This is a genomic window from Roseibium sp. MB-4 (assembly GCF_053005265.1).
In genome coordinates this window covers 1079782-1189685 of record NZ_JBRKQB010000002.1, presented here as the reverse complement: position 1 = coordinate 1189685, position 109904 = coordinate 1079782, and the positions used below count along the sequence as shown (strand labels likewise).

General features: G+C 55.2%; 90 protein-coding genes and 1 pseudogene (1 of these 91 running past the window's edge). 61 read left to right on the top strand and 30 right to left on the bottom strand.

All coding sequences use genetic code 11. The features are described 5' to 3' along the window. The first annotated feature begins 305 nt into the window (after positions 1–305). The 5 genes from ACVDG4_RS16625 (at position 306) to ACVDG4_RS16605 (ending at position 5011) form a co-directional block, all read left to right on the top strand. Positions 306–1910, top strand: coding sequence for an ABC transporter substrate-binding protein (locus ACVDG4_RS16625; protein WP_447235899.1), 1605 nt, complete (start codon positions 306–308; stop codon positions 1908–1910). Positions 1911–2119: 209 nt separating this feature from the next. Then, on the top strand, positions 2120–2473 hold the full coding sequence (locus tag ACVDG4_RS16620) for an ArsR/SmtB family transcription factor (RefSeq protein WP_428522646.1): 354 nt from the start codon (positions 2120–2122) through the stop codon (positions 2471–2473). 26 nt (positions 2474–2499) lie between these two features. Beyond that, positions 2500–2991 (top strand): arsenate reductase ArsC, encoded by a 492-nt coding sequence (locus tag ACVDG4_RS16615; RefSeq protein WP_447235898.1) that lies wholly within the window; start codon positions 2500–2502, stop codon positions 2989–2991. An 11-nt stretch (positions 2992–3002) separates the two neighbouring features. Next, complete coding sequence (locus ACVDG4_RS16610) at positions 3003–3701, top strand: aquaporin (protein ID WP_447235897.1); 699 nt, start codon at positions 3003–3005, stop codon at positions 3699–3701. A gap of 68 nt (positions 3702–3769) precedes the next feature. Next, positions 3770–5011: an NAD(P)/FAD-dependent oxidoreductase gene (locus ACVDG4_RS16605; protein ID WP_447235896.1), complete on the top strand. Its 1242-nt coding sequence runs from the start codon at positions 3770–3772 to the stop codon at positions 5009–5011. A gap of 15 nt (positions 5012–5026) precedes the next feature. Here ACVDG4_RS16605 and ACVDG4_RS16600 read toward each other — a convergent pair whose 3' ends face one another. Next, positions 5027–7456 (bottom strand): Tex family protein, encoded by a 2430-nt coding sequence (locus tag ACVDG4_RS16600; RefSeq protein WP_447235895.1) that lies wholly within the window; start codon positions 7454–7456, stop codon positions 5027–5029. Between the two features lie 454 nt (positions 7457–7910). On the opposite strand from ACVDG4_RS16600, the gene ACVDG4_RS16595 reads away from it, so the two are divergent. After that, on the top strand, positions 7911–8552 hold the full coding sequence (locus tag ACVDG4_RS16595) for a TetR/AcrR family transcriptional regulator (RefSeq protein WP_447235894.1): 642 nt from the start codon (positions 7911–7913) through the stop codon (positions 8550–8552). Here ACVDG4_RS16595 and ACVDG4_RS16590 read toward each other — a convergent pair. Further along, the gene (locus tag ACVDG4_RS16590) at positions 8536–9657 is read right to left on the bottom strand and encodes an ATP-dependent DNA helicase (protein ID WP_447235893.1); all 1122 of its coding nucleotides are present in this window, start codon (positions 9655–9657) and stop codon (positions 8536–8538) included. The two genes, ACVDG4_RS16595 and ACVDG4_RS16590, sit on opposite strands and share 17 nt — an antisense overlap. 83 nt (positions 9658–9740) lie before the next feature. Further along, positions 9741–11069 carry an NAD(P)/FAD-dependent oxidoreductase gene (locus tag ACVDG4_RS16585; protein ID WP_447235892.1) on the bottom strand — a complete coding sequence of 443 codons (1329 nt, stop codon included), beginning with the start codon at positions 11067–11069 and terminating at the stop codon, positions 9741–9743. Between the two features lie 280 nt (positions 11070–11349). Between ACVDG4_RS16585 and ACVDG4_RS16580 the strand changes: the two genes are divergently transcribed. Together ACVDG4_RS16580 and ACVDG4_RS16575 are read left to right on the top strand one after the other, a co-directional pair. After that, positions 11350–12276, top strand: coding sequence for a fatty acid desaturase (locus ACVDG4_RS16580; protein ID WP_306147754.1), 927 nt, complete (start codon positions 11350–11352; stop codon positions 12274–12276). Further along, positions 12273–13100, top strand: coding sequence for a phosphate/phosphite/phosphonate ABC transporter substrate-binding protein (locus tag ACVDG4_RS16575; protein WP_447235891.1), 828 nt, complete (start codon positions 12273–12275; stop codon positions 13098–13100). Before ACVDG4_RS16580 ends, ACVDG4_RS16575 begins: the two co-directional genes overlap by 4 nt. Before the next feature lie 16 nt (positions 13101–13116). Here ACVDG4_RS16575 and ACVDG4_RS16570 read toward each other — a convergent pair whose 3' ends face one another. After that, the gene (locus ACVDG4_RS16570; RefSeq protein WP_286183412.1) at positions 13117–13251 is read right to left on the bottom strand and encodes a hypothetical protein; all 135 of its coding nucleotides are present in this window, start codon (positions 13249–13251) and stop codon (positions 13117–13119) included. 170 nt (positions 13252–13421) lie between these two features. Between ACVDG4_RS16570 and ACVDG4_RS16565 the strand changes: the two genes are divergently transcribed. After that, on the top strand, positions 13422–14333 hold the full coding sequence (locus ACVDG4_RS16565) for a LysR family transcriptional regulator (protein WP_209174764.1): 912 nt from the start codon (positions 13422–13424) through the stop codon (positions 14331–14333). 105 nt (positions 14334–14438) lie between these two features. Beyond that, complete coding sequence (locus ACVDG4_RS16560) at positions 14439–14735, top strand: hypothetical protein (RefSeq protein ID WP_447235890.1); 297 nt, start codon at positions 14439–14441, stop codon at positions 14733–14735. Between the two features lie 19 nt (positions 14736–14754). Here the strand turns inward: ACVDG4_RS16560 and ACVDG4_RS16555 are convergent, their stop codons facing one another. From ACVDG4_RS16555 to ACVDG4_RS16545, 3 genes are all read right to left on the bottom strand, one after another. After that, positions 14755–16131, bottom strand: coding sequence for a M24 family metallopeptidase (locus ACVDG4_RS16555; protein WP_447235889.1), 1377 nt, complete (start codon positions 16129–16131; stop codon positions 14755–14757). A 53-nt stretch (positions 16132–16184) separates the two neighbouring features. Then, positions 16185–18620 (bottom strand): GcvT family protein, encoded by a 2436-nt coding sequence (locus tag ACVDG4_RS16550; protein WP_447235888.1) that lies wholly within the window; start codon positions 18618–18620, stop codon positions 16185–16187. A gap of 62 nt (positions 18621–18682) precedes the next feature. Continuing rightward, on the bottom strand, positions 18683–20263 hold the full coding sequence (locus ACVDG4_RS16545) for a trimethylamine methyltransferase family protein (protein WP_447235887.1): 1581 nt from the start codon (positions 20261–20263) through the stop codon (positions 18683–18685). A gap of 253 nt (positions 20264–20516) precedes the next feature. Between ACVDG4_RS16545 and ACVDG4_RS16540 the strand changes: the two genes are divergently transcribed. Both ACVDG4_RS16540 and ACVDG4_RS16535 read left to right on the top strand, forming a co-directional pair. Then, positions 20517–21437 carry a phosphotransferase gene (locus tag ACVDG4_RS16540; protein WP_447235886.1) on the top strand — a complete coding sequence of 307 codons (921 nt, stop codon included), beginning with the start codon at positions 20517–20519 and terminating at the stop codon, positions 21435–21437. A gap of 59 nt (positions 21438–21496) precedes the next feature. After that, on the top strand, positions 21497–22543 hold the full coding sequence (locus ACVDG4_RS16535) for an ABC transporter ATP-binding protein (protein WP_447235885.1): 1047 nt from the start codon (positions 21497–21499) through the stop codon (positions 22541–22543). A 9-nt stretch (positions 22544–22552) separates the two neighbouring features. On the opposite strand, the gene ACVDG4_RS16530 is transcribed toward ACVDG4_RS16535, so the two are convergent. The 3 genes from ACVDG4_RS16530 to ACVDG4_RS16520 all read right to left on the bottom strand — a co-directional run bounded on the left by ACVDG4_RS16530 (position 22553) and on the right by ACVDG4_RS16520 (position 25795). Then, on the bottom strand, positions 22553–22999 hold the full coding sequence (locus ACVDG4_RS16530) for a GNAT family N-acetyltransferase (protein ID WP_447235922.1): 447 nt from the start codon (positions 22997–22999) through the stop codon (positions 22553–22555). Positions 23000–23092: 93 nt separating this feature from the next. Then, the gene (locus ACVDG4_RS16525) at positions 23093–24808 is read right to left on the bottom strand and encodes an ABC transporter permease (protein ID WP_447235884.1); all 1716 of its coding nucleotides are present in this window, start codon (positions 24806–24808) and stop codon (positions 23093–23095) included. 6 nt (positions 24809–24814) lie between these two features. Beyond that, a complete protein-coding gene (locus tag ACVDG4_RS16520) occupies positions 24815–25795 on the bottom strand; it encodes an ABC transporter substrate-binding protein (RefSeq protein WP_447235883.1) in 981 nt (326 codons plus the stop codon). A gap of 242 nt (positions 25796–26037) precedes the next feature. On the opposite strand from ACVDG4_RS16520, the gene gnd reads away from it, so the two are divergent. Then, the gene (gene gnd / locus ACVDG4_RS16515; RefSeq protein WP_447235882.1) at positions 26038–27462 is read left to right on the top strand and encodes an NADP-dependent phosphogluconate dehydrogenase; all 1425 of its coding nucleotides are present in this window, start codon (positions 26038–26040) and stop codon (positions 27460–27462) included. A gap of 75 nt (positions 27463–27537) precedes the next feature. Here gnd and ACVDG4_RS16510 read toward each other — a convergent pair whose 3' ends face one another. Next, on the bottom strand, positions 27538–28278 hold the full coding sequence (locus ACVDG4_RS16510; protein ID WP_447235881.1) for an SDR family oxidoreductase: 741 nt from the start codon (positions 28276–28278) through the stop codon (positions 27538–27540). A 187-nt stretch (positions 28279–28465) separates the two neighbouring features. Here ACVDG4_RS16510 and ACVDG4_RS16505 point away from each other — a divergent pair, with 187 nt between their 5' ends. Next, positions 28466–29032: a TetR/AcrR family transcriptional regulator gene (locus tag ACVDG4_RS16505; RefSeq protein ID WP_447235880.1), complete on the top strand. Its 567-nt coding sequence runs from the start codon at positions 28466–28468 to the stop codon at positions 29030–29032. 109 nt (positions 29033–29141) lie between these two features. Continuing rightward, positions 29142–31808: an AsmA family protein gene (locus ACVDG4_RS16500; protein ID WP_447235879.1), complete on the top strand. Its 2667-nt coding sequence runs from the start codon at positions 29142–29144 to the stop codon at positions 31806–31808. A gap of 12 nt (positions 31809–31820) precedes the next feature. Here the strand turns inward: ACVDG4_RS16500 and ACVDG4_RS16495 are convergent, their stop codons facing one another. From ACVDG4_RS16495 to ACVDG4_RS16485, 3 genes are all read right to left on the bottom strand, one after another. Beyond that, positions 31821–32639, bottom strand: a complete 819-nt coding sequence (locus ACVDG4_RS16495) for a sugar phosphate isomerase/epimerase family protein (RefSeq protein ID WP_447235878.1) — start codon at positions 32637–32639, stop codon at positions 31821–31823. A gap of 98 nt (positions 32640–32737) precedes the next feature. Further along, on the bottom strand, positions 32738–33685 hold the full coding sequence (locus ACVDG4_RS16490) for a 2-hydroxyacid dehydrogenase (RefSeq protein ID WP_447235877.1): 948 nt from the start codon (positions 33683–33685) through the stop codon (positions 32738–32740). After that, positions 33682–34095: a VOC family protein gene (locus ACVDG4_RS16485; RefSeq protein ID WP_447235876.1), complete on the bottom strand. Its 414-nt coding sequence runs from the start codon at positions 34093–34095 to the stop codon at positions 33682–33684. The genes ACVDG4_RS16490 and ACVDG4_RS16485 overlap by 4 nt, the downstream gene beginning before the upstream one ends. A 90-nt stretch (positions 34096–34185) precedes the next feature. On the opposite strand from ACVDG4_RS16485, the gene ACVDG4_RS16480 reads away from it, so the two are divergent. The 4 genes from ACVDG4_RS16480 to ACVDG4_RS16465 all read left to right on the top strand — a co-directional run bounded on the left by ACVDG4_RS16480 (position 34186) and on the right by ACVDG4_RS16465 (position 38522). Then, on the top strand, positions 34186–35082 hold the full coding sequence (locus ACVDG4_RS16480) for a LysR family transcriptional regulator (protein ID WP_447235875.1): 897 nt from the start codon (positions 34186–34188) through the stop codon (positions 35080–35082). Between the two features lie 461 nt (positions 35083–35543). Continuing rightward, positions 35544–36536 (top strand): ABC transporter substrate-binding protein, encoded by a 993-nt coding sequence (locus ACVDG4_RS16475; protein ID WP_409694254.1) that lies wholly within the window; start codon positions 35544–35546, stop codon positions 36534–36536. A gap of 74 nt (positions 36537–36610) precedes the next feature. Next, positions 36611–37498: an ABC transporter permease gene (locus ACVDG4_RS16470; protein WP_447235874.1), complete on the top strand. Its 888-nt coding sequence runs from the start codon at positions 36611–36613 to the stop codon at positions 37496–37498. Beyond that, the gene (locus tag ACVDG4_RS16465) at positions 37491–38522 is read left to right on the top strand and encodes a quaternary amine ABC transporter ATP-binding protein (RefSeq protein ID WP_209174747.1); all 1032 of its coding nucleotides are present in this window, start codon (positions 37491–37493) and stop codon (positions 38520–38522) included. Before ACVDG4_RS16470 ends, ACVDG4_RS16465 begins: the two co-directional genes overlap by 8 nt. 71 nt (positions 38523–38593) lie before the next feature. On the opposite strand, the gene ACVDG4_RS16460 is transcribed toward ACVDG4_RS16465, so the two are convergent. The 3 genes from ACVDG4_RS16460 to ACVDG4_RS16450 are packed head-to-tail and all read right to left on the bottom strand — an operon-like array spanning position 38594 to position 43954. After that, the gene (locus tag ACVDG4_RS16460; RefSeq protein ID WP_409694251.1) at positions 38594–39934 is read right to left on the bottom strand and encodes an HlyD family type I secretion periplasmic adaptor subunit; all 1341 of its coding nucleotides are present in this window, start codon (positions 39932–39934) and stop codon (positions 38594–38596) included. Positions 39935–39990: 56 nt separating this feature from the next. Then, positions 39991–42177: a peptidase domain-containing ABC transporter gene (locus tag ACVDG4_RS16455; protein WP_447235873.1), complete on the bottom strand. Its 2187-nt coding sequence runs from the start codon at positions 42175–42177 to the stop codon at positions 39991–39993. A gap of 1 nt (position 42178) precedes the next feature. Further along, the gene (locus ACVDG4_RS16450; protein WP_409694248.1) at positions 42179–43954 is read right to left on the bottom strand and encodes a peptidase domain-containing ABC transporter; all 1776 of its coding nucleotides are present in this window, start codon (positions 43952–43954) and stop codon (positions 42179–42181) included. 174 nt (positions 43955–44128) lie between these two features. On the opposite strand from ACVDG4_RS16450, the gene ACVDG4_RS16445 reads away from it, so the two are divergent. Then, entirely contained in the window at positions 44129–54307 is a 10179-nt protein-coding gene (locus ACVDG4_RS16445) for a cadherin domain-containing protein (RefSeq protein WP_447235872.1), read from the top strand. 73 nt (positions 54308–54380) lie between these two features. On the opposite strand, the gene ACVDG4_RS16440 is transcribed toward ACVDG4_RS16445, so the two are convergent. Further along, positions 54381–55886, bottom strand: coding sequence for a TolC family outer membrane protein (locus tag ACVDG4_RS16440; RefSeq protein WP_447235871.1), 1506 nt, complete (start codon positions 55884–55886; stop codon positions 54381–54383). A 195-nt stretch (positions 55887–56081) separates the two neighbouring features. Beyond that, positions 56082–57926 (bottom strand): putative bifunctional diguanylate cyclase/phosphodiesterase, encoded by a 1845-nt coding sequence (locus ACVDG4_RS16435; protein WP_447235870.1) that lies wholly within the window; start codon positions 57924–57926, stop codon positions 56082–56084. A gap of 805 nt (positions 57927–58731) precedes the next feature. Between ACVDG4_RS16435 and ACVDG4_RS16430 the strand changes: the two are divergent. From ACVDG4_RS16430 to ACVDG4_RS16395, 8 genes and pseudogenes are all read left to right on the top strand, one after another. Then, positions 58732–58932: pseudogene (locus tag ACVDG4_RS16430) on the top strand (GntR family transcriptional regulator); the annotation flags it as partial. Positions 58933–58944: 12 nt separating this feature from the next. Continuing rightward, complete coding sequence (locus tag ACVDG4_RS16425; protein WP_447235921.1) at positions 58945–59400, top strand: FCD domain-containing protein; 456 nt, start codon at positions 58945–58947, stop codon at positions 59398–59400. Positions 59401–59745: 345 nt separating this feature from the next. Further along, positions 59746–60537, top strand: a complete 792-nt coding sequence (locus ACVDG4_RS16420) for a DeoR/GlpR family DNA-binding transcription regulator (protein ID WP_447235869.1) — start codon at positions 59746–59748, stop codon at positions 60535–60537. Beyond that, on the top strand, positions 60534–61598 hold the full coding sequence (locus ACVDG4_RS16415; protein WP_447235868.1) for an ABC transporter ATP-binding protein: 1065 nt from the start codon (positions 60534–60536) through the stop codon (positions 61596–61598). Before ACVDG4_RS16420 ends, ACVDG4_RS16415 begins: the two co-directional genes overlap by 4 nt. A gap of 83 nt (positions 61599–61681) precedes the next feature. Beyond that, the gene (locus ACVDG4_RS16410; RefSeq protein ID WP_447235867.1) at positions 61682–62965 is read left to right on the top strand and encodes an ABC transporter substrate-binding protein; all 1284 of its coding nucleotides are present in this window, start codon (positions 61682–61684) and stop codon (positions 62963–62965) included. A gap of 109 nt (positions 62966–63074) precedes the next feature. Next, positions 63075–63962, top strand: a complete 888-nt coding sequence (locus ACVDG4_RS16405) for a carbohydrate ABC transporter permease (RefSeq protein ID WP_447235866.1) — start codon at positions 63075–63077, stop codon at positions 63960–63962. Beyond that, a complete protein-coding gene (locus tag ACVDG4_RS16400; protein ID WP_447235865.1) occupies positions 63959–64780 on the top strand; it encodes a carbohydrate ABC transporter permease in 822 nt (273 codons plus the stop codon). The genes ACVDG4_RS16405 and ACVDG4_RS16400 overlap by 4 nt, the downstream gene beginning before the upstream one ends. Before the next feature lie 162 nt (positions 64781–64942). Beyond that, positions 64943–65857 (top strand): sugar kinase, encoded by a 915-nt coding sequence (locus ACVDG4_RS16395; RefSeq protein WP_447235864.1) that lies wholly within the window; start codon positions 64943–64945, stop codon positions 65855–65857. 22 nt (positions 65858–65879) lie between these two features. Here ACVDG4_RS16395 and ACVDG4_RS16390 read toward each other — a convergent pair whose 3' ends face one another. Further along, on the bottom strand, positions 65880–66251 hold the full coding sequence (locus ACVDG4_RS16390) for a winged helix-turn-helix transcriptional regulator (protein ID WP_133951591.1): 372 nt from the start codon (positions 66249–66251) through the stop codon (positions 65880–65882). 136 nt (positions 66252–66387) lie between these two features. On the opposite strand from ACVDG4_RS16390, the gene ACVDG4_RS16385 reads away from it, so the two are divergent. The 5 genes from ACVDG4_RS16385 (at position 66388) to ACVDG4_RS16365 (ending at position 71040) form a co-directional block, all read left to right on the top strand. Then, on the top strand, positions 66388–66999 hold the full coding sequence (locus tag ACVDG4_RS16385; RefSeq protein ID WP_447235863.1) for an NAD(P)H-dependent oxidoreductase: 612 nt from the start codon (positions 66388–66390) through the stop codon (positions 66997–66999). Next, positions 66986–67705, top strand: a complete 720-nt coding sequence (locus tag ACVDG4_RS16380; RefSeq protein ID WP_447235862.1) for a glutathione S-transferase family protein — start codon at positions 66986–66988, stop codon at positions 67703–67705. Before ACVDG4_RS16385 ends, ACVDG4_RS16380 begins: the two co-directional genes overlap by 14 nt. Before the next feature lie 99 nt (positions 67706–67804). Continuing rightward, positions 67805–68422, top strand: a complete 618-nt coding sequence (locus tag ACVDG4_RS16375) for an NAD(P)H-dependent oxidoreductase (RefSeq protein ID WP_447235861.1) — start codon at positions 67805–67807, stop codon at positions 68420–68422. Then, positions 68422–70332: a monovalent cation:proton antiporter-2 (CPA2) family protein gene (locus tag ACVDG4_RS16370; RefSeq protein WP_447235860.1), complete on the top strand. Its 1911-nt coding sequence runs from the start codon at positions 68422–68424 to the stop codon at positions 70330–70332. The genes ACVDG4_RS16375 and ACVDG4_RS16370 overlap by 1 nt, the downstream gene beginning before the upstream one ends. Positions 70333–70368: 36 nt before the next feature. Beyond that, positions 70369–71040 carry a DsbA family oxidoreductase gene (locus tag ACVDG4_RS16365; protein WP_428522747.1) on the top strand — a complete coding sequence of 224 codons (672 nt, stop codon included), beginning with the start codon at positions 70369–70371 and terminating at the stop codon, positions 71038–71040. A 37-nt stretch (positions 71041–71077) separates the two neighbouring features. Here ACVDG4_RS16365 and ACVDG4_RS16360 read toward each other — a convergent pair whose 3' ends face one another. Further along, a complete protein-coding gene (locus ACVDG4_RS16360; protein WP_447235859.1) occupies positions 71078–72475 on the bottom strand; it encodes an adenylate/guanylate cyclase domain-containing protein in 1398 nt (465 codons plus the stop codon). Between the two features lie 277 nt (positions 72476–72752). On the opposite strand from ACVDG4_RS16360, the gene ACVDG4_RS16355 reads away from it, so the two are divergent. The 6 genes from ACVDG4_RS16355 to ACVDG4_RS16330 all read left to right on the top strand — a co-directional run bounded on the left by ACVDG4_RS16355 (position 72753) and on the right by ACVDG4_RS16330 (position 78473). After that, the gene (locus ACVDG4_RS16355; protein WP_447235858.1) at positions 72753–73952 is read left to right on the top strand and encodes a substrate-binding domain-containing protein; all 1200 of its coding nucleotides are present in this window, start codon (positions 72753–72755) and stop codon (positions 73950–73952) included. Positions 73953–74089: 137 nt separating this feature from the next. Beyond that, entirely contained in the window at positions 74090–74860 is a 771-nt protein-coding gene (locus ACVDG4_RS16350; RefSeq protein WP_133951606.1) for an ABC transporter ATP-binding protein, read from the top strand. Continuing rightward, positions 74860–75585, top strand: a complete 726-nt coding sequence (locus ACVDG4_RS16345; protein WP_447235920.1) for an ABC transporter ATP-binding protein — start codon at positions 74860–74862, stop codon at positions 75583–75585. The genes ACVDG4_RS16350 and ACVDG4_RS16345 overlap by 1 nt, the downstream gene beginning before the upstream one ends. Further along, positions 75582–76610 carry a branched-chain amino acid ABC transporter permease gene (locus tag ACVDG4_RS16340; protein ID WP_306147715.1) on the top strand — a complete coding sequence of 343 codons (1029 nt, stop codon included), beginning with the start codon at positions 75582–75584 and terminating at the stop codon, positions 76608–76610. Before ACVDG4_RS16345 ends, ACVDG4_RS16340 begins: the two co-directional genes overlap by 4 nt. Before the next feature lie 10 nt (positions 76611–76620). Next, complete coding sequence (locus ACVDG4_RS16335; protein WP_447235857.1) at positions 76621–77682, top strand: branched-chain amino acid ABC transporter permease; 1062 nt, start codon at positions 76621–76623, stop codon at positions 77680–77682. Continuing rightward, complete coding sequence (locus ACVDG4_RS16330) at positions 77679–78473, top strand: alpha/beta fold hydrolase (RefSeq protein WP_447235856.1); 795 nt, start codon at positions 77679–77681, stop codon at positions 78471–78473. Before ACVDG4_RS16335 ends, ACVDG4_RS16330 begins: the two co-directional genes overlap by 4 nt. 276 nt (positions 78474–78749) lie before the next feature. On the opposite strand, the gene ACVDG4_RS16325 is transcribed toward ACVDG4_RS16330, so the two are convergent. Genes ACVDG4_RS16325 through ACVDG4_RS16305 form a run of 5 tightly spaced genes read right to left on the bottom strand, consistent with a single transcriptional unit; the run spans position 78750 to position 82505 of the window. Beyond that, positions 78750–79118, bottom strand: coding sequence for a hotdog family protein (locus ACVDG4_RS16325; RefSeq protein WP_447235855.1), 369 nt, complete (start codon positions 79116–79118; stop codon positions 78750–78752). Continuing rightward, positions 79111–79506, bottom strand: a complete 396-nt coding sequence (locus tag ACVDG4_RS16320; protein WP_447235854.1) for a MaoC/PaaZ C-terminal domain-containing protein — start codon at positions 79504–79506, stop codon at positions 79111–79113. The genes ACVDG4_RS16325 and ACVDG4_RS16320 overlap by 8 nt, the downstream gene beginning before the upstream one ends. Positions 79507–79509: 3 nt before the next feature. Continuing rightward, positions 79510–81048, bottom strand: coding sequence for an AMP-binding protein (locus ACVDG4_RS16315; RefSeq protein ID WP_447235853.1), 1539 nt, complete (start codon positions 81046–81048; stop codon positions 79510–79512). Positions 81049–81093: 45 nt separating this feature from the next. Continuing rightward, the gene (locus ACVDG4_RS16310) at positions 81094–81867 is read right to left on the bottom strand and encodes an enoyl-CoA hydratase/isomerase family protein (protein ID WP_447235852.1); all 774 of its coding nucleotides are present in this window, start codon (positions 81865–81867) and stop codon (positions 81094–81096) included. Continuing rightward, entirely contained in the window at positions 81864–82505 is a 642-nt protein-coding gene (locus ACVDG4_RS16305) for a TetR/AcrR family transcriptional regulator (RefSeq protein WP_133951622.1), read from the bottom strand. Before ACVDG4_RS16305 ends, ACVDG4_RS16310 begins: the two co-directional genes overlap by 4 nt. A 318-nt stretch (positions 82506–82823) precedes the next feature. Here ACVDG4_RS16305 and hemA point away from each other — a divergent pair, with 318 nt between their 5' ends. Continuing rightward, the gene (gene hemA, locus ACVDG4_RS16300; RefSeq protein ID WP_209174719.1) at positions 82824–84041 is read left to right on the top strand and encodes a 5-aminolevulinate synthase; all 1218 of its coding nucleotides are present in this window, start codon (positions 82824–82826) and stop codon (positions 84039–84041) included. 31 nt (positions 84042–84072) lie between these two features. On the opposite strand, the gene ACVDG4_RS16295 is transcribed toward hemA, so the two are convergent. From ACVDG4_RS16295 to ACVDG4_RS16285, 3 genes are all read right to left on the bottom strand, one after another. After that, positions 84073–84936, bottom strand: coding sequence for a glycosyltransferase (locus ACVDG4_RS16295; RefSeq protein ID WP_447235851.1), 864 nt, complete (start codon positions 84934–84936; stop codon positions 84073–84075). 81 nt (positions 84937–85017) lie between these two features. Next, positions 85018–85965: a glycosyltransferase family 61 protein gene (locus ACVDG4_RS16290; RefSeq protein WP_447235850.1), complete on the bottom strand. Its 948-nt coding sequence runs from the start codon at positions 85963–85965 to the stop codon at positions 85018–85020. Between the two features lie 362 nt (positions 85966–86327). Then, positions 86328–86726, bottom strand: a complete 399-nt coding sequence (locus ACVDG4_RS16285; protein WP_447235849.1) for a DUF427 domain-containing protein — start codon at positions 86724–86726, stop codon at positions 86328–86330. A gap of 191 nt (positions 86727–86917) precedes the next feature. Here ACVDG4_RS16285 and ACVDG4_RS16280 point away from each other — a divergent pair, with 191 nt between their 5' ends. The 18 genes from ACVDG4_RS16280 to ACVDG4_RS16195 all read left to right on the top strand — a co-directional run bounded on the left by ACVDG4_RS16280 (position 86918) and on the right by ACVDG4_RS16195 (position 106935). Continuing rightward, complete coding sequence (locus ACVDG4_RS16280) at positions 86918–88180, top strand: glycerate kinase type-2 family protein (RefSeq protein ID WP_447235848.1); 1263 nt, start codon at positions 86918–86920, stop codon at positions 88178–88180. Positions 88181–88183: 3 nt separating this feature from the next. Next, positions 88184–88495 (top strand): Dabb family protein, encoded by a 312-nt coding sequence (locus ACVDG4_RS16275; RefSeq protein ID WP_447235847.1) that lies wholly within the window; start codon positions 88184–88186, stop codon positions 88493–88495. A 147-nt stretch (positions 88496–88642) separates the two neighbouring features. Next, positions 88643–89791, top strand: coding sequence for a GAK system CofD-like protein (locus tag ACVDG4_RS16270; protein ID WP_447235919.1), 1149 nt, complete (start codon positions 88643–88645; stop codon positions 89789–89791). A 27-nt stretch (positions 89792–89818) separates the two neighbouring features. Then, the gene (gene rbsD / locus ACVDG4_RS16265; RefSeq protein WP_447235846.1) at positions 89819–90229 is read left to right on the top strand and encodes a D-ribose pyranase; all 411 of its coding nucleotides are present in this window, start codon (positions 89819–89821) and stop codon (positions 90227–90229) included. Between the two features lie 387 nt (positions 90230–90616). Next, on the top strand, positions 90617–91705 hold the full coding sequence (locus tag ACVDG4_RS16260; protein ID WP_447235845.1) for a LacI family DNA-binding transcriptional regulator: 1089 nt from the start codon (positions 90617–90619) through the stop codon (positions 91703–91705). A 22-nt stretch (positions 91706–91727) separates the two neighbouring features. Beyond that, positions 91728–93077 carry an ABC transporter substrate-binding protein gene (locus ACVDG4_RS16255; protein ID WP_447235844.1) on the top strand — a complete coding sequence of 450 codons (1350 nt, stop codon included), beginning with the start codon at positions 91728–91730 and terminating at the stop codon, positions 93075–93077. A 162-nt stretch (positions 93078–93239) separates the two neighbouring features. Further along, positions 93240–94544 carry a carbohydrate ABC transporter permease gene (locus ACVDG4_RS16250; protein WP_447235843.1) on the top strand — a complete coding sequence of 435 codons (1305 nt, stop codon included), beginning with the start codon at positions 93240–93242 and terminating at the stop codon, positions 94542–94544. Then, on the top strand, positions 94541–95770 hold the full coding sequence (locus ACVDG4_RS16245) for a carbohydrate ABC transporter permease (protein ID WP_447235842.1): 1230 nt from the start codon (positions 94541–94543) through the stop codon (positions 95768–95770). Before ACVDG4_RS16250 ends, ACVDG4_RS16245 begins: the two co-directional genes overlap by 4 nt. 42 nt (positions 95771–95812) lie before the next feature. Next, a complete protein-coding gene (locus tag ACVDG4_RS16240; protein ID WP_447235841.1) occupies positions 95813–97102 on the top strand; it encodes an MGH1-like glycoside hydrolase domain-containing protein in 1290 nt (429 codons plus the stop codon). Between the two features lie 13 nt (positions 97103–97115). Beyond that, positions 97116–98180 carry an ABC transporter ATP-binding protein gene (locus tag ACVDG4_RS16235; protein WP_447235840.1) on the top strand — a complete coding sequence of 355 codons (1065 nt, stop codon included), beginning with the start codon at positions 97116–97118 and terminating at the stop codon, positions 98178–98180. Positions 98181–98275: 95 nt separating this feature from the next. After that, the gene (locus ACVDG4_RS16230; protein ID WP_447235839.1) at positions 98276–99367 is read left to right on the top strand and encodes an ABC transporter substrate-binding protein; all 1092 of its coding nucleotides are present in this window, start codon (positions 98276–98278) and stop codon (positions 99365–99367) included. Positions 99368–99472: 105 nt separating this feature from the next. Continuing rightward, positions 99473–100330, top strand: coding sequence for a tryptophan 2,3-dioxygenase (gene kynA / locus ACVDG4_RS16225; protein ID WP_447235838.1), 858 nt, complete (start codon positions 99473–99475; stop codon positions 100328–100330). A gap of 124 nt (positions 100331–100454) precedes the next feature. After that, positions 100455–101591, top strand: a complete 1137-nt coding sequence (locus ACVDG4_RS16220; RefSeq protein WP_447235837.1) for an ABC transporter substrate-binding protein — start codon at positions 100455–100457, stop codon at positions 101589–101591. Between the two features lie 249 nt (positions 101592–101840). Continuing rightward, a complete protein-coding gene (locus ACVDG4_RS16215; protein WP_447235836.1) occupies positions 101841–103721 on the top strand; it encodes an NAD(P)H-dependent oxidoreductase subunit E in 1881 nt (626 codons plus the stop codon). Further along, positions 103718–104446: a 2Fe-2S iron-sulfur cluster-binding protein gene (locus tag ACVDG4_RS16210; protein WP_306147694.1), complete on the top strand. Its 729-nt coding sequence runs from the start codon at positions 103718–103720 to the stop codon at positions 104444–104446. Before ACVDG4_RS16215 ends, ACVDG4_RS16210 begins: the two co-directional genes overlap by 4 nt. Continuing rightward, complete coding sequence (locus ACVDG4_RS16205) at positions 104443–105027, top strand: NADH-quinone oxidoreductase subunit B family protein (protein WP_447235835.1); 585 nt, start codon at positions 104443–104445, stop codon at positions 105025–105027. Before ACVDG4_RS16210 ends, ACVDG4_RS16205 begins: the two co-directional genes overlap by 4 nt. Positions 105028–105041: 14 nt before the next feature. Further along, positions 105042–106484, top strand: a complete 1443-nt coding sequence (locus tag ACVDG4_RS16200) for a Ni/Fe hydrogenase subunit alpha (RefSeq protein WP_447235834.1) — start codon at positions 105042–105044, stop codon at positions 106482–106484. A 10-nt stretch (positions 106485–106494) separates the two neighbouring features. Then, positions 106495–106935, top strand: coding sequence for a hydrogenase maturation protease (locus tag ACVDG4_RS16195; protein WP_447235833.1), 441 nt, complete (start codon positions 106495–106497; stop codon positions 106933–106935). A 3-nt stretch (positions 106936–106938) separates the two neighbouring features. Here the strand turns inward: ACVDG4_RS16195 and ACVDG4_RS16190 are convergent, their stop codons facing one another. Then, a complete protein-coding gene (locus ACVDG4_RS16190; RefSeq protein WP_420339829.1) occupies positions 106939–107808 on the bottom strand; it encodes a MurR/RpiR family transcriptional regulator in 870 nt (289 codons plus the stop codon). 145 nt (positions 107809–107953) lie between these two features. Between ACVDG4_RS16190 and ACVDG4_RS16185 the strand changes: the two genes are divergently transcribed. The 3 genes in view from ACVDG4_RS16185 to ACVDG4_RS16175 are tightly spaced (each overlapping or abutting the next) and all read left to right on the top strand, a layout consistent with a single transcriptional unit that may run on beyond the window. Continuing rightward, positions 107954–108748 (top strand): N-formylglutamate amidohydrolase, encoded by a 795-nt coding sequence (locus tag ACVDG4_RS16185; RefSeq protein WP_306147689.1) that lies wholly within the window; start codon positions 107954–107956, stop codon positions 108746–108748. After that, entirely contained in the window at positions 108741–109337 is a 597-nt protein-coding gene (locus tag ACVDG4_RS16180) for a TRAP transporter small permease subunit (protein WP_447235832.1), read from the top strand. Before ACVDG4_RS16185 ends, ACVDG4_RS16180 begins: the two co-directional genes overlap by 8 nt. Further along, on the top strand, positions 109337–109904 hold the 5' end (the start) of the coding sequence (locus tag ACVDG4_RS16175) for a TRAP transporter large permease (protein WP_209174697.1). The gene runs 773 nt beyond the window's last position; the window shows 568 of its 1341 coding nt (coding positions 1–568); the start codon lies at positions 109337–109339; its stop codon lies off the right edge, out of view. The genes ACVDG4_RS16180 and ACVDG4_RS16175 overlap by 1 nt, the downstream gene beginning before the upstream one ends.

Sequence of the window (109904 nt, the reverse complement as noted above, 5' to 3'; positions counted from 1 at the left end):
TCTTCTGTCAACTCAAAGAGTTCAAGCGAATCGCCATGCGGGCCTGCAAAACCGATCGCAGCTTCGAGGCATTCATTTACATCGCAGCGGCCGTCATCAATTCAAAATGAATCCCCACAAACCCTAGTTAGACAGTTAGGGCCCCGGCATTGCCGGGGCTTTTTTGTAATTACGCATTTCCAACATATCGAATCTGGTTATCTTTCGAGCCGTTGCATCCTGTTTCCGGAGGACTCAGTTCTACTCAAAGAGGACGTTCCAATGGTTGAGGGCTATGCTTTTTTGTAGAAGAAGAGATGCGCTTGATGACTGTTTCGAGAACTTTGAAGTCCGCGGTCCTGGGTGTTTGCTTGGTGGTGGCCGCCGCTTCGGGATCGGAAGCAAAGACACTGGTGTTTTGCTCGGAAGGCTCACCGGAAGGTTTTGACCCGGCTCTTCATACGTCAACGATCACGTTCGATGCGTCTTCCAAACCCCTCTACAATCGTTTGGTCGAATTCAAACCTGGAACGACTGAAGTCGAACCTGGTTTGGCTGAGAGCTGGGACGTGTCTGATGATGGGCGGGAAGTCACGTTCTATCTCCGCAAAGGCGTTACATTCCACAACACCCCATTTTTTACGCCAAGCCGTGAGTTGAATGCTGACGACGTGCTGTTCTCTTTCGAACGCCAGCGTAAGAAAAGCCATTCCTGGCACGCCTACATGCCTGGCACTGCTTGGGAGTTTTTCGATGCTATGTCCATGCCGGAGTTCATCAAGGACATCGTCAAGATCGACGACCACACAGTGAAATTTGTTCTGACACGCCCGGAAGCTCCGATTTTGGCAAACCTTGGGATGGATTTCGCGTCCATTTTGTCAGCTGAATATGCTGATCAGCTTGAGGATTCGGGTGCCAAAGAGCAGTTGAACATCCAGCCGGTTGGCACGGGGCCTTTCGCCTTTGTTGGCTACCAGGAAGACGCGATCGTTCGCTTCTCCGCGCATTCCGATTACTGGGATGGCAAGCAAGCCATCGACAACCTGACTTACGCAATCACCCCGAATGCAGCAGTCCGGCTTCAAAAACTCAAGGCGGGCGAGTGTCATGTGATGTCCCGCCCGGCTCCGACGGATATCGATGATATTCGCTCAGATGGCGATCTGACTTTGATGGAGCAGCCGAGCTTAAGCATCGGCTATCTGGCGTACAATACCAAAGTGTCTCCATTCGATCGCAAGGAGGTTCGCAAGGCTCTGTATCACGCCATCAACAAGCAGGAGATACTTGAGGCGGTTTACCAGGGGGCTGGTCAAGTTGCGAAAAATCCGTTCCCGCCGAGAGTCTGGTCCTACAACACGGCGATTGAAGACGATGCCTATGACCCGAAACTGGCAAGGGAAATGCTTGCCGCAGCCGGTATTGAAGATCTTTCCCTGACAATCTGGGCGATGCCGGTTCCCCGTTCGTACAATCCGAATGCGCGTTTGATGGCTGAATACATCAAAGCTGACTTGGAGAAGGTTGGTGTGCGTGTTGAGATCATTTCCCACAAATGGGGCAAGTACCTGTCGTTGTCGAAAGACGTTAATCGGCAGGGTGCTGTGCTGTTCGGATGGACCGGTCGCAATGGTGATCCGGACAACTTCTTGAGCGAACTTTTGAGTTGTGAGCGTGTCGGGGGTTCCAACAGAGCGCAATGGTGTAACAACGCATTTGAAGAGCTGATCAAGAAGGCTCGAACTACATTTGACACTGCAGAACGCGCAAGGCTTTATGAAGAGGCTCAGCGGATCTTCAAGGAGGAAGCCCCTTGGGTGACCATCGCGCACTCTATGGCTTATGTTCCGATGTCCGCGAAGGTCACCGGATACGTTATGGATCCGCTCGGTGGTCATTCGTTTAAGGGCGTAGACCTGACCGATTAAGCGCAAACGCCATTAAAGACAGTTAGCCCCATCAGGGTTTGGGAGGGCATGGCGGCTGGCCGGTTTTTGATCAGTTCTTTATTGGCGTTTGGTCTCCAAACCAAACTCTTCCATCTTCCATTGGTATGTTGGGCGGCTTTCTCCGTTTGAGGTTCACTTTTGGCGGGAGTTTGGGTTGAACTTTTCCATAATTCGAGTATTCTCGAAATATGGAAAAAGATGATGCCTTGAGAGCATTGGCGGCCTTGGGTCAGGAAACCCGCCTCGACGTCTTTCGCCTGTTGGTGAAAGCGGGAAAAGAAGGCATGGCAGCGGGCGCTATTTCAGATGCTCTCAGCGTGCGTCCGAATACCCTATCGACCCACTTGAGCGCCCTGTCCCGCTCCGGCCTTGTGCACGCCGAACGGGACGGGCGCTCAATCCATTACCGTGCGGACCTCTCCGCCATGGGCGCGCTCACAACGTATCTGCTGCAAGATTGTTGCGGCGGAAACCCGGAGATGTGCGCCCCGATCATGACCATGCTCGGCGATAGTGTGAGCGTTGAAAAGGACCGGTGTTAGAACCGGAAAAAGTGGGGCTTCATAATATGCGTAACGCCTTGTTTGTTTGCACGGCCAATTCTGCGCGCTCGGTTTTAGGCGAAGCGATCCTGCGCCATATGGGCGAGGGTAAATTCAACACCTATTCAGCGGGTTCGACACCGCGGGGCATGGTCAATCCGGACGCAATCTCCTGCCTGGAGCGCAAGAACCTGCCGACAGACGGTTTTAGATCGAAGAGCTGGGAAGAGTTTGCCGGTGCGGATGCACCTAAAATGGATCTGATCATCACTGTTTGTGACAGTGCAGCCGGAGAGGCCTGCCCGGTTTGGCCGGGGCATCCGTTTGTCGTGCATTGGGGTATTGCCGATCCGGCCTCCGTTGAGGGTGATGATGCGACCCGCGCTGAGGCTTTCGACCTTGCTTATGACCGTCTTGAGCGCCGCATCGGTGCGATGCTCGCGCTTGGCGATAATGTCTTCTCCGCAGCTGACGGAAAAAACCAACTCTCCGCTATCGGCGCCTCGGCCGACGACTAGGATTACACCTCATGTCAGAATTCTCTCTCTCACGGCGTCTCGTCGCTGAAGCGCTTGGAACCGCGATGCTGGTTGGAACCGTTGTCGGCTCCGGCATCATGGCAGACAATTTGTCCGAGGATGTTGCGGTCTCCCTTCTGGGCAACACGATCCCGACCGGTGCGATCTTGGTGGTCCTGATCACCTTGTTCGGGCCAATTTCGGGGGCGCACTTCAATCCGGCGGTCACGTTTGTGTTTTGGTTGAAGCGTGAACTGACAATCCCGGTGGCAGCGGCCTATGTCGCTGTTCAGATCCTCGGCGGCATTTGCGGGTCGCTGATCGCGCATGTGATGTTTGAATTGCCGGTCTGGCAGGCATCGACCACGGTTCGAACCGGCGGTGCCCAATGGGTCGCAGAGGTGGTCGCCACATTTGGCCTGCTTGCAAGTATCTTGGCGGGTATCCGGTTCCGCGCTGATGCGGTGCCGTGGCTGGTAGGGCTCTACATCACCGCAGCCTACTGGTTCACCGCTTCCACATCCTTCGCCAATCCGGCAGTCGCGATCTCCCGTGCGTTTACCGATACCTTTGCAGGCATCCGGCCGGTTGATGTGCCTGGGTTTATTGTTGCCCAGCTGATCGGGGCGGCGCTTGCCCTTGCGGTGTTCTCTTGGCTGTTGCAATCAAAGGCGTCGGAGAAGAAAGCGCTGAAACCGTCTGAGGCTTAGCCGGTATCGCGCACTTTAAATCTAATACTCGGCTTGCAAAATCTGGTTCGGGTTGATTGAAGGGATGCATGAGCAAACCTGACGTCACCATCGTCGGAGCTGGCATCATTGGGCTGGCGACGGCGGCAAATCTCCTACAACGCGGATACCGTGTCACAATCCTCGATCGCGAAGGACCAGCGGCTGGCGCGAGCCAGGGCAATGCCGGTGCGATTGCCTGGACTGATGTCGCCCCGCTCGCGAGTCCCGGCCTTTGGAAACAGGCGATCAAATGGTTGATGGATCCGCTTGGGCCGCTGACTGTTCGCCCGGCCTACGTCGTCAAAATCCTGCCATGGATGCTCCGTTTCATGGCGGCCTCCAATCACAGCCAGATGAAGCGCAGCACCGAGGCTTTGGCCGCACTCAATGCCGAAGCCTGGCCGTCCTGGGAACGTTTGTGGCGGGTTTCTGGAACGCACAATCAGGTGCGCAAGGATGGATGCCTGGAGCTGTTCGATACCGTCAGTTCACTAAAAGATGCGCATTCGGGATGGGAGGAACAGCGCGCCTTCGGCATCGATGTTCAAGAACTCGATCTGGCGACGATCAGAGATATGGAACCGGCGTTATCCGACCGCGTTGTAGGCGGTGCTCTCGTCCCCGAATGGGCGCAGGTGGACGACCCGAAACTGTTGTGCCTGTCTCTGGCCGATTGGCTGAAAAGCCAGGGCGTTTCTTTTGATGTCGGGGGTGTCGTGAACGTTCAGTCTGGGGCTTCAGGCCCCGTTTTGACGCTTACAGATGGCCGAACTGTTCATACGGACCGGTTGGTCATCGCTTGTGGTGCCTGGTCCAAAAAACTTGCGGCACAACTTGGCGACAAAATCCCTTTGGATACTGAGCGCGGCTACAACATCACGATCCCGGAGCCCGGTGTTACCGTCAAGCGGTTCATCATGTTGCCGGGACACGGCTTTGTCCTGTCGCCCCTGTCCACGGGATTGCGGGTCGGCGGAGCCGTCGAGTTCGGCGGATTGGACCTGCCGGAGAACTGGAAGCGGGTTGATGCCATGGTTGCCAAAGCGCGGCGCTTCTTTCCGGATCTGAAGACTGAAGGTGGGAAGCGCTGGATGGGCTTCCGTCCCTCTATTCCAGACAGTCTGCCTGTGATTGGTGCCGCGCCGCGGGCGGAAGGGGTTTATTACGCCTTTGGTCATGCCCATCATGGGCTGACGGAGGCGGCGGTGACCGGGGAGATGATCACCGACATGATCGACGGCGCAACGCCTTCGGTCGACCCGGCTCCGTTCCGCGCCGACCGGTTTTGACAAGAATCGAAAGAGTTACTTCCGCTTCTTGTTCATGGCCGCTGCAAGTGCTGCGGCCATGGCGTTGTTTCCGCCGTCATTGCCGGAAGATTTTTGAGGGTTGCCCTTGCCGCCGCGTGGGGCATTTCCTGGGCCCCGGCCGCCACCTGATCCTTTGCCGCCGGCACCACCCTGCCGGTTCTGCGCATTCCGTTCCTTTTGTCCCTGATAATCGGCCTGTGACTTCATTGTCATTGAAATGCGTTTGCGCGGAATGTCGACTTCCAGAATGGTGACCTTGACGATGTCACCCGCTTTGACGACCGTGTGCGGATCATCAACGAACTTGTCCGCAAGTTGGGAGACATGCACCAGGCCGTCCTGGTGTACACCGACGTCCACGAAGGCTCCGAAGTTCGTGACGTTGGTCACCGTGCCTTCCAGTTTCATGCCCGGTTTCAGATCCGAGATTTCCTCGACACCATCCTGAAGGGCTGCGGTCTTGAATTCGGGACGCGGATCACGGCCCGGCTTTTCAAGTTCGGACAGGATGTCCTTGACCGTCGGCAATCCGAATTTCTCGTCGATGAAGTCTTTTGGCTCCAGGTTCTGGAGGATACCGCTGTCGCCCATCAACTGGCGAACATCCCGGCCACAGGCTTTCACGATGCGCTTGGCGAGCGGATAGGCTTCCGGGTGAACCGAGGAAGAATCGAGAGGTTCGGTCCCATCGTTGATGCGCAGGAAGCCGGCGCAGAGTTCAAACGCCTTTGCACCCAAACGCGGTACGTCCTTCAACTGCGAGCGCTTGTCAAACCGGCCGATTGTATCGCGATGTTCAACGACCGCTTTTGCAAGGCTATCGGACAGACCAGAAATCCGGGAAAGAAGCGCCGGGGAGGCGGTGTTGAGATCAACACCAACCGCGTTCACCGCGTCTTCGACAACTGCATCTAGGGCGCGGGCAAGTTTCGTCTGGTTGACGTCATGCTGATACTGCCCAACACCAATGGACTTCGGCTCGATTTTGACGAGTTCTGCCAAAGGATCCTGGAGGCGCCGGGCAATCGACGCGGCCCCGCGCAGGGAGACATCAACGTCCGGCATTTCCTTCGCGGCCAATTCCGACGCGGAATAGACCGACGCACCTGCCTCGTTGACGATCACCTTTACCGGTCGCTGAGCCGCCGGAACATCGGCCAGGACGTCGCCGGTCAGCTTGTCGGTCTCCCGGCTCGCCGTGCCGTTGCCGATGGCGATCAGGCCGACCTTGTGCTTTGCAATCAGTGCCAGAAGTGTGTTGCGGGATCCGGCAAGATCATTGCGCGGCTGGAATGGATAGATCGTTGCGGTGTCGATTAGCTTGCCGGTTTCGTCGACCACGGCAACCTTGACCCCGGTCCGGATGCCCGGGTCCAGACCAAGCGTTGCTTTCGATCCCGCAGGGGCGGCGAGCAGCAGATCCTTGAGGTTCTTGGCAAACACCTGAATGGCTTCTTCTTCGGCCTTGTCCCGAAGGACACCCATCAGGTCGAGTTCCAGATGAAGGGCCAGTTTGACTTTCCAGGCAAAGCGGGCGACATCCATCAGCCATTTGTCGGCCGGGCGGCCTCGATCGGCGATGGCGTAGGTGTCTGCGACCATCTTCACGGCTGGCAGGATCGGTGCCGGATCATCGGCGTCGACTGTCAGATCGACAGACAGAATGCCTTCATTGCGGCCGCGGAAAAGGGCAAGCGCCCGGTGGCTCGGGATTTTGGACCAGCTCTCCGAATAGTCGAAATAATCGGCGAACTTTGCACCCTTGTCGCCCATGCCGTCGATCAGCTTCGACTGTACCACACCGCGCTCTTCCATATACCGGCGCAGCCGTCCGACGAGCTCGGCATTTTCTGCAAACCGTTCCATGAGGATCTGGCGCGCGCCGTCAAGCGCAGCTTTCGTATCCGCAACGCCCTTGGCATCGTCGATGAAACCTGCAGCTTCCGTTTCCGGTGTTTTTCCTGGATCGGCCAGCAGCAGGTCCGCGAGCGGTTCCAGTCCGGCTTCCCGCGCAATCTGAGCTTTGGTGCGGCGCTTCTTTTTGAAGGGCAGGTAGATGTCTTCGAGCTGCGACTTGGTCTCGGCTGCCTGAATGCTTGCAGCGAGGGCCTCGGTCATCTTGCCCTGCTCATCGATGGACCGGGTGATGGCACCGCGCCGATCTTCAAGTTCGCGCAGGTAAATCAGCCGCTCCTCGAGCTTGCGCAGTTGGCTGTCGTCCAGTCCGCCAGTGGCCTCTTTACGGTACCGGGCGATGAACGGCACTGTCGATCCTTCGTCCAGCAGCTGAACAGTTGCATTCACCTGACCGGCCTGGCAGCCGATTTCGTCTGCAATTCTTCTTGCGATCCGCAGCGCCGTTTCTGCGGGGAGGGAATTTGCGGACTTCTGGGATGTCGGGTCTGGAGCAGCGACGCTTGTCATCTGGGTCTACACTTTCAGGACTGGAAACGAGACAGGGACGATAATTCGGACACTCTCCGCGCAAAAGAGGTCCGATCTATGATCCACTGGCAATTCTCGATATCTGGTGTGTCGATCGCCATGCGCTTCCAAATCGGAAACCATTGAACGCCCAGCAACAGACCTGGACCGCAAAAACTCAAGATGGATATTTGATAAAAATCGCGTAAAGAGTGCAGTTTTGTGCGACGATTGGTCGGTAATATTGCGTAAAATTTCAACAATCGAACGATTTGCTTAGTTTTGCGTATTCTTGCGCCACTGTTATTTGGTAGTTTCGCCAGTACTGAATAGCGGATAATGCTGCTTTGCGCGTTGGAAAACAAAGTGCGTTCGAAGTGGGGTGGTTCTTTAGGCTCATCGTTGGTTTGGGCGCTGACGTTGTGAACAGACATTGGCAAGTGGAGATGTGGGTGTGACAAGAGGCCGACCGCGGAAAACGGAAACGCAAGACGCTTTACATGGCATCATGCGCGCCTTCTGGCAGAACGGCTACAAGGCGACATCCATGAATGATCTTGTCGATGCTTCGGGGATGGCGAAGCCCAGTCTTTATGCCGCTTTCGGTGACAAGGAAGCGATGTTTGAAAAATCGCTTCTGCACTATTTTGACTGTTACGGCGATACGGTTTTTGGTCCCTTGATGAGAGCTGAAAAACACTATCTCATCGACATTCGGAACCTTATCCAGACCGTCGGATATCTTGCCGCGGACAAGGCTACTCCGCTGGGCTGTTTCCTTTTCAACGCCCAGGTTGAAAACGCCTATGGAACAGAAAAGCACAAGGTTCTGTTGTCGGATCTGGGGCAGACCAGATACGAGGGTATCCGGACCCGCTTGTTGAAGGCCGTCGACTCTGGCGAGTTGGGAGACGACGCTGACATCGATGCTCTGGCGACCTACGTCGATGGTCAGCTTGGGGCCGTGTCCATTCTGGCTCGAACCGGAGCAAATAAGATCCGGATAGACCAATTTGTTGAAACCGCGGTCAAGGCATTGCCCTCTGCAACGCCGTTTGATTTCGACGATTTTCCAGAATTCACTTTACGACAGTGATCCGTTCTGCAGCGCGGGTCACGGCCGTGTAAAGCCAGCGGTCCCGGTGCTCACGGAAGGCCCAGCTTTCGTCAAACAACACGACATCGTCCCATTGTGACCCTTGCGCCTTGTGAACCGTCAGGGCGTAACCATAATCGAATTCATCCGCCTTGCGCCGGATGGCGTATGGAATGCTCTCAGCCCCGTCCTCGAACATGGCCGGGAGAACCTTGACCTTCACCGCCGTTTTGATGAGCTCGTCTTCCGACACCACGTCGAAGCGCAAGGTGTTTCCGCGCGGCTGCCGCAGGCGTTTCACCGTCCAGAGGCCGCCATTCAGCAAACCTTTGGTTTTGTCGTTGCGCAAGCAAACCAGTTTGTCGCCAACGGCCGGCATCGGCGTGGTGAAGTCCTTCAGTTCACGAATGCGGCTGTTGTAGAGCCGACGCGTCTTGTTCGTCCCGACCAAAACCTGATCGGCGGCAAGGATCTGATCCTTGTCGATCTGGCGGCGGTTGATCACCTTGCTCTCACCGAAATCCCCGTAGTCCAACTTGCCGCCATCGCGGATGGTCATAGACATGCGGACGATCGGATTGTCCTGCGCCTGGCGGTGGACTTCCGTTAACATGATGTCCGGCTCGGCCTCCGTGAAAAAGCCTCCGCCCTTAACCGGTGGCAGCTGCGCCGGGTCGCCCAGAACCAGAACAGGCGTGCCGAAAGACAGAAGATCGCGGCCAAGCTCCTCGTCGACCATAGAGCATTCATCGATAACGATCAGCCGGGCCGTGGCCGCCGCGCTGTCCCGTTTGATGGCAAACTGAGGGCCTGCGTCTTCCTCATCGTCATCGACGGCTTCTTCTTCCTTGGCGGAACGGGGGCGATAGATCAGGGAATGAATGGTGCCAGCGTCCTCGCAGCCTTTTTGGCGCAGAACATGTGCTGCTTTGCCTGTGAAAGCCCCGAAGCAGACGTCACCGTCTATGTCTTCAGCCAGATGCCGCGCTAGCGTGGTTTTTCCGGTGCCTGCAAACCCGAACAGCTTGAATACCTGCCTGTCGCCGCGTTTCAGCCAGGCTGCGGCGTCCTTCAAGGCGGTATCTTGTTGAGGCGACCAAGCCAAATCGTATCTCCGGGATCTTCAAACGAGCTGCCTCCATAACCTGATTTGGCAGTGCGCGCCAAGGGAAAGCGGTCGATGATGTATTACCCGAGTACCGAGAATGAACTGTCTTGATTGACCGGACGCTTTCTGGAGAAAGTCGCCGTGTTGATCGTGTAACCGATGTTTGGCAATTGAAACTGCAAAGGGGCCTCATCGTGAGCATTGCCGGTTTCGCAATAGCCGATCAGTTCGGCCATCAGCTGACCGGCTACAGGGGCATTCTTGAATTGATTGCCACTGGTTCCGATCGCAAGATAGTAGCCTCCAACATCGGTGCAGTCGTAAATGGGCAGCCAGTCGTCCGTCGCGTCGTACAGATCGGCAATGCCGACCGGGTGTTGTGAGACACCCAGGCTCGGCAGTCTTTGGGAATAACGGTAAGCGTAGGTGAGAGCTCGATCGCTTAGGTCTCTGGAGAAATCGTCCGGATCGACTTCATGCGGTGCATCGCAGGCCGGGTTTTCACTGCCGATCATCAGTTGGCCGCCGCTTCCAGGCTTTATGTAACAGGCAATGTCGTTGTCGGATACGATCAGACCTTCCCGCGAATAGCCCAGATCGCCGGGTGGAGATATTTGAACCACTTCTTGCCGAAGGGGGCGGGTCCGGATTGTCATGCCGGGATCGATTGGCAGCAGGGAATTCACCTTACCTGAATGCGGGCCGGCAGCATTCACGACGATTGGCGTAGAGATTTGTTGTCCAGTTTCCAGCTCAACGCCAGTCACGCGATTTTCTGCGATCAATATCTCGGTCACCGCAGTCTTGAACATGAAGGTGGCACCGTGTTTTTCAGCCGCATCCTTCAGATTACGGGCCGAGAGCTGCGGGTCGTCGACATACCCTCCACACGGGAAATAAACTCCGCCTGAAATCTCGCCGTTAGCTGGCTGGCCGAACGTGTCGTCTTCCATAGACTTGGCTGGCGCAAAGCGCCGAAGGTCATAGCCCGGCATCGCGTCTCGGATCTGATCAGCAGTCCAATGCTCATAGGAAATGCCAAGCTGGTTTGCGCTTTTGAGAACCTTTGCCAAATATCCGTTGGCTTCGGTCTTCATGACCAGTGTGCCGGTTTCGATAAACCGGGCAAGGCCGGAGGTGTCATCGCTTTCCAGATAAGCGGGCCAGTTTTTCCAGGTGTGGTAGCCCTCATAGGCCATCGCCGACCCATCAAGGGTCGAATAATATGTCCGGATAACGGCTGCAGAACTGGATGTCGATCCATAACCAGCGGCGGGTAATTTGTCGATGTTCAGCGTACGATAGCCACGTTTGGCGAGATTGAATGCGATTGCGCAACCGATGACGCCGGCTCCGATAATAACGGCATCGAACTGCAAAGCTTTGGCGGCATTTGATTGAGAGTTCATGATGGTCTCCAGTACAGCAATGACAGGATCATGACCCGTGGCTTGATTTGTCCAGAAAGAAATCCGGCTACGACTGTCGCGTTTCGGTCATCAAAGACGTCTCGAGTTGGCTTACTTGCAGAAATTATTCAGCAAAATAGAAAAAATTCATCATAATGTTTTGAAAATTACACTTTGTAGACTTTGTTCTCAAGTCTCTCGTTGAATGCAAATTACCAACTCTGCATCCTCCCCAAACCATTTCGGTTTTTCAAAATGTATCAGTTATTTGGGGGAAAGCGTGCCGCTTGGGAAATCCTGCGAGTGGCCGACGTTGGCGCTGATTATGGCCACAACGGCGGCTTGGACTTTGGTCATTTCGTTTTATTCGGACTGGGGAGGCTGGATCGTCTGTCCGCTGGCTGCCCTGCTTGTGACGCTTCAATCTTCCCTTCAGCATGAAGTCCTGCATGGCCATCCGACCCGAAATGCGAGGTTCAATGAAGCCCTGATTTATTGTTCTTTCGGGTTGTTTATCCCGTATCGCCGGTTCAAGACGCTGCACTTACGCCACCACAATGACGATCGGTTGACGGATCCTTACGATGACCCGGAGAGTTTTTACCTCGCCTGGGGAGACTGGCAGAAAATGCCTTGGGCCTTGCGACTTGTATTGACCTTGAACAACACACTTGCCGGCCGCTTGCTGATTGGTCCGGCTGTGTCTTTGGTCGGGTTCTATGGATCGGAAATTCGCGCAGTAGCGTCCGGAGACAGCGGTGTAGCGAGAGCATGGGCGCATCATCTGGTGGGCCTGCTTCTCGTGCTGGCGTTCTTATCGTTTGTTGGCGGCATCCCCCTCTGGCTCTACATATTTGGAGTAGCCTATCCCGGAATGAGTTTGTTGATGTTGCGCACTTACGCAGAGCACAGGGCTCACGAAAATGCCGAGGCGCGATCTGTGATCGTAGAGTTTTGCCCTCTGTTTTCGCTGCTTTTCTTAAACAATAATCTACATATCGTGCACCATTCGCACCCACGGGCGCCTTGGTATACGCTTCCTAAGTTGTACCACGACGCTCGGGACGAATGGCAAGCGCGCAATCAGGGGTATGTGTTCAAGAGTTATTTGCAAATGGTCAAAGCCTTCCTTTTCAAGGTCAAGGAACCTGTTCCACATCCTCTCGTTCGGAATGCCGACGCCGGTCGCGCACTGCCACCATCATGACCCAAAGACCATTCCGGCCGGTTCGGTTGCCGATGTACGATTGGCCGGAAGTGGCTAGTGAAACACAAGAAATAGAAGCAGCGCTGACGGATGAGATCTGCAGCGCGCTGGCCATTGCGCCGTCTGCTTTGGAACCCTGGGATCCTGAGATCAGCCTTTATGATATGTGGACTGATCCGGCCTTGCTTCTCGCACAGACCTGCGGGTATCCCCTCACGCACAAACTGGCTGGCAAGGTCCATCTTCTCGGGGCGCCGCACTACAGGGCCACTGGATGTACTGGTGCTAAGTATTGCAGCCAGATTGTGGTCAAGAAAAACAACCCATTTCAATCTTTGGCCGATCTGAAGGGAGCGCGCGCTGTCTTCAACGGTCCGGACAGTCAATCTGGCATGAATGCGTTTCGAGATACCATCGCACCGATGTCGGATGGGGGCCCCTACTTTGAAAGCATCGTAGAAAGTGGTGGTCACTTGGCGTCGATGGACGCTGTTGCCAAGGGGCGGGCTGATGTTGCGGCCATTGACGGGGTGTGCTGGGCCCTTGCTGAACAAGAAAAGCCTGGGCTTGCCAACCAACTGCGCGCTTTAGCGCAAACCGCGCAAGTTCCAGGTTTGCCGTTCATAACCTCAATGCATCTGGGCGCGGAAACACATGCGGAGATATCCGCCGCGGTGTCTCGTGTTCTTTCAAATCCGCAGACAGAAAAAAGCCGCAAACGCCTTCGCATTTGCGGCTTTTCAAAACTGTCTTTGGCTGACTATCAAGTCATCCTGGTTATGGAAGCAGATGCAAGGGCGCGAAACTACTCCGTCCTTGCTTGATGCTTCCACTCGGCCATTAGCGGCCGAGGATACGAGCTTTTGCAGCTTCGCCCAGACGCAGGGTCTGGTTCATACGGGCGAGTTCAGCAGCGGAGCGGCCGGAGACAACACCCATGAGGTTGGTGCCGAGGGCTTGTGCAAGATAGGTCATGGTCTTCCCAATCCTGAATTCAGTTCGAAGTTTGATTTTGAAAGTGCGGTCCGCTGCTTAAATAACGGGCCGCTTGACTGCTATATGGGCATAACTTGCGGTTCAATCAATCGAATAGTATTCATCGGTTTGTTCAAAAAAATTGAACTCAGAAAATCCGGAATTCACCTATGGAAAAATTGCCAGGGACAGGAACTGAACTGATCGATATGGATCTTTATCGAACGTTCCTTGTCATCGCTGAAACCTCAAGCTTTTCAAAAGCATCTGACCTGATTGGCCGGACGCCATCTGCCGTTTCCATGCAGATTAAGAAGTTGGAAACCATTCTCGGCGTTGCAGTTTTTGCAAGGGAGGGTCGCGCTGTGCGGTTAACTTCAGAAGGTGAGGCATTGCTGGGATACGCTCGCCGGATATTGATGTTGAACGAAGAGGCTGTGAGTCTGTTTGTTTCGCCATCTGTCGAGGGTGAAGTGCGGTTCGGCGCACCGGCGGATTTTGGGACACGCTTCTTGCCAAATTTCCTGTCCCGCTTTGCCCGGTCTCATCCGGGGGTGAATGTCGACGTGCATTTGGATGGCAGTCCGGCGTTGGATGATAAAATCCGCAAGGGCGAGTTGGATCTTGTACTGTCAACGGTCCGTCCTGGAGCACCGATGCCAACGGGAACGGATGTTGTGTTTTCCGAACCGCTTGTTTGGGTGGGTTTGGAGGGGGGGATTGCCTACGACCGGGATCCGCTTCCATTGGCCGTGTCGACCCCTGGGTGTCCATGGCGGCGTGCGGCCCGGATTGCGCTGGATGGGGCCCAAAAACCCTATCGCATCTCATACACAAGCTTTCACAGCGCGGGGCAGGAAGCGGCCTTGTTGGCGGATCTCGCAGTTGCACCGTTTCCGGCCAGTGTTGTTGAGCCACCCCTTCAAGTTCTGGATGATCGTCACGGGCTACCAAAGATTGGCGACTATCATATCGTCATGAAGCAGCGTCCGCGCGCTGGGCGCGCGACCCATGCCTTTGCCGAGCATGTGGAGGAGTGTTTCAAGGAGATCACGCTTGGCGGTGCGCTCGCATCCGGATAACATTAACCAAAAAGTTAACAATCCGTAAAAACGGATCGCCACATGGTTAACAAAGAGTTACTCTTTCGCGAATTGCAAAAGTGTGTTCAGCAAAGAGGCGCTCAAATGAATACCCTGACAAAAACTATTGTCGCTGCGGCGGCGATCGTTGTTGCCGGATCGGCTTATGCGGGCGACACAACCCGTATCCTTCATGACGAGCCGTACGGCGCCATCGTGACCAAGGAAGCGGGCGTATTGGTTTTCCGCGGTCTGCCGCCAACCCGCAAAGTGATCATCAATCCAGGTGGCAAGACGCCGCTGGAGCTCCGGCAAACAGAAATAAATGAGACCAATGTGGTCGTCATGAGCCAAGATGACTACGTGCGTGGCCTTGGTGCCAAGATTGTCCGTCTGAAATAGGGTTGGTTGGAATAGGCCGTCAGATCTGACGGCCCATCAATCGGGCATCGTATGGATACGTGCTGAGGCGTTCATAGCCAGTTTCTGTTATGAGCAGTTGCTCCTCCAGCTTTACGCCTTCATGCCCGCCGTGGCGGCCAACATAGCTTTCCACACAGACCACCATTCCAGGTACCAGTACCCCATCGTATCCTCCGCTCGCCCAGTCTGCGGGGTAGGGGACTGCCGGGTATTCATCACACAGGCCAACACCGTGAAACAGAACCGAGTATCGATTCGCCTGATAGTCTTCCGGTAGGTTCTTGGCGCTGTGTGAAAGCTCGAAGAAACTGCGCCCTGGTGCGAGCATTTCTATATTCGCTTCAATCTGATCCACCGCCATTTGATAGAGCGATCTCTGCTCGTTGGTCGGTTGTCCGCCGCCGCACAGCCACGTGCGGGAAATGTCGCAGCACATGCCGTAGGGCCCAACAAGATCGGTGTCGAAGGCGACCAGCTCACAGGATTGGATTTCACGTGCTGAGGCTTCCTGAAACCAGGGATTAGTGCGTGGGCCGGAAGCGAGCAGATGTGTTTCAATCCACTCGCCGCCGCGACGGATATTCCCCGCATGCAGCAATGACCAAAGATCCCATTCCGTCATGCCCGGCCGGAGGGCCGCTTCCATTTCCGACATTGCAGCTTCACAGGCAGCAATGGACCGGCGCATCGCCTTGATTTCGTCGGAGCATTTAACGGCACGGGCAAGTTCCATGATCTCTTCACCGTCATGCAGCGTCAAACCATGGCCTTGAAGTGCTGCAACGCCTTCCCGGCGGCATTTGTCGACGGCGATTCGAGCGTTTGGGCCACAATAAGTCTTGATCAGATCGGCCAGCTCATCAGCCCACTTCTGCGCAAGTTCCGCAGACCGCGGTCCGGATTCAAAATAGAACCAGGGCACACCGTGGCGGACTTCATCAACGAGCATGTTATGCGCGGACAGGTGTTCGCAGTTGTGAAAGTCGAAGGCGATGACCGGGCCGTTCAGCGTCACAAGCGTGTAGCGCACTGCATTATGAGTGCTCCAGACCTGCATGTTGGTGCTGTCGGTCGCATACCGAACGTTCAGCGGGTCACACAGTATGGCTGCGCTTAAATCGAAGGCCTGGAGCTGTTGGCGAATCCGTTGAAGCCGGTATTCGCGAACGGCATCCAGGTCAGGTGCGGTAAGGCCAAGCGCTGACCACTCGGTTTCTGCAAGCTCACCATATCCAAGAACATGACGGTTGAGTGCAGAGGCTTTTTCGGTCGCGTAGGCTGACAGAGCCTCGAACCCGGCTGCATCGCCAGGATGATCGGGCAAGACGGCCGGCATGATTTTTCGCCGGTGCCGGCCAAAGTGTTCCGTATTCATAACCGCCTGCTCTCCTCCGCCAATTGGTCAATCCCGTACATGCCGTGTCCCGCCTACATCCGCATACGTTCCGCTTTGGGATCGAACAATGGATCCGTGATGAGGGTGGCCTTGCGGCGCTCTCCGAGAATTTCGATCTCGAAGGCTCCGTCATCCGTGTTTCCCGCAAACTCACTGGGGACATAGCCCTGAGCCAAAGACCTCTCGACATGGTGTGCGTAGCCGCCCGACGTGATCCAGCCGATCACATCGTTCTCGTGCCAAATCGGTTCATCGCCCATCACATCGGCATCGAGTGCATCGACGACGAAGGAAACCCGGGATCGTTTCGGCCCATCCTCGTATTCCCTGCGCGCGGCTTCCTGGCCGATAAAGTTGTTTTTGCCGAGTTTTACGAACCGCCCGAGATCGGCTTCGAACGGACCATAAATCGGGCGGAACTCCCGGAACCAGGTCCCGAAGTTCTTTTCCAGGCGCATGGCGAGCAGCGCGCGCATGCCAAAGTTTTGGATGCCGAATTCCTCCCCGGCTTCCATTAGAGCCATGTACACCTGACGCTCGTATTCCGGTGTCATCCAGATCTCGTAGCCGAGGTCACCGGTGTAGCTGATCCGATTGACCTTGCAGGGCGCGTTGGCAACATCCATTTCGCGGAAGTCCATGAACCGGAAAGCGTCATTGGAGACATTGTCCCCGGCCACTTTCGCAAGGACATCGCGGGCCTTTGGACCTGCAATGGAAAGACCCACCCAGCCAAGGTTGATGGCTTCAATCGCTACGCTGCCATCATCCGGCAGATGCTTTTCGAACCACCGCATGTGATAGACTTCGGCTTGACTTGACCCGAACATGTAGAACGTCTCGTCACTGGCGCGGGCGATGGTGAAGTCGCCGATCAGCTTGCCGGCTTCGTTCAGCATCGGTGTCAGCACAATCCGTCCCACCTTCGGCATGGTGTTGGTCATCAGGTAGGACAGGTAATCTTCAGCTCCTGCGCCGGTGATCTTGTACTTCGCGAAGTTGGCGATTTCTGTAATACCAACTCCGGTTCGTACCGCCCGGCATTCCGCTCCAATCGCTTCAAAGTCGTTTGATCGCCGGAACGAGACGACATCTTCAGCTGTCTCACCATCTCGAGCAAACCAGAGGGGAGTTTCAAGCCCCCAACTGTCGCCCATGACAGCCCCTTGCGCCAACATCTTGTCGTAGAGCGGTGTTGTCTGATGCGGACGCCCGGCGGGCAATTCTTCATTCGGGAAGCGGATGCGGAACCGGCGGCTGTAGTTCTCCTGAACTTTCTTGTTCGTGTAGGCAAGTGTCGCCCAGTCACCGTACCTGGCAACATCCATGCCCCAGATGTCGTAGCCCGGATCGCCGTCGATCATCCAGTTGGCAAGTGTCAACCCGACGCCGCCGCCCTGACTGAAGCCGGCCATGACGCCGCAAGCAACCCAGTAGTTCTTGAGGCCCCGCACCGGGCCAACCAATGGATTGCCGTCCGGGGCAAAGGTGAACGGGCCGTTGATGATCTGCTTGATGCCGGCGTTTTGCAGGGCTGGGAAATGCTCAAAGCCGACTTCGAGTTCCGGAGAGATCCGGTCAAGGTCCGGTGCCAAGAGCTCGTGCCCGAAATCCCAGGGCGTTTCCTTCGGGCTCCAGGGGCGGCAATTCTGCTCATAAGTGCCAAGCAGCATGCCCTTGCCTTCTTGTCGGGTGTAGATTTCACCGCCAAAATCAAGGACGCCAATCAGCTCCTTGCCGGTTGCCTCGTTATGCGCAACGACTTCCGGCATCTCATCGGTGAGCAGATACATGTGCTCCATGGCGAGCACCGGCAATTCTATCCCGACCATGCGGCCGCATTCGCGGGCCCAGAGACCGCCCGCGTTGACGACATGTTCAGCCCGGATGGTGCCTTTGTCGGTGATGACATCCCAGGTGCCTTCCGAGGTCTGTACCATCTCCTCAACCTTGGTGTGCCGATAGATCTCTGCGCCATTGATCCGCGCCGCCTTTGCATAGGCGTGGGTGGTGCCCGAAGGATCGAGATGCCCTTCGATCGGATCCCACAAGGCGCCGATGAAGTATTTCTCATCGAGGATCGGAAACATCTTCTTGGCCTCAGAGACCGAGATCAGTTCCAGATCCATGCCGAGATACCGGCCCTTGGCCTGGGCGAGGCGCAAAAAATCCATCCGCTCGGGAGTGTCTGCCAGCATCACGCCACCGGTCAGATGCAAACTGCAGGACTGGCCCGAGATCTCTTCCAGTTCCTTATAGAGATCGACCGTGTAGCTTTGAAGCTGGGAGACGTTCGGGTCACCGTTGAGCGTGTGAAAGCCGCCCGCCGCGTGCCAAGAGGAACCTGATGTGAGTTCGCTCCGCTCGACCAGGACCACGTCCTTCCAGCCAAGCTTGGTCAAGTGATAGAGCACACTGCAGCCAACGACACCGCCACCAATCACGACGACCTGAGTATGGGACTTCATTCTCAATTGCTCCAAAAAGTCAGTTTCATCCGCTTAAAGCGTGGCATGTCAAAATTGGCTCGTTAGAAGTCGGTTGGCGCGCCGCCTTCTTCCTTGCGTTTTGCGACAAAGGCAGAGAGTTCTTCATCAATTGCAGGATCAAGTGCCGGGGCTTCGTAGGCCTCAAGTGCCTTCTTGTAGAGCGTGTTCGCCTTGTCGTAGGCGACCGGGCTCCCAGCCTCTTGCCAAGTCTCATAATTGCGCCAATCGGACACGATCGGAGCGTAGAATGCATCCTTGTAGCGCGCCTGAGTGTGCTCGGTTCCAAAGAAATGCCCAGCCGGACCCACGTCGCGGATAGCCTCGATGGCAAGCGCCTCTTCCGACACATCGAGGGGCGTCAGATATTCGGCCAGCATCTGGAGAAGGTCGATATCCGTGATGAATTTCTCAAACCCGGCCGATAGGCCACCTTCGAGCCATCCGGCAGCATGCTTGATCAGGTTGCCGCCGCCATTGATCGCACCCCATTCTGACAATGTCGTTTCAAGTGCAGCTTGATAGTCGACAGTATTGGCTGCGCACACGCCGGAGGTTCGGAAGGGAAGACCGTAGCGCCGGGCAAGCTGCCCGCTGACGAGGGCGGCCTTGATATATTCCGGCGTTCCGAAGGCCGGTGCGCCGGATTTCATGTCCACATTCGAGGTAAAACCGCCATAGACCATCGGCGCGCCGGGATTGACCATCTGGGTGAAGGCGATGCCGGCGAGTGCTTCGGCATTTTGGAGTGTCAATGCTCCCGCGACCGTCACAGGAGCCATTGCGCCCGCCAACGTGAACGGCGTCAGAACGCTCACTTGTCCGGCTCGTGCCATTTCGATGAGGCCCTGGAGCATCGGCGTATCGAGCCGAAGCGGGGAGGAAGAATTGATGATTGTGATAACGCTCGGGGTCTTGCGGAACTCTTCTTCCGATAACCCCATCGCGATGCGGGTCATCTCCAGACCATCGCGATTCCGCTCCTTGCCGAGTGAATAGATGTGAAACACCTTGTCCATCAGGCGGATCATGTCGGACACACAATCCAGATGCCGGACAGAGGCGTGAATGTCGACCGGTTCGACCGGATACCCCATGACGCAGTGAATGATGTTGAAGAACTGCGCAAGCTTCAGGAAATTGCGATAGTCCGTCTGGTTTCCAGGGCGGCGCCCACCCTCGCGGTCGACAGCGTTCGGTGCACTTGCGACACAGGAGAATGCAATATGGTCGCCGCCAAGGGTCAAATTATGCGCCGGATTTCTGGCATGAACCGTAAACTGGTCCGGCGTTTTTCCGACGAGCTCTTCAACCATAGCCCGGTCCATGCGAACCCGGTCTGACCCCGGTGTTACATCCGCTCCAGCTGCCTTCAAGATTTCCTTTGCTTCCTCATGAAGGAAGTCGATGCCGATGTCTTCGAGCACCCGCATTGAAGCTTCGTGAATGGACTCCAGCTCATCAGCGGAGACAGCCTCCACAGGCTTGTAGATGTGGCGGGGTTGTTTGAATGGCTTTTGAGGGAAGTGCTCCGGGCCCGCTTTGTCTCCACCGCCTCGCCGGCGGCGGCCACGCCTCGCCGGCGCCGCTTCGGTGGTCTCAACAAGATCGAGCTGACTGGACATGGCGAGACACCTTTCCGAGGCCGTATACGCAGAGCGTGAAAGATTTTGGGGCCGTGAGCAGATCTCTGCCCAACCTGTCGTTCAACCTTAATCGAGAGGGTCATTTTTCTACGGCGTCTCAGAACGACGGCGGTTGCCACTTTCGCGACATTTCCAGATCCGGCGGTCAATCGGCTCTGCCCGGCTATTGACGAAGCTTGACGTCTGCGATGCAAAGGCTTCAAAAAAATGAAGTGAATTTTGAAGGTGTTGCGTGACTGACAGGATGACCGACGCTGAATTGCTGGACTTTTTGCAAGGCCGCTATCCGTTCGGGGATTTGAGCGGAGCGCGGCTACGACCTCTTCCGAGTTCCTACACACACCGGTTTTGGCGTCTCCAAACGCGCGAGCGCGATTATGTCATCAAGGAGTATTTTCCGGGCCTTGAGAACAATCCGCTCTATCCGACGCTGCCCCAGGAAGAAGCGACTGCCCTGACCTTGTTGGAGCGTCATCGATTGGCGCCGCGTTTGGAGTGTTTTCTAGACAGTCCAGCTGGGTCGCCCTTGGTGATTTATGGATATGAACGCGGCTCGGAAGCTGAAATTGATGTGCGTGATGCGGCTCTGCTGCTTGGGCGGTTTGCAGCTCTGGAGCTTGCACCAGAGGAAGTCAGAATGGTGCCGTCTGGGTATCACCAGGTGCTCGCTCATGCTGATGCTATTCTGGAAAAGATTCCGGATAGCCGCCGGGCTGCCAATTTGAAACGTCTCCGGCCAAATGACAGCTCAATTGAGGTGCCTGCGGTACCCCAACACATTTTGATTCATAGGTCCCTTTGCCTCGGCACAGTGCAAATGACAGCGGCAGGACCCGCTTTGATCGATTGGCAATATGCTGGTCTCGGCGATCCCGTTGAAGACATCGCTTGTTTTCTCTCTCCCGGTCTCCTCACGCTTTATGGCCTGAAGCCACTCGTCCTTTATGCCGAGGACCTGTTTTTGGAGCATTATCCGGACCGCGCGATTGTTGATCGTTTTTTGGCTGAACGATCCGCCTACCATTGGCGATTGGCCGCATATTGTCTGTTTCGGCAGGAAACCCTGACCCACGAAAACGCTCCGGCCTCACGTGCCTATGCACGTGCCCTGGAAGAAGAGGTCGACCTTCTCCTCAGACTGCGCGGAAAGTGAACGACGCGACCATGAACGGGTGTAATCCGGCTGTCATGGGAAGCCGGTAACGGGGTCGTATGTCTATTGAAATTGCGTCCGTTACCAAGTCGTTCGGGTCACACAAGGCTCTGAATGACGTATCTCTTTCGATCCCGGAGGGCACATTTTTTGTGGTGCTTGGTCCTTCCGGCTGCGGCAAGTCCACACTGTTGCGTACGATCGCCGGACTTGAGCCGATCGACAGTGGAGAAATCGCGCTGGGCGGCGCAACAGTCGCTCGAGACGGCTACCATATGGAGCCGGAACGGAGGCAAACCGGCGTCGTATTCCAGTCCTACGCTCTCTGGCCACACATGAGTGTTGCTGAAAATGTCGCCTTTCCGATGGAAACGTCTGGCTTGAAAAAGTCCGACATCAAAACACGCACCAATCAACACCTTGCCACGGTGGAGTTGACGGCATTTCGCGACCGGAAACCGGCCGACCTTTCCGGCGGGCAGCGTCAGCGGGTTGCGCTCGCCCGCTGTTTGGCGCAAGGCGCAAAAACAGTGTTGATGGACGAGCCGCTTGCAAACCTTGATCCGCACTTGCGCGGTGCCATGGAGGAAGAGCTTGCTGCGTTTCACAAGGCCAGTGGCGCAACGACACTGTTCATCACTCACGATCAGCGTGAAGCGATGGCACTCGCCGATCAGGTTGCGGTTATGTGGGACGGCGAGATCTTGCAGGTTGCCGAGCCCGATGTGCTTTACCGGCGGCCGGCATCGCGAAAGGTTGCCAGTTTTATCGGGCGCAGCAGCCTTGTTGGCGTTGAGGTCAACCATGTCGAAGCCGGGCACGCGAATATTACACTTGCCGGGCATCGGGTCGACGTAGACTGCCCTGTTGGTACCAGAACCGGTTCAGCAACGTTGATGCTGCGGCCCGAACACCTGGTTCCATCTGTTGGTGGGCACGGTCTTAAAGCAACCGTTGAAAGAACGATTTACCGTGGCGGGTTCTGGGAAGTTTTTGTGGCCCTCGATGGGCTCTCGATACCGTTGTTGATGACCCACAATCGCCCGGCTGTGCCCGGTGAAACTCTGTTTCTGGATATACTACGCGGTTGGATTCTGCCGGAGTAACTGGTTTTCTCAGGCTAGCGTTTTGCGCATGGCGCAGCGTTGTTCGGGCATAGGCAATCCGCGGCTAAGTTCTTTTGAGAGGATACTGCCAAGCCGCGCATCACATTTTTCCAACTTCAGGATCTGGAAACCGAGTCTTTCATAAAACGGCGCATTCCAGGGCACGTGCCTGAACGTCGTTAATGTCATTTCTGACAGTCCGAGCGCTCTTGCATAGGCTTCAGCGTATTCCATCAGCGCTTTGCCTATCCCCTGTTTCTGGCAATCGGAATGAACGGAAATCTCATAGACATGGAGAGCGTCGTCTTCCGGGATCGCTGCCAGAAAGCCGATCTGTTGTCCGTCATCTGTTTCCGCGGTCCAGCTTGTGCCTGGTTCGATTGCAGACATATGCTGTTCCTCGGTCGCGCAACTGCCATCCGCGAAGGTTTCCAATCCGTCGATTGTCAGAAACACTTTGCTGGCGCAAATCTCCACGGCCTGAAGAGCTGAGATATCGCTTTTGCGTGTTTGTCTGATCTTCAAATCTTACACTCTCTAAGACTGATACTAGTCCTTCCAGGGGATCGTTCCAGAGGGCACGCGTTTCGCCAGACCGTTCATGCCGAGCATGACCAAAATTGTTGCCAGAACAACCACCACAGACATGGAAGCTGCGAGCGTTGTGTAACCACCATCTTCGTAATTGAAAATGGTGGTTCCGATTGTCTCGTTTCCCGTGGACCACAGAAGTGCCGAGACAGTGACCTCGTTGTAGGCAGTGAGGAACACGAGAATGGCGCCGGAAGCTGCAGACGGCGCAACAAGCGGCGCAAATACCCGCCGGACGCGCCGAAAAAATCCCGCGCCGGATACACGGGCGGCGTCTTCCAGTGATCTGTCCATCTGCACAAAGGCAGCTGCAACGGGTTTTAATCCGACCGCGAGAAAAGCGGAGATATAAGCAATCAAAATGATCCAAAGCGTGTTGTAGAGGGAGATGTTCAAGAACGGTAGCGGATGGATGAACGCCAGAATAAAGGCGATGGATAGGACCAGACCGGGCACGGCAAAAGCAATCTCTGCCTGTGCGGCCGTTGCGGTCCCCGCAAGGCGACAAATTTTATGCCGGTGACTTAGGAAGTACCCCAAGAAGATGCTGATGACCGCGATGACGCCCGCTGCAATGGCAGCAATCAGCGTCGAATTCGCAAAGGCTCTTAGCGTCACAGACTGGCGCCAGAGAACTTCTGCGAAATTGTCCAGATTCACGGTGCTTGCTGAAAGCGGGAGCCCGTATGTCTTCACCAAGGAAGTCGCCAGAAGCGATGCAGCGGGAAGCAACAGAACCAGGCCAACAAAACTCCAAAGACCTGCTTCTACCCATTTGCGTTTTGACCCAAGCGAGATTGCCAGCGGGTCCTGCGGCAGGCCAATGAGGCTGGCGCGCATACGTCGTTGCAACACCCCCTGTATGAGGAGGGCTACAAGAGCGACCAGCGCCAGGATGACCGAAATGATTGCGACATTCGGGAGGACATCCGGCCCGAAACTCGCCAGTCTTCGCCAAATCAGAACCGGCAGTGTCGTGTAGCGTGCCGGAACGCCGATCAGCGCGTTGATGCCGAAGTTTCCAAGCGCTGCGATAAATGCAAGAGCGAAGCCGGCGAGCAAAGCTGGCGCGAGGAGTGGCAGCGTAATTCTTGTCAAAAGACGGAATGCCCCTGCGCCGGACACGCGCGCAGCATCAGACAATTCCCTCGGAAAGGACCGGAGCGCTGCTCGAACCAGCAGGAAGACCAAGGGGCTGTGCTGGAGTGTCAGAAGAAGAACAAGACCCTCGCGTGAATAAAGCGGATGCGTCGACCCGATTTCGGGTGCCAGCCCAATCCATCGAAGCACCGGACTTGCCGGCCCCAGTGCCTGGATCCAGGCAATTGCCGTGACATGCGGCGGGATCATCATCGGTAGGAGGATCAAAAAGACGAGCAGTCCCTTGGCGCGAACATCTGTCAGTCCGACAATCAGGGCCAGAACTGTTCCCAATACTGTTGCCGCGAGCGCCGACAAAAGGCTGCTCTCCATGGAGTGCCAGAGCGCCCTTTGGACAGACCGGCTGGATAGGGCTTCTGCCAGCGGCGCAAAAGCAAGCGCGCCGTCCTGGGTCAATCCGATCTTGAACAAGAGGAGGAGCGGCAACCCGCACAGGAGCGTCGCGCAGAGAACCAAAATGGCGAGAGAGATCCTCTCGCCATTCAGCAGTTTTGAATTCTGGGCTTGCGCCATCAAGTCTTAGCCACCGAAGATCTCGGTGAACTTGATCTTGTTTGCTTGATCTTGCTCGAGGGCCTTTGCTGGATCGAAGTCCATCAGCTTGATCTGGTCACGAGCCGGGAAACCTTCCGGTGCTGCAACAGCCGGATGGGCTGGCAGATATCCTTGAGACGACGCCAGTTTCTGACCCTTTTCGGAAAGAAGGAAATCAACAAAAGCCTTGGCAGCATCCGGGTTCTGGGCCGTAGAGAGGATCGCAACCGGTTCGGTGACAGCAGAAACACCCTCTTCAGGGAACACGAACTCGACCGGAGCGCCTTTCAACTTTTCGCGGATCGGAAGAAAGTCCACGACGAAACCATAGAGTTTTTCACCGCCGGCGATGGCCTTGTAGGTGCCACCGTTGCCACCTTTCGGATTGGCGCCCTGATCAGCAAGGCCTTCGTAAAAGGCCCAGCCGAGATCCGGGTTGGAGGTCAGTGCTGCCATGTGGATGGTGGCTGCACCGGATGTCAGCGGAGACGGCATGGCCAATTTGTCTTTGGCCTCCGGCTTCAGGAGATCCTTGTAGGAGGAAGGCTTCATCGGCGCATCGGTGTTGTAGACGATGCCGCTGGTGATTAGCTTAGTGGAGAAGTAGGTTTTGTCATCATCCATCAGAGCCGGATCATAGGCGGACACGTCAGCGCCTGCGTGGGCCATCAAACGGCCTTCCTGCTTCAGCCCTTCCATGGTTACCATGTCTGCAATCAAGAGAACGTCCGGCTTCGGCGCGCCTGCTTCAAATTCCGTGCGCAGCTTGGCCATCATTTTTGTGGTGCCGTCGCGCACCCATTCGACTTCAACGCCCGGATGTTTGGCGGTGAACGCGTCGACCGTTGCCTGGGCGTCCTGGTTCGGCTGGGAGGTATAAAGAACCAGTTTGCCGGAAACGTCGCCGGCAAATGCGGATGCGGTTGCACCGGCAAGAATGCCGGCAGCCATCAGGAACTTTTTCATGTCACGGATCCTCTTGCGAAAGGCCACTGGTGGTTAACAGATGGCCTTGGCTATCAGGCTTGTGTGACAGATTTTTTTGGCTGCTAGGTAAAAATACGTGATTGGGGCTTCCGTCTTATTGACGGACGATTGAGAAAATACGCTGCCCCTTCACTGACGATGACACCAGGCAATTGCCGATTGTCATGAGGTCGGCTATCACCACGTCAAATCGATTTAAAGAAAACTTACGGGCACAATGCATGACAACTGACGGCGCTAAAGCGGAAATCGGCCTGATCGGCCTTGGAACGATGGGCGGAAATCTGGCGCTCAATATCGCTGAAAACGGTTTTCGGATTGCCGTGTTTAACCGGACATCGGAAAAAACCGATCAGTTCATGGAAAAGTCGGGTCCGCTGGCTGGGAAACTCGTGCCAAGCAAGGCCCTTGAGGACTTCGTTGCGTCGATCGCTTCACCGCGCGCAATCATTTTGATGGTGCCGGCCGGGGAGGCTGTTGACGCGCAGATCGCGGCTCTTCGTCCGCTTCTGGATGCGGATGATCTCATCATCGATGCGGGCAACGCCAACTACCACGACACCAATCGGCGGGCGGAAGAAGCCGATGAAAAGGGGCCGCGGTTCATGGGCATCGGAGTGTCTGGCGGTGAGGAAGGGGCCCGGTTTGGTCCGTCCATTATGGGTGGGGGCGACAAATCCGCCTGGGACCGCGTGGGGCATATTCTGGAGGCGATCTCGGCCAAGTATGAGGACGAGCCGTGTGCCGCATTCCTTGGCGCTGCCGGTGCCGGTCACCTGGTCAAGACGGTGCACAATGGCATTGAATATGCCGACATGCAGATGATCGCCGAGGTCTATGGTGTGATGCGTGATGGCTTCGGTATGAGCGCAGCCGAAGTTGGTGAGGTTCTTGAACGCTGGAATGGCGGGATACTGCAGTCGTACCTGATCGAAATCTCAGGGAAGGTCGCCAAGACGGCAGATCCGGAAACCGGCAAGCCGATGCTGGATATCATTCTGGACACCGCGGGTCAGAAGGGCACGGGCCGCTGGACAGCGATCGAGGCGTTGATGCTTGGCACGCCTGCCAGTGCAATCGAGGCTGCCGTTGCCGCGCGCAATATGTCCGCGAGACTTGAAGAGCGTGATAAGGGCGAACAGGTGTTCGGCGCTGCGCCTCAGCGTATGGACAAGGACCTCATCGGAATTGACGCTCTGGAGGCTGCGCTCGTTGCCGGAAAGATCATCTGTTACGCGCAGGGTTTCGGTCTCATTCTCGAAGCCGCGAAACAGTATGGCTGGGACATGCCACTGCCGGAGATCGCGAAGATTTGGCGCAACGGCTGTATCATTCGCTCTGCCATGTTGAACGACATGTCGTCCGCACTGTCGGATGATGCAAACCGCAATCTCATGCTGGCCCCGTTCTTCACCGAAAAATTGAAAGAAACCGAAAGGAAGCTGCGCCAGGTCGTGGCACAGGCCACGCTTCACGGTCTGCCGGTTCCGGCCTTATCGGCAGCGCTGTCGTATTTCGACATAATGCGGACACAGCGTTCAACCGCGAACATGCTTCAAGGTCAGCGTGACTTCTTTGGAGCACATGGATTTGCGCGTACGGATAAGGAGGGCGGTGGCTACCACGGTCCCTGGGCGATGGGTTAAGGGCAGATCATAGAGCCAGACCCGGCGGGGCAGTTTGAGCGCGCCGAGTGGCGCGCTCGAGAATTTTCCGTCTTGTTAGCCGGGCAGATATGTCTGACCAACAAACTGTGCCGTTGCATCGGGCGCTGCGAGGAATTGCTCATACAATTGCGTCGATGTAGGGTCTGGGAAGACATTCTCTTCTCCCTTATCCAAGGCATCAAGGATCTGCCGGACGACCTCCTGAGGCGAGGTTTTATCGGTTTCAAACTTCTCCGCCATATCAGTGTCCACCGGTCCAGGGTAGACGCCGACAACTTGCGTTCCTTGTGCTGCGAGCTCCGCTCGAAGGCCCTGTGTCAGCGAATGTACGGCCGCTTTCGAGGCGCTATAGGTCCCCAAGACCGGGAAATTCACGTGCGAGGCGATCGATCCGAGGTTGATGATAGCGCCTCCGCCGTTGGCTTTCAGGATCGGAGCAAAGGCTTGGGACACATTCAAAGTGCCGAAATAGTTGGTCTCCATTTCAAAGCGCCCGCGATCTGCGGCATCCGGATTGGTGAAGCTTGAGAAACCGGCGGTGCCCGCGTTGTTGATCACAAGTGCTACGTCCTTGTGTTTTGCCGCGGCCGCAATATCCTCCGGTTTAGTCACATCCAGCTTGACTGGAACCACCTTGCCATTGTTGTGCGCAACTACATCACTCAGTGTTTTTGGCTGGCGCGCGGCTGCGTAGACTTTTGCGGCACCGCGTTCCAGAAGCGCGGTGACAAACGCCCGTCCTATGCCCCGGTTCGCGCCCGTGACCAAGACGGCCTTTCCTTCAATTTTCGACATTTGCAGACGTCCTCTCTGGTGGTAGATCAAATAAAATACGATACGGTATTTTAATAAGTGCTTGAAAGCGAGTTTCAAGACAATAAAATACGAATTGGTATTTTAATTTGCGATCAAGCAGGGCAACCAACACATGTCGAGAGGCCGGCCGAGAAAAATTGATCCGAAGGATGCGCTTAAAACCGCTATGCACACTTTGTGGGAGCGGGGCTATGATCGCACGTCCATGGCGGACCTTGTGTCCGCCACAGGAATGGCCAAGCCGGGCCTTTATGCCAACCTTGGTGACAAGGACGAGATTTTTCAAAAAGCTTTGCGGCTCTACCAGGAAGAGATTGGTGCGCCTCTTGTCAACGATCTTGTGAACTCAACTGGACCTCTGAAACAGAGCTTGCGAACCGCTTTGAGGGGCGTGCTGCACGCGAAAGAAGGGAGCGGACTGCCCGAGGGCTGTTTCATCGTCAACAACAGTTTCGCTTGTTCGGCCCAAAGCCAGCAATTGAAACAGGCGCTTCAAGACCTCAATTTTGAGCGGCGGGACGCCTTTCTTCTCCGCTTAAGGCGGGCCGAGACCGAAGGCGAGTTGTCGAACAGCACCGATATCAGCGCACTTGCAGACTTCTTCGCGGGACAAGCGGCCGCCATTTCGTCCATGGCCCAAGCTGGGCTTTCGCTGACTGAGTTGGACAAGATGATCGAGGTCAGTTTGTCGGTGCTGCCAGTAGACCCTCCGGGCGGGGGCGCTCAGGGATAAAATCCATGCCCCGGAGACTTCTCAGTTGAAAGCAATATCTGTTTGATCTGTAATTGCCGTTCACATTCAGATCCCCCGGCGGGGGGCTGCAAGAGAAGCGGTCTCCAAAGTGGCAACAGAAACCCCGAAAGTGGCGGTTCGGCCGACCATCAGAATAGTCCGGCGTGTCTTCGCCGGCTGTGTGGTTGGTCTGTTGGTATTGGCTGCTCTTATGGTTTCGGCTCTAAAACTTGGAGTCTTCGAGCCACTCCGGCAAACCATCGCAAGCCGCATTCTGACGGTGCAGCTCGATCGGTCGGCAGAGGTGCAAGGTCCTGTCCAGATCGAATTCGGGTCTCAGATCGTTGTGCGGATGGAGGATGCCGTCGTCGAGCGGTACAGCCAGCCGAAAGGCGGCACCGGAAGGTTTTTTGATTATGTCCGGTTTGATGCACCTTACAGAATTCTTCTCGGCGACCTATCCGGTATCTCCAATTTTGAAATGGCTGGTGCTGACATTGAATTGCTGGCGTCTCCGGGGGAGACCACTGACGAGGAACTGTCCTATTACCGGCTGCCGTCTGAGGTTATCAATCTGCCGGTGTTTGAAGCACTGAAACTGACCGACGTTACCTTACACTATCTGGGCGTCCAAAGTGGATGGAATGAGCGCGTGAACATCCGCTCGCTCAACATTGCTCCGTCAGAAGAAACGGACACGCTCGATATTGAACTGGATGCCGACTTGAACGGAACTCCGCTTCAAATATCGGGTGAAATTGCCCGGCCACCGCAAAACGGGCCACTGCAAAATGGCGCATTTGAAATCGCGCTGGCGTTTCCCGGCATAGACTCCAAAATTTCCGGCAGGATCAACACCTCGACAGCCTACGCCGGTGTTGAGGGCGAGCTGGAATTGTCTTCCGGCTCGCTGGCTCAGGCATTGGCCTCGGGCGGATTGACCAGTGAAGTCGATGGTCAAGTCGATGCGTCTTGGAAGTTCTCTGGAACGCTTGAGTCGTTATCGATTTCCAACATTGAGATCAACTTCACAAGCAGGCACTCCGACAAGGTGACGATAACGGGTGCGGTTGAAAATGCCAGCCTGGATCCGTCTTTGGATCTTTCGTTCAACGCGCTTCTAGCGCCGTTCGCGTCAGCGGACAATGAACTGGCAATTGAAATTTTGGCGCTGGCCGGCGAAATTTACGGCCCATTGAATGATCTGGCGATTCGCAATGCGCAAGTCAAAACCAACGCCGCCATCTTGGATATTGAGACGATCGGTCCAATCTCCGTGGGTCACATTGTTAAGTCCGAAGACGGCCGGGTAGGCCTGCAGGAGCTGACTATCAATAATGGGACCGATGGCGGTCCAAACCTCACACTGGCTGGTCAGATAGATGATGTGATCGCATTGGACGGGATAACGCTTGCCGGACGTTTTGAATATCCGGTGTCCTTCTTTCTCAACTCGAACAGAGAACCACGACCGGATCTTGGAACGCTTGTCGGGCAGGTTGAACTCAGCGATTCCGATAGCTGGTTTGCTCTCAACACCTTCAAGGGGGCGGTGGAAGGCACCGATCTGCTGGATTTCAGTTTTGACCTGACCGTGCCTGAGTTGCGCCGCGTTGATGAGCTTAACTTCACAACCGAATTTGCAATTCCGGACCCTGCAGCAGTCGTAGAGCTGGTTTCGGGGGCGGCTTCAGAACCATTGCCAGATATCACTTTCTCAGGTCAAAGCAGCCTGCAAGCTGGCGAACTCGGGATTTCCGGAGAGTTTCTCTCCGGCAGCAGCGCTATCTCGGCCGATCTGAATGTTGGTCCAAAGCCCGAGACTTCTACCTGGCTCTTGAGCGGTGATATTCGCTCTGAAGCTTTGAACCTCTCGGAGTTATCAGGTCTCGCGCAGCTTGCCGGGCTTGGGTTTGAAGGACCGGAGACCGGACTTGAGATTACTGACAGTGACGCATCCCAGTTTGCGGCCAGCATTCATGTCGCAGCGAAAAGCCTAGTCGTTGGCAAAAAGAAAGCAGGTGACATCTCGGCACATGTTCTATTCGAGGACGAGGTTTTTAGCATCGCAGAGTTGGCATTGGCATATATCGGCGGACGGGTGAGCGGTAATCTCGGTTTTAACTTCAAAACAGAACCGCCGGTGGCTTCAATCAAGGGGCGGATGGAAAAGTTTCCACTCAAGAGCCTGATGAATGAGCTTGGCCTCACGGCTCCGATCAGCAGCACTGTCTACGCCAGTCTCGATCTCCACGGAGAGACCGGCTCTCTTGATGCTTTTTTGGATACGTTGAACGGCAAAGTGACAACATCCTTGTGGGGAGGACGTTTTCCGGACCGTTTGATCGAGCTCAGCGGTTTGAGTGTTTTCACTTGGCTGATGTCCGGTAACTCGGAACAGGGCGCCGAGCTGGTCTGTGCGGTTCTGCCACTCCGGTTCAAATCCGGTAAAGCGTCAGGCAATTCCCTGGTTGTCGAAACCGAAAATGTTCAGATTGTCGGAGGCGGCTCAGTCAACTTCAAAAGCGGCAATCTGGACTTGGCCTTTTTGCCGCGCGCTAAGAAAAAGCAACTTGTTGAGATTGTGTCTCCATTTGAAATCAAGGGTAGCCTGTCGGACCCGGAACTCATTGTGAAAGACGGTGGAGCTGGCCGAGCCATGGGAGAGGTCTTGTCACTTCCGATCAACGTCCTCGGTCACATCTTTTCCGGATCAGGCGCCATCGATAAAGACGCCCGCCCGTGCGTCATTCCCAAAAACACAGGTCCAAAATAGATCGCCGATTGTCTATTGGGCGAGCCCTAGAGCTTCCATGTTGGCAATTGAGGCGGGTAGCCCGGAAACGTCCCGCAGTTCAACGATCAGCCGCGGGTCGCTGTCCAGTTTTCCAAGTTCTGCAAACACGCTCGGCCAGTTGATGGTGCCTTCTCCTAACGTCCAGTGACGGTCCGCATAGCCATCGGCATCCTGAAGATGAATGTGCCGTAGGTTGTTGCCCGCAGCCTTGATGAAATAGTCGACCGGCGGTGCGCCTGTGGACCCGTGGGTGTAGTGGGCATGACCCGTGTCGATGGATATCTTTACAGCTTGCGAACCGAAACTCTCGGCAAGTTCGATACGCGCGTAAGGGTCCTTGTCTTCAATGTTTTCAAGCACCAGTTCGCAACCGATATCTTCTGCGCGCTTGACCGCTTCTCTCATCGTGAGGTGACAGAGTTCGATCTTTGTTGCCCGACCGGTATCGTAGTTGTCGAGATTGTTGTAATCCCAAGTCGAATAGGGGCTGTGCACGACCATGTGTGTGCCACCAATGGCTTCGCAAACCTCAAGCCCTTGCAACAGACGTTTCTTGACGATCTCTCGTATGTCAGGGTCCTTTGCATCAACAGTAAAGCCCCAGAAGGGGCCATGGATGCCAACCCTACCTTCATGTCCATCCAGCAGTTTCTTGGCGTGGTCTGCAACCGACGCCCAGTCTCCGTTTAGGACTTCCCCGGTTACAAAATCCTGTAGTTCCAGGTCCCGCTGTTTTTCAAGCATGAGATCCCGGTGGCGTTCGAAAGACGAAAGCGACATGGCAGCGCCAAGGATAGGTAGACTGGACATATACGGCTCTGAAAAATTGAAAATCAATGTCCGCCTCTTAGGCGGTAACCGGTGACAGTTTTGCGACGGCCGTTGACGGTACTGGCGTGGGGCGCCCCTTAATAGCCCCTTTGACGATCGACGGTTGGCGGGATGCTGCCAGTTTCCAGATACTGTTTGATGTTTTGAGCAACAATCGCAGATGCAGTGCTGGTGATTGTTGGCGCGGAGATATGAGGCAGGACAGTCACCTCAGGGTGCGACCAGAAGGGATGCTCCTTGTCCAAGGGCTCCTGGTCAAAAACATCCAGCACGGCATGCCCGACACGGCCATCTTCAAGCGCAGCAAGGAGCGCATTGGTGTCTACGATCGGCCCCCTGGCGAAGTTGATCAGCTTTGTACCCGGTTTCACCGAAGCCAGTGCCTGTTTGCCGATCAGACCGCGTGTGTCGCCTGTCAAAGGCATCAGCAGCACAAGGATGTCGGATCGGGCCAAGACCGCGCCGAGTTCTTCTACTCCGGCAAATGTCTCGATGCCTTTGAGTGTTTTGCGGGACCGGCTCCACCCAAGCACATTGAAGCCATTGGCTTTCAGGCGCAATGCCGAAGCTGATCCGAGTTCTCCAATTCCCAGCACACCGATCGTTACCTCCTGAGGCGTTTTCAGGAGATGATGTTGCCAGACATGGTCCCGCTGCTGCCGCATATATGCCGGCATGTCACGGTGGAGATAGAGAGACCAGGCAAGGACCGCTTCCGACATGGTTTCCGCCATTTGCGGATCCGCGAGGCGTACGATCTGGGGACCCGTGTCCGGCAGTTCGGCGACCAGACGCTCAACGCCTGCCCATAAGCTTTGAACCCAAACCAGGTTGGGAAGTGAGGCCACTTTTATTGGGTCTGGATTTGCGACGATAGCGACGGTGGATTTTTCTCGTTCAACCTGTGTCAGATCATCGAACGCCTTGACTTGCGCAATCCCGCTCAGGGCTTCGGGCAGCGCATCTTTCCAGGCTTTCCGCTCCACACCGCCGACTTCGGAAACGAAAGGTATTACGGGCATCATGCAGCGAACACTCCCGTTTCATAGGCAAATCCCTTGATCTCGATCGGATTGCCGGAAGGGTCCCGAAAAAACATGGTGCTTTGCTCCCCTGGTTGCCCTTCGAAACGGATGGTAGGCGGGATAACAAATTCGACGCCCGCGCTCGTAAGCCGGTCCGCCACTTTTTTCCAAGTGCCCATGTCAAGCACCGCGCCCATATGCGGCATCGGAACCATGTGCTCGCCAACTTTTCCGGTGTTGGTGGTCTCGAAAGGTTTCCCGATATGCAGCGAAAGCTGGTGTCCGAAAAAATTGTAGTCAACCCATGTGTCGGTGCTGCGTCCTTCTTGGCAGCCCAACAATTCACCGTAGAAGGCGCGGGCGTCATCAAGATTGGTCACGTGAAAAGCGAGGTGAAAGCAGGGCTGCATATGTCGTCTCCAATTGAGGTCTTTGTTTCATAGCAGAGCCTGAGAATAACAATTACTATGTTTTTTCTTCTCTGAGCATAGGAAAAAATATTGGACACGCGATTTTTGGAAAGCCTCCTTGCTGTGGTCGAGACGGGGTCCATTGCCGGGGCTGCGCGCCAACAAGGCTTAACCGCTGCTGCTATCAGTCAGCGGATCAAGGTGCTCGAAACTGATTTGAATTGCAGACTTCTCGTTCGTTCCGCGAAAACGGTGCAGCCATCGCCGGAATGTCAGCGGCTTCTTCCAGCAGCAAGCGCGCTGGTTCGTGATGCGAGCCGGTTGTCATTTGGGATATCCAATGACCGTCTGAGCGGGCCCTATCGCATTGGAGCTATTTCAACGGCGTTGCTTGATGTTGTGCCTAAGGTTGTGCGGGGGTTTCGTGAAAAGGCGCCCGATGTGCAACTGTCTGTTCTGCCTGGCAACTCCCGAGCGCTTTATGAAGATCTGTTGGTTGAAAAGGTTGACGCAGTGATTTGCGTCGCCCCGCCGTTTCAGCTGCCGAAGGGGATCCGGTCCTTCCCGATTGCAGAAGAGCCGTTTCTGCATATCCGCCCAGAAACGCACCTTCGGCAGGATAAAAACGATGTTCTACCCTGGATTATCTACGACCGGTCATCTTGGGGAGGGGGGCTGGCGAGCCGTTATCTCGATAAGGCACTTTCGCATGTGCCTGTTTTGTGTGAACTGGATTCCCCGGAGACCATTGCCGCAATGGTCCATGAGGGGCTTGGTCAAGCGGCAGTCCCTCGTTGGTCTGGTCTCGGAATTGATCATTCCGATCTCTGTGCTTCGGCGTCGCCAATTCCTTCCATCCCGAAGCGTTCTATTGTCTTGCTGCAACGGAACATGTCCCTCGTCGCCAAAATAGATTTGCTTTTGCAAAACACCGCATTAGGTGCTTCCGGCAAATTCAGCCCACGGCAAGCAAAAGCACAACCTTAAGATGTTTTTAGTTCCAAATTATCCAAAATAGTGTATTCAGAACTGCACGTAAAAGTCATAATGTTATCTTCCGTGGCGTTTATTAGCAGGAAAATGTCGCTGCTTGGCTAGTCTGGGAAATAAAAGGAACGATCAGCAAAAGAAGTGCAGGTCAACTGTTGTGCTGGCCGTCGCATAATGCAATGGTATTGAGAGCGAGCCCAAGAGCTTGGTCGAAATACCTGTTTCGACCTCGTGCGGCCCAATGGGCTCATGCTGAAGATTAGGGAGCAGGGTCGAAGTAGATGCTACGAGTAAAGGCAGTCGAGGAGATCTTAGATCTTCCCGCCTTTTTGTGTGATTTGATCCACATTCCCAATTTACATGATCAATTGATGCGCCGGGAGGTGAATACTAGAGTTCTAGTATTCTCAGGATGCGCCAATGGAAAACTCAACAAACAGACTGCATAGGAGTACCCCATGAAAAAGTTGTTTGTCACAGTCGCTGCGACTGCGCTCGTCGGGATGGCGTCTTCCGCCATGGCCGAAGAATGCGGAACAGTCACTGTTGCGGAAATGAACTGGGCATCTGCCGGCGCGATTGCGCACATCGACAAGATCATTCTTGAAAATGGATACGGCTGTAATGTTGAGCTGGTCACTGGCGACACCATGCCGACCTTCACGTCCATGAACGAGAAGGGTGAGCCGGACATGGCTCCGGAGCTCTGGATTAACGCTGTGCGTGAGCCGCTTGATAAGGCCGTCGCTGAAGGATCTCTGATCATCGGTGGTGAAATCCTGAACGAAGGTGGTGTTGAAGGCTTTTGGGTTCCGACCGCTATCGCCGAAGAGCATGACATCTACACCGTAGCTGCCGCCAAAGAGCGTCCAGATCTCTTCAAAGGCGCCGAGGACGACAGCAAGGGGGGCTTCTTCACCTGTCCGACCGGTTGGAACTGCCGCATCACGACAGGTAACCTCTTCCGCGCAAACGGTTTCGACGAAGCTGGTTTCGAACTCGTAGATCCGGGTTCTGCTGCCGGTCTTGACGGGTCGTTGGCTCGTGCCAACGAGCGCGGTGAAGGTTGGCTCGGTTACTACTGGGCTCCGACAGCGATCCTCGGCAAGTACGACATGACACTGCTCGACTTTGAAGTCGAACACGACAAGGAAGAGTGGGACAAGTGTACAGTTGTTGAAGACTGCCCGAACCCGAAGCCAAACTCCTGGGTTAAATCCGAGGTGTTCACAGTTGTCACCGAAGAGTTCGCCAAAAAAGCTGGTCCGACCATGGACTACGTGAAAGGCCGGACCTGGGACAACCGTACAGCCGGTAAGGTCCTGGCATGGATGACTGACAATCAGGCGACCAACGAAGACGGCGCATACTACTTCCTTGAAAACTTTGAAGATGTATGGACCCAGTGGGTCAGCCCGGAAGTCGCTGAAAAAGTGAAAGCTTCTCTGTAATCCGTTGAAGCGAAAAGGAGCCCGCATCACGATGCGGGCTCTTCATTGAGGGGCAAAGAAACGGGACGAGAGTGATGGAGTGGTTACAAGAATTCCCCGCTATGAGCCGGGGTGGCTTGCGCGAAATGCGCCAAACAATTGACGGGGCCTTTAAGGATTTTACGCGTGCCTACGGGGACGCAATTGAAAGTGCGTTTGATCCGATCAAGGACTTCCTGATCTTTTTGGAGCAACTGCTCATCAACTCGCCTTGGCCGATTATCCTGGCAGTGCTTGTCGGGATTGTTTACCTCATGAGCCGGAACGCCCGGATTACAATCGGCTCCTTGGTGGCGCTTTGCGTCATCGGTTATCTCGGCATGTGGGAAGACACCATGCGCACAATCGCCATGGTGACTGTTTGTACCATGATGGCGATCGTGCTGGGTATTCCGCTTGGAATTTTGATGGCGCGTTCAGATCGAATTCAAAGCATCATCAATCCAGTGCTCGATCTCATGCAGACGATGCCGAGCTTCGTTTATCTCATTCCGGTGGTCATGATTTTCGGCCTTGGCAAAGTGCCGGGCATGATTGCGGTGGTTATCTACGCCATTCCGCCGATGATCCGACTGACCAACCTCGGTATTCGTCTTGTTGACCAAGACGTTCTAGAGGCAGCCGACGCCTTCGGGTCCAGTTCTTGGCAGAAGTTGACCAATGTTCAGCTGCCACTTGCGTTGCCAACGATCATGGCTGGCGTGAACCAGACCATCATGATGGCACTTGCGATGGTTGTTGTTGCGGCTCTTATCGGCGTGAAAGGTCTCGGTCAGCCGGTTCTGAACGCGATTGCGAACCAGTATTTGACGATGGGCGTCATGAATGGTCTCGCGATCGTTGCGATTGCCATTATTTTCGACCGCGCGACCCAGGCCTACGGCAAGCGCCTTCAGAAACACTCGGAGGTGATCCATGGGTGAGGCGACAGGCATTGAGATCAAAAATCTGTACAAGATTTTTGGTCCAAACGGCAAAGACATGGTGCAGCTCGTCAAGGACGGGATGTCCAAAGCCGAGCTCAACGAGAAGCACAATCACGTCTTGGGCTTGAACAACATCAACATCTCTATGCCTGGCGGTAAGATCGAGGTGGTGATGGGATTGTCCGGGTCGGGGAAATCCACCTTGATCCGCCACATCAACCGACTGATCGATCCGACAGACGGAGAAGTGCTCTACGGTGATGAAGACGTCTGTAAGATGTCTCAGGGTGAGCTGAGGGAATTCCGCCGCCACAAAACAGCGATGGTTTTTCAGAAGTTTGCGCTTCTGCCCCACCGTACGGTGATGAAAAACACCGTTTACGGCCTGGAAATTCAGGGCGTCTCCATGAAGGAGGCAGAAGAGCGGGCTGCCCGCTGGATCGCCCGTGTTGGCTTGGAAGGCTTTGAAGACCATTATCCGAACCAGTTGTCGGGCGGTATGCAGCAGCGTGTCGGTCTTGCCCGTGCTTTGACAAACGATGCGGACATTTTGCTTATGGACGAAGCGTTCTCAGCGCTTGATCCGTTGATCCGTATGGATATGCAGACTGTTTTGCTTGATCTTCAGGAAGAGCTTCACAAGACAATCGTCTTCATCACGCACGACCTGGATGAAGCGCTGCGACTCGGCGACAAGATTGCGATCTTGCGTGATGGTGCAGTCATTCAGCAGGGCACTGGACAAGAGATTGTCCTGCGGCCTGCGGATGAGTACATCGCTGATTTCGTCAAGGAAGTGAACCGTGGGCGTGTGATCCTCGTCGATACAGTGATGGACAAGACGAAGACCCTCGAGGGCGGTTTGACAGTCCAGAGCGGGATTATGCTGGAAGAAGCAGCCAAGAAGTTTGCCGAAACCGGTCAAGGCGAGTGCTGCGTTGTCAACGGCGACGGCAAGCCCTTGGGCGTTTTGAACGTTCAAGACACCATCAGTGCGATGGTGACGCCAGCATCCCACTGAAGGCTGGAAACCAGACAAAAAGAAACCCCGGTCAGTTGACCGGGGTTTTTTGTTTGCGATGTTCCAATCGCTTAGCGTTCTGAGAACACCGTGCGCATCGCGCGGGTCACTGGGTTCAGCAGATAGGCCAGGACTGATTTGGATCCTGTTACAATCTGGGCATTCACCTGCATGCCCGGCCGGACGGGGCTGGTTACATTGCCGGTGCCGATCGTGTTGCCCGGAAAGCCAAGGTCAGCCTTGAAATAGTACTCGCCATATTCATCCTGGAAACTGGATGCTGAGATGGTTTCCACCTCCGCAACAATCGTCCCATAGATGTTCGGGTCGTAGCTGGTGATCGTGATTTCAGCTTTGTCGCCCACATTGATGTGGCCGATGTCGCGTGGATTGACTTTCACCTCAGCCACCATGCTCTCGGTCTGCGGAACGATCTCCGCGATCATGTCGCCAGGGTTCACAACGGCACCACGTCCGGTTTGACCCAGTGTTTTGATGTAGCCATCAACCGGAGCCCTTACGAACAAGCGATTCTGCCTGTCTTCGAGTTTCGCGATTTCCTGTGCCAGCTCAGCCCGCTCTTGAGCAATTCGAGCGCGCTCATCGGCCACATCCCGGTTCACCTCAGCGCCCGCCTGGTTCAGGCTCGCCTGAGCTTCGGTCAGCATTTCACGGGCTTGCGCCAGATTGCCGACGAGCTGTTCCAGCGTTACCTGGGAACGTTGGTATTCACCTTTTGATTCAAGATACCGGCGGCGGGATGTGTAGCCATCTTTCAGAAGGTTTTCTTGAATCTGGAATTTTTCCCTTTCCAACTCGACTTGTGACCGTTGCAGAACAACCTGGGCCTCCAGGCTGGCCACTTCCGCACGTTTTTGTGCGACACGAGCCGTATATGCATCCTGTTCATCGGCGACTGCTCTGCGGTTGGCCGTGAGTGCGGCACGTTGTTGTGTGCTCAAACCGCTGACTGCTGGGTCCAAACGCAGTCCAACTGTGTTCGGATCACTGAACTCTTGGGCTCTTAGCCGTTCTTCTTCGAGTTCAAGATAACTCAGGCGGCTCTGAATGCGGCCAAGTTCGGCAGTAGTGTCTTCTTTCTCGAGCCGGGCGATCGGGTCGCCTGCCATGATGAGTTGGCCTTCTTCAACGAGGATCTCACTGACAATACCGCCCTCCAGGTGTTCGACAGCTAGGATCTGACCTGCAGGCGTGATTTCACCGATCGTGTTGGCGACTTCGCGGATCTGACCAATGGCTGCCCATACCAGCAGTGCCATGGTCGCAATCGTGAGACCGATCAACAGCCGGGTGTAGAAGGCCGGTGGAACCCCGTCCTCCAATTCGAGTGGCAATCCTACTCGGCCATAAACGGCTTTGCGAAGTGGATCTGAGGTATCTTTGGCTGCCATCGGTTTCTTCCTCGGCGGTTGTCGTGAGGTGCGGCTTTTCTCAGCGCACGCTCCAATTACTTCGATTGCTGTTTCAGGACGTCGTCCAAAATCTCTGATGGCGGACCTGCCATGGTGACCATTCCGTTCTGCATGTAGACGAGCTGGTCAGCGATCCGCATGTGGCTTGGCCGATAAGTGGTCAGGATGACGGTTGATTTACCGCGAACCTGTTCAATTTTTTTCATCAGCAGCTTGTCGCCATCAACATCTAGATTGCCGGCTGGATCATCCAGAACGTAGATTGAGGCCGGCCGTACGAAGGCCCTTGCAAGCAGGATCCGCTGTTTCACGTTGTCTGGAAGCACTTGCAGAAGCTGGCCTGTGAGACGCGTCTCAACTCCCTGAGGAAGCAATTCTGCGTAGTTGTTGAGGCCAAAGTCTTCAAATGCGCCGCGGACCTGATCATTGTCAGCTTGCGGATTGGCCATCCGGAAGTTCTGGGCGATGGTCCCGTAGAAGAAATCGTAGTGTTCGGGCGCATAGCCAATTGCATGGCGCCATTCTCCAGGATCCAGCTGGCGGATATCGAGGTCATCCACCAAGACCGCCCCCATCTGTGGCCGGTAAAGCCCCAGCGTCGCACGAACCAGAGAAGTTTTCCCTGATCCACTTGGGCCAGTGATCGCAGCGACTGCGCCTTGTTCGACTTGCAAAGAGAAATTCCGCAAGGCCGGTTCCTGGCGGGCCGGATAGCGAAGCACCACGTTGGAGTAGCGGACCGTACCTTGGAACTGACGATGCAAGCTCGGGAGTTTGCCCGGTTGCCGTTCCATGTCGATCTTCAAAAGACCGTTGATCCGTTCGATCGTTTGCTGGGCCTGGCCAAGCTGTGAGAAGCTCAAGAAGGCCTGATGCATCGGGTTCAGCGCGCGCCAGGACAAAGCCATGACCGCGATCAAGGCGCCTTGTGTGAGGCTTTGGTTCATCACCATGATGGCCCCGAAACCCAAAACACCGATGCCGCACAGAGTCATCATCATTTGCGAGATGACTTGCATGATTTGAGACAGGTGTTTTGTTTTCAGGTTCTTTTGCGCGAAATCTGCTGACAGGGCACGAAACTTGTCGATCCAAACGTCATCTGCGGACAAATTCTGGATCGCATCGCGCTTTGACAGGATTTCTACCGTGATGTTCTGGACGCGGGATTTGGCCTCCCCGGCAAGGTTGATCGCACGTTTCATCCGCGGAACGATGAGAAGCGCGGCAATGATGTAGAGACCCAGCAAGCCGAGCGGAAGCAGCGCGAGCGGGCCGCCGATCAGTGAAAGAACCACCACGAACAACGCGGAAAATGGCAGATCAATCAGAGCATTAGCAAGGTTGCCGTGAAATATTTCCCGGACACCGTCAAACTGCTTCAGCCGGGTGATCTGCGCGCCAATAGGTGCTGAAGTCGTCAATGGCAGAGGCAGGTGCAGGAAATGGCGGAAGGTCGTATTCGCAACGACAGCGTCCAGTCGTGCGCCAAGGTATGCTTGGAGGCGGGATTTGGTGCCCTTGACCAGCCAATCCATACACAAGATTACCGCGATGCCGATCATGAGTGTAATGAGAACGGAAACGGACTTTGCGCCAATTGCTTTGTCGTAGACGTTCATCACAAACAAGGGCAGGCCGAGCGCCAACAGGTTGGCAAGAAAGCCGATTGCCATAATCGAGGTCAGCGTACCCCGAAATCTGTGAAACAATCTGGATGACCAATGTTTGAAGCCGGAAGTGGCCGTTGGATCATCTTCGGCGATCAGGAACAGCTCTGCATCCTTCAGGGCAGAGTAATCAAGATTCACCGTTTGCTGAGCTTCGCCGCTGAAAACACGAAGCCGGCCGTCCCCGCTTGGTCCAAGGCCAACACAGACATTTTGTCCGACCTTTAACAGGCAGGGAAATTGCTCCGCTGTGAGTTGCTTGATCGGCCTTGATGAGCTGGTGACCCGGTAATTGAGCCGGGTAAGCACGGCCCGCAAATCATAGATTTCAGTGATGCCCTCAAGATGTGGCAAAGCCTCAAACAGGTGCCGCTCCATGCCGTCCCACCCAAGTGCTTCCAGAACCGGCAAGAGGCATGCTTCAGCTGCCGTGTTTCGGTCAATATGGGTGCCTGCTTGCTGGCGGACCCGACTTGCCAGATTTAAGCGCCGGGTAGACGGGTCTGAACCCTGAATATAAGCGGAGCTGTTTTCAAACGCTGCCAGGGACATGTCAGGCTCCTTGGCTCATTTTTGGCGCTTCTTTGCGTATACGCGGCTGAAGCTTGTATTTTTTTGTTGTGGCGGGTTTTACCGGTACTGATTTCAATTTCCCGTCCTCCACCAGATACTGCTTGTCAGCAATCGCCCGGAAGGATGGGCGGTGGCTGACAATGATCATCGTGAGCTGGCCTTTGATGCGTTTAAGTCCTTCCGCAAGCTCAGCTTCGCTGCGGTGATCGAGGGCGCCGTTTGCATCATCCAGGATCAGGATTTTTGGTTCTCGGGCCAAGGCACGTGCAATCGCGATCCGCTGGATCATGGAGTCCGTGAGATTTTCCTCGATGGTGTTACCCAATTGTGTGTCGTAGCCCAGCGGGAGCAAGTGAATATCTTTTTCCAGGCCGATGAGCTCTGCGGCCATTCGTGCGGTCTGCGGGGTCGACTGAGACCCAAACAAAGTCAGATTCTGTAAGATTGTTCCGGCGAACATCTCGGAATCGTTGCCCACGTAGGCAATGTGTTTCCTCAGGCTCCAATGATCTTCACCGTACAGATCATGACCATCAAGCAAGACTGATCCCGAAGTCGGTTCCAGGCTGCCTGAAATCAATCGGGAGAGTGTTGATCGTCCGCTACCATCTTTGCCTTCAAAGGCTATCGTTTCTCCAGCATTGACGGACAGGTTCAGTCCGTGGATCGGGACGATCACGTCATGCCTTGAATCGTATCCAGCATTTTGGATCTGTACATTGCCGATGATCGGAATATTCCGCGATTGTTGCCTGTTTTGAACTGGCAGATCAAAGAGGGATTGAGCGGCACGATAATCGTGCTTGACCCGCTGCATCTCCGTCCAGTGATTGATGCCTCGCAAAAGAGGCTGGACGACTTGGCCCGCAAGGAGCGTACATGCAGCAACAGCACCGATGCTTATGAAGCCTCCCATCACCAGCAATGCACCAGCCGATACAACGCATACCGTTGTTAGGACAGTGAAAAAGCCGCTGCTGTTGCGCGCCTTGTTGTTCAGGTCGATCTGGTCGTAACCGAGGCGGGAGACCTGGGTCTGTAGTCTTTCAAATCGCCGGAGGATCACGGGTTCAAGCGCCATCGCCTTGATCGTGTTGAGCCCGGACAGGACTTCGAAAATGAAATCGTATTTGCGTTGGTCCTGGACAGCGCGTTTTTCAACTAGCGTATTGAGTTTGGAATTCAGGTGAGCGGTCCGCAACACGAAAATCAACAACAAGATTGGTGGGATAAAACCGATCGGGCCGCCGATGAGAAACAGAACAACGAGAAAGATAAGGCTAGCCGGGAGGTCGATCGCCAAAAGTCGCGCCGGTCCGCCGTACTGGTCTCCCAAGGACTGAAGTGACTTCAGAGAGTCCAGATGCTTGGAGACACTGGCATCGGTCACGGCATCAGAACGGGAGCAGAGTAGACGGTGCGTCGCTTCCATGTTTGCTTTGTGTGTAAAGGAAGCTGCTGACCAGGCGACAACAAATGATCTAGCAATCTTCAATACCGCATCGACCGCCAGGACGATCCCAAGTCCGACAATTAGAACGACCAGTGTATCGATAGCCTGGTTTGGAAGAATTCGGTCATATACCTGAAGAATTGTTAGGGGCATTGCCAAGCCCAATACATTTATAAGTATCGAGGCCATTACCACCGAGCGTGGCAAATTTGGGGCTTTAACTTGTTCTCCTGTCTCAGATGAATGAAATTTCAGCTGAGGTAACGCAGTGTTAGCTAAAGCATTGCTGATAAAACTGACCATAATTGGCGCCTCCTAACTCTATTAAGGCGCGCAAGTGTTTCAAAAGCGTTTACCAAGAACTATGGAACTCGCTAATTTACATCAAGATATAGTGGTATTTCACAGGTTCTGGTTGGTTTTTGTTAAGACAAGCCTGCGCGAATGGCTCCATGATCTAATGGAGCTTGTGCGAGCATGGCTGATACCGACACACCGAAAACATCTGGCAAACCGACTGAAGGCGCGGGCGCAGAAGCGGCTGCACGAACCAATTCAGGTGCGAACTCGCCAAATGCTGCCCGTGCGGAAGCTCAGGCCGGTGATCCGTACAAGCCAGCGGATGGCAACGACTACTCCTTGTCCATCAATCCAGAAGACACAGGTGAGGCAACGGTTGCCAACCTCTTCCAGGCGGTGCCATTGGAATACGAAGGAAGCGGTTCCGCTCTTCACGATGGTGACGGTCTTGGCGGTGACGGCGGCTTGAATGGCGGAGCAGGCAACGATGGTCCTAGCAACGGCTTGGGTCTGGACCGCAACGATAACGTGCCGCTCCCGGATGGTCTTCAGGATGTTGCGGAAACATCTGACGGTGGTTTGGGCGATGCTGGTGGTCTCGGAGGCGGGGATGTTCCCGAAGCACGCGGCCTTGATGCCGGGCTTTCTCAATTCAATCTCGGCGGCCAAGGCATTCCGACAAGTGACGATGGCATCGGTGACGGCATTGGCGGCGGTGGAGGCGGCGATGGCGGCACGACCGTTCTGGCCGACGATGACGGTGACGACGGTGGCGATGATGCCGGCGACGATGACGATGGCGGTGATGGCGACGGCGGCGGCGATGATGATCTCGGCGAACCGATCGGCCCGCTGACTGATATCAATCTCGATGTAAACTTTGTCGAAGAAAACGCAGATCCTGGAACAACTGTCGGGGTTGTCGCATTCGCAGAAGATCCTGATGGAGATGACGTTACCTATTCCATCGTCGGCGACTCGCCATTTGTTATCGATCCAGAGACCGGTGTGATTTCTGTTGGTCCCGGTGCAGTCATTGATCGAGAAGAAACGCCGGCTATCAGTGTGACGGTGCAAGCGACTTCCAGCGATGGATCGTTTGTCGTTGATACTTTTGTCATCCAGATTGGAGACGATAATACAGAGTTTCAGATCGGGCCTGTTGTAGACACGGACACAACAGACAACTTTATTCTCGAAAATTCTGATCCAGGCACAGTTGTTGGAGTAACGGCATTTGCCGAAGATCCGGATGCAACCGATACGGTGACTTACGAAATCGTAGGCGATACGCCGTTTGTCATCGACCCGGTTACGGGTGTTATTAGCGTCGGACCCGGCGCCGAGATTGATCGCGAAACCACACCGTTCTTCGATGTAACGGTCCAGGCCACGTCCACGGATGGATCGACCTCTCAGGAGACCTTCCGGATCACCGTTGGTGACGACAATACGGAATTTCCGGTCGGTCCGGTGATCGACACGGACGAAGACGCCAACTTCGTTCAGGAAAACGCTGTCGGAGGAACGGGCATCGATGTCACGGCCTTTGCCGAGGACCTCGATGATACAGACACGGTATCTTATGAAATTGTCGGCGATAGCCCGTTTGTTATCGACCCCGTCTCAGGTGTGCTCACGGTCAAGGACGGTGCAGTCATTGACCGGGAAGAGACCCCGTTTATTGATGTGACCGTGCGGGCGACGTCAACGGATGGAACAACTTCCCAGGAAACCTTCCGGGTAGACGTTGGCGATGAGAATGAATTCGCGATCGGCCCGGTTACCGATGTTGACGATGACACAAACTTTGTCGAAGAAAATTCAGATGGCGGCACCGTTGTAGGCGTCACTGCGTTTGCAGAAGATCCGGATGCCACGGACACAGTTACATACGAAATCACCGGCGACACGCCGTTCGTCATCGATCCAACGACCGGTGTGATCACCGTCGCCCCGGGTGCTGACATCGACCGTGAAACCACGCCATTTGTCGATGTAACGGTACAGGCGACCTCGACCGACGGCTCGACGTCTCAGGAGACCTTCCGCATTACCGTAGGTGACGCCAACGAGTTTGGCATCGGGCCGGTGACCGACACCGATACAGAGCAGAATTTTGTCCTGGAGAATTCTGATCCAGGAACGGTCGTTGGTCTCACTGCCTTTGCAGAAGACCCGGATACAACAGACACGGTTACGTATGAAATTGTTGGCGACTCGCCGTTTGTTATTGATCCGACCAGCGGTGTTATCACTGTTGGTCCGAACGCAGATATTGACCGCGAGACAACTCCATTCATTGATGTGACCGTCAAAGCGACATCCACCGATGGATCGACGTCTCAGGAAACCTTCCGTGTTGAGGTGGGCGATGACAACGAGGGCGACATTGGCCCAGTCGTTGATATCGATAAGTCAAACAATGACTTGAACGCAGTGGCTGAAAACGGAACTGGCGGCGAAGAAGTCGGTATCACGGCTTTCGCCGAGGATCCGGATGCAACCGACACGGTGACCTATTCGACCGATGATCCGCGGTTCGATATTGATCCGGATACCGGTGTTCTGACCGTCAAGCCAGGCGTTAGCTTCGACTACGAGCAGACCAAAGCCGTTGACGTTGAAATCACCGCGACTTCGTCGGATGGATCATCTTCAACGGGAACGTTCACTGTCAATATTCTGGATGTCAACGAAGCGCCTGATCTCACTTTTGAGACCGGCGATGTCGATGGCGTCAGCGCCACCATCACCTTCACATCTGAAGGGGCAGGCTATAGCAACTCTTTCGGCGTGTTCGTCATGGACGCCAACGGGGATCCTATTGCCGGCCAGATCGTCTGGACCAACGGCAATGAGCTGACCCCCGGTGAGACGGCGAATGTCGCGTTCCCGAATGTTGATGCTGCCAATATCGGTTATTTCCTTATCCCGGATGGCGCTGACCAGAACCCGGGTATTGCCGCCGGCGACATGGTGACTTTCCAGAAAGACGGTGATGGAAACTGGCAAGCTGTTGCACAGGATGGGACACCTCTGACTGGCCAAAGTGCCGATGCCTACTTCTCCGGAGGTGCAAGCCTTAATCCAGATGGATTGGACCACACGGTCGAAAGTGGTGTCACGATCGGTTTCGAAGATCTGGTCAACAATGGCGACGAAGACTTCGATGACTTTGTCTTCCAGACCCAAACAACCGACTTTGACTACCGGACAACGATCGTTGAGGAAGTTGAAGGCGCTGAAGCAGCGCCTCTGTCGGTTATTGATCCGGACGAGGGCGACACGCACACCTTTACCGTGTCCGATGACCGGTTCGAGGTTGTTGTTTCAGGGGACAAGTATGTCCTGAAACTGAAAGATGATCAGGCCCTTGATTACGAAACCGAGACACAGGTGAGTGTCACGGTAACGGCCACCGACTCTGGTGGATTGTCCGACACGGAAACCATCATCATTGACGTTATCGATGTCAATGAGAGCAAAGAGCCGATTGGGCCGCTCTCCGACAGCGACACGAGCGACAACCTCGTAGCTGAGAATTCCGATGCCGGAACAGTGGTGGGCGTCACGGCATTCGCGACTGATCCTGATGCCATTGACACCGTGTCGTATGAGATCGTTGATCAAGACTCTCCATTCGTGATCGATCCGACTTCTGGCGTGATCTCGGTCGCACCGGGCGCGGACATTGACCGGGAGACGACCCCGTCGATCGACGTCACGGTCAAAGCAACGTCTACGGACGGGACGTCGACAACGAAGACCTTCACGGTTGAAGTTGGCGATGAGGATGAGTTCGACATCGGTCCGGTTTCAGATGTCGACACCAGCGACAACACCATTTCGGAGACTGCTGACGGCGGCGAAGACACCGGTATCACGGCCTTTGCCGAGGACGAGGATGCAACCGACACTGTCACTTACGAGTTGACAGGTGGCAACGATCGCTTCGAGATCGACGAAAGCTCCGGCGTTATCACGGTGAAAGACGGAGCGCAGTTTGATGCGGAGACAGAGCCGACCGTCGACGTAACCGTCAAGGCGACCTCCACGGATGGGTCTTCGTCCAGCAAAACCTTCTCGATCGACGTGACGGACGGCAATGAGCCGCCAGATCTGATCGTTGAGTTGGAGAATGCGTCCAACGAGTTGGTGATCAATGGTGGTTTCGAGAATTTCTCTGGAACCTTGAGCGGCACAGATGGCACCGGCTGGTACGACACGCCGGACACCATTGAAGGCTGGACCTACAATGACGTCGACATCCATCAATCGGCGCGTCACGGCGAGGGCACAACAGATGGCGCGCACCGCCTGGATCTGACAGCTGACGACAACGGCACGATCTCTCAGACAATCGAAGGTCAGTTGGACGGCCATGTCTACACACTGTCGTTCAATATGAACTCGCGTGGCAATCGGTCTGGCGAAGGCGTTGCCGAGGTATATTGGAACGGTGAGCTCATCGACACCATTGATCCAACCGATGGCGGGGGCGGCTGGCAAAGCTACAGCTATGACATTGTTGGTGGATCTGGTGACGGCTCCAACACGCTGACGTTTATTGAGAAGGGCTCTGACAACAGCCACGGAACCTACATCGACACCGTGTCGATCAAGGCGGATGGCCGCATCGCTATCCTGGAAGAGTTCAAGGGCGCTGAAGTCGCGCCGCTTTCTGTCATCGACCCGGATGTGGGCGATACGCACACCTTCACCGTGTCCGATGACCGGTTCGAGGTTGTGGCTGCAGATGGCAAGTATCTGCTGAAGCTGAAAGATGACCAAGCGCTCGACTATGAGACCGAGCAGCAGGTCACGGTCCAAGTGACAGCGACCGATAGCGGTGGTCTTTCCGACACTGAAACCGTCATTGTCGACGTGATCGATGTCGATGAAAACTCAGAGCCGATCGGTCCGCTGTCGGATAGCGATACCAGCGACAACCTGGTTGCGGAAAACTCCGATGCTGGCACTGTTGTTGGCGTAACGGCGTTTGCGACCGATCCGGACGCGGCCGATGACGTGACCTACGAGATCGTTGATCAAGACTCTCCGTTTGTGATTGATCCGACGTCTGGCGTGATCTCTGTCGCACCTGGTGCGGACATTGATCGCGAGACGACTCCGTCGATCGACGTCACGGTCAAAGCAACGTCGACGGACGGGACTTCGACGACGAAGACCTTCACGGTTGAAGTCGGTGACGAAGACGAGTTCGACATCGGTCCTGTTTCAGATGTCGATACCAGTGACAACACCATTTCTGAGTCTGCTGATGGCGGCGAAGACACCGGCATCACCGCTTTTGCCGAGGACGAGGATGCGACTGACACCGTCACCTATGAGTTGACAGGTGGCAACGATCGCTTCGAGATTGACGAAAGCTCCGGCGTTATCACGGTGAAAGACGGTGCGCAGTTTGATGCGGAAACAGAACCGACTGTCGACGTGACCGTGAAGGCAACGTCCACGGATGGATCTTCGTCCAGTAACACTTTCTCGATTGATGTCACAGACGGCAACGAGCCGCCGGATCTCGTTGTTGAGTATGGCGACATCGGCACCAACCTCATCAAAAACGGTTCGTTCGAGTCCTTCGATGTTGCCACCGGAAAGTGGAATCAATTTTCGGAAGACAGTTCAGGTGCCTGGACGAGTAACGGCAAAATGGAGGTCTGGGACAACTTCGGCGGTATAAAAGCCACCGATGGTGACCAGCATCTCGAGTTGGATTCTGAAAAGAACGTCAATTCGATTTCCCAAACCGTCGAGACGTCGGTGGGTCAGGTTTATGACCTTTCATTCGATGTCCAGGCGCGCAGGGATGATGCCTCCAACACCGTCGAGGTTTATTGGAACGGTGAACTGGTTTCCACTGTCGATCCAGCTTTCGGCAACTGGGAAACGCTTGAGGTCCAGGTTGTCGGAACAGGCGGCAATGACGTCCTTGAGTTCCGTGAAACCAGTGAAGACAACAACACCTATGGCGCGTTCATTGATAACGTCGAGCTGACCGGCACAAACCGGATCGGCGTCTATGAAGAATTGGAAGGTGCCAAGGTTGTTCCGCTCTCCGTCATCGATCCTGATGTGGGTGACACGCATAATTTCACAGTGTCCGACGACCGCTTCGAGGTGGTTGCCGCCGACGGCAAGTATCTGCTGAAGCTGAAAGACGACCAGGCGCTCGATTATGAGACCGAGCAACAGGTGACTGTCCAGATCACGGCAACCGACACCGGCGGTCTGTCCGATACGGAAACAGTGGTAATCGACGTCATCGACATTGACGAGGGTGCGGAACCAATCGGCCCGCTGACCGACAGCGACGCTACTTCGAACCTTGTTGCGGAAAACTCCGATGCTGGCACCGTTGTTGGTGTGACAGCGTTTGCGACCGATCCGGATACGTCTGACGATGTCACTTATGAGATCGTAGATCAGAACTCTCCATTCGTGATCGACCCGACGTCTGGTGTGATCTCGGTCGCTCCGGGTGCGGATATCGACCGCGAGACCACGCCGACGATTGACGTTACGGTCAAGGCGACGTCCACAGACGGGACGTCCACAACGAAGACCTTCACGGTTGAAGTGGGTGATGAAGATGAGTTCGACATCGGTCCTGTTTCAGATGTCGATACCAGTGAAAACACCATTTCTGAGTCTGCTGATGGCGGCGAAGACACCGGCATCACCGCTTTTGCCGAGGACGAGGATGCGACCGATACGGTCACCTATGAGCTGACTGGCGGCGGTGACCGCTTTGAGATTGATGAGACCTCGGGTGTTATCACTGTCAAAGATGGTGCTCAGTTCGATGCCGAGACCGAGCCGACTGTCGATGTGACGGTAAAGGCGACCTCAACGGATGGATCTTCCTCCAGCCAGACGTTCTCGATCGACATCACGGACGGCAACGAGCCGCCGGATCTCATCGTTGAGCTGGAAAGCGGTTCGCAGCAGTTCATCATCAACGGCAGCTTTGAGAACTTTGACGGACAGTTGGGCGGCTCGGATGGGTCTGGCTGGTACCAGGATCCGAATTCGATTGAAGGCTGGACCTACGACAACGTTGATGTCCATCAGGCGGGCCACAACAACTTCGGTGCCACTGACGGCAATCACCATCTGGATTTGGCTTCGGTCACGAACGGTTGGGCATCCCAGCAGATCGAAGGCCAGATGGAAGGTCAGGTCTACGAGCTTCAGTTTGACATGAAGTCTCGGGGTGGTGTCGGCCAGAGTGTTGCCGAGGTTTACTGGAATGGCGAGCTGATCGACACGATTGATCCAGCGACCACGGGAACCGGTTGGCAGACCTACAACTTTAACATCGTCGGTGGATCCGGTGACGGCTCCAACACGCTGACCTTTGTTGAAATCGGGTCTGACAACAACGGCGGAGCACTGATCGACAGCGTTTCCATCGTCTCAGACAATCGCACAGCTGTAGTTGAAGAGTTCTTCGGCGCGGAAATCGCTCCGTTGTCGGTCATTGATCCTGACATAGGCGACACCCACACGTTCACGGTGTCTGATGACCGGTTTGAAGTTGTTGTCTCTGGCGACAAGTACATGCTCAAGCTGAAGGACAATAAGGCGCTCGATTATGAGACAGAAACGCAAGTTACCCTGGAAGTAACTGCGACTGATCAGGGCGGTTTGTCTGATACGGAAGTGGTTGTGATTGATGTCATTGACATCGATGAGACCAACACACCGCTCACAGATCTCATTGATAGCGACACATCGGATAATGTAATCGCCGAGGGCGCAACGGCAGGCACTGTTGTTGGTTTGACGGCGTTCGCAAATGAGCCGGATGCCGGGGACAGCGTGACCTACGCAATCACTGATCCGCGTTTTGAGATTGACCCGGACACCGGTGTGGTGACCGTTGCGGACAATGCCAGCTTTGATGCGGAGCAAACACCGTTTATCGATCTGGACGTAACGGCAACCTCTACAGATGGGTCCAGTGTTACTGAGACATTCCGGATTGATGTCACGGAGTTTGACGAGCCGCCAGTGGCAAATGACGATGCGGCGACAGTCGGGCTGACCAAGACATCTTTCTACTACAGCGATGATGACGGTGAAATCCACCTGATCAGTTCGGATGGTTCCGACGTTGTGATCGGGTCGACGGGTGTTGGTGCGATGACCGACATTGCGCTGGACAGTGCCGGAAATCTCTATGGCATCAGCTTCAGTAAGCTTTACTCCATTGATCCGGATACTGGCGAGGCGTCGCTTATTTCAACCTCTCGGTTCGGAACGTCGATGAACGCTTTGGAGTTCGGGCCGGATGGTACGCTCTACGCTGCGGACACTTCTGGGAAACTGTACTCAGTCGACTTTAACGATGGCAGCCTGACCACGATCGGGCAGATGGACTATGGTTCTGCCGGTGATTTGGCCTTTGCCAACGGCAGTTTGTACCTGTCAACATCCACCGGAAAAATCGTGGAAATCGATCCGGATACCGGGGCGACCATTGATGTTGTTGCGACCTTGCCGGTGTCCAACGCCTTTGGGTTGGTCGGTGACGATGGCGGGCAACTCTACGCCTTCACCAATGGCGGCCGCGTTTATCAGATCGACCCGGAGACGGGGACTGTGTCTGTTCCGGATGACTATGTCATGAACGACAGTGGTTGGGGCGCAACGGAGACTGCCGACTCGTCCGGTCAGACAGCAAAAGTGGAAGGCAATGTCCTGACCAATGACACGGATGCGGAAGGTGCTCTGACGGTCACGAACGTCTCCTTCGACGGCCAGGATTATGCGCCGGGCTCGACCATCCCAGGTGACTACGGATCGCTGCTGATCAACTCTGACGGTACGTACACCTACATCCTTGATCCCGACAGCCCCGCCGCGCAGGCACTTGGCCAAGGTGAATCCGATGTCGAAGTGTTCACGTACACCGTCACCGACAGTGGTGGGAACACGGACACTGCAAACCTGAAGATCACCGTCAACGGATATGATGATGGACCGGCAGTGCCGAACACAGATATCGGCCCGGTTCAGGATGCCGATTCTGCCAAGAACCTTGTTGCCGCCTCTGTTGCAGCGGGGGCGTTGGTTGGGTTGACGGCGTTTGCAGAAGATGCAGATGCCGCAGACACGGTGACCTACACGATCGACGATAGCCGGTTCGACATTGATGAAGACACCGGAGTTGTGACCGTGGCTGATGGCGCAACCCTGACACCGGGTGAAACCATCAATGTTGTCATTACGGCAACGTCCAGCGACGGGTCGCAATCGTCTGAAACGTTCCCGATTGAGGTAACGGATGGTGACGGTGGCGGTAATACTGCGCCCGATCTCATCGTGGGTGACGCCGTCTATAGAGGCAAAGGCGGTCATACGGATGATCATCATGATGACCATCACGGCCATATCAAAGATGGCCCGAAAGGCTCGCATGATCACGATGATGATGATGACGATGACGGCAAACCACATGGTCACACCGACGACGACGGCATTTATGTCACCGAAAACTCTGCCGGTGCTGGTGTTGTGGCTTTGTCAGTTGTTGATCCCGACGCAGACGACACGCATACCTTTACGGTTTCTGATGACCGGTTTGAAGTGGTGTCTGATGGCAGCGGTTACATTCTCAAGCTCAAGGACGGTGTCTCGCTGGACTTTGAAGAAGAGCAGAGCATTACGCTCGACGTAACGGCGACCGACAGCGGTGGACTTTCAGATACGGAGACCATCACGCTGGATATCATCGATGTTGACGATGAGCGCGACGACGACAATGAGCTCGCAGCTTCCTCGGCTAGCCGCTTCAGCAATGATGGCGATGATGATGACGAGAGCGAAGATGAAGACAGCAATGTCATCGAACTCCCGACATTCCAGGTTGGCACGGAAGATGACGATGAGCTGGTTGGCGAAGATGCCAATGACGCCTTGTTCGGCAAGGGTGGTGACGACATCTTGAGCGGTGAGGGAGGCAGCGACGCTCTCTTTGGCGGCCCGGGTGATGACACGCTCGATGGTGGTCCAGGTGACGACAGCATGAATGGTGGTGACGGCTCCGACGTCTTTGCCTACATGCTGGGCGACGGCAACGACTCCATCTACGGCGGTGCCGGTGAAAACTGGATTGATATCATTGATCTCGGTGACGGCACGAATGGCACCCAAATCGGTGAATACGGCACCGACTGGTCGGTGACCGTGACCGATGGAAGCATTGAGAATGTCGATCCACTCAACGGTGAAGTGTCATTGTCTCAAGACTCCGGTGGTCATATCGATCTTGCGGATGGCGGCCGCGTCGACTTTGCCGAGATCGAGGGTATCCAATACTCCTGATCCGGACAGCCTCTAAAGCACAAAAAAAGCGGGCCTTGCAGCCCGCTTTTTTTAATGTCGGCAGCTGGACCCTCTACTGGATCGGCGGCAGCGCTTCTGCTTGGATAATCACCGGTTCGGTCTCTGCAATCTCAATGACGCCAGACTGGAACGGATCATTCTCTGTCGGCCCGAGACGCAAATCCCACGTATTGAATTGAGGGATAATCCGGGACGGCGGCGCCGGCCGCTCTTCGATAATGGCAAAGTGCTGAGGTGCCAGCCGACCGATATTGGCCAGCAGGAAAAAGTCCGCGATTTTCGCGTCATACTGGGCCCGGACGTAGTCAACCTGGCTCAACAGCAACTCACGTTCGCCGTCCAGCACGTTGAGCAATGTGCGTTGGCCGCTTTCAAACTCGACTTGAAGACCTTTGACAGCGCGCTTGTTGGCTTCGATCGCGCGGACACCAGCTTTTGCCCGAAGGCGCGCCGCCGCGCGCTGCTTCATGGCACGAATGACGTTCTCGCGGATAATCTGTTGCGTATCATCCAGCTCATACTCTTCCTGCGCTGCGGTGTATTTGGCGCGCTTCACTGATGCAATGTTCCGACCACCGGTGAAGAACGGAGCCGTCACCCGAATGCCAAGCCGGTAGTCTTCCCGATCGCGGTCGCTGAAATCGCGCCGATATCCATTGGACCATTCGCCTTCCAAGGAAACCCGGGGCAGCATGTCGCCAACTGAGGCGCGCGCAGCATATCGTGCCGCCCGCGCGTCATTCATCGCGGCGCGAATGGACGGGTTGTTCTGGAAAGCAACTGTGATGGCATCATCAAGACCAGCAGGTTCGATGGTCTTGGGGATGCCCGGCCAACCGATTTTTCCAGGTTTTTGCCCGGTGAGGCGTTCATAGAGCGCTTCGGATGCTTCCAAATCGCCAACAGCCTGGTCCTTGTTCCCTTGAGCCTCCGCAAGGCGGGCAAGAGCCTGTTCGATGTCGGTACGCGTGGCATCGCCAGATTTGTAGCGTGCTCGTGCAGCATTCACCTCACGCTGCACAACATTTGTGTAAGACTTCAAATAAGCCAGTACGCCGCGATCACGGACCACACGCAAATAAGCATCCGCAGTGTTGAACAACAGCGTCTGTTCGGCTCCGATGAGCTGGTTGCGGCCGGATTGGGCTTCTTCATGGGCCTGATTGAGACGGTTTACACCGGCAAAACCCTGGAAGAGCGTCTGCGACATGGAGACGCCAAGCTCGTGGAAGTACTCCCGGTCACTTGACAATGTGTCCCGAGTGTTCCGGAACGAATTGTGTTCGCCGATGTAACTGCCGGTCACTGTCGGAAGGAACTCTGAACGCGCAGTCCAGACACCTTGGTTGGTCGCTTGATATCTGGACCGTTCTGCTTTCAGGCCGGGGTTTAAGGCATATGCAGCGCCCATCGCTTCTTCGAGGGACTGGGCGTATGAGGGAGCGCCTGACATCAAAACGCCGACCAAAGCAGCGCTTGCCATCAGCAATCGCGAGAGCGTTTGCCGATCGTTGCGTCTACCTTTTCCAGTTGTCGAAGATGCGTTCGAGTTTGTCATAGCAGCACCGTTTTCGTTATCTGCTACTAAGGTAAAGTTTTATAGTTAATCAAAGGTAATTGTAATCAACTGTTTATCGTTAATGCCTGTCAATAAAATAGTAGATATCATATTGTAGTAATTGTCTAGAATATTAATTTTTGAATTGTTTTTGTTAATGTTCAAATATTTTCAAGGTCTGTGGGATGAAATTCTTTATCCGGCGCGTCTTTTTTCGGTTTCTCGTGCCGACTTGATTTGGCCTGGCAACAGGTGCTTTCCGAAGAGGAAGCCTTGCACTTGCTGGCAACCCATTTCTTTCAAAAAGTTCAATTGCTTTTCAGTTTCGACGCCTTCGGCGATAACGGGTATACCAAAGCTGTGTCCTAGCAAAACAGCGGAGCGCAAGATCGCCCTGGCTTGCGGGCTGTCCTCAAGAGATTGAGTGAAAACACGGTCGACTTTCAACTTGTCGAACGGAAATGCCTGCAAGGTGTTGAGAGAGGAATAACCAGTTCCATAATCGTCCATCGCCACCCGAACTCCCATTTCGCGTAACGCAATAATGGTTTGAAGTACTCGGCTGTGGTCTTCGATAGGGGTGCTTTCGGTCAGTTCTATTTCAAGGCGATGCGGTTCCAATCCTGTTTCCATGAGCACTGTTGAGACCAGGCCACTGAAATCACTGCGGGTAAACTGCGAGGGGGATGCGTTGACGGAAACTGCGACCGGGTCTTGCCAGTCAGCAGCGGCGCGGCAGGCCTCCCGCAGCACCCAGGCACCAATATCCAGAATGATGCCCGAGCGTTCGGCAATCGGAATAAAGTCCTCTGGAGGAATTTGTCCCTTCTCCGCGTGGCGCCATCGTACGAGGGCTTCGTAGCCTACAAGTTCACCGGTTTTGGTTTGGTTCTGTTTCTGGAACAAAAGGTTCAGCTGATTGTCCAGAGTGGCGTAACGAAGGTCTGCCGCCAATGCGGCTTCCCAACGATTGTTTTCCTCCATGCCGGTGACGTAAGGTTGAATGGAATTCCCACCGATGGATTTTGCCCGTTTCGCCGCAAGGTTTGCGCGTTGGACCAGCTGTGCCAGGTTCTCACCATCCCTTGGCGATACTGCGACACCAATGCTGCACTGAATAGAGAGCCGGTAGGTTGCTGTTTGTATGGGGCGTCTGGCCATATCGCGGACCTGACGGGCTAAACTGGTTGCTTCGTCCAAGGTATTTACAGTCGGGTTTATGATGAGAAACTCGTCACCATAAAACCTTGAAATGACGATGGGGTCTGCGAATTCTTCCCGGAAAAGACTGGCCATTTGCTTCAAGACTGCGTCGCCGGTCGCGTAGCCGTGTAGCTCGTTCACTGTTTTGAACTGGTCAAGGCTGACAAGAACCACTGCGCAGATTTTTTGGTTTTGGCTAGCTTCCTTGAGCAATTGTTCTGCAATGTTCTCGACATAATGCCGGTTTGGAAGGTGGGTGAGGGGATCCTGCAAGGCCAAATGCTGGTAGGTTCTGCGGGACAAGTGTTTGTAGTGATGTTCCAGAACATCTCCAGATGCCGCGAAAACAGCACAGAGCGCGGGTAGCAAAACAGAAACAACCAGGGTCTGGGACACCGGCAACAAGTTCATTCCCGGCGGAAACCAGTATGGGACCTCAGGTGGAACCGAGGTTGGTGAGGCAAGGAGGCACACGACTGCCGGGATGGAGATAAAACAGACACCCTGGACCAGTTTGGTCTTAGCAGCTGCGTCAAGGGCCACAGGAAAAAGCGCGGCTCCGAACACGGTGCCAAGGATGATTGGCCAGATGGCTGAAAGTCCGGCTCCTGCCTGCATGCCGGCAACCTTGTAGGAAAAACCAATCATTAAAAAGGTTGTTGCGACACCTGCTCCATAAACGATGCCACTTATGACCTGCATCACCAGGTTTTTAGCCAACTGTGGGAGCCAGATGCTCACAAAAGTGCCGGTCGTTGCGATAAACAAGGCGGCCATGAGCGTCGCAAACTGAAATCCCGTCTGTGACGATGGACTAGGTGCGGCTGCGGCAAACACACCGGCAGCCCAAAGCGACGTGCCAAGCACCAAAGATGCCCAGATCAATCGAATGATCTGCGCTTTTCCGGCGCTCTTGTTTAGCCTTCCAATGAGTTGAACAGAGAAAATCGCTCCGGCGATGCAAAGCGCAAGCGAAAAAATCAAGAGAACAGAATTGTAGTTTGACGATATTACAGCTGTCGCCAAGTTCATATAGGCCCCCACGCACTCCGTGAGAGGTTAAGTTAAAAGTAATAACAAACAGTTTTTATGTAAATCTATAATATTGTCTTTTTTATCTATTGTAATAATTTCGCATATTTGTTTTTAGGCTATGAATTTTGGAGCGCCGTAGGCGCTTGTAGGCGACATCAAATTCGGTGGTCAGGCGTCCAAGAGGGGTGGCTTCCCGAAAGGTGTTCATAAAAGGCTCTCAGGGTGATCCTGATTTGAGGCAGCGTGTCTTCGAAGGCAGAATTTAGCTTTCCAAGCTGATCGCACCCCACCTGTCGTCTCGTGTATTCGTCTCTATACATTGGCAGTTTTACGAATTATTTTATGTTGAGTGTATTTCTAATTTATTATTTAATAACAATATCTTATTTCGAATATGGTGTCATATATTCCGTTGCGTAACGTGTTTAAATAAAATCTTAATGATAAAATTTACAAGCCAGAATGAATTTGGCCTCAGAACCGTCCCTCAACAAACTCGTTTGATGCAATTCTGCTGCTTCTTGTATGCCAACAAGACGGCCAGGAGCGGTAGCGTCTGTATAAAGCGGGTTTCGTGCCGTGCCACAAGAACCAGGTTCGCCCGCCAATGCTTGCTCGTGTCAAAGAGACCCGCGTTAACAACGCATATGAAAAACTTAAAACAGATATACTGAGCGGTGAACTTGCGCCCGGATTTCAGGCGCCCGAACCAGAGATAGCTGCCCGTCTTGAAATGAGCCGCACGCCAGTCCGCGAAGCGTTGATCCGTTTGGAGGCAGAAGGGTTGGTGTCGTTGATCCCGCGGCGGGGGGCGAAGGTGTTGTCCATCCAGCTTCAAGACCTGACAGAGGTGATGGAAATCCTCGCGGCGCTTGAGGGGCTGGCGGCCTCACTTCTTGCTCGACTTGAAAACAAAGCCGATGCGCTTGCAGAGTTGGAGTGTGCGTCGATGGCCGCGTTGCTTGCGCGGGAACAGAACGATCTAAATGGATGGATTGATCAAGACGACCGCTTTCACAGGATAATTGCCAGATACAGCAATGCACGTCTTGAGCGGGAAATCGGTTTGAATCTGGATCAGATTCATCGGGCGGTCCGCGTTCTCACACGAATGAACGGCGCTCCCGTTGAGGCGGATGCAGATCATCGCTCTTTAATAGAGGCTTTCTCAGGTGGTAATGAGAAAGCAGCAAGCGAAATAGCCCAGGCTCATAGATTGAGTGCCTTGCAAGCACTGATATCTGTTTTCGAACGTAGCGGCGTTTCGCAATTGTGATTTTTTCCAGCAGCTTATCGATAACTCGGTGTTTTTAGATTGAAAAGGGTTCCGGCGCGGGTCCGATCTCTACAAAACGGGCACCGCTGACTTGCGAGGAAGCCTCTAGAGTACAATTGATTTCTGTTTCTGAGGGGTGACGGTAGCCAGATGCTCTCCCGGCGTTTTGCAGCAATTTTCAATCTCACGGCTGAAACTGTCATAGCATTTTCATATGAGCGTCGAATAAGGTTCATATGAAAATGATTGATTGTTGGGAACAGCCGCTGAGCGGTTCGATCCAGATTTGTTTGTACCTGGTCGGACGAGATATGGCAGCGGCGGCAGGAATGTTGGGTGCGTCGTATGCTCGGGCAAATTGATATCACAAAACGGCAGGCAGAGATTGCTGATCTGGTTCAAAAAGCCGGATTTGCCTCAGTTGAGGAATTGGCCGAGCGGTTTGAAGTGACAACCCAGACAATTCGCCGCGATGTAAACGGACTTTGTGAACTCGGAATTCTGCGCCGGACCCACGGTGGCGTCGAGCCACCGGCGCGCGCTGCCAATATTCACTACTCCACCCGGCAAATTCTGAATCTTCCGGGTAAGCAAGATATCGCCCGCCAAGTCGCAGCTCATGTTGAAAACAATCAGTCCATTGCCTTTTCGATCGGCACGACGCCGGAAATTGTGATGCAGGCTTTGACCGGCCACGAAAATCTGGCGGTCTTTACCAACAATTTGAACGTAGCGTTCAGTGCATCAAGCAATCCGTCTTTTCAGGTCACGATTGCGGGTGGCCGGCTGCGCTACGGCGACAGGGACGTTCTTGGGTCATCTGCCCAGTCGTTTTTTGCGAACTACAAGGTGGATATCGGCATCTTTGGTGTTGCTGGGGTCGACGAAGACGGCACGCTGCTTGACTTCCATGAAGACGAGGTCGCGGCCCGTCAGGCTATTCTGGCCAATTGCCGGACTTCCTATCTTGTTCTCGACAATAGCAAGTTTGGCCGGAGTGCCCACGTTCGGGGCGGCCACTTGAGCGACGTCACAGATATTTTCACCGACAAGCCTGTGCCTCAGGCCTTTCTGGAGAGTTTGAAAGATGCACAGACCATTGTTCATCTCCCCGGATCGGCGGAGGGTGAACAATGACAGACCTGTCCAGTGCCGGTAAGCCGATCGTTCTGGAGAACATCTCCCGGGTCTGGGGGGAGACGGTGGCCGTCGATAACCTCAGCATCACAATGCCCGCGGGGTCTTTTACAGCTCTGTTGGGGCCATCCGGTTGTGGCAAATCCACGACCTTGAGGATGATCGCCGGACTGGAAAGCGTTTCGTCAGGGAGCATCAAGATTGGTGAAAGCGATGTGACCCACACACCGTCGTCCAAGCGAGACTTGTCGATGGTGTTTCAGTCCTATGCGTTGTTCCCGCACTTGTCGGTCGCAGAGAACATCATCTTTGGTTTGAAGGTACGCCGCGTTGGCCGCGCGGAACGCGATGAGCGCTTGCGGAAGGTCGCTGACCTTCTGGGCTTGTCCCAGCTTCTGGAGCGGAAACCCGGCCAGCTTTCCGGCGGTCAGCAGCAGCGGGTTGCGCTGGGCCGGGCGATTATCGGCGAGAAGCCGATCTGTTTGATGGACGAGCCGCTGTCCAATCTTGATGCTAAACTTCGCCACGAAATGCGGGTGGAAATCCGGGCGCTGCAACGGCAACTCGGTTTTACCATGGTCTATGTCACCCATGATCAGGTTGAAGCCATCACAATGGCAGACCAGGTTGTCCTGTTAAACAAGGGACAATTGGTTCAGGCCGCAGGCCCGCGGACGCTTTATGATCGGCCGGCCACACCCTTTGCAGCCCGGTTTATCGGCACGCCGCCGATGAACTTGTTCCCGGCAGCGGCCTTTCGAAAACTTGAAAATGCGCCATCGCACAAGTTGGGTGTTCGCCCGGAAGCCATGCGCCGCCAGGTGGGTGGCCCACTGGAGGCGACGATCCGTACTGTTGAATATCTTGGAGCGGACATTCTCGCCGACTGCGTTATTGCTGATACGGCGTTTCAAGTCCGGTTGGCGACCGCAGATCCGGTTACACCCGGTCAATCCATTGAACTCGGCTTTGACCCGGACGCCTTGCACGTCTTTGATGCGCAGTCCGGTGCGCGCCGGGATGATCTTGTTTCTGAAATTGGGGCGCAGTTGCGCTCCTGACAGTCTACGTGGGCCCGCGTGGAAACCCCGCCCTGTGCGGATGTTCAAACCCTAGGAAGTCATTAGCCTTAGGAAGAAAACGAATGTTGAAGTCCACTTTCCTGAAGGCCGTTGCTGCAACGGCTTTGACATTCAGCACCTGGGCGTCCGCTCAGGCTGTTGATCTTCAGTTCTATTTCCCGGTTGCTGTCGGCGGCAAAGCAGCTGACACCATTCAAGAGTTGACCGCTGAATACGTCGCTCAAAACCCGGATGTGAACATAGACGCGGTCTACGCTGGTTCCTATCAGGACACCGTTGCCAAGGCGATCACTGCTTCGCGTGGTGGCAACCCGCCGCAACTCAGCGTGATCCTGTCCGTCGACATGTACACACTGATCGACGAAGACCTCATTGTGCCGTTCGATGACTACCTCACCACCGAGGAAGACAAGAAATGGCTGGAAGGTTTCTATCCTGCGTTCATGGAAAACAGCCAGACTGGTGGCAAGACCTACGGCATTCCGTTCCAGCGCTCCACGCCGGTTCTTTACTGGAACAAGGAAGCTTTCAAGGAAGCTGGTCTTGACCCGGAAGTTGCTCCTGAGACCTGGGAAGAAATGGTCGAGTTCGGCAAGAAGCTGACCAAAAAAGATGCGTCCGGTAATGCAACGCAATGGGGTGTGCGCATCCCGTCTTCCGGATTCCCATACTGGCTGTTCCAAGGCCTCGCCATCGCGAATGGTGCAGAGCTTGTGAATGTGGAAGGCAACAAAACCAACTTCGATGATCCGAAGGTTGTTGAGGCACTGCAATACCTTGTTGATCTGAGCACCAAGCACGAAGTGATGGCTCCGGGTATCATTGAGTGGGGCGCGACACCGAAGGCTTTCTTCGAAGGTCAGACGGCAATGATGTGGACCTCCACCGGCAACCTGACCAATGTGCGTGACAATGCGCCGTTTGATTTCGGTGTTGCAATGCTGCCTGCAAAAGTGACCCGCGGCGCGCCGACAGGTGGCGGCAACTTCTATCTGTTCAAGGGTGCGTCCGATGAGCAGAACAAGGCCGCTGTCGAGTTCGTTCAGTGGATCACTGCGCCGGAACAGTCTGCAAAGTGGACCATCGCAACTGGCTACGTCGCGCCGCGCGCCGAGACCTGGGAAACCGAAGAGATGAAAGCCTACACGGCTGACTTCGCTCCGGCTCTGGTTGCCCGCGATCAGCTTGAGTTTGCCAAGGCCGAGCTGTCCACCTACCAGAACCAGCGCGTCACCGGCATCTTCAATGACGCCCTGGCAGCTGTCATCACTGGTCAGAAAGACGCTGAGGCGGCTTTGAAAGAAGCGCAGGCACAAGCTGACGAGATCCTGGCGGAATACCGCTAAGGAGGGTCCGGGAGCAGCGCACCGGACCACGGCCCAGTGCGCTGCTTCTCATTTTTGTTGACGGCTATTGAAAATCGGGCCGGGAATAGATTTCCGGGTTGTGACGCGCATGCAGACGTTGAGACTGAAACGTGACTGGATCTATGGCTGGCTCTTGTTGCTGCCCGCACTCGTGTTCCTGTTCGCATTTACGCATATTCCGGCTGTCACGACGCTCTTGAACAGCTTCTTTTCCACGCCCCGTGGCCGCCGTCCTGCGAAATTCATCGGGCTCGAAAATTACGAACGTATGCTCAATGATGCGGTCTTCTGGAAGGTGCTGTGGAACAATCTCTGGTTTGCCATCGGCACCATCCCGGTCTCCGTAGCGCTGGCTATTGTCATGGCTCTTTGGGTCAACGACAAGCTGGCTGGTCGCAGCTTCGTCCGCATGGCTTATTTTACACCGACCGTTCTGCCGCTCATTGCCGTGGCAAACATCTGGCTGTTTTTCTATACGCCCGGCTTTGGCCTGTTTGACCAGATCACCGGATTTCTGTTCGGCTGGCCGGCATCCAACTACCTCGGCAATCCGGACACCGCCCTCAATGCGATCATTGTCGTGACAGTCTGGAAAGAGGCTGGGTTCTTCATGATCTTTTATCTGGCCGCGCTTCAGGCAATTCCCGTTTCACTAAAAGAGGCGGCGCGGATTGAGGGAGCAGGGCGCTGGACGATCTTCTGGCGGATCACGTTTCCGCTGTTGATGCCGACGACCTTGTTCGTTTGCGTAAATGCAGTGATCAACTCGTTCAGGCTCGTCGATCACATCTTCATTCTGACTGACGGTGGTCCCGACAATGCCTCGGCACTGCTGCTCTTCTACATCTACGAAGTTGCCTTCCGTTTCTGGGAGACCGCCTATGGCGCGACACTCACCGTCGCCCTGTTGGTGTTGTTGTCGCTCCTTGCCATTGGCCAGTTCTTCTTCTTTGACCGCAAGGTGCATTACAGATGACCCGCGCCTCCGACATGTTTGACCGTTTTTTGAATGCCTTTGCTGCCTGGGCGCTGGCGCTTCTGTGGATCCTGCCACTCGCCTATGCGGTTTGGACTGCTATTCATCCATCGGCGTATGAAGCCAACTTCGATCTCTTTGCGCCGCTGACGACGGAGAACTTTGTAAAGGCGTGGGAGGCTGCGCCGTTTCACCGCTACTTCCTCAACACTTTCATTCTGGTGACGATGATCCTGGCGGGGCAGTTCCTCCTGTGCACCTTGGCCGCCTTCGCCTTCGCACGGTTTGAGTTCCCCGGGCGCAATGTCCTGTTTGCGTTGGTGCTCCTTCAGTTGCTGGTCATGCCGGACATTCTGATGGTGGAAAACTATCAGACCATGCGGTTGCTGAATCTGGTCGACACCATTCCCGCAATTGCGCTGCCGTACATTGCTTCCGGCTTCGGAATCTTTCTGCTGCGCCAGACCTTCATGACCATCCCGAAGGAACTGGACGAGGCGGCCCGGATTGAAGGAGCTTCGGTTCTGGGCGTCTTATGGAAAGTCTACATTCCGCTCGCAAAACCGACCTACCTCGCCTACGGACTGGTTTCCGTCAGCCACCATTGGAACAACTTTCTTTGGCCCTTGATTGTAACGAACTCGGTCGAAACGCGCCCGGTGACTGTTGGCCTCAGCGTGTTTTCCGCCATTGACAGCGGGATCGAATGGTCGGTGATCAATGCAGCGACGCTCATGACATCCGGTCCTCTTTTGATCGCGTTTCTGCTGTTTCAGCGCCAGTTCGTGCAGAGCTTCATGCGCGCCGGCATCAAGTAACAGCCGCGAGGTTGAACCAACGCCAGGTTATCGCAGTGGCGAGCAGGGCGCCGTGCTTACGTATATCACCCCTTCCGAAATTGACCTGTTTCGTGCTAATGGATTTAAGCCGCAGAATTCTGCGGTTTTTTCGTGCCTGTTTACTGCCCCGGAGGAAGGTTCGTGCCATCAAATTTTCTTGCAATCGGTGAGTGCATGGTGGAAATGGCGCCGACCGGCGGGGGGACTTTTGCAAAGGGTTTTGCCGGAGATACGCTGAACACTGCCTGGTATGTGCGAAAGTCCTTAAGCCAAGATTGGACTGTTTCCTATCTCACCGCAGTTGGCAACGATCAGATCTCCGAAGAAATGATTGCGTTTCTTGATGGGGCGGGGCTTGCAACCGATCACATCCAGAGGCTGAATGACCGCACCATCGGTCTCTATCTGATCCAGCTGAAGGAAGGCGAGCGCAGCTTTGCTTACTGGCGGTCGCAGTCTGCCGCCCGATGTCTTGCAGATGATGCTGTTGCTCTGTCGACGGCGATGGATACGGCAGGGCTGATCTATTTCAGCGGTATTACGCTCGGCATCCTTTCACCGGAAGGCCGCCAGACATTCCTATCGTCACTTGCAGCCGCACGCCAGAAAGGAGCCAGGGCCGCCTTTGATCCCAATCTTCGACCGCGTCTTTGGGAAGATGCGCAGACCATGCGGGATTGCGTTACCGAGGCCGCGGGCCTTTGCGATTTTGTGATGCCGTCCTTTGAGGACGAGGAAGCACATTTTGGTGACAAGACCCCATCCGAGAGCGCGGATCGCTATCTTGCAGCCGGTGCAAAAATGATAGTCGTCAAGAATGGCCCGCAAGAGGTGATCGTGGCGACGGAAAACGACCGTAGATCGTTCCGGCCGGACCAGGTCCGCAATGTGGTCGATACAACCGCCGCCGGCGACAGTTTCAACGCCGCCTTTCTTGCTGAATATCTCGTATCGGGTGATGTTGACGCAAGCGTCGCAGCAGGCGCTCGTCTTGCCGGAACTGTTATCCAGCATCGGGGTGCTCTTGTTGATCTTTCCAGCGGACTGGTCGCCTAGATCAGATTTGACCGTCGCCTGCTCAGCTATAGACCAAGTGATCTTGAGGCAGGTTCTCTGACCAGATCCTGAGCTCATCCAGAAACTTCAAAGCTGTCGCGCCGAACTCGGTTATTTCGTATTCGACGGAGACAGGTGCGGTTTGAAGAACTGTCCGAGTGACAAGGCCGCGCTCTTCCAGTTGTTTAAGACGTTCCGCGATCATTTTTTTGCTGGCACCTCCCAGCATTCGCGATAGGTCGTTAAAGCGGACGGGGCCGTCTTTCAGGTGCCAAAGAAGCGAGCCTGTCCATTTGCCACCGAGAATACGCATGCCGCGCTCGATTGGGCAGGGTTCCGTGCAGGCTTCCAGCACGACCCGCCGTTTGCCAACAGTCTCCAGCCGACCGGCCATTCCGTGATCCTCTCCCGATTTTTAGGTTACAAAAAGTATACTGGTTGATCTTTGTAACTTAATCGCTCATCTCAGGGCTGAAATCAAGTAGCACCGTCGTGGTCCGGCGGTACGTCAGCTCAAAGGGTCTTTGCACATGGCGCGAATTCTGATCATCAACGGGCATCAGCCCTATCCATTTGCCGAGGGGAGGCTAAACGCTGCATTGGTGGAGCGTGCCAAGGCGTTTTTTGAAGATCGCGGCGATGAGGTCCGGGTTGTTGAGACCGCAAAGAACTATGACACGGAAGTCGAGGTGGGAAACCACCAGTGGGCCGACACGATTGTCATGCAGTTCCCAGTCAACTGGATGGGTGTGCCGTGGTCTTTCAAGAAGTATCAGGATGATGTCTACACGGCCGGAATGGATGGGCGTCTTTGCGCCGGCGATGGGCGTGCTGCCGAAGCACCAAAAGAAAACTACGGCGCTGGCGGCAGTCTCATCGGCAAAACCTACATGTTGTCTGTGACATTCAACGTGCCGCGCGAGGCTTTCGATGTCTCGCAGGAATTTCTCTTTCAGGGCCGATCCGTCGATGATTTGATGGTGCCGATGCATATGAACGCACGGTTTTTCGGCCTTGAGAAACTGCCGACGTTTGCTGCCTACGATGTCATGAAAAACCCGGATATCGAAAACGATTTTGTCCGCTTCGATGCGCATCTGACCGAAATTTTCAAAGAGGACACGTCCCATGCCGCAGCCTGATATTCATCTTTACACCGCAGCGACCATGAACGGCTACAAGCCGGTGATCTTTCTCGAGGAAGCCGGTGTTCCCTACGATCTGACCTTTATTGATTTTTCCAAAAAGGAGCAGAAGGCCCCGGATTATGTGAAGCTTAATCCGAACGGGCGGATCCCGACCATTGTCGACCGCAGCAATGGCGACTTCGCCGTTTTCGAAAGCGGTGCGATCCTGTGGTATTTGGCTGAGAAATACGGCGTGTTTCTGCCTGAGGAACCCAAGGCCCGTTCAGAAACACACCAGTGGCTGATGTTCCAGATGGCTGGTGTCGGCCCGATGATGGGGCAAGCCATGTATTTCCAACGCATTGCCGCGCCGAACGGACACGAAGAACCGTTTTCCATCAAACGCTATGTGGATGAAACGCGTCGTCTTCTGGAGGTTTTGAACACGCGGCTTGAGAGCCGTGACTGGCTCGCCGGAGACGCGTATTCGATTGCCGATATCGCCACTTACCCCTGGGCGCGGGCGTACCCTTGGGCAAAGGTTTCGATAGATGGACTGGATCACCTCAAAGCCTGGTTTGACCGGATCGATGCGCGTCCAGCGGTTCAAAAGGCCCTGACGATCCCGAAGGCTCAACCGGCTTTTTGGGGCGATGCGGACGAAAGCGCGTTTTTGAAGGAAAATGCGGCGCGTTTTGCAGCTGACGTAAAGAAAGCGTAGCATTTTACAAAATTTGGTTCAGCCGCAGCAGCTTGAACTCACCGTGTTGGCGGGCGGTCCTTAGCGGCTGGCCGCCTTCCTCGCTTACCGGAGTGTCCTTTGGCCAAAGTTCTTGTTCTTTACGCTCATCCCCGGCCTGACCGGTCGGAGATCAATCAACCCCTGTTTGAAACTGCAAAAGGCGTCCAAGGGGTGACGGCGGTTGATCTTTATGCCGAATACCCCGATTTCGACATCCGTGTTGATGTGGAGCAAGAGCGGCTGCGGACCCATGACATCATCATCTTTCAACACCCGTTCTATTGGTATTCGGCGCCGTCGATCATGAAGGAGTGGCAAGATCTGGTGCTTGAGCACGGCTTCGCGTATGGCCTTCATGGCAAAGCGCTTGTCGGCAAAAGCTTTATGAATGTGACGACAGCTGGTGCCAAACCGGAAGCCTATTCAGCCGACGGTCTGAACCATTCCGATATTCGCAGTTTGCTCGCCCCGTTCGAGAAGACAGCGGACCTATGCGGCATGCGGTTTCTGGCACCTTTTATCATGTTCGGCGCCGGAAGAGCCTTGGAAGAAAACCGGCTGAATGTGCACCGCAACGCCTATGATGATCTTTTGAAGGCGATGGTCGCGGACCGGTTCGATCTCGAAAAGGCTGCGAAGGCAAAGCAGATCTCGGATGTTCTCGACGCCTTCATTCTCAAAGGGGAGGCGGTCTGATGGAACTTCTCAGTGACGCCTTTGTTTATCTCTGCGCGGCTGTGATCGCGGTGCCGATTGCGAACCGTCTGGGGCTTGGATCCGTTCTCGGCTATCTCATCGCTGGCGTGGTGATTGGTCCCGTTCTCGGGATCGTCGGGTCTGAGACGACCGAAGTGCAGCATTTCGCCGAGTTCGGCGTGGTGATGATGCTGTTTCTGGTTGGCCTTGAGCTGCAGCCTGCCATGCTTTGGAAAATGCGCAAGCAGCTTATCGGGCTGGGCGGGCTTCAGGTTCTTGGAACCACAGCCGTCTTTGCAGGTGCGGGGTTGGCATTCGGCCTTGTCTGGCAAAGCGCGGTTGCCCTGGGCATGATCCTCGCGCTGTCTTCAACTGCAATCGTCTTGCAAACCCTCAATGAAAAAGGCTGGCTGAAGACGGAAGGCGGCCAGAGTTCTTTCTCGGTTCTCCTGACCCAGGACATAGCCGTTATTCCGATGCTTGCCGTCCTGCCGCTTCTCGCGGTTGGCAACAGTGGTGGCAGCCACGGGGATTCCCACGGCGCTGGGCATGGCGGCGGGCATGGTGATGGGGCTGCGCATGGCGGCGAGGCGTTGGCGAGCCTACCCGGCTGGTTGCAGGCAGTGGTCATCCTCGCCGTGATTGCGGCCATTATTGTGGCTGGACGTCATTTGATGCGGCCCATATTCCGGTTCATCGCCGAATCGCACCTGCGGGAGATTTTCACAGCAACCGCACTGTTGTTGGTGATCGGCATCGCCCTTTTGATGGACTTTGTTGGTCTGTCGCCCGCCCTTGGGACGTTTCTTGCCGGCGTGGTCCTGTCCGATAGCGACTACCGGCACGAGCTTGAAAGTGACATTGAACCATTCAAGGGCCTGCTTTTAGGGCTGTTTTTCCTAACGGTTGGGGCCGGGATCGATTTCAACCTCTTGTTCGGCGCGCCAGTTACCATTTTTGGTTTGGCAATCGGCTTGATCGTCACCAAATTCGCTTTTCTCTTCGGATTGGGGACAATTTTCAAACTGAAAAGCGCTGACAAATGGCTCTTCGCTCTGGGTCTTGCCCAAGCGGGGGAGTTCGCCTTTGTCCTGTTTGGCTTTGCCTTGAGCGCCGGTGTTCTGGAACCTGCCCTGCTGCAGACACTAACCCTGGTTGTTGCGATTTCCATGTTGCTGACGCCAGCGCTTTTCATTCTCTATGAAAAGGTCATTGCGCCCAGAGCCGTAACCCAATTCACCAGACCGGCTGACGAAATCGATCGAAAAGGGCGCATTGTAATCGCGGGAATGGGCCGGTTTGGACAGATCGTAGGACGTCTCCTCATTACAAGTGGTTATGATGTGGTGATCCTTGATCACGATCCGCAAACAGTTGAAAATCTTGGGAAAGTGGGCCTGAAAACCTTTTATGGCGATGCGACGCGGCCGGATTTGCTGCACGGAGCTGGTTTGCAAGATGCAGACCTCTTCATTGCGGCATTAGATGACCGGGACAAGCAGACAATGGTAGTTGAGCATGTTGCGAAGACATACCCGAAAGTGCGGATCCTTGCGCGAGCACGGGACCGCCACCATGTCTACGAACTCGAACAAGCGGGGGCCCATCATGCCGAACGTGAAGTCTTTGAAGGCGCTATGACAATGGGGCGCCGCGCCCTAATCGATCTTGGCATGCACCCGTTTCGGGCACGCAGCAAAGCGAAGGACTTTTGGCATCACGATCGTGCGATGCTGGACGACCTTCGGGAAAACTATAACGACGGCGGCGTCGACAAGTCTTATATTGATGCGATGCGCGCGCACTCGCAAACTCTGTTTGAAATCATGCGGACTGATCACGGTGATGAAAAACATGAGCGCACAGAGCGGGGGTGGAACCCGCCGCCAAAGGGCGATGCCACACTTTGAATACCCCCTGTGCACAGGGCAGAAAGGACCAAGCCAATGACCGATATGACAGATCTCGACATGGAAGAACTGCTCCAGATCGACATCGTGTCTGATGTTGTATGCCCGTGGTGCATCGTCGGTTTCAAGCAACTGGAACAAGCGATCGAAAAAACCGGGGTTTCTGTTGCCATCAAGTGGCACCCGTTTGAACTCAACCCGGATATGGCCGGGGATGGTGAAAACCTGCGTGAACACATCATGCGAAAATACGGCTCGACCGCTGAGCAGTCACAGGCTGCACGCGACAGATTGACAGAGCTCGGCAAGGAGCTCGGATTTGAATTCCAGTTTTCCGATGAGAGCCGGATGGTCAATACGTTCAAGGCGCATCAGCTCATTCATTGGGCCGGCCCGCAGGGACAAGAACATCCTTTGAAAATGGCACTTTTTGAAGCTTACTTCAGGGACGGAAAAGATCTGAACGACAATGCTGTTCTGGTAAAGATTGCCGGCAGTGTTGGGCTGGATGAAACTGAGGCGCAGAAGGTCCTGGAAGATGGGCGGTACGCCGGTCCGGTGAAACAAGAAGAGAAGTTTTGGATACAAAATGGGATTCAAGGTGTTCCGGCCGTTGTGTTCGACCGGCGGCACCTGATCACCGGCGCCCAAGGCGTTGACAACTATGCAGCTATTTTGAAGCAGCTGGTCGAGGGCGAAGCAGCCTGACGTAACAAAACCTGATCATTGTTGGCACCAAGCAGCGTCAAATAGTGCAGACGTTGATCGACGTTTTGCGTCCACGAAGTTTGATGGCCTGTTGTCCGGAAAACTCGGCGAAATCGGGCTGCAGGGCTTCATCAGAGTATCCAGCCTTCCTCATCAGGTCTTCGCTGACAACGCATCTGCATCCAAGGTCTCGTGTGGCTGCCTCGAGCCGGCTTGCAACATTCACTGTGTCACCAACGACGGCAAACTCCAGCCGGCGTGACGGTCCGATATCCCCTAAGATCACTGGGCCAAAATGAACTCCAACCGAAATCTGGATCGGGTCTAGGCCAAGGTCCGCCTGTCCTTTGTTGAAGGCTTCGTTTTCTTCGAGAAGCTGGGTTGCTGCCTTGAGCGCATTTGCGGCGTCTCCTGGCTTTGTTTCAGGCGTGCCAAAGGTCGCCATCACCCCGTCGCCAAGATACTTGTCGAGCGTGCCTCCATTCTGGAATATCACCCGCTCAACCATGGCATGGTACTGCCTCAGCAAGGTCATCACCTGTTCAGGTTTGTGCCGTTCGGCGAATTCGGTAAAGCCGACGATATCCGTGAAAAGAACAGCGACGTCCTGTGTCCGGACGGCGCCGATATCGCGGTCTGATGAGGCCAGAACATCCACAAGACTTGAAGGAAAATAGCGAGACAGGTTGGCCCGTTCTGCTGCGATATCCGCTTGCCGCATGAGCAGCTGGTTTGACCGCCATCCCTTCAACGCCAGTATCGCTGCGACCATGAAAAAGACCACGATTTCCTGGATCCTGACACCGGGCTGCACGCTGTTTGGATCCAGTTCCCCCAAGATTATGGGGTTTGCTGAAAACGCTTGGGCGGCCAGCGCGCTGAGTTCTGGCACCTCGTGGCCGAACAATGAAACACGGAGCATGCCGAGCACCCAGAGAATGGCAACCCAAGTTCCGATTGCCCAGACCGTGCGCCATGAATAGGCGAGTGTGCCAACGGCCAGAATGATGAAGAAATAGATGAAATTGTCGAAGCGGTAGGTGATTGCGGTCGGTATGTCCTCGCTTACGAAGGGATTGGCTGTCGTAAAGAGTGCGGTGAGCAGAAAAAGGTCCAGGAAAATCAGCAGGAGTTCCGCTCTGGAGTATCCGACGCTCGCCAAACGAAGTTGCAACCATCCAAGTGCAATGAAAACCAAGACCCAGGCCTGATAATATAAGGCACTGAGCGTGGGGTTCAAAAAAGGGATCAGGAGAATGACCAGACCAAGCGCGACCGTTCGGGCAATGACGGCAAGGCGGTGGCCCTCCATTTTCTCCTTTTCAAGCGCCTGAGACAAAAACAGGTTGGACTGTGCTTGCTTGCGTTCTTCGTCCCGCAGCTCGCGAAGCCTAGCGAAGATACGGAATGGATTTGTAAGTTTGAGAACCGACATGTTTGCTCCGTCGCATTGCGGTAACCGGGACAGTTATCAACCATTTTTGTCCAAATAAAAAACGCCCGAATGCGTCTTTCTCATCTGCCTACCTGCCGAGACGGAAAGAGGTCCTGGAGACCCAGCAGGAGGCATTGTTCTCGGGATTGGTTCTTGACATGAATACTGATTCAGGTTTCATATATTGCAGCCGTAGGACGGACCTTCACAAACTGGCTGTGAGACTAGCGCTTGCCCCGTTTGGTGTCCGATACTGCGCAAACGGGAGGAAATTTTTATGACGATCCGCGTTTCACGCTGGGCCGCTCCGCTTGCGGCCGGGCTCGGACTACTGGCGGCCAGCACGTTTGGTGCGGCGGCCGAGGATATCAAAATCGCCCATGTTTACGGCAAGACCGGGGCTCTTGAGGCCTATGCGAAGCAGTCGCATACAGGTCTTATGATGGGCCTTGAGTACGCCACTGACGGGACCATGGAAATCGATGGCCGCAAGATCGTGGTGATCGAAAAAGACACCCAGCTGAAGCCGGATATTGCCAAGGGCGCACTAGCGGAAGCTTATGGCGATGATGAGGTGGACATCGCTGTTGGCCCGGTGTCCTCAGGTGTGGCACTTGCCATGCTGCCGGTTGCTGAAGAGTATGAGAAGATCCTGATCGTGGAACCGGCCGTTGCCGATTCCATTACTGGTGCGAACTGGAACCGCTATATCTTCCGGACTTCCCGGAACTCGTCCCAGGATGCAATTGCCAATGCGGTTGCTCTTGGTCAGGAAGGCGTCTCCATCGCAACCCTTGCACAAGACTATGCCTTCGGCCGTGACGGCGTTGCAGCGTTCAAGGAGGCCCTTGAGGGCACCGGGGCTAACCTGGTCTTTGAAGAATATGCACCGACCGATACCAAGGACTTCACCGCCAATGCGCAGCGGATCTTTGATGCGCTCAAAGACGAGCCGGGCCGCAAGTTCCTGTTTGTCATCTGGGCCGGGGGCGGCAACCCGATCTCCAAGATCAAGGCGATGGAGCCGGAGCGCTTCGGGGTTGAGATCGCAACGGGTGGCAACATCCTGGCGGCCATGAAAGCCTATAAGGAACTTCCGGGCATGGAAGGTGCGACCTATTACTACCATGAGATCCCGCAAAACCCGGTGAATGACTGGCTGGTGGCCGAGCACCAGAAGCGTTTCAACTCACCGCCGGATTTCTTCACCGCTGGAGGCATGACAGCTGGGCTTGCAATCGTCGAGGCGATCAAAAAGGCCGGGTCCACGGACACCGAAGAGCTGATTACGGCCATGGAAGGCATGGAGTTCGAAACGCCGAAGGGCAAGATGATGTTTCGCCCGGAAGACCATCAGGCGCTACAGTCTATGTACCACTTCAAGATCAAGGTGGATCCGGACGTCGAATGGGGCATTCCGGAGCTGGTCCGCGAATTGACGATCGAGGACATGAACATTCCGATCCGCAACCAGTGATCTTATTGGATCAAGGCGGGTTGCAGCCTGCCTTGATCCCTGTTTCCTTTCTTTCACTGCTAGAGTTTTGATGGCTGAAACCCAAACGTTTCAGTTGACCTGATCCTTTTGTCCTTGAGCTCGGAAGTCTTCGAACCGTGACCAAAGAACACCCTATTCTGGAAACGAAAGACCTGACCATTCGCTTCGGCGGGCACGTTGCTGTCGATCACGTGTCTTGTGCCTTTGACCGTGGCACATTGACCGCCATCGTTGGGCCGAATGGAGCGGGCAAGACCACCTACTTCAATCTGATGTCCGGGCAACTCAATGCGACCAGCGGTACTGTGCTTCTGAATGGTGAGAACATCACACGGATGTCGGTTCCCGAGCGGACAGACAAAGGGATCGGTCGGGCGTTCCAACTGACCAACCTGTTTCCAACGCTGACCGTTCGCGAAAATGTACGTCTGGTGGCGCAGGCCAAGGCGCGCCAGGGCTTCGATTTGTTTTCCATTGCCGAAAGTCATATCGAACTCATCGAGCGCGCAGATCATGTGCTGAACGAGGTCCGGCTGATTGATCAGGCCGATCAGACCGTATCGGCTCTGCCGCATGGTGATCAGCGGAAGCTGGAAGTCGCTATGCTGATCGCCCTTGGGCCGCAGGTTCTAATGTTTGATGAGCCGACAGCCGGCATGAGTGTTGATGAAGTCCCAATCATCCTGGAGTTAATCGGCAAGCTGAAGGCCGATATGGATCGGACCATCCTGCTTGTTGAACACAAGATGGATGTCATTCGCTCCCTCGCCGACCGGATTATCGTCCTGCACAACGGTGCGCTGGTGGCGGATGGCGACCCTGCAGAAGTGATTGCCCTGCCGGTGGTGCAGGAAGCTTATCTAGGCAAGACACCGGAGGCCGCATGATGACAAACACGCTTTTGTCCCTGTCCGGCGTGCACACGCACATCGGTCCCTATCATATCCTCCAAGGTGTCGACCTGATTGTTCCAGAGGGCGGCGTCACCGTTCTGCTCGGCCGCAACGGTGCCGGCAAGACCACGACCTTGCGCACCATTATGGGGCTCTGGACGGCCAGTCAGGGTGAGATCCATTTCGCCGACCACGACATCACCAAGCTGGACACACCTGCCATCGCGGGCCGGGGCATTGCCTTTGTTCCCGAAGACATGGGGATCTTCACCGATCTGACGGTTGAAGAAAACATGATCCTCGCTGCGGCGAATGGGACTATGGATCCAAAGAGGCTGTCCTGGATCAAGGAGCTGTTTCCCCCTATCGGCAGCTTCTGGAACTCGTCCGCCGGAACGCTCTCAGGCGGGCAGAAGCAGATGCTGTCTGTCGCCCGCGCCATCATTGAGCCGCGCCGCCTGATCCTGATCGATGAGCCGACCAAAGGACTTGCGCCAGCAATCATCAATGCGATGACAGATGCCTTGCGTGAGCTGAAGAACACCGACACCACAATCTTGCTGGTAGAACAGAATTTTTCCATGGCCTCGAGCATCGGCGACACCGTCGCTGTCATGGATGATGGCCGGATCATTCATTCCGGCGGCATGGCGGAGCTGGCCGCCAATTCCGAAATGCAGGAACGGCTGATGGGATTGAGCCTGGAGGCGCACCAATGAGCGACACGACGATCAAACCGCGCATTGAAAAGGTTCCCGTAACCGAGCAGCTGATGCAGAAACTGCCAGTTCTGCTTGTTCCGGTTCTGGCGCTTGCTGGGCTGCTTGCGATCGGCAATCCGTCCACCTGGCTGACCCTGACCGTGGCCGGTCTTGCGATGGGCATGATGATCTTCGTCATGGCGTCCGGACTGACAGTCGTCTTCGGCCTGATGGACGTGATCAATTTCGGTCACGGGGCGTTTGTCACCGTCGGTGCCTTTGTCGGATTTACCGTCCTTGCGTGGCTCGCCGGCTGGACCGCCTCACCCAGCGTGCTCCTTAACTTGAGCGCTCTGCTGGTTGCCATTCTGGCCGCGATGCTGATCACCGGTGGTCTCGGCTATGCCTTCGAACGGGTGATTGTGAAACCCGTTTACGGTGAACACCTCAAACAGATCCTCGTCACCATGGGCGGGCTGATTGTGGCGCAGCAGATGATCCACGTCGTTTGGGGGCCGGACGAGATGCACCTGTCGCGCCCCGAAGCGCTGCAGGGTTCGATTGTCCTTGGCGATGCGGCCATCGAGAAATACCGCCTCGTCGCGGTTGCCATAGGCCTCGCGCTGTTTCTCGGCATGCGCCATATCTTGAAGAACACGAAGATCGGCCTGCTGGTCCGCGCCGGTGTTGAAAACGGTGAGATGGTTGAGTCGCTCGGCTACCGGATCCGACGCCTGTTCCTGATCGTCTTTATGACGGGCTCCGCGCTCGCAGGTCTTGGCGGTGTCATGTGGGGCCTCTACCAGGAGACCATCACCGCACACATGGGCTCTGAAATCATGGTGCTTGTTTTCATCGTGGTGATCATCGGCGGTCTAGGGTCCGTTGAAGGCTGTTTCATTGGCGCGCTGCTTGTCGGGTTGCTGGCCAACTACACGGCCTTCCTGGCGCCAAAGGTCGCGCTCATTTCAACCATCGCGTTGATGGTGGCGGTGCTGATGTGGCGGCCGCAAGGGCTCTATCCGGTCGTCAAGGCGAAGTGAGGAACTGCAGATGCTGATCAAACTTCTTTCAGGCGATACGCCGCGCAGCGGTCTGCTTGCCGTGCTTCTGCTTGTCATCCTGATTTCGCTGGCCTTTGCGCCGTTTCTGTTTCCCGGCACCCGCTCGCTGGAAACGGCCGCAAAGATCTGCATTTTCATCGTTCTGGTGGCAAGTTATGACCTGCTTCTGGGGTATGCCGGCATCGTCTCTTTCGCGCATACCATGTTCTTCGGGATCGGCGCCTATGGCACCGCATTGGCCTTGTCGACGACTGGCCCGACCTACGGGTCCATGATTTGGGGCACGGCTGCAGGGGCCATCGTCGCAGCGGTCTTCGCGCTCGCGATCGGTCTGTTTTCCTTACGGGTCAAGGCGATCTTCTTCGCCATGGTCACCCTTGCCGTTGCCAGCGCATTCGCCGTTCTGGTGTCGCAACTTTCGTGGCTCACCGGCGGTGAAGACGGTTTGAACTACAGCATCCCGCGTGAGTTCAAGCCGGCCTTCAAACTTGTCGATGAAAAGATTTTCGACGTGCGGATCAATGGCAAGTTGTTGCTCTATTATCTTGTCTTCTTCGCCTCGCTGATCCTCTTTTTGACCATGCTGCGGATCGTGAATTCACCCTTTGGCCGGACGTTGAAAGCCGTGCGAGACAATGCCTTCCGGGCGGAAGCGATCGGCTATCGTGTCGTCTGGTACCGCACCACCGCAACGGTTCTGTCGGCAGTCATGGCAGCGCTGGCGGGATCTTTGCTCGCAATCTGGTTGCGGTACACAGGTCCGGCGACAACACTATCGATGGAAATCATGATCGACATCTTGCTGATGGTTGTGATTGGCGGCATGGGAACGCTCTATGGGGCCGTGATTGGAGCCACGATCTTCATCCTGGCGCAGTCCTATTTGCAGAACCTGATGGGTATTGCCGCCGAGGCCACCAGTGCCATTCCGCTCGTCTCCACATTCGTCGCGCCGGAACGATGGTTGCTGTGGCTCGGCGTTTTGTTCATTCTGTCCGTCTATTTCTTCCCGTCCGGAATTGTGGGGCGCTTGAGGGCAGGGCGTACGTGACGGCATCAGGACTTTACATTCGCGACGAGGGTGCCGGCCGGCCGATTGTTTTTGTTCATGGCTGGTCCTGCCCTGGCATGTTCTTCGATCGCCAGGTTGCTGACTTGAAGGACCATGCTCGCTGCATAGTTCCGGATCTTCCAGGGCATGGGGCAACGGGGGATCGCTTACCGCGCACGATCGACGCTGCGGCAGACGCCATCCAGGCCCACTTGAATGAACAGGATCTTCAAGACGTTATCTTGTGTGGCTGGTCTATGGGAGCACTCGTTTCCTATGCGCTTATCGAGCGGCACGGCGCGGATCGGATTGGCTCGATGATTGCCATCGACATGTCACCGAAGGTTCTGAACGATGCGAGCTGGCAAAACGGAACACGCAGCGGTTTGACGGCCGGCCAGAACACCCATTTCATCAACACGATTACCGCCGACTGGCAGCGCCTGCCGCGCCGGATCGCACGGCGCATGTTTGCAGCTGACAGCGAACCGTGCCCGGGCTTGCTGGACTATGCCAGCAGGGAAATCGCAAAAGCCAATCCGATCTGGCTCAAGGACATGTGGATGTCGTTGACAGCCCTCGATTTCCGGGACCTGCTCAGAACCTTTCCCGTACAGTTTCATCTGGCGGCCGGGGCAAAAAGCCAGCTCTACAGTCCGGATGTCCATGAATGGCATTGCGAAAACGTCCCGGACTTTCAGCTCACCCTCTTCGACCACTCCGGCCACGCGCCGCATCTGGAAGAACCGGAGAAGTTCAAGGCTTTAGTACTCGGTGAGGTGACCCAGTAATCCGGCATAAACGGCCATTTCCGCATGGCACGGGGATGATGCCGGTGGGGGGGCTTTGTCTCCGCTTTTTTCCAGGCGCTCTGGAACCGAGTAGGCCCTGGAATGCGTCCGGGGTGAAGGTCCGTGATTGTAGCAATGACGTTGCTTCCCATCAGCGGTCATCCCCGCCCTGTGCGGGGAACCAATCAACCAATCTGCATCGGCTATAGGAAAGTCTGAACCCCCAGCAACACTGCTTGCGGCAAAGCCCTGGCATCACGGAGAGAATGGCTGAAATCACCCCTTGCCTACGTCCTCCACGTAGACCAAGGCGCGGCCCTGGCAGATGCGGGTGCCGTTGGCAGTCTCGCAAACGGTTTCAAGGTCTACCAAATGCTTTTCAGGGCGCAGGCGGGTGATGGTGACGGACGCGGTGAGTTCTTCGCCGACCGGCGCGGGCGTCAAGAACTCAAGGCTCTGCTTGAGATAATTCGTGCCCCGTCCAGGCAGTTTGACGCCGAGGAGATAGGAAAACAGACCGCCGATCAGCGGGCCGGGAACTGTCTCGGGCGCAACTGCATTTGGGCCGGCAAGGGCGGCAAAATCCGCCATGTCAGCAACCGTATAGGACCGTTTGATCTCGTCGCGTTGACCGACTTCAAACATCACTAGCCTCCGTCAGTTCGCAGCTTCCGGACAGGGTGACAGTCCCATCCGTTGTTCTTGAGATTTCAATCTGGATCTCTCCAGTCATGCCGGCAGTTTCGGAAAACCGCAGCGTCAGTTCTTCATCGGCATAGGACGGGTTGGGGAACATCAGGTTTTGCACTGTATGAGCGCGACCTGGATAGAGCTCCTGCAAATATCCGAACACGCGGGTGTAGAGCAGCATGCCGTGCGAGACTGTTCTGCCGAACCGCGTGCGCGCCGAGAAGTCCGGATCAACATGGATTGGGTTGTCGTCACCGGAGAGCTTGGCAAAAGCATCGAATTCGGCCTGGGTTGGCGTCCAGGTGAAGGTTGCCGTTACTGGTGCTTCGTCAATCAGGCTCATCGTTCAGGCCTCCTCGGGCAATTTTTGAAGCAAAATGTCTTTAAGAATGTTTTTGCGAACTTTGCCGGCGGCCGTGCGCGGCAAATCGTCAGAAACGGTAAAGGTTTTCGGGATCTTGTAAGGGGCCAGATGATCCCGGCACCAGCCGGGCAGGGCTGCGGTGTCGATCTCTTCGCCAGGGCGCGGTACCAGGAACGCCGCGCCAACCTCGCCCCATTTTTCGTCCGGAACGCCGATCACGACAGCTTCCATAATGGCCGGGTGAGCGTCCAGAACCTTTTCGACCTCAGCGGGGTAAACGTTTTCGCCGCCGGAGATGTACATATCCTTGATCCGGTCGACGATGAAGTAGTAGCCGTCTTCATCCCTGCGGGCGATGTCGCCGGACTTCAGCCAGCCATCGACGGTGAAGGTTGCAAGGGTTGCTTTCTTGTTGTCCATATAGCCGGGTGTGATATTGGGACCCCGAAACTGAACCTCGCCTTCGCCCGCACCGTCAACGATTGCGCCATCTGAAGATTGCAGGCGGACATCGGTCATAATCTGGGCCTTGCCGACGGAGCCGATCTTGTCTGCAGCATGGTCTTTGTCCATCAGGAAAACGGTTGGACCGGTTTCCGTCATGCCCATGCCGTTGCAGATCGTGACACCGCGCTTTTGAAAGTCCGCCAGAAGGTGCTTTGGAACGGGTGCGCCGCCGCAGCCCAGTGAGCGGACTTTTGAAAAATCCGTTGTGCTGAGGGTGTTGGAGAGTGCGAGAGCCTGGTAAATCGCCGGAACGCCGAAGAATGCGGTGACCTTGCCCGCATTGACCAGGTCCAGCACCACATCGGGGTCAAACTTGCGCAGCACAGTCGAAGACCCGCCGTTCAAAAAAATCGGCAAGGTCGGCAGATTGATCCCGGCCGTATGAAACAGCGGCAGGAAGTTGACGCCAGTTTCGTGCGTGCTTAGGCCGGTCGCCTGGCAGTAGTTGATCATGTTGGCAGTGGCCATGCCGGCAGTTTGGATAACCGCCTTGGGCATTCCGGTCGTTCCGGACGTGTAAAGCAGATACCAAGGTGCACTAGCCTTGATGGCGGCTTCGTTGGGCGCGGAAGTTGTGGAGCCCTCAAGGTATCGGTTGAGCGCGCTCTTGCCATTGTCATTCGCGCCGATCGGAACCAGTTTCAAACCAGTATTTGCTGCAAGTAATTGTGCCGCCTCGGCGAACGCATCGTCGTGGAACAGAACCTTGGACCTGGAGGCATGCAGAATTGGTTGAAGCTCGGCGGCTGGTTGACGCCAGTTGAGCGGAACCAGAAGAATTCCGGACTTTTGGGCGGCAAACAGCAGAACAAAGAAATCAGGATGATTGTGACAAAGCACGGCCATCCGGTCTCCGTGAGACAGACCACCTTCGATCAGCCGGTTTGCCAGCTGGTTGGCGCGGACATTGATTTCGGAAAATGTATAAGGAAGCCCCGTGTCATAATCTGCGAAGGCCACAGCGTCAGGTGTTAGTTCCGCCCGCTTGGCGGCCATATCGGTCAAGAACTCCATGTGTCCTCCCAACACTTGGATCCTGGTCAGCTATAGTGCTGATGCTCAGGCGCTTTGTTTTGTAAATTCTTGCATGCCGGCTAGCGTTTCCGGTCTGGAGATCAGGTCGAGGAACCGTGCCTTTTCCCGATCAAGCCGCTCCTTCACCTGTTGCCGGCGCGGTTCATCCCAAACGTTTTGACGCGTCGCGATATGGGTCTGCGCAAATCGGCAGGAAATCCCGGTGACCCATTCTGCTATCTTCTGTTCAATATCGGATGGGGCGCAAACGTGGGTCGCCAGTCCGAAACGCCGTGCCTCTTCCGCCGAGAGTCGCGTGTTGAGGTACTGAATCTCCAGTGCTTTGGCGGTGCCGATCTTTTCGGGCAGCAAAGCTGTCCAACCGCCATCCGGGGCAAAACCGACTTCAGAATAGTATGGCTGAATGAATGCGGTGTTCGACAGCGCGACCATGTCTGCCGCCAGCACCAAGCCGGTTGAACCTCCGGTGACAGGGCCGTTCACGGCTGCCAGAACCGGTGATGGAAAAGCAAGAAGAGACAGGATCACATCATGCAGGGCGCCAACCAGCTGATCCGCGTAGGACAGCAGCCGGTCTTGTGATCCTGCCTGGTCGAGAAAACCGCCGATATCTCCGCCGGTCGAAAAACTGCGGCCTCTTGCAGAGAGCACGAGCGCCGTAGGTTTCTTTGCTTCAGCCAGTTTGAGTGCTGCAAAAAGCTCGCTCAACAGCGGCTGGGTGAGTGCGTTGTGGCGCGCAGGCCGGTTCAGATAGAGCCATATGGCACCATCCTTGTGCTCGGTATCTACCAGGGTCATGGCTTCAGGCCATTGGCGATCAAATCATGGGCGCTGTCGACAAGCTCGGGAATGGTTTTCTGAGTGTTGAAAACCACCAGTTGCTCTCCGAGCGCGCGGGCAATTCCCATCAGAGCCCACGCCCGCGTTTCCGCATCACCCTCAGAAATCTGACCCTTTTTGACTGCAGCTGTCAGGCCTACCCGATATCCGGAAGCGAATTTCGCGTAATACTCGCGGTATGCGGCTGGATCAACGAACAGGGCTTCCTGAACGATTTTATAAAGGTTTGGATGGGCTCGCACGAACCTCAAGAATGCGGTCAGGCCGGCCTTTTCGACATTCAGGTGGTCCGTCAGCGTTGAGGTCGATTCGGAGATCGAATGACGGACGAGCCGGCCCATTTCCAAGACCAGTTCCGAGAAGACCTGCTCCTTGGTTTTGAAATAGATGTAAAAGGTCCCTTGGGCGACACCAGCCTCGCTGGTAATGTGACCGATGGAGGCGTCGTTGTATCCCTTTTCTCCAATGACCCGTTCTGCTGCCGCCAGTATGGCGCGCCTTGTAGCTTCACCGCGTGCCGTCTTAGGCTGCGGTGTCGCAGCTTTTGCGCTCGTTTTCGCGGACGCGTGCTTGTTCGGTGCGGCGGTGGTTCCCATGTATCAATTCCGGTTTCTTCAAACATGAACCAGTATTCATGTTTTGCGGTGATCTGCAAGCGATAATCTCAGGGAGCATGCATACGTGGGTTGGGCTCGTCGGCAATCTTCGGCCTATGGCGTATCGCCGCAGAGCCGTTTTTGATTTTTGTCATGGAACTAAGTTTGATATTTAGTTTTGAATGAATATAAGGTGAGCCTCTGGCCTAAACGAGCCGGATCGCCTTTTTAAAGAGCGAACGCGCAGCCCGGACGCAGGCTGATGTGGAAATGAATGAGCAGCCGGGGCTGGACCTGGCGGATTGAGGGAGCCGCACCATGGACGTGAATGCGTACCTGGAAGATCGACTGAGCAAACTCCATGATAATGGCAATTACCGCGTATTTGCGGATTTGGAGCGGCATTCAGGCGATTTCCCGAAGGCAACGCGTTACCGCGAAGATGGGTCAACCCAAGAAGTGACCGTCTGGTGCTCAAATGACTACCTTGGCATGGGGCAGCACGAGAAGGTGACAAACGCCATGCAGGACGTGCTTTCAAAGTGCGGCGCTGGCGCAGGTGGGACCCGAAACATTTCCGGCACCAATCACTATCACGTCTTGTTGGAAAAAGAGCTGGCGGACCTTCATGCAAAGGACGCGGCGCTTATTTTTACATCAGGCTATGTGTCGAACTGGGCGGCGCTCGGAACGCTGGCATCAGAAGTTCCAGGAATGATCGTCTATTCCGATGCGCTCAATCATGCGTCCATGATCGAAGGCATTCGCCACGCCCGTTGCGAAAAGCGTATCTTCAAGCACAACGATGTCGCCGACCTTGAGCGTCTGATGGCAGCTGATGACCCGAATGCACCGAAGCTTGTGGCATTCGAGAGCGTCTATTCCATGGATGGTGATATCGCTCCGATCAAGGAAATCTGCGACGTCGCCGACAGGTTCGGCGCCATGACCTACCTTGATGAAGTTCATGCCGTCGGCATGTATGGTCCGCGCGGTGGTGGTGTTGCCGAACAAGAAGGCCTCATGGACCGGTTGACCATTATCGAGGGCACCCTCGGCAAGGCTTTCGGTGTCATGGGTGGTTACATTACCGGTTCCAAGACCGTGGTTGATTTCATTCGCTCGTTTGCATCCGGCTTCATTTTTACGACAGCGTTGCCGCCGGCTCTTGCGGCCGGAGCCGCTGCTTCCATCAAACATCTGAAAGCCAGCCCGTTCGAGCGCAAGGCGCACAAAGACCGCGTGGCTCAAGTGCGCGCAGCGCTGGACAAAAGCGGCATACCGCATATGGACAACCCGAGCCATATCGTCCCGGTGATGGTGGGCGATGCGAAGAAGTGCAAGTGGATCTCGGACATCTTGCTGGATACCTATGGCATTTACGTTCAGCCGATCAACTATCCAACCGTGCCGGTCGGCACGGAACGGCTGCGCTTTACCCCGACGCCATTGCACACGGCAGATGATATTGACCGTCTTGTCAATGCGATCAACGATCTTTGGTCACAGTGTGCTCTAGCCCGCGCTGTCGCCTGATCTCAGGACTTACTTTTTGTCCACATGGAATCTACTTGGAATTTCTCAAGAATGGCGCGGGTTGACCCGCGAGGTTCTTGAGAAAACCGGTGGCTATGCCTATTTGCCGCCGCGCTTTGCCTGACCGGAAGCTGGCAACATAGACCAGCAGTTTGCCGAGAATTTTGAAGAACGTAATCCAGCGGTTTCCAAGCTGCATTTTGTCCATCAAATAGCCCCACGACCAGCCGAAAGAAATGTCCTTGATCCGGTTGGCCGAGACAGTATTTCCCGAAGACCCATCTCCTATGTGCTTGGCGCTGGCGTCAGCCACAAAGCGCATGGGTTGATTGAGTTTTCGAAATCGCAGCGAAAGTTCATCATCTTCAAAATACAAAAAGATATTCGTGTCGAAGCCGCCGTATTGAATGAATGGCTTTCTCCGCACTAGCACTACTGCGCCGCTGACGGTATCCACGTTCTGATCTGTTGATGGGGGAACGCGGTTTCGCACACGCGGATCAAACCTTGTTTCGTAGCGAAAGAACTCGCTGCCGTCCGGCTTGAAGATTCTCGGAATGAAAAGACTGCAATCAGAGTTTCGTGCAGCTGCGTCCAAGAGTGCTTGCACGGCCTTTGTTGAAATCTGCACATCCGGATTGGCGATCAGTGCGAATTCGGTCTCGATCTTTTCAAGGCCGGCCATAATCGCATTGGCGTATCCGACGTTCTGGTCGAGGTTCAGTACCTCATAGCCAAGAGTTTGAGCCTTGGAGGGAGTGTCATCGATACTGGCATTGTCGACAGCGAGTGTCGCAAGCTCATGCGCCGGGATACGTGAGTACTCAAGTACGTCCGCGCTGTTAAAGGTCACGATCAAACGTGTGACGGTCGAGAGGTCTTGCGGTGACGCCATCAGATTGGTTTACATTTCTTTTCAGGTGATCCCGCACGGGTTTAAGTGCAGCAAGCGCCAGTGTATCTGGACTATGATTTTTTAAGTTTGAACCTGTGCCAGCATATCGTCGAACATTTTTTCCAGTTCGACCAGATCGACTTCGGTGCTGGCGGTGAACGTCCGGCCTTGCGGGTTCTTCGTCAGCGTCGAGCGATAACAGAAGCCAAACTCGCGAGCCATCATTGCATAATGCGGAGAGCCCATGCTCGGACTGAAGAGCTCGAGTATGCCTGTCGGTTTTCCTGCGCGGAAAATCATATTGGTCAAGGCTGCCCCGTGAGCACCGGCGATAATGGGTGCCTTTGCAAACCGGTTTGCCTGTTCCTTGAGGGTCATGGTTGCCGGATCAAGCACCTCAAAACCAGCTTTCTCGGCAAGGCGTGAAACCTTGTCCTGGTTTCGAAACAAACGGCCATTGGGTGCCGTGCTGCTCCGGATCGTGAAGACAGGTCTGTCAGGCTGTTCAGAGGTTTCATTCCTGAACACGCTCGCAATCCACGTCATCGTGTCCGCGTTGCAGAAAAATGGCAGAGCCAAATATGCCTGATCGACTTTTACGATCTCTCGCCGACCTTGAACGACAACATCGCGTCCAAAGAACGCGCCCAGTTCCTGAGCCTGACGAAAAAACGGGGTGTTGGCTGATGATGCATTTACAAGAAAGGGGATCGAACGCGGCAAGCCGAACTGTTCCACCAGCCAAACCTTGTTCATGATGAACATGAAAAAGTGGAAATAGTTACCGCCGAAGACGTGATGAAGCACGATAGCTTCTGGAAGTTGGCGTGAGGGCGACTTCCTATGGGCAAAAAAGAGCGGACTGCGCTCGCGTTCTGGCAAGTCACTGGTTTTCCAGATCACGCGCCCCTGGTGAAACAGGACACCAATCTTGGGGTCGACTGAACAGGGGGCCAACGCTTTGTAAAGGCCTTCCCTCTCTGTCGCGCCTTTTCGTTCTTCTGCCCATGCTCTTGCTTGTTCAGGCATTGGGGCGGCCGTTTCAAAACAGAAAGGGCCACTTGTGCGCTCAAGTAAAGGCTGCAGAAAATCTGAACGGGGACGTGCCGGCAGAAGTGAGTCGCACAGCCGCAGCAGTGGTTTTCTTAAGCGGTGGTATTGATCGCGAAACGGATAATTCATTTTGCCGGCCGCATTTTTGCGTTTTCTCGGAAAGTCGTTTTCGCAGTGAAAGCAAAATACTGGTGGCAGCCAGTTAAGCTGCCGAAGAGCTGTTGCTAGCTACCACACACAGTTTCCAGTGACAATTTCTTTTGAGGAAGCGGTGATGTCGTCTGCTTTTGTTAGGTATCAAGCTCTGGTTGCCGGCTTCGGTCCGGCTCGTCCTTTCGCTATTTGCCTTCGACGATCCTGACTTTGTCCGGCCAAAATGCGTAGTGGTTTTTCAGCTGGAGGCTCATCTGAAGCGGTGTCTTATAGACCCAGCCAATCTCATCTCCGCCAATGGCCACATAGCTCGCATCTCCTTTTATCGAGCAATGCGTCGATTTGCTAAGCTCAGAGAAGGGCGACTGGAGGCTGTTTTCCGGTACATAGATGACCGGATCATAAACGCCTCTACCAACCTCCATCACACGAATGGCATTTGTTGTCTCGGCAAGCAGGGTTTCACCTGCAAAAATGCGGATGATCCGCGTGACCGGTTTGATGACCATCAGATGATTGGGATCTTTCGGGTTTCGAATGGCATCCACAAAGGCGGGTGACTGAAGTACTGGATCCACTGTCATGATCAATCCTGCGGTAGAGAGGTATGTGGCGGTGCCTTGGGTGGTTACAAAAGCGACCGGAACTCTGATTTTCGTCCACTCTATACCACCACAAGATCCGAAGTGGTCCTTTTCCAGCCAAGCACAGCTTGCAATTCATTCAGCTTTTGCGCTCAAAGGAGCTCCCGACCTTTTCGCCTTGGAGACAGAATATGGCTTCCAACCCCCAAGAGTTGTTTCGTGCTCTTTTCGATCGCGCCGTTGAGGTTGCTGATCCGATGAAGAGCCTTGCGAGCCAATTGCCTGAAAAACCTGATAGCAGGGTTGTTGTGATCGGTGCTGGAAAAGCGTCTGCACGGATGGCAGAGGCGGTTGAAGCAGAATGGGGGGCTTGTGAAGGGTTGGTCATCACTCGCTATGGCTATGGGCGACCAACAAAAGGCATTGAGATTGTCGAGGCTGCGCACCCGGTGCCGGACAAGGCCGGACAGGACGCGACGAAACGCATGCTGGAGTTGCTATCCGATCTTGACGGGGATGATTGCGTTCTTGCCCTCATTTCCGGTGGTGCATCGGCTCTTTTGACCGCACCGGCAGGAGCCATCAGTCTTGAAGAGAAACAGGCGGTCAATCAGGCGCTGCTCGCATCCGGCGCGCCGATCGGCCAAATGAACGTTGTTCGCAAGCACCTGAGCCGGGTGAAGGGGGGACAGCTTGCTGCCGCTGCTTATCCGGCAAAGATGGTGGCATTGCTTTTGTCCGATGTTCCAGGAGATGACCCGGCTGAGATCGGGTCCGGGCCAACGGTCGGGGATGGAAGTACTCCAGTAGACGCCCGTCAAATTCTTGCCCGATGGAATATTAAAGTACCAAGCTCGGTATCTGAGGTTCTTTCGGGGCAGACCGGAGTTTTGCCGCCAGATGATGAACGTCTGGGCCGCGTGACAAACACTATTTTTGCCGCGCCGTCGCAGTCCTTGGAAGCTGCGAGAAGCCTTGCGGAGAAGGCTGGATGCGACGTCGAGATCCTTGGTGATGCCTTGGAAGGCGAGGCGCGAGTCGTTGCCGCAACACATGCGCGCCTTGCCCTGCAAAGGCAAAAAGAGCGGGGAGAATCAGAGCGGCCGTTGATACTGTTGTCGGGTGGAGAATTGACTGTTACGCGGCGCGGCGATGGGGTCGGCGGTCCCAATGCAGAATATGCACTTGCTTTAGCAAATTCGCTCAAAGGCGCAGCGGGTGTCTATGCGATTGCTTGCGATACAGACGGTGTCGATGGTGCAGCCGAAGTGGCCGGCGCGATTATCGGTCCTGACACCCCTTCCAGGGCCACTGCCAGGGGTGTGTCAATGAGTGATGCGCTTGACCGGAATAATGCTCATGAGTTTTTCAGAGCAATTGGTGATCAGGTCGTGACAGGTCCAACACTGACGAATGTGAATGATTTCCGGGCAATTTACATCAATGGAGTGTGAGGCATGCTGCAGCACTGTGTTTTGTTGTCGTTGAGGGATCCGGATAATCTATCAGCGCTCGTTGAACCGATGGCGTTGATTTCAGGGCTAGTTGATAAACTTTCTGGCGTGCTTTCAGTCACACATGGTCCGAACATCGATCTGGAGGGCAAATCGAAGCCGTTTCAATATGGGTTTATTGTAACGGTCAGCGATGAAGCTGTTCTTGCCGACTATGCGCCGCATCCGGATCATCAAAAGGCCGCTGCAATGTTGATCACTGCTTGCGAAGGTGGTGCAGACGGCATTCTCGTGGCTGATATTCGCTGTGGCTGATGGAAACGCTGGATCGCCAATCTCCATCTAAGTCACAGAGAGGTAACTCCTTTTTGTTATTCTAGCGGCAAATGACCTGAAACACCTCGAAAGATTGGGCAAAAAGGAAGCCGCGTGTCTGAAGTGACCATTACCCGGGCAGTGCGAATGCCGGACCAATTCCGTATTGCGCGGTTTTTGTCCAATCCCAAACTCGGTCCGCGGCTTTTGTTCTTTAGCGGCGGCTCCGCGCTGAATGATGTTTCAAGGTGCTTGAAAAGGTATACGCACAACTCCATTCACCTTGTGACGCCTTTTGATTCCGGAGGCAGTTCACAAGGGTTGCGGCTTGCCTTCGATATGCCTGCGATAGGTGATCTCAGAAGCCGTCTGATGGCTCTTGCAGATGAAACCGTTCTTGGTCAGCCCGATGTGTTCCGGCTATTCACGCATCGGTTTTCCAAAGAGTCTGGACAAGAGGAACTGGCAGGTGAGCTTGAGGCGATGATCGCCGGCATTCATCCGCTCGTGGCAGTCGTTGAACAACCGATGCGGACGCTCATTCAAAACCAGCTGCGGACGTTTCAGACGGGGTGCCCGCCAACGTTTGATTTGCGCGGTGCAAGCATCGGCAATCTCATTCTTGCCGGTGGTTATCTCAACCAAAACAAACAGTTGGAACCTATTATCTTCCTGGTCGCAAAACTCGTCGGCGTCCTTGGCCATGTGAAAGCTGTATCCGATGACAATCTGCATCTGGCGGCCAAGCTCGAAACCGGCGACATTGTCGTCGGACAGCACCTTCTGACAGGCAAAGAACAAGCGCCACTGACGTCGCCGATTGAGGAGATATTCCTGAACAGAAGTTTGCAAAGCCGGGAACCGGCGGTGTCCGTGTTCCCGGAGCGCAATACGGCTTTGGTGCAGTCTGCGGATCTCATCTGCTATTCCCCCGGCAGCTTGTACACAAGCCTGATTGCCAGCCTTTTACCTCGGGGTGTTGGCCGAGCTGTTGCCAGCCGCACGGTTCCCAAAGTGTATGTGCCTAGTTTGGGTCATGATCCCGAAGCGCCTGGAATGACGCTTGAGGATCGCGTTCAGGCATTGCTTGCTTATCTTCGAAAAGATGCCGGTAGCGATTGCCCGGTCGAACGGCTGTTGAATTTTGTCGTAACGGATCAACGCACGGAAGAAGATGATATCGGGGCAGTGGAGCAACTTGGCATTACCGTTTTGCGGCTGGATCTGATATCCAGCAAATCAGATCCTTATTACGACCCAGTGCCGCTCTGTGAGGCGCTGGTTTCCCTGACTTGACCGATAAAGGATACGAAGGAAACGCCCATGAAACGGACCCCGATGCTGAATCGGCACATGAGTACGCTGATCGCCTCCCTCGGGCACATGGATGAAATCGTTGTTGCAGACGCTGGTCTGCCGGTGCCGCCGGGCGTCGATGTCATTGACTTGGCTGTTTTGCCTGGGGTGCCCGGCTTCTTTGACGTCCTGGATGTTCTGACGAGCGAATTGGTAGTCGAGAAAGCTGTTTTTGCCGAAGAGGCAAGTGCTGAACTGGCGACCGAGATCGAAGTTCGGCTGGCCCATTGGGCTGCGGAAACCGGCAAGCCGATCGAGCATGACCGGGTGCCTCACGAGGACTTCAAGACTCGGACGAAGCAGGCGCGTGCCGTTATTCGCACGGGCGAATGCACACCCTATGCGAATGTCATTCTGGTCTCGGGTGTGCCGTTCTAAAGGCCTGTTTTACAGATTTGCCAACATTGAGCCCGTGCCTTTTCTGCGCGGGCTTATTTGTTTTGTATGAAGTGCTGGTCTACCAACTGCGGGCGAGTACTCTTCTGATTTGTCGATAGAGGCATACTCTCAGGGGAGTGTGTGCGTGGTAACACTGCCAAGCTGGCGTAGCTGGCGCTGTTTGGATCTGTTCCGAAACCTTTCCGATTGAAGTTTCGTTTATCTGCCAAAGCCTTCCCGTTCTGCAAAAACGAATTTTTGAGTTTCCAAAACCGATTTTGTTGACTTCCGAAATCGGTTTTGGAACCATAATTGGAATAACTCGCCTTCGGTCGTTCGAGCCGCCGGCAAAACTGAATTCGGGCCTGTTGGCCTTTGGGAGGAAAAATGTCGGGTCACCGCGGGTCAGTGACGATTGACGACGTTGCGCGCCATGTGGGCGTCGCAAAGGGAACCGTTTCGCGGGTCCTGAACAATTATACCGACATTTCCCAAGCCACCCGCGAGCGCATCCTGCAAGCCGTCAAGGATCTTGGCTACCAGCCGTCGGCGACTGCCCGAAACTTGAAACGGGGCCGGCAGGATACCCTCGGCATTGTCATACCCGTTGGGCATGGCAATGGCGCTGATCCATTTCTGTCTGAGTTTATCGATGGAATTGCACGAGCTTTGGATGAACTCGGGATTGATCTCCTGGTGACAACCGCCCACTCGCGGGATCACATGATCGAGACGCTTCAGCGTCTTATTGCCCGGCGGAAGGTCGATGGTTTTATTCTCACCAGAACCGAAGTTGAAGATCCGCGCATTGCGTTCTTGAGCGAACAAGGCTTTCCCTTCGTCACGCACGGCCGGTCGCATCTTCCCGATACCCATGCGTGGTTCGACATCGACAATGAAAAAACCTTCGCCGATGGCGTGCGGCATATCTACAGCCTCGGACACAGCCGCATCGGATTCATAGGCGGATCGCTAGAGCTGAATTTCGCGCTCCAGCGGAGGGATGGCTACCGTGCCGGTCTCGAGGCGCTGGGCGTGCCTTTTGATCCCGCTCTTGAAACGATCGTGGACCTTGACGAAGAAGGCGGGCTTGCTGGAGCAGAACGGCTTCTTGCGGGCAACGATCTGCCGCCCACCGCACTGCTGTGTGTCACAGATGCGCTTGCGATTGGCGCTATTCAATACTGCCGGAAACATGGCCTCACCGTCGGCTCGGATGTCACGATCATTGGCTACGATGGGCTGCCCTTTGGTGACTATCTCGAGCCGCCGCTTACCACCTTTTCGCAAAGTGCGTCGGAAGCAGGCAGCCGCGTCGCCCGGATGTTGATCGATGTTTTAGACGGCAAAGATCCGAAGACCCTCAAGGCACTTTCAGAAGCAACTTTAATCCGGCGCGCATCAGACGGCGCGCCGCATAAGACACCGGAGGCACTGGCAGAAGTGCTCCGGTCCCGGCTGAACCAACAGCCATGACCTGGCAGTAAGGGAGACTGACATGATTGGGAGGAGCACTTTCCTGACCTCGACCATTGCGGGCGTACTCGCATTGGGCATTACGGTGGCTCAGGCAGAAACCCTGCGTTTCTGGACGACGGAAGAGCAGCCGGAGCGGCTGGCGAAACAGGAAGAACTGGCTGCGGCCTTTAAAGAAAAAACCGGCATCGAGGTTGATGTCATTCCAGTCACGGAATCCGATCTTGGAACCCGTGCCACCGCAGCTTTCGCTGCCGGTGATCTGCCGGATGTGATTTATCACACCCTGCAGTATGCGCTGCCATGGGCAGAGGCCGGTATCCTGGATACCGAAGCTGCGACAGAGGTTCTGGAGAACCTGGGAACCGATACATTTGCGCCTGGCGCAGTGGCAATGGCCGCGGTCGAAGGTGGGATCGCTTCTGTGCCGGTTGATGGCTGGACACAGATGGTTGTCTATCGCAAGGACCTTTTCGATGCGAATGGCCTCGCGGCCCCCGACAGCTACGAGAACATTTTGGCAGCGGTTGAGAAACTTCATAACCCGCCGGAAATGTTTGCATTCGTCGCAGCCACCAAGGTTGATGAGAACTTCATGAGCCAGGTGCTCGAGCATGTTCTATTGGCCAATGGCGTCAGCCCGGTCGGCAGTGACGGCTTCAAGCCGCTGGACGAAAAAAAGACGATTGAAGCACTCGAATTCTATAAGGCAATCGCCGAGGCTTCTCCTCCAGGAGATCTGTTCTGGAAGCAGTCTCGCGAGCTGTATTTTGCCGGCAAAGCAGCGATGATCATCTGGTCTCCGTTCATTCTTGATGAGCTGGCTGGTCTGCGTGACAGTGCACCGCCAACCATTACGGATGATCCGACCTCCAAAGAGCTTGCATCTAAGACCGGGATCGTGACGACGTTGAAAGGTCCGTCCAATCCGGATGGCGCTGCCTGGGGGGATGTGCGTTACTTCGGCATCACAAACGATGCGGACACGGACGCTGCCATGCAGTTTGTCGAGTTCTCGATGGATGACGGTTACATGTCGACCCTGTCGATCGCACCGGAAGGCAAGTTCCCAATCCGCCGAGGCACCAAGGACAATCCGACAGCGTTTGTTGAAGGTTGGTCCAAGTTGCCGGTGGGTGTGGACCGCAAGGCACCGCTGACCGATCTTTATGATGCCGAAACCATCAGCACCATTGTTTCCGGTCTCGATACGGCTGCGCGTTGGGGCGTCAAGGAAGGACAGTTGTCTCTGGCCTCAAAGATCATCAACAGCCAGGCGATCAACCGGCTCGTCCGGGAGTACATTGATGGTGAACGGGACGCGGCGCAGACCGTTGCCCAGCTGAACGAAGAACTGGCCAAGATCCAGTAACTCCAAATTTGGCCCGTGTTTCTCAAGCGCGGGCCAATCCCATCGCTCACCAACCCTCATAAAAAGAGGGCCTTCGCACAATGAAGTTTCGACGGTTTGAACCGTCGAAGCACAGGGACTTTTTGCCCTATTTCTGTCCGTTTGAAACTTGAGCAGGAAACCATGACCGCGCAGGACAAGACCATCGCCGAGCGCCGGCCGCCGAAAGGCATCGGACCGATGCAACGACGGGAGATGCGGCTCGCCTACCTGATGCTGGCGCCAACATTCCTGATCATTCTGGCCATCGTTGCAGGCCCTTTGCTTGCCAATTTCTGGATCAGCTTCAAGCCGGTTCAACTTGCAGACCTGCGGCCCCCAAGTGTGCTGGTAAACGAACGCATGCGCGGCAATCCGGAAGGTGCAGGCGATGCGGCGACACTCGAATACCGGATGCGCAATTCCTCGCAGGACAAGGAAATCCGGGATGTTGTTTTGCGGGACACCCTACCTGATGGGTTCGATGTAACGAGCGTGCCTGAGGTTTGCGCGCTTCAAGGCGCGTCGATCACATGTGACATCGGCACTGTTCCGCCAAAATGGCGTGAGCGGCTGCGCTTTGAGGGAACGGTAACCGCGGCCTATTTGGCAGCTGACCGCCCCGAGCGGGCAACCATCCCCGAGGTGTCGGGCGATGCAGACAATGTCCTGACAAACCTCGACTTCACCTTCGATAACTTCGTCCGAATTTTTGATGCAGATGAATTTTGGTCGGTGCTGCGGGTGACGTTCTATTACACGATCTTCGGGACGGCCGGAGCATTGGTGCTCGGGCTGTTTGCTGCGCAACTTTTGAACACGACGTTCAAGGGGCGCGGGTTTCTGCGCGGACTGTTCCTCTTTCCTTACGTCTCGCCGGTGATTGCCGTTGCCTTCACCTGGGTGGTTCTGTTCGACCCGTTTTCCGGAACATTAAACGCGCTTTTGACCAAAATGGGTGTCGTTGCGGACCCGATCAATTTCTTTGGTCAGCGGGCCGTGGAGTTTTCATTCTTCGGGATCCCGATGGAGTTTCCTTTGGCGCTTTCGACGGTAATCGCGTTTGAGGCCTGGCGCTATTTCCCATTGTCTTTCCTGTTTATTCTCGCGCGCATGCAGTCGCTCAACACAGATATCTATGAAGCGGCTGAAATGGACGGCGCAACACCGCTACAGCAGTTCTGGTACCTGTCTTTGCCGCAGTTGATGGGCATCCTGTCGGTCCTGTTCCTTCTCCGCTTCATTTGGACCTTCAACAAGTTCGACGACATCTTCCTTCTGACTGGCGGCAACGCTGGAACGAGAACGTTGACAGTTGATGTTTATGAACAAGGTTTTGCGCTGTCCAACCTTGGAGCTGGTGCTGCGGTAGCCGTGGTGATCTTTGTCGTCCTCGTTACTTTCGCGACACTCTTCCTGCACTTCTCACCCAAGGAGGAAGGCCTATGAGACCCGGCAGCATTCTTCTGATAGCCATCACGGGCCTTATTTGGGGCGTGACCGCCATGGTGGTGATTGGGGTCACCTTGACCCTTATCACTGGCGAAGTTGCTCTGCCTCAGGCGACTGCCGCCGGAGTGGCCGGCTTGATCGGAGCGCTGGTTCTGGTTTGGCGGCAGACTGCGGACATAAAAGGGATGCCTGCCTGGGTGTTATCCGCGGTCGTCCTGACGCTCGTTCTGCTGTTGGGTACGTTCGCAGCACCTTTCACTTTGCCTCTAAACAACGTTCCCCTCTGGCAATTGGCCGGACTGCTCGCCTTTGTTGCCAGCGTCACGGCAGCCAATCATATGAGCCTCAATGGCGCAACGCTCGGGTCGATGTCGCGGTACGAACGCGAGGTGATCTATATCCGGATCTTCAAGGGAATTGGTTTCGTCGTCTTCACGATTATCGTCGCGCTGCCCTTTTACGTGATGGTGATGACATCGCTGAAAAGTCAACAGGCGTTGCTTGCCAATCCGCTTGATCTGTCGATCGACCTCTCCCAAGGGTTTGACGGTCTCTTCCGGTCCTATGTTGAGCTCTTCACACAGTTCAATTTCGGTCGCTATCTGATGGTCTCGGCCATTGTATCGGTGGGTACCGTGATCCTGACGCTGCTGTTCTCGGTGCCGGGCGCTTATGCAGTCTCCCGTTTGCGGTTTCCGGGGCAGGCACTTTTGTCCCGTTCGGTGCTCCTGATCTACATGGTTCCGGCGATTGTTCTAGTCATCCCGCTTTATGCCGTCTTCTCACAGTTGGGCCTGCGCAACACGTTGACCGGTTTGCTGATTGTCTACCCAGCAACAACAATTCCGGTCGCGCTCTACATGTTGCAGGGTTACTTCAGGGGGCTTCCGTCCGAATTGGAAGAAGCTGGCCTGATGGACGGATTGTCCAGGCTTGGGGTGATCATGAAGATCACGCTGCCGTTGTCATTGCCGGCACTGGCCTCCGTCTCGCTCTATGTGTTCATGATTGCCTGGAACGAGTTCCTGTTCGCTTTCATGTTCCTCGATGATCCGGACATATTCACCCTCTCGCGCGGTGTGGTTTCCCTGAACTCCTCGGAGGTTCCGCGGCAGCACCTGATGGCGGGGGCGGTGATCGCGACCGTTCCGGTTCTCTTCATCTTTCTTTGGTTCGAACGCTTCCTTGTCCAGGGCCTGACGGCCGGCAGTGTGAAGGGCTAACCAACTCATCAAAGAGCTCACAAGAAGCTCAAGGAGATATTCGTGTCACAGATTGAGTTAGACCAAGTCGCCCGGAAAATCCTGACCGACAACGATCAGGGCGGATACACGGTGCCGACCAAGGGGCTTTACCCCTACCAATGGAATTGGGATTCGGTCTTTGTTGCCCGCGGCTTTGCGACATTCGACACCGACCGCGCCTGGCGGGAGATCGAGTTGCTCTTTGAGGGGCAATGGCGAGACGGGATGGTCCCGCATATACTGTTCCGGAAGGACGATCCGAGTTACTTCCCCGGCCCATCCGTTTGGGGAACAGATGGCGGACCCATTCCAAGTTCAGGCCACTCTCAGCCTCCGGTCGCCGCAACCATCGTCCGGGACTTGCTGGAACTTGATGCCTCTGATGCTGCTCTGGATCGGGCGAAGTTGCTCTTCCCAAAAATCCTTCAATGGCACCGTTGGTTTATGGCTTACCGGGATCCAGACAATCTCGGCGTAATTGCCGTTATTCATCCCTGGGAATCAGGACGGGACAATCTTCCGGACTGGGATGACGCCTTGCGCGGTGTCGAAATCAAGGATGTCGCTCCATACGAGCGGAAAGACACCTCTCATGTCGATCCGGCCATGCGCCCGCACAAAGAGGATTATGACCGCTACCTTTCTATCGTTGCGGCTTGCCGGAAAGTGGGTTGGGATCCCGAGAAGGTTGCCCGAACCTGTCCGTTTTTCGTGGCTGACCCAGGTATCACCTTCATTCTCTTGAGAGCTTGCCGCGATCTTCTGGTACTCGCAGACCGTCTTGGAGAGACGGGTGCCGTGCCAGAAATTGAGGGATGGATCAGCCGGATGGAAACGGGCGCTGCGCGCCTTTGGAATGCAGAACTCAAGGCTCACGTCGCCATGAACCTGCGAACCGGGAAACAGACCGACGGTGTTTCAAGTGCGTCTTTTCTTGCGCCCTATGCAGGCCTTGCTGATCCTGAGGTGTTAAAGCCGCTTCAAGATCATTTCGACCGGATCAGCGCAAAGGTGCGATATCTGATGCCGTCCTACGATCCGGAGCATCAAGCCTATGAGCATTTACGGTACTGGCGCGGCCCCGTCTGGGCGATGGTCAATTTCATGATTGCTCGTGGTTTCGTGGAAGCTGGTGATCCTGGCCGGTCTGATAGGCTTCGGCGTGACACGGCTGCGCTCATTCAAACCGGCGGATTTGCGGAATACTTCAGCCCGGAAACAGCAGAAGCTGCCGGTGGTGGATCATTCTCTTGGACAGCAGCGATCTGGCTTGCCTGGGCAAGACCATCGCAAGCAGATCAAGCGGCTTAAGGGGGCAGCAGATATGGGTGCAATCCAGCTCAAGAGTGTCGAGAAGTGGTTCGGTGACCTGCAAGTCATCAAAGGAATTGATCTCGATATCCAGGACGGTGAATTCGTTATCTTTGTCGGCCCATCCGGGTGCGGTAAGTCAACACTGCTGCGATTGATTTCCGGACTTGAAGAATCGAGCCGCGGCGCAATCGAGATTGACGGCAAGGACGTCACCGCATTGCCGCCCTCCGGGCGCGGTCTTTCAATGGTGTTTCAGTCCTATGCGCTTTATCCGCATATGTCCGTTCGGGAAAATGTGGGGTTTGGCCTGAAGACTGCAGGCGTGCCAAAAGCGGAGATCGACCGGAAAGTGAACGCGGCCGCGGAAATTCTGAAGCTCGATGATTACCTTGAGCGCCGGCCCAAAGCTTTGTCCGGTGGTCAGCGTCAACGTGTGGCCATCGGACGGGCCATCGTCCGCGAACCGAGCGCGTTTTTGTTTGACGAGCCGTTGTCGAACCTGGATGCCGCGCTGCGTGTTGAAATGCGGTTCGAAGTTGCCCGGCTCCACAAGAGCCTTGGAACGACCATGATTTACGTGACCCATGATCAGGTCGAGGCGATGACACTTGCGGACAAAATTGTTGTCCTGCAGGCTGGCGAGATCGAGCAAGTCGGCTCTCCACGCGAACTCTATGAGCGACCCGACAATCTTTTCGTTGCCCAGTTTATCGGCTCGCCGAAGATGAACGTCCTGCCCTGTTCTGTTTCCGGAGATTCGTTCTCGCTCGACGGCCATGGCGGTGGCCATTACCCGCATGCGAGTGCAACAGGTGCGCCGGTCAAACTTGGTATTCGGCCTGAACACATGCTGGTTGTTGCACCGGAAGAGGGGCACTGTTCGGGCACCGTTGAGGTTGCCGAATATCTCGGGGCTGACACGTTCCTTTATGTCGCGCTTGATGGCCTTGATACTGTCCTTGTGCGGATCAGCGGCAGTGAAGAAATCGCAGAAGGAGCACGCATCGGACTGAAGTTCGATGAAAGCCGCATGCACTTCTTTGACAAGGACGACCGAGCGATCCGCAGTAATTGATGAGGTGTTTTTACAACGTATACAATGCGGAATGTCGGTAATAGGATAAAGCATCGGTCGCGAACACTTCGTTTGTGAAGGGGGCGGTGCTTATCATGACTATCCTGCGCAGCATCCTGCTGGCCTTCGGTGTTCTCGTGAGTGCTTGCGCGGCCAATGTTCATGCCGCTGGCTTCCGTGTCACATTCATCAATCCAGGTGGGGATAGCGGGTTTTGGGGCCATGTTTCAAAGACCATGCAGGCGGCAGCTGCAGACTTTGATGTCGATCTTGAAATTTTGAATGCCGACCGGCGACCCTATTATATGGAGAAGCTCTTACAGGAGCGTCTCAGCAAGGGAGATCTGCCTGACTATTTCATCTTGGTGAATGAGCTTCAGGAAGGTGCCCGGCTTATGCAGCTGCTCGATGGGCAGCCGGTTGAGACAGTATTTCTTCTAAACACATTGACCAAATCCCAGTACGGAGTTTTGAACGAGCGCGTTCAGTCCACAATCATCGGGTCCATCACCCCAAACAATGAGTGGGCCGGCTATGAGATGGCGCAGTCCCTAGTCTCCTTCGGAAAATCCGGAGGTGCAGCCGACGGCGGCCTAAGGATGTTGGCCCTCACCGGCGACGACAGCACGCCGGCGGCTCTCGACCGGCAAAGGGGTATGGAACAGGCTGCAGCTGACAGCGGTGTCGATCTAATCGGCGCAGTTCCGGTGAATTGGAACGAAGAGACTGCTTATGAGAGGGCAAAGACGTTTTTGAACCGGACGAAGGTTGATGCCATCTGGGGCGCAAATGACGCCATTGCCCTCGGAGCAAAACGGGCCGCAATCGAGCTTGGTATGAAGCCCGGTGAGAACATTGCCTTTGCTGGTTTGAATTGGTCAAAAGCGGGGATGGAAGCGGTCAAGAACGGACAGTTGACCATGACGCATGGCGGTCATTTCTTCGCCGGAGCCTGGGTGATCGTGATGCTCTATGATTACCACAACCGGCCCGCACCCAAGAGTGCACTAGACAATGTGTCTTTTCAGATGTCCGCGATCACCCGGGATAACGTCAATCTCTTCCTCGACCGGTTGGGTGATCAGAACTGGGCCAAGATCGATTTTCTCGGTTTCAGCCAGGCTATGACCGGCCTGTCGCATTACGATTTTTCGGCAACTGCGATCTTGAATGCTGCAAAGAATTGAAGCCGCAGCGTGAGTTTTGAGACTTAAATGTCGCTGTTCGTTTGTTCTTGCCTTGATTGAGTGAAGCTGAAACCTTCCCGGATGATTCTGGAGGTGAGGTGTTTCATGAACAACAAAAACGAAACTCAGCCTGGTGGCTACAACCCTGAGACTGAAGGCGCGGAAATGGCGTTTTCCGGCAAAATGTCATACGGCGATTACCTCGGCCTTGAGACTATCCTGAGCTCGCAAGCTCCTTTGTCGAATGCTCCGGATGAGCTTCTGTTTATAATTCAACATCAAACGTCCGAGCTTTGGATGAAGTTGATGCTTCACGAGTTGGAAGGGGCACGGACAGCCATTGCCGAAGATCACATGCCGGAAGCGATGAAGTTGCTTGCGCGCGTCAGCCGGATCATGGAGCAACTGAACTCCGCGTGGGACGTGCTCCGGACGATGACGCCGAGCGATTATACCCAGTTCCGGGATTCGCTTGGTTTGTCGTCCGGGTTCCAGTCTCTGCAGTACCGCCTGATCGAATATGCCCTCGGAAACCGCAATCTTGCGATGATCCGCCCGCATGAACATGTCCCCGAAAACGTCGATCTTCTGAATCAGGAGCTTGGCAAACCGAGCCTCTATCAGGTGGTGCTGTCATTTGCGCAGCGGCAAGGACTGGACGTTCCTGAGCATGTGATCGCAAAACCATCGGACAAACCGCATGGCGAGGTGCCAGAAATCGTGGACCTTTGGCAGAAGATTTATCGTGATCCTGCACAATCCTGGGCGCTTTATGAAGTGGGTGAAAAGCTGGTCGATCTGGAAGACTACTTCCGGCGTTGGCGGTTCAATCACGTCACCACGGTGGAACGTGTCATCGGTTTCAAGCGAGGCACCGGCGGCACGGGAGGTGTGACCTATCTAAAGCGCATGCTGGAGGTCGAACTGTTCCCCGAACTCTGGCATGTCCGAACGGAACTCTGAGCGCACCTGACAAGATTTACGGTCAAGCAGAAGAAGCATTGCCAATTCCAATCCTCGAGTTAAGCTGCTGTTCAAGGACCTGAAAAACAAGGTCCGGGAGCAGTTGAACAGAGGGGAAGTTCTGATGTTGAAGAGACTTGCGGCAACAGCAAGTGTGCTGGCCATGCTGAGCGGTGCCGCCGTGGCGGAGCCGGTTAAAGTTGGCATGATCACCACGTTGTCCGGTGGCGGCGCCGGGCTTGGTATCGATGTGCGGGATGGTTTCCTGCTTGCTGTGAAACAGGCAGGCAACTCCGACTTGGAAGTGATCGTTGAAGACGATCAACGCAAACCGGATGTGGCTGTGAAGCTAGCAGACAAGCTGGTGCAGTCGGAAAATGTTGACGTTCTGACCGGCATCATCTGGTCGAACCTTGCCATGGCCGTCGTGCCATCAGTAACCGCACAGGGCAAATTCTATCTGTCGCCAAATGCTGGGCCATCCGCTCTGGCAGGTAAAGGCTGCCACCCGAACTACTTCAATGTGGCCTGGCAGAACGACAATTTGCACGAAGCAGCCGGTGCCTACGCAAAAGATCAAGGCTACATGAACAGCTTCATTCTGGCACCCAACTACCCGGCCGGCAAAGACGCGTTGACAGGTTACAAGCGTTTTTATGGTGGTGAGCTGGCTGGCGAGCTTTATACTAAACTCGGCCAGACTGACTACGCCGCAGAGCTTGCTCAGATCCGGGCCTCCGGTGCTGACAGCGTGTTCTTTTTCCTGCCAGGTGGCATGGGGATTTCCTTCCTGAAGCAGTACGCGGACAGTGGAATCGACCTTCCGGTCGTTGGGCCGGCGTTCTCTTTCGATCAAGGCATTCTGCAAGCTGTCGGCGATGCGGCGATGGGCGTGAAAAACACCAGTCAGTGGTCAAAGGACATCGACAATCCGGCCAACAAGGCTTTCGTCGAAAGCTTCCAGGCTGAATATGGCCGCCTGCCGTCGCTCTATGCGTCACAAGGCTTTGACACCGCCAATCTTCTGCTGTCGGCGGTGGCCAAGGCGGATGTGAAGGATGCTGATGCATTCCGCGCGGCACTCAAGGAAGCTGATTTCGCATCGACCCGTGGTGACTTCAAGTTTGGCGACAATCACCACCCGATCCAGGACATCTATGTCCGCGAAGTCATTAAGGAAGGCGATTTCTATACCAACAAGATCATTGCCACCGGCTTGAGCGATCATGCGGATGCCTACGCTGGTGAGTGCAGCATGTAAAATCGACCATCAACGATTATCAAAAGCCCGGGCACATTGCCTGGGCTTTTTTGTTGGCGCTGTATTAGGGCTCAGGTCCGGCCGTTTGGTCGCGGTCCGTTGATATTGCTCAAAGACGTGTCAGGCCATCTCTGGAACGGTGTGGGCTACGGAGTTTTGCCAGTGATGCGGCGAACCTCAGGTCCGGGTGTGTCGCCTTACGGAGCAAAAAGGCTGCATCCGGGTCCTGCCGGACCTTGGGAGAAAATCATGGATAACGGTCAACAGGCTGGCAACGGAGTATCGAAGGCAGCTTGCAGCGTGACCCCGGTACCGGACGGTGCGATTGCCGAGATCTGCGAACGGTTCGGCAATGACAAGCACCGGATGCTGGATATCCTGCGCGAGGTTCAGGACCGTTTCCAATGCATTGCACCAGCGACCATGGACCAGATCGCCGAAGAAACCGGTCTGACCCGGATCGAGGTCGAAGGGGTCGCGAGCTTTTATTCCTTCCTGTCTCTACAGCCGAAAGGCCGGATTACCATCCGTCTGTGCGACGATATTGTCGATCGGTATGCCGGACTGGAAGCCGTCACAGCCGCTTTCGAAGATGCGCTCGGGGTCAAGATTGGCGAAACATCCGCAGATGGGGCCGTGTCCCTTGAATACACCCCTTGCATTGGTATGTGCGACCAAGCGCCTGCAGCGATGGTCAACGATATTGTCCTGACCAATCTGACAGCTCAATCTGCGCGGGAAGTGGCCCTGACGATTAAAGCAGGCGGCAGCCCAGATGATCTTGTCAGCGACCGGTTTGCCACTCTCTCACCGCATGACCGTGCAGTGCGCATGGTGGACAACAACATCCGCCATGCCGGTACTGTGCTTCTTGGGCCGGTGCCCGAAGATGCGGGCCTTTCCAAAGCGGTCAGCATCACCTCCTCCCAGATTATCTCGATGATTGAAGAAAGCGGCTTGCGCGGTTGTGGGGGTGCTGGATTTACGACGGGGCGCAAATGGCGATTTGCGGCAGCTGAGCGAGCTGAGCGGTCTTTTGTGATCTGCAATGCAGATGAGGGCGAACCTGGCACCTTCAAGGACCGCGTTCTTCTCACAGAGCGGCCACATCTTCTGATCGAGGGTATGACAATAGCCGCCCGTGCGGTTGGGGCGAAGGAAGGGATCCTTTATCTGCGCGGCGAGTATGTCTACCTGCGCGAACTTTTGGAACAAGTGCTAGAGGAGCGCCGCCGGCGCGGACTGCTTGGCAAAGAGATCCTTGGCACCAAGCGCTTCAACTTTGATATCCGTATCCAGATGGGCGCGGGCGCTTATATCTGCGGTGAAGAAGGTGCCCTGATCAGTTCTTGTGAAGGGTTGCCGGGTGAGCCGAAAACCCGCCCGCCGTTCCCGGTCAATCGCGGGTATCTCGGCTACCCGACCGTGGTCAACAATGTGGAGACCTTCTGCCATGCCGCACGCATTCTGGACCAGGGTGCGAAGTGGTTCCATGACATGGGCACTGAAGGCAGTCATGGAACCAAGCTGTTCTCGGTCTGCGGTGACTGTTTAAACCCTGGGATTTACGAGCTTCCTTACGGTCATTCAGTCTGGGAGCTTCTGGAAATGGTCGGCGGTCAGGATGCTGCGGCGGTTCAGGTTGGCGGGCCGAGCGGTGCAATGATCGCCCGGGACAGTTTTCACCGAAAGCTCACATTCGACGATCTCGCGACCGGTGGCGCGATCATCGTCTTTAACGGTCAGCGGAACATTCTTGAAATCGTTGACTACTACATGTCGTTCTTCGTGCATGAAAGCTGCGGCTATTGCACGCCTTGCCGGGTCGGCAATGTCTTCTTGCAAAAGGCAATCCAGAAGTTCCGCAAAGGGCTCGCCAATCCAGAGGACATCGACTACCTCAAGGATCTCTCCGGCACGATCATTGAGACCAGCCGCTGCGGCCTTGGCATGACATCACCCAATCCGGTGTTGTCGACCTTGGCGAACTTCCCGCTGGTCTATTCAGCCATGACCAAGCCGAGCAAGGACGGGATCCGCGACACTTTCGATATTCAGTCGGCGATTGAGGGTGCCCGGAAGATCGCCAAGCGCCGTTCCTACATCTTCGACAGGGATTTCACAGAATGAGCGGCACAAAAAAGGAAACCGGGTTCAGTTTCACGATCGATGGTGTCGAGGTCACGGCCTATGCCGGGCAAACCATCATGGAAGCTGCCGATGAGGCCGGTGTCTACATCCCTCGTTTGTGCGACCATGAAGGGCTGCGCCATCAGGGCAGTTGTAGGGTTTGTACCGTGAAAGCAGGCGGCCGGAGCGTATCCGCCTGCACCCAGCCGGCGGCTCCGGGCCAGACGGTCGAAAACGAAACGCCGCACCTCAACAAGATGCGCCGTGATCTCGTGGAAATGCTGTTTCATGAAGGCAATCACTTGTGTCCTATCTGCGAAGCCAGTGGCAATTGCGAGCTTCAGGCAATGGCTTACCGGCTCGACATGACCGAGGCGACAAATTTTCCGTATCTGGAACCTTGCCGGGCTCTCGATGCTTCTCACCCTGACATTGCGCTCGACACCAACCGCTGCATCAGTTGCGGACGGTGTATCCGGGCGTCTCAGGATGTCGATGGCAAGGGCGTCTTTGGTTATGTCGGCCGGGGAATTCACCGGCGTGTCGCTGTGAACGGCGAGAACCTTGCCGACACAGATGCAGCTGTGACTGACAATGCGATCTCGGCGGAAGTCTGTCCGGTCGGCTGCATCATCCGCAAACGGGTCGGTTTTGTAACTCCGATTGGCGAGCGGGAGTTCGACAAAGGGCTGATCGGTCATGACATTGAGGAGAAGCGCAAATGAGTGCGAGATCTCAGGCCGAGCTTCCCAAGGCCCGGATCGCGACAGCTTCACTGGCCGGTTGTTTCGGCTGTCACATGGCAATCCTCGATGTCGATGAACGCCTGATTGATCTGATGAAGCTTGTCGAGGTCGACCGGTCTCCCTTGACCGACAAGAAGCGTTTCACCCAGCGCTGCGACATCGGCATCATCGAAGGCGGTTGCTGCAACGAGGAAAACGTTCATGTTTTGCAAGATTTCCGCCGCAACTGCGATGTTCTGATTGCTCTTGGGCAATGCGCGATCATGGGCGGACTTCCGGCCATGCGCAACGCGATCATGCACTCCGACGAACCCTTACGCGAATGCCTGGATGAGGCCTACATCACCGGCCGCTATATCCGGAACACGACCCACAATGTGCCCAATGATCCGGCTTTGCCGCTGCTGCTCGATGAGGTGTATCCATGTGCGCAGGTAGTGGAGATCGATTATCAGATCCCCGGCTGCGCGCCGGAAGGGGACATTATTTTTGACACGCTCTCAAAGCTGCTCACCGGGAAATTTCGGGGCTTTGAGCGCGAAATGATCAAGTTCGACTAACCAGGGGCGAGTATATGGGCGAACCCAGACTGATTGAAATCTCGCCGGTCACCCGTGTCGAAGGGCATGGGAAAGTTACCATTCACCTCAACTCGGAAAACGAAGTGGATGAGGCCAGGCTGCATATTGTCGAATTCCGTGGTTTCGAACGGTTCATTCGTGGGCGCCTCATGTGGGAAGTCCCAGTCATCGTGCAGCGCCTGTGCGGTATTTGCCCGGTCAGCCACCACCTGGCGGCCGCCAAGGCCATGGACATGATCGTGGGCGTCGATCAGTTGACACCGACAGCTGAAAAAATGCGGCGGTTGATGCACTACGGACAGGTCATGCAGAGCCACGTCCTGCACTTCTTCCATTTGGCGGCGCCAGACCTGTTGTTCGGGTTTGGGGCTCCTGCCGAGAAACGCAACATCTTCGAAGTGATCAAGGAACAGCCAGAGCTCGGCAAACGCGCCGTCGTGATGCGCAAATACGGTCAGGAGATCATCGAGGCGACGGCGGGCAAGAAGATCCATGGAACCGGCGCTATCCCTGGGGGCATCAACCGCAATCTTCCGATCGAAAGACGCGATCATTTTCTGAGCACGATTGATGAGATGCTCGAATGGGCACAGGACGCGGTCAAGCTTGCCAGAGACTACACGCTTGAACATGAGGATCTGGTTGCCGAGTTCGGATCATTTCCGTCGAACTACATGTCTCTCGTACGTGAGGGAGATGGTGCGCTTGATCTCTACCATGGCAACCTCCGCGCATTTAATTCGACCGGGGACGAGATCTTCGATCAATTGCCTTATACGCAGTATCATGAGCGTCTGATCGAGGATGTGCGGTCCTGGTCCTATATGAAGTTTCCCTTCATTAAGGAATTAGGGCCGGACGTTGGATGGTACCGGGTCGGTCCGCTGGCGCGTATGAATACGGCGAGCTTCATAGATACGCCAATTGCCAACGCGGCACTGGAAGAGCTTAAAACCGTCACGGATGGCCGCCCAAACAATTCGACGCTCGCAAATCACTGGGCCCGGATGATCGAAGTCGTGCATTGCGTTGAGAAGATCCGCGAACTGCTCAACGACCCAGACCTTCAAGGAGACGATTTGGTTGTGACCGGGGACCGGCGCGGCGAGGGGATTGGCGTCATCGAAGCGCCGCGCGGAAACCTCATTCATCATTATCAAGTCGATGAAAACGATCAGGTCACCTACTGCAATCTGATCGTGTCAACGACACACAACAACGAGGGCATGAATAGGGCGGTCAAGGATGTCGCCGTCAAACACTTAAGTGGTCATGACCAGATCACAGAGGGCATGCTCAACCATGTCGAAGTTGCGATCCGGGCTTATGATCCATGCCTTTCCTGTGCCACTCATGCGCTGGGCCAGATGCCATTGCAGGTGGAGCTTTTCAACGCGGACGGGGAGTTGGTCGATAGCAAAGCGCAGTCGGTATGAGGGTGCTGGGATGTTGTTGATTGGATATGGCAATCCGGGTCGGGGAGACGATGGGCTTGGGTCTGCGTTTTCTGAAAGCATGGCAGCGCGTGACCTGACGTGCTGGACCATCGATACTGACTACCAGCTCGTCGCAGAGCACGCCTTTGATGTCTCTGGACATGAACTTGTCGTGTTTGCAGACGCAGAGATTGGGAGCTCGGAGCCCTTTTCGTTCCGCGAGATCAAACCTGGTGCGCCGGAAGTTCTGGGCAGCCACAGTCTGGTTCCCGAAACCGTCCTATCCTTGTGTGAAACCCTTTATGGCGCGGCACCGACCGCATTTGTACTTGGGATAACCGGTGTGGAATACGGTGAGGTGAAGGAAGGCCTTTCAGATCAGGCTGCCGCCAACCTCACGAAGGCACAGGCATTTTTCCTGGATTGGGCCGGAAAGCTGTCTACACCTTAGGCTCTAGATGTCCGGTGTATCGGTCCGGCTCTCAGTTGCGGGGTCATGGGAATTGCGAAGTGCCTCCAGGGCGCGCATCCGTTCTTCTGCTTTGTCCTGATTTTCCCTCGTAACCCCGGCAATCAACACTTCGGCAATAGCCATAAGCGCCAGGGATGAATCCCATGGCGAGGGAACTGCGACACGGGCTGGTAGCACATAGGAGGCTATCCGGCCAATGGGGGACATCCAGCTGTCTGTGACCAGCGCAACGGTCGCCCCTTGTTTGGCCGCAGCTTCTGCAAACTGAATGATCTCTGCCTGGTACCGGCGGATGTCGAAGACCAGCACAACATCTTTTGGCCCAATCCCAAGCAACTGGTCGAGCCAGTTCCCGTGCTGTCCGGCCACATGAACGACGTTCGGCCGCACGATACGCAAGTGCGCTGCCATGTACCTTGCAAGGCCGTCAGTGAACCGCCCACCGATCAGGTGAACGGTCTTGCGGTCGTCGGCCAATAATTTGACAAGACCGTCAAGCTCGCCTTTTGGCAGATGGTCGAATGTCTCGCGGATGTTCTCGATCAGTTGCCCGACATGCGGGTCGCCCGTTGTGTCCTTTGCAAGACTGGTGCTTCGCGCGAGCGGGGAGTTCAGCTGATTGGCGAGTTCGCTGCGCAGCTTTTTCTGGAATTCCGCGAAGCCTGGAAACCCCAGCCGGGCCACAAACCTGAGAATGGTCGGAGCGCTCACCCCGGCGGCTTTTGCAAACTCTGCAACAGTCCCCAATCCCTGCACCGGATAATTTGCCATCAGGGCATGCGCCGCCTTCTTTTCGGTCGCGGTAAACTCGTCGAGCCGATCACGTATGTCGTCCAAAAGTGGCCGTTCCATGGGCTGCTGCCTCAATTTTTGGCGGAGCTATCAAAACTGTTTGACAGAACCGCATTTCGTGTATCAGATATTACAGAGTTTGAATTTGTCGGCAATACTGTAACAAACATTACAGAAACAAGCAGGCGCTTTTCCGGGGGGATGAATGGGATCAAACCACCAAAACGGCGGAATGTCCCGTGCTGTAGAGGTTGTAAATGCAGAAGGTGCCGGTGAGCTGGTCCTTTTGTGTGATCATGCTTCGAATCATTTTCCTGCTCCCTACGATCAGTGCCTTGGTGTGTCGGATGAAGAGAAATCCGCGCACATTTCATGGGATCCGGGCGCGCTCGGCGTCGCGATGGCGTTGTCGAAGGCGCTTGATGCCCCTTTGATCTATACGACGGTTTCCCGTCTGGTCATCGACTGTAATCGCGAAGAGACACGCGAAGATCTAACGCCGTGCTTGAGTGAGCTGACAGAGATCTCCGGAAACAAAAATTTATCCGACGAAGAGCGGACATTCCGGATTAATCTGGTTCATCGCCCCTTCCACGATGCGATCGACAAAGTGCTTGCGCTTCGGGCGGACAAGGGGCTGCCATCTGCAGTGGTGTCCATCCACACCTATACGCCGGTCTACAAAGGCGAGTCTCGGCCCTGGGAAATCGGTTTGATCTCCGAAAACGACCGCCGCCTGGCCGATCCTGTGTTGGCGGGGTTGAAGGCACGTGGCGATCTGACCGTTGGCGACAATGAGCCTTATGCGCCCTCAGATGGGGTCTATTACACCGTCAGGCGGCATGGTGAAGACAAGTCGCTGCCGTGCCTGATGATCGAAATCCGAAACGACGAAGTGCGCACGCCAAATGAGGAACTGCACTGGGCGGACATCTTGGGACCTTTGTTGAAATCCGCTGCCAAAACGGTGTTGCGGAAGGAGGTTGCGGATCATGCCTAGGATCGCCCATTGGTATGTTCACGCGGTTGACGGTTTCAATCGCGGTCTGGGCAAAGTCATCATGTGGGGTGTCTTTGTCATGGCGGGGATCCTATTGTGGTCCTCGATCTCCAAGACGTTTTTCAATCCGTCGCTTTGGACCCTGGAAGTGGCCCAGTTTGCAATGGTCGCCTACTACGTTCTGGGCGGACCCTATTCTGTTCAGCTTGGGTCGAATGTCCGTATGGACCTGTTTTATGCGGAGTGGAGCATCAAGAAAAAGGCCTGGTTCGATGCTTTCACCGTGCTTCTTTTGATCTTCTATCTTGGCGTTCTCCTCTATGGGGCGCTTGGGTCTACAGCCTATTCCCTAGGTTATTTCGGTCGGGAGTTTCCGGAGTTCTACTGGGAGCTGATCGTCGCCTTCTTTACCGACGGGCCTGCTGCCGCCGGAGAGGTCATGGGCTATATCGAACGCAGTCCGACGGCGTGGCGGCCGGTTCTCTGGCCAATCAAGGTGACCATGTGTATCGGCTTTTTCCTGATGCTTCTGCAGACCGTTTCTGAGCTGATCAAGGATATTGCGACCATCCGGGGAGAGACCATCTGATGTCTTACGAGATGATCGCCCTTTTGATGTTCTCATCGATGATGCTCATGCTGCTCACCGGGCAGCGGGTGTTTGGAGCCATCGGCGGTATTGCAGCCATCGCAGCCATTAGCCTGTGGGGTGTCGGCGGCCAGGATATTCCGTTTTCCGCGGCGATGAAGCTCATGAAATGGTATCCGCTGCTGACGCTGCCGATGTTCATTTTCATGGGCTACGTCCTGTCGGAGACCAAGATCGCCGACGATCTTTACAAAATGTTCCATGTCTGGATGGGCCCGCTCAACGGCGGACTCGCCATTGGAACGATCCTCCTCATGGTTCTGATTTCAGCCATGAACGGTTTGTCGGTTGCCGGAATGGCGATTGGCGCGACAATCGCTCTGCCGGAGCTCTTGAAACGCGGGTACGACAAGCGCATGGTCACGGGGGTGATCCAGGCAGGGTCATCGCTGGGCATTCTGGTGCCGCCTTCCGTTGTCCTCGTGCTCTACGCGATGATTGCACGGGCACCAGTCGGACAGCTTTGGCTTGCCGGTATCATCCCGGGCCTGATGATGGCGGCCATGT

Coding starts and splice junctions, on each gene's coding strand:
- ACVDG4_RS16625 (WP_447235899.1), top strand. CDS start 306: ATGACTGTTTCGAGAACTTTGAAGTCCGCGGTCCTGGGTGTTTGCTTG.
- ACVDG4_RS16620 (WP_428522646.1), top strand. CDS start 2,120: ATGGAAAAAGATGATGCCTTGAGAGCATTGGCGGCCTTGGGTCAGGAA.
- ACVDG4_RS16615 (WP_447235898.1), top strand. CDS start 2,500: ATGCGTAACGCCTTGTTTGTTTGCACGGCCAATTCTGCGCGCTCGGTT.
- ACVDG4_RS16610 (WP_447235897.1), top strand. CDS start 3,003: ATGTCAGAATTCTCTCTCTCACGGCGTCTCGTCGCTGAAGCGCTTGGA.
- ACVDG4_RS16605 (WP_447235896.1), top strand. CDS start 3,770: ATGAGCAAACCTGACGTCACCATCGTCGGAGCTGGCATCATTGGGCTG.
- ACVDG4_RS16600 (WP_447235895.1), bottom strand. CDS start 7,456: ATGACAAGCGTCGCTGCTCCAGACCCGACATCCCAGAAGTCCGCAAAT.
- ACVDG4_RS16585 (WP_447235892.1), bottom strand. CDS start 11,069: ATGAACTCTCAATCAAATGCCGCCAAAGCTTTGCAGTTCGATGCCGTT.
- ACVDG4_RS16575 (WP_447235891.1), top strand. CDS start 12,273: ATGACCCAAAGACCATTCCGGCCGGTTCGGTTGCCGATGTACGATTGG.
- ACVDG4_RS16570 (WP_286183412.1), bottom strand. CDS start 13,251: ATGACCTATCTTGCACAAGCCCTCGGCACCAACCTCATGGGTGTTGTC.
- ACVDG4_RS16565 (WP_209174764.1), top strand. CDS start 13,422: ATGGAAAAATTGCCAGGGACAGGAACTGAACTGATCGATATGGATCTT.
- ACVDG4_RS16560 (WP_447235890.1), top strand. CDS start 14,439: ATGAATACCCTGACAAAAACTATTGTCGCTGCGGCGGCGATCGTTGTT.
- ACVDG4_RS16555 (WP_447235889.1), bottom strand. CDS start 16,131: ATGAATACGGAACACTTTGGCCGGCACCGGCGAAAAATCATGCCGGCC.
- ACVDG4_RS16550 (WP_447235888.1), bottom strand. CDS start 18,620: ATGAAGTCCCATACTCAGGTCGTCGTGATTGGTGGCGGTGTCGTTGGC.
- ACVDG4_RS16545 (WP_447235887.1), bottom strand. CDS start 20,263: ATGTCCAGTCAGCTCGATCTTGTTGAGACCACCGAAGCGGCGCCGGCG.
- ACVDG4_RS16535 (WP_447235885.1), top strand. CDS start 21,497: ATGTCTATTGAAATTGCGTCCGTTACCAAGTCGTTCGGGTCACACAAG.
- ACVDG4_RS16525 (WP_447235884.1), bottom strand. CDS start 24,808: ATGGCGCAAGCCCAGAATTCAAAACTGCTGAATGGCGAGAGGATCTCT.
- ACVDG4_RS16520 (WP_447235883.1), bottom strand. CDS start 25,795: ATGAAAAAGTTCCTGATGGCTGCCGGCATTCTTGCCGGTGCAACCGCA.
- gnd (WP_447235882.1), top strand. CDS start 26,038: ATGACAACTGACGGCGCTAAAGCGGAAATCGGCCTGATCGGCCTTGGA.
- ACVDG4_RS16510 (WP_447235881.1), bottom strand. CDS start 28,278: ATGTCGAAAATTGAAGGAAAGGCCGTCTTGGTCACGGGCGCGAACCGG.
- ACVDG4_RS16505 (WP_447235880.1), top strand. CDS start 28,466: ATGCACACTTTGTGGGAGCGGGGCTATGATCGCACGTCCATGGCGGAC.
- ACVDG4_RS16495 (WP_447235878.1), bottom strand. CDS start 32,639: ATGTCCAGTCTACCTATCCTTGGCGCTGCCATGTCGCTTTCGTCTTTC.
- ACVDG4_RS16490 (WP_447235877.1), bottom strand. CDS start 33,685: ATGATGCCCGTAATACCTTTCGTTTCCGAAGTCGGCGGTGTGGAGCGG.
- ACVDG4_RS16485 (WP_447235876.1), bottom strand. CDS start 34,095: ATGCAGCCCTGCTTTCACCTCGCTTTTCACGTGACCAATCTTGATGAC.
- ACVDG4_RS16475 (WP_409694254.1), top strand. CDS start 35,544: ATGAAAAAGTTGTTTGTCACAGTCGCTGCGACTGCGCTCGTCGGGATG.
- ACVDG4_RS16470 (WP_447235874.1), top strand. CDS start 36,611: ATGGAGTGGTTACAAGAATTCCCCGCTATGAGCCGGGGTGGCTTGCGC.
- ACVDG4_RS16465 (WP_209174747.1), top strand. CDS start 37,491: ATGGGTGAGGCGACAGGCATTGAGATCAAAAATCTGTACAAGATTTTT.
- ACVDG4_RS16460 (WP_409694251.1), bottom strand. CDS start 39,934: ATGGCAGCCAAAGATACCTCAGATCCACTTCGCAAAGCCGTTTATGGC.
- ACVDG4_RS16455 (WP_447235873.1), bottom strand. CDS start 42,177: ATGTCCCTGGCAGCGTTTGAAAACAGCTCCGCTTATATTCAGGGTTCA.
- ACVDG4_RS16450 (WP_409694248.1), bottom strand. CDS start 43,954: ATGGTCAGTTTTATCAGCAATGCTTTAGCTAACACTGCGTTACCTCAG.
- ACVDG4_RS16445 (WP_447235872.1), top strand. CDS start 44,129: ATGGCTGATACCGACACACCGAAAACATCTGGCAAACCGACTGAAGGC.
- ACVDG4_RS16440 (WP_447235871.1), bottom strand. CDS start 55,886: ATGACAAACTCGAACGCATCTTCGACAACTGGAAAAGGTAGACGCAAC.
- ACVDG4_RS16420 (WP_447235869.1), top strand. CDS start 59,746: ATGCTCGGGCAAATTGATATCACAAAACGGCAGGCAGAGATTGCTGAT.
- ACVDG4_RS16415 (WP_447235868.1), top strand. CDS start 60,534: ATGACAGACCTGTCCAGTGCCGGTAAGCCGATCGTTCTGGAGAACATC.
- ACVDG4_RS16410 (WP_447235867.1), top strand. CDS start 61,682: ATGTTGAAGTCCACTTTCCTGAAGGCCGTTGCTGCAACGGCTTTGACA.
- ACVDG4_RS16405 (WP_447235866.1), top strand. CDS start 63,075: ATGCAGACGTTGAGACTGAAACGTGACTGGATCTATGGCTGGCTCTTG.
- ACVDG4_RS16400 (WP_447235865.1), top strand. CDS start 63,959: ATGACCCGCGCCTCCGACATGTTTGACCGTTTTTTGAATGCCTTTGCT.
- ACVDG4_RS16390 (WP_133951591.1), bottom strand. CDS start 66,251: ATGGCCGGTCGGCTGGAGACTGTTGGCAAACGGCGGGTCGTGCTGGAA.
- ACVDG4_RS16385 (WP_447235863.1), top strand. CDS start 66,388: ATGGCGCGAATTCTGATCATCAACGGGCATCAGCCCTATCCATTTGCC.
- ACVDG4_RS16380 (WP_447235862.1), top strand. CDS start 66,986: ATGCCGCAGCCTGATATTCATCTTTACACCGCAGCGACCATGAACGGC.
- ACVDG4_RS16370 (WP_447235860.1), top strand. CDS start 68,422: ATGGAACTTCTCAGTGACGCCTTTGTTTATCTCTGCGCGGCTGTGATC.
- ACVDG4_RS16365 (WP_428522747.1), top strand. CDS start 70,369: ATGACCGATATGACAGATCTCGACATGGAAGAACTGCTCCAGATCGAC.
- ACVDG4_RS16360 (WP_447235859.1), bottom strand. CDS start 72,475: ATGTCGGTTCTCAAACTTACAAATCCATTCCGTATCTTCGCTAGGCTT.
- ACVDG4_RS16355 (WP_447235858.1), top strand. CDS start 72,753: ATGACGATCCGCGTTTCACGCTGGGCCGCTCCGCTTGCGGCCGGGCTC.
- ACVDG4_RS16345 (WP_447235920.1), top strand. CDS start 74,860: ATGACAAACACGCTTTTGTCCCTGTCCGGCGTGCACACGCACATCGGT.
- ACVDG4_RS16340 (WP_306147715.1), top strand. CDS start 75,582: ATGAGCGACACGACGATCAAACCGCGCATTGAAAAGGTTCCCGTAACC.
- ACVDG4_RS16335 (WP_447235857.1), top strand. CDS start 76,621: ATGCTGATCAAACTTCTTTCAGGCGATACGCCGCGCAGCGGTCTGCTT.
- ACVDG4_RS16325 (WP_447235855.1), bottom strand. CDS start 79,118: ATGTTTGAAGTCGGTCAACGCGACGAGATCAAACGGTCCTATACGGTT.
- ACVDG4_RS16320 (WP_447235854.1), bottom strand. CDS start 79,506: ATGAGCCTGATTGACGAAGCACCAGTAACGGCAACCTTCACCTGGACG.
- ACVDG4_RS16315 (WP_447235853.1), bottom strand. CDS start 81,048: ATGGAGTTCTTGACCGATATGGCCGCCAAGCGGGCGGAACTAACACCT.
- ACVDG4_RS16310 (WP_447235852.1), bottom strand. CDS start 81,867: ATGACCCTGGTAGATACCGAGCACAAGGATGGTGCCATATGGCTCTAT.
- ACVDG4_RS16305 (WP_133951622.1), bottom strand. CDS start 82,505: ATGGGAACCACCGCCGCACCGAACAAGCACGCGTCCGCGAAAACGAGC.
- hemA (WP_209174719.1), top strand. CDS start 82,824: ATGGACGTGAATGCGTACCTGGAAGATCGACTGAGCAAACTCCATGAT.
- ACVDG4_RS16295 (WP_447235851.1), bottom strand. CDS start 84,936: ATGGCGTCACCGCAAGACCTCTCGACCGTCACACGTTTGATCGTGACC.
- ACVDG4_RS16290 (WP_447235850.1), bottom strand. CDS start 85,965: ATGCCTGAACAAGCAAGAGCATGGGCAGAAGAACGAAAAGGCGCGACA.
- ACVDG4_RS16285 (WP_447235849.1), bottom strand. CDS start 86,726: ATGACAGTGGATCCAGTACTTCAGTCACCCGCCTTTGTGGATGCCATT.
- ACVDG4_RS16280 (WP_447235848.1), top strand. CDS start 86,918: ATGGCTTCCAACCCCCAAGAGTTGTTTCGTGCTCTTTTCGATCGCGCC.
- ACVDG4_RS16275 (WP_447235847.1), top strand. CDS start 88,184: ATGCTGCAGCACTGTGTTTTGTTGTCGTTGAGGGATCCGGATAATCTA.
- ACVDG4_RS16270 (WP_447235919.1), top strand. CDS start 88,643: ATGCCGGACCAATTCCGTATTGCGCGGTTTTTGTCCAATCCCAAACTC.
- rbsD (WP_447235846.1), top strand. CDS start 89,819: ATGAAACGGACCCCGATGCTGAATCGGCACATGAGTACGCTGATCGCC.
- ACVDG4_RS16260 (WP_447235845.1), top strand. CDS start 90,617: ATGTCGGGTCACCGCGGGTCAGTGACGATTGACGACGTTGCGCGCCAT.
- ACVDG4_RS16255 (WP_447235844.1), top strand. CDS start 91,728: ATGATTGGGAGGAGCACTTTCCTGACCTCGACCATTGCGGGCGTACTC.
- ACVDG4_RS16250 (WP_447235843.1), top strand. CDS start 93,240: ATGACCGCGCAGGACAAGACCATCGCCGAGCGCCGGCCGCCGAAAGGC.
- ACVDG4_RS16245 (WP_447235842.1), top strand. CDS start 94,541: ATGAGACCCGGCAGCATTCTTCTGATAGCCATCACGGGCCTTATTTGG.
- ACVDG4_RS16235 (WP_447235840.1), top strand. CDS start 97,116: ATGGGTGCAATCCAGCTCAAGAGTGTCGAGAAGTGGTTCGGTGACCTG.
- ACVDG4_RS16230 (WP_447235839.1), top strand. CDS start 98,276: ATGACTATCCTGCGCAGCATCCTGCTGGCCTTCGGTGTTCTCGTGAGT.
- kynA (WP_447235838.1), top strand. CDS start 99,473: ATGAACAACAAAAACGAAACTCAGCCTGGTGGCTACAACCCTGAGACT.
- ACVDG4_RS16220 (WP_447235837.1), top strand. CDS start 100,455: ATGTTGAAGAGACTTGCGGCAACAGCAAGTGTGCTGGCCATGCTGAGC.
- ACVDG4_RS16215 (WP_447235836.1), top strand. CDS start 101,841: ATGGATAACGGTCAACAGGCTGGCAACGGAGTATCGAAGGCAGCTTGC.
- ACVDG4_RS16210 (WP_306147694.1), top strand. CDS start 103,718: ATGAGCGGCACAAAAAAGGAAACCGGGTTCAGTTTCACGATCGATGGT.
- ACVDG4_RS16205 (WP_447235835.1), top strand. CDS start 104,443: ATGAGTGCGAGATCTCAGGCCGAGCTTCCCAAGGCCCGGATCGCGACA.
- ACVDG4_RS16200 (WP_447235834.1), top strand. CDS start 105,042: ATGGGCGAACCCAGACTGATTGAAATCTCGCCGGTCACCCGTGTCGAA.
- ACVDG4_RS16195 (WP_447235833.1), top strand. CDS start 106,495: ATGTTGTTGATTGGATATGGCAATCCGGGTCGGGGAGACGATGGGCTT.
- ACVDG4_RS16190 (WP_420339829.1), bottom strand. CDS start 107,808: ATGGAACGGCCACTTTTGGACGACATACGTGATCGGCTCGACGAGTTT.
- ACVDG4_RS16185 (WP_306147689.1), top strand. CDS start 107,954: ATGGGATCAAACCACCAAAACGGCGGAATGTCCCGTGCTGTAGAGGTT.
- ACVDG4_RS16180 (WP_447235832.1), top strand. CDS start 108,741: ATGCCTAGGATCGCCCATTGGTATGTTCACGCGGTTGACGGTTTCAAT.